Origin of the sequence: Granulicella rosea, from assembly GCF_900188085.1 — a bacterium.
In the GTDB taxonomy this organism is placed as follows: domain Bacteria; phylum Acidobacteriota; class Terriglobia; order Terriglobales; family Acidobacteriaceae; genus Edaphobacter; species Edaphobacter rosea.
In genome coordinates, this window is record NZ_FZOU01000006.1 from 1 (window position 1) to 112,936 (window position 112,936).

Below are 112,936 nucleotides of genomic sequence, written 5' to 3' on the forward strand. Positions count from 1 at the left end.
GCCGTCAGCGTCGTCTTGCCATGGTCGATGTGACCAACGGTTCCGATGTTTACGTGCGGCTTAGACCGGTCAAACTTTTCCTTGCCCATGTTGCTATCTCCTCAAAATCGTCTATTGCTGAATTCGTTACAAATCCTGTTCGCAGGCCGAAGTTACTTGCTTTCCTTGCCCTGCACCTTGGCGATGATCTCTTCCGAGACCGACCGCGGAGCCTCTTCGTACTGCTTGAACTGCATCGAGTAGTTCGCGCGTCCCTGGGTGGCGCCGCGCATGTGCGTGGCGTAACCGAACATCGTCGAGAGCGGCACCGAAGCGCGGATGGCCTGCGTGTTGCCCACCATCTCCATACCCTCGATGCGGCCGCGGCGGCTGTTCAGGTCGCCGATGATCGTGCCCATGTAGTCCTCGGGAACGGTCACTTCGACTGCCATCACAGGCTCCAGCAGAACCGGCTTCGCCTTGCGGGCCGCTTCCTTGAACGCCATCGAACCGGCGATCTTGAACGCCATTTCGTTCGAGTCGACGTCGTGGTAGCTGCCGTCGTAGAGCGAGACCTTGATATCGACCATCTCGTAGCCGGCCAGAACGCCGCCCTGCATGGCTTCCTGGATACCCTGGTCGATCGGCTTGATGTACTCCTTGGGAATCGTGCCGCCCTTGGTGTCGTTCGAGAACTCGTATCCCTTGCCCGGCTCGTTCGGCGAGATGCGAATCTTCGCGTGTCCGTAGTTACCCGAACCACCGGTCTGACGGATGTACTTGCCCTCGGCCTCGCCAGCGCCACGGATCGTCTCGCGGTAGTTCACCTGCGGCTTACCGACGTTCGCCTCGACCTTGTACTCGCGCATCATGCGGTCGACGATGATCTCCAGGTGAAGCTCGCCCATTCCGGCGATGATCGTCTGGCCCGAATCGATGTCCGTGCGCACGTTGAAGGTGGGATCTTCCTGCGCCAGCTTGGCGAGGGCCATGCCCATCTTCTCCTGGTCGGCCTTGGTCTTCGGCTCCACCGCAACCTCGATCACTGGCTTCGGGAAGTCGATCGACTCGAGCACAACCGGGTTCTTCTCGTTGCAGATCGTGTCGCCGGTGATGAGGTTCTTGAGGCCTACGGCGGCGCAGATATCGCCCGCCAGAACCTCCGTAATCTCTTCACGCTTGTTGGCGTGCATCTTCAGCAGACGGCCGATACGCTCGGTTTTGCGCGTACGCGGATTCAACACCGAGTCGCCGGTCTTCAGCACGCCCGAATACACGCGGATGAAGATCAACTGACCGACGAACGGGTCCGTCATGATCTTGAAGCCGAGAGCCGACAGAGGCTGCGAGTCTTCGGGGGTCCGGATGATCTCCTCTTCCATGTTGTCGGGATTGTGGCCGACCATGGGAGGAATGTCCAGCGGGCTCGGCAGGTAGTCGACGACCGCATCGAGCAGCGTCTGCACACCCTTATTCTTGAACGACGAACCGCAGAGCACCGGGAAGATGTTCATCGCGATGGTCGCCTTGCGAATGCCGGCCTTGAGCTGCGCCTCGCTGGGCTCCTCGCCCTCGAGGTACATGTTCATAATCTCGTCGTCGGAGTCGGCAACTGCCTCGATCAGGTACGCGCGAGCCTTCTTGGCGGTCTCGAGCAACGCCTCGGGAATCTCTTCGACCGAGTACTCGGCGCCCATCGTCTCGTCGTGCCACAGAATGGCCTTCATCTGGACGAGGTCGATCACGCCCAGAAACTTCGCCTCGGCGCCGATCTGAATATTGATCGGCACAGCGCGCGCGCCGAGACGGTCGACGATGGTCGAGGTCGCGTACACGGCGTCAGCGCCGGCCTTATCCATCTTGTTGATGAAGCAGACGCGCGGAACCTTGTACTTGTCGGCCTGGCGCCACACCGTCTCCGACTGGGGCTGCACACCGGCAACCGCGTCGAAGCAGGCGACGGCGCCGTCGAGCACGCGCAGCGAACGCTCGACTTCCGCGGTGAAGTCCACGTGGCCGGGGGTATCGATGATGTTGATGCGGATGTTCTTCCAGGTGCAGGTCGTCGCGGCCGAGGTAATCGTGATGCCGCGCTCCTGCTCCTGCTCCATCCAGTCCATGGTCGCAGTGCCCTCGTGCACCTCGCCGATACGGTGCGTGATGCCCGTATAGAAGAGGATGCGCTCGGTCGTCGTTGTCTTACCGGCGTCGATGTGCGCCATGATTCCGATGTTCCGGCAACGATTGAGAGGTATAGTGCGTGCCACTGTGTATCTCTTCTCTGCAGGCTCTGCCTGCGGTAAACCTTCACCCAAACTTGCGGGCTCAGGGCGAACTTTTCAGTTCCCAGCCCTGAGCCCTATTCCGTGCAAACTACCAGCGGTAGTGCGCGAAGGCCTTGTTGGCCTCGGCCATACGGTGGACGTCTTCCTTCTTCTTCATCGCGGCGCCGCGGCCGTTGGCGGCATCGAGCAGCTCCGCGGTGAGCTTGTCGACCATGCCCTTCTCGCCACGGGCGCGACCGTAGGTCACGAGCCAGCGAATGGCGAGCGACGTGCGACGCTCGGGCAGGACTTCGATCGGCACCTGGTAGTTGGCTCCGCCGACGCGGCGGGACTTCACTTCCAGAAGCGGCTTGCAGTTTTCGATCGCCTTCTTGAACAGCTTCAGAGCCTCGTCGCCACCCTTCTGCTCCAGGTTGGTCATGGCGGTGTAGAAGATGCCCTGCGCGGTCGACTTCTTGCCGCCCCACATCATGCTGTTCACGAACTTCGTTACCAGGGTGGAGTTGTACACCGGATCCGGGGCAACTTCACGCTTCGCGATATAACCTTTTCTAGGCACTTTGCAAAATCCTTCTTGCCCTCTTCGGGCTCGTCTTCCTTCAGGGCCGTAGACATCTCAAGCCGCTGAACCTAAATTGCTCAGCCTGCGCACTCGAAACCGAGGCGCAGGCCACAAAACTACTTCTTGCCAGATGCGGCCGCACCGGCCTTCGGACGCTTCGCTCCGTACTTGGAACGGCTCTGCATCCGCTTGGCGACGCCAACCGAGTCCAGCGTTCCACGAACGACGTGGTAACGCACACCCGGCAGATCCTTCACACGGCCGCCGCGGATCAGCACGATCGAGTGCTCCTGCAGATTGTGGCCGATACCCGGGATGTAGGTCGTGACTTCGATCCCATTGGTGAGGCGAACACGCGCAACCTTGCGGAGAGCCGAGTTCGGCTTCTTGGGGGTCTGTGTGTAGACGCGGGTGCAGACGCCACGGCGCTGGGGAGAACCCTGGAGCGCGGGGCTGGCAGTCTTGTAACGTGTGGGCGTGCGGCCCTGCTTGACGAGCTGATGGAACGTAGGCACTCGAACTCCTTGAAATCCCACCCCGATCTCCCCGGGGCAGGGGTGTTGCGCTCAAAAACCTTCAGGCGCAAAACCTGGGGCCACTTTGCCTTCTGGACACATGCGCGATACGCGTACACGCCAAAAAGTGAGGACGCTGGAGCGCCTCATACAAAGTTTTTCCCAAGCTGTACGTCTGTGAAACACATTCAGACGAAATACAGTCGACGGTGACCGAACTCCAGGTCATTCGCTTTTCAGCAGAAGGCCCAGCCGGCTCCGTTTCGCTGTTCCCGACCGCATAGCCCATTCGGGTGAAGGGTGGCGCAGTCGCGTTTGCGAAGGGTTTGCGGATTCCGCCGCTCGAAGTCAATTCATTCCGAGAAGCCCGCAACGTGATACGAAATCTCTACTTCTAAGTGTAGCGCAGCTTGCCGTCTCCAAACGAACGAATCCCTCGGATTGAGCGATATTCGGCAGGAGAGGTTTCAATGCTGCATTCCAACCTTCTGAAAATACCAAGAAAGCAGGTGAGAGTCAAGAAACTCTCAGCAAATTCATACCTCTTCACCACTTTTGGTGCAACCCAACCGCGAGCGCCCCATGTAATCTGGCCACATGACTTTTTCCGCGACCTTCCGCGCCGCCGCCTCCATCACGCTCGCCTTTGCCTGCATCGCCGGGCAGGCCCAGTCCGGCAACCCCGCCCCCATGACGCCGCTGGCCCATCCGGACCCGCGCATCGCCGGCATCTCCGCCGCCATGCGCAAGGTGAAGTCGCCCAGTTGGGCTGCCATCTCGCCCGACGGCGCCACGGTCGCCTGGACCGCGCGTGCTGCCGAAGGGACGCAGATTCATCTCACCTCCGTCGCCAACCCCGACCCGGCCAAGGAGAAGATCGTCACCCCCAGCGGCGCGACCGCCTGCGCCAACGCCGAGCCCATCTGGTCGCCCGACGGCGTATGGCTCGCCTACACCTCCACCTGCACCAGTAAAGAGGAGAAGCCCGGACAGGAACAGATCTTCCTCTGGAACAAAGCCAGCGGTGAGTCGAAGCAGCTCACCCACCTCTCCGGCCTCTTTCAGGATGTCGCCTGGTCGCCCGACGGCAAGTCGCTCGCCTTCCTCTTCGTCGAGAACGCCAGCCGCAACGCCGGCGCGCTCGCCGCGATGAAGCCGTGGTCCGGCGTCGTCGGCGAGGATGGCGTCGAGATCCAGCGCATCGCCACCGTCAGCGTCGCGGACGGCAAGCTGACGCAGGTCACCCCCGCGACGCTCCACTGCTATGAATTCGGCTGGTCGCCCGACTCGAAGTCCATCGTCTATACAGCCGCCGCGCCTCCTGGCGAGAACACCTGGTGGATCGCGCAGCTCTATACCCAGCCCGCGGTCGCCGGCGCGCAGCCGAAGTCGGTCTTCGACCCCAACACCACACCCGGCCCCATGCACGGCCTGCAACTCGCCGTTCCCCGCTTCTCGCCCGACGGCAAATCCATCGCCTTCATCGGCGGCCTCATGTCCGACCAGGGCTCTACAGGCGGCGACATCTACCTCATCCCAGCGAGCGGCCACGCCGAACCGAAGAATCTCACCCCCAACCGCCCCGCCACCCCGGTCTGGTTCGCCTGGGAGGACGTCCACACCCTTGGCATCAACGAGGACGTCCGCGGCAAGAACCATCTCTTCCTCTACAACATCGACACCAAAGCCGAAGACCCGGCCTTCAGCCAGACCTTCGACCAGTCCGTCCGCTCCGGCGGCATCAAGGGCGCCATCTCCGGCGCCAAGAACGGCCCAAACCTCGCGCTCATCGAGAGCGGCTTCAACCAGGCCCCCGAGGTCTTCGCCGGCCCGCTCAACGGACTGAAGCAGCTCACCCACCTCAACGACGGGCTGAAGCCCACCTGGGGCAAGTCCGAATCCATCGAGTGGGAGAATGAGGGCTTCCACGTCCAGGGCTGGCTGATGTACCCGGTCAACTACGACGCGAAGAAGAAGTACCCCATGATCGTCAGCGTCCACGGCGGCCCTTCGGCGTCGATCGGCAGCACCTGGGCCGGCGGCGGCGCGCTCTACTCCGCGCTCGGCTACTTCGTCTTCTCGCCGAACCCGCGCGGCAGCTACGGCCAGGGGGAGAGGTTCACCCAGGCCAACATCAAGGACTTCGGCTATGGCGATCTGCGCGACATCCTCGCCGGCATGGACGTCATCGAGAAGAAGGTTTCGGTCGACAAGAACCGCGAAGGCCTGACCGGCTGGAGCTACGGCGGCTTCATGACCATGTTCGCCGTCACCCAGACCAACCGCTTCAAGGCGGCGGTCGCCGGAGCCGGCATCGCCAACTGGCAGAGCTACTACGGCGAAAACTCCATCGACCAGTGGATGCTGCCGTTCTTCGGCAAGACCGTCTACGACGATCCGGCGGTTTACGCCAAGTCCTCCGCAATCAGCTACATCCACAATGCGAAGACGCCCACGCTCGTGCTCGTCGGCGACCGTGACGGCGAGTGTCCCGCGCCGCAGTCGTTCGAGTTCTGGCACGCCCTGCGCGCCGAAGGCGTCAAAACCCAGCTCGTCATCTACCCGAACGAGGGCCACGGATTCGTCGATCCCGCCCACGTTCAGGATCGCAACGAGCGCATCGTGGACTGGTTCGAACGCGAGATGCCGAAGAGCAGGGAATAGGGCAGCAGAGTCGAGGGAACGACAAAAGGGAGGCGAAATCGGACGATTTCGCTTCCCTTTTGCCGTTTTGGACAGTCCCACAGATGCGGTGTTGGGCCGATCGTCCCGTAGCCCCATTCCCTATTCCCTGTCTTTATTTGCTTATGCCACCGCGAACTTTTAGACTCAAGGTTGCGAAAGCTACGATTTTTAGAAGGTATGACCGTTTCTGCCGGATTCCTGCCCAGACCTACCCAGGGGTAACGCGATTCGCGGTGAAACGGGGAGGTTCGATGCGTCGTTTTATCACGTTAGCCGTTCTGTTGTTCTTCACGATTCCTTTCGGTGTCTCGATCTCGGGCTGTGCGAAAAAGACCGTCACCACGTACTGCAACGGAAGCGACTCCGGTGTCGTCGTCGGCCAGGCCACGACCCTGACCTTGCAGCCGCGACTGACCGGCATCTCGCTCAACGAGGGCGCCATCGGGCAGGTCAGTTCGCCGTCGGCGACCGACTGTAAGGGCAACAGCGTCAGCATCAGCAACTACAAGTACGGCTCCAGCGACAGCACCCTGACCCTGCTCGACGTGAACCCCACCACGGGCGCGCTCTGCGGCGGAACCTGGAACAAGAACTCCGGCGCAGGCGTCGCGGACTACACCACCTGCAACATCACCGGCAAAGTGGGTACGGCGTACGTCACGGCCAGCGCCGACGGCGTCACCTCGAACCCCATCGCGGTCTACGTCCACCCCATCGTCACCAGCATCGTTCTGGGCGCACCCTCGTCGAACTGCGTCACCGATCCGGCCAGCAACTGCGTGCTCGATGCGACGACCTCGAACGGTTGCTCCACCGCCGCCGTTCCCACGAATCCCACGCCGGCGTTCTATCTCGGCAATGCCTGCGTCTCGCAGGGCAACCAGTCGCAGCTCGCGGCGCGCGTCTATCAGGGCACCGACCCCACGATCGCTTCGAACAACATCAGCTGCCTGGTCGGCCCGCTGACCTTCTCGCCCCAGACCTCGACCATCGCGACCGTCACCCAGGCCGGCGTCGCCACCGCGCTCCAGCCCGGCACGACGATCATCAATGCGAACACCTCGCAGTCGTCCAGCTCGGCCGGTCTCTACTCGGTCTGCCCGCCCGCGTCCATCTCACTTGCGATCGCCGGCACCACCACCACCTCGGCCAGCATCAACCAGAACACGACCGAGAACCTGCAGGCTACCGTCGTCGACACGCTCGGCGCGCCGCTGACCAACCTCACGCTCGAGTATGTCTCCACCACGCCGACCACCATCGCCGGCGCCGTGGCCATCACCCCCACCTTCCCCGGTTCGGCGTCGATCACCGCCATCTGCCAGCCGCCGAGCTGCAACACCTCGCCTTTCAATCAGATCAGCCTCTTCGGCACCGGAAAGACGGTCACCTCGAACAGCGTCAAGATCACCTCGCCCGGCACGAACAGCACGGTGCTCTACATCGCCAGCACGGGTTCGCAGTACATTGTTCCGGTCGACTTCACGACCAACCTGCTGGGTTCGCCCGTGCGCCTGCCCTACGCGCCGAACTCCATGGTGATCAGCCAGGATCTTTCGACCATCTACATGGGTACGACGACCGAGCTGATGGTCTTCAACGCCTCGACCTCGACCCTGGCGAGTGAAAACAACACCGTCCCGGGCAAGGTGCTCTCCGTATCGCCCGATAGCAGCACCGTCGTCATCGCCGATCCCGTACATAATCTGACCTACCTTTACGGCTCGTCCGGCTCGGTCTCGACCGAGATCGGCGGCGTCGGCACCCGCGCCCAGTGGACGCCGGACAGCAACACCGTCTACATCACGACCTCCACCGGTCAGTTGCTCGTCCACTCCGCCTTCCTCGGCTGGCGGACCTTCACCGACAGCTCGGTCGACGTCGCCGTCACCGTGCCCAGCCAGGGCGCGTACTTCGCCGGCAGCACGACCACCGCGCGCACCAACTGCCCCTTGTACACGACGGTCACCGGCGCAAACGGCCAGCAGACCACCACCAACACCTTCTACCCGCAGGCGAGCACCACGCCCGTCGTCACCGACCGCATCGCCGCCACGAACGATGGCAAGCACATCCTCGGCGCCAGCGCGACGACCGGCAACTTCAACGACCTTGTCGTGACCGTTCCGTCGTCCGGTTTGCCCGCCAACTCATGCCCCCTCAACCTGCTGACGAACCAGACCTTCACGACCGCTCCGAACAATCCGGTTGCACTGGGCGCCACGGCTACCTCCATTACCGGCGTGCTGGCAACTTCGGACTCGGCCTTCGGCTTCGTCACCTACACGGGAGCGGGCGCGGTTGTGCCGCAGTATACGCTCGCGACCTCCACACTGACGGATGTGCCGCTTGCCACGACCACCGGCTCGGCGGCTCCGATCGCGCCGGTCGCCGGCGTACTCGCGGCAGACGACCAGACCCTCTACCTCGGAACCACCGGCGACAACCTGGTCCACCTGCTCACCCGCGGCGCGGCCGGCTTTACCGACAGCAAAACCATCAACCCCCTCCTGACCCCGCTGACTGGAACCGGCTACGCCACGCCGAATCTGCTGGTACAGCGCCCACGCAAGTCCACCAACTAAGGGTGCAGGCGCAGGGTTCAGGGTATAGAAAGCAAAAGCAAAGGCTCTCCATCGCGGAGAGCCTTTGCTTTGTCTGTTTGTCATCCTCGTAGAGGATCTGCTTTTGCCTTCCACTGCCTGAACCCTTACCCAAGCCTTTGCTTCAACTGCTCCTGCGCAATCGCATCCAGCACGCCGTTCAGAAACTGAATCGACTCCGGCGCCGCATACCGCTTCGCGACCTCCAGGCTTTCGTTGATGATCACCGGCGACGGCGTCTTCGGGAAACCGATCATCTCCGCCACCGCCGCGCGCAGCAGGTTGCGGTCCACTACCGGCATCCGCTCCAGCCGCCAGTTCTTGGCGTGCTTTTCGATGAGCGCGTCGATCTCCACCTGCCGGCTCGTCGCCACGCGATAAAGATCCTCGGCAAACCCGCGCGTCTCCTCGTCCACATCGTCGCGCGAGGCCCAGAACAGCTTCTGCACCTCCACCGGCGTCTGCTTGCCAAGGTCACCCTGAAACAACATCTGCATCGTCAACTCACGCGATTTGCGGCGAGTACCCATAATTAAATTTTCACCGCTATCTTTCTCTTGATCGAGACCATCTCGATGGCCGCGCTTGCGGCCTCAAATCCCTTGTTGCCGGCCTTCAGCCCAGCCCGGTCCAGCGCCTGTTCGAGCGTCTCGCACGTCAGCACGCCGAAGGCATGCGGCACGCCGGTCTCCTGCTGCGACTGCCCAATGCCACGCGCGACCTCGTTATAAATCGCCTCATAGTGCGCCGTCTCGCCACGCAACAGGCAGCCCAGCGTCACGATCGCGTCGAACCGGCCCGACTCCGCCAGCGTGCGCGCGGCGTTTGGAACCTCCCACGCGCCCGGCACCCGGACCACCTCGATATCGGCCGAAGCCGCGCCGCTGCGCTTCAGGCAATCGAGCGAGCCCTGCAGCAGACGGTCCGTGATCACGGTGTTCCAGCGCGTCGTCACTACCGCGAACCGCATCCCGACGGCGGAAAGATCGCCCTCGATCGCCGCGACCTGCCCATGCAGCGGATTCTCCGACTGCCAGAACCCAACCTTCAGCGCCGGAGACAGCTCCACCGTGAACAGCCGCGAGTTCCAGTGCGTGCCCTCGACCGCCGAAAGACGGCTCGAAGCCTGCTCCGCCGGAAAACTTTCCTTGATCCAGCTCTCGACCGCCGCGTGGACATGGTCCAACTGCGTCACCTCGACCAGCAGCGGCGGAACCGCCGGCGCGCGGCCCGTCACCAGCTCCAGGTTGCCGACCGGCGCGAGAAACGCCGCGCCCCGGCCTTCGTCATCCTGCCAACCCTTGCCCGGCTCGAACCCCAAAGCGCCCAGGAGACCGCTCAACCGCGTAAACTCTTCAGACGGCCCAACCGCCTGCACGAACGTGATTCCCTTGACCATAGCTCTCTATTGTATCGTCTGAAAGCGTCACGCAGTTTGCTCGACCCGCCACATCGTTCCGTCATCCTGAACGTAGTGAAGGACCCCTGTATTTTGTCCGCATCGCCGCCACACCCAAACGAGGCAAGCATGCCCTGCGAAACCCTGCTCCACCAAGTGGAGGCGAACGTAGCCACCATCACCCTGAACCGCCCGCAGTCGCTCAACGCCCTGAACGCGCAACTTCTCGGCGAACTCTCCGAGCTCTTCACCGGCTTCATTCTCGATCCCGAGGTCCGCGTCATCGTCATCACCGGCGCGGGTGAAAAGGCCTTCGCCGCCGGCGCGGACATCCGCGAGCTCGCCCAAACCGACGCCAGCTCCGGCGAACAGCTCGCCCGCCGCGTGCAGAGCATCTTTCGCGAGATCCACACCTCCACCAAGCCCGTCATCGCCGCCATCAACGGCTTCGCGCTCGGCGGCGGCTGCGAGCTGGCGCTCGCCTGCACCCTCCGGCTCGCAGCCGACACCGCAAAGCTAGGCCAGCCCGAGATCAAGCTCGGCGTGCTGCCCGGATGGGGCGGCAGCCAGCTTCTGCCGCGGCTCATCGGCCACTCCGCCGCACTGAAGATGATGCTCACCGGCGAGATGATCACCGCCGCCGAAGCCCTGCGGCTCGGCCTGGTCGACGAGGTGCTGCCAGCCGCCGAGCTGCTGCCCCGCGCCCAGACGCTCGCAGCCGCCATCGCCGCGCAGGCGCCGCTGGCCGTCGCCGCCTGCATCGAAGCCGTCCGCTTCGGCGCCGAACGACCGCTCCTCGATGCCCTCGCTCTCGAAGCGGAGATCTTCGGCCGCCTCTGCGGCACGGACGACAAACGCGAAGGCACAGCCGCCTTCCTCGAAAAGCGCAAACCGGTCTGGGTCGGCCGTTAGGCTGCCGGTCATTGCCTCTCTTTGTTTGTCATTCCCGAAGGGAATCTGCTTTTGTCTTTCCTCCACCCATCCCCGACTCTCACACTCCGAGGAATTTCACGCTTCTCTTGATATCCTAAGAACTGTGAAACCCGCCATCCTTCTTCTCCCCACCCTCCTGCTCTCCGCGCTCACCGGCTGTACGAACGTCTCCGCCGGCGCAGCCTCCGGCGGCTTCATGTCCATGAGCCCCGCGCAGTTGAACGAGGTGCGCCAGGAGATGGACCACATTCCACCGCCGTCGAAGACCCGCTACCTCGCCGTCAAGTCGCTCACGAGCTGGGAGAACCCCTACCTGACCATCCAGGGCCGCATGGTCACCCTGCACGTCACGCTCGCCGACGCCAACACCAGCGACCTCGGCCAGGGTGGCCTGCTGCGCCCCGTCGGCGCCCGCCGCCAAGACCTGAACGTACGCACCAGCGACCTCGCCGCCGCGATGAACGCCATCCCCCAGACCGCCTGGCCCTACGGACGCGTCGTCGCCATCGAAGAGGCGCACGACATCCCGCCCAGCGCCCGGCCCGAGGTGCGCCGCAACATGGAGACCGCCATCAAGAACCTCTCCGACATCGGCGTCGTCGTCTACGAGTGGCAAGAGGGCGGCGCCGGGCTGAAGTAGGTTTGCCCATGATCGAGAGGCTCCACGATGACTCGAACGCGGAAGACTCTGATTTTCTCGGCGATCTGCGCAGGCGTCCTCCTGCTTTTGCCTGCGATAGGAATATCTGTCTTCGAAGGTTTCCGCGATACGCGCCGCATAGACGCGGCAGATTGCGAGAGAGCGATCCGTAACGAATTGCCAGCCGACAGTCCAATTGCCACGGTGGACGCCGTGCTGACAAAGCACGGAATCGAGCACAGCTTTGATTCTGCCTCGGGTGTTGCTTACGCAAGAGTTACCGATGTAAAGGGCAGCAATTTTCTGGTTAGAAAAACTCTTCTGTTTACCTTTCACTTCACCGACAACTTCAGATTGCAGTCGATAGAAGTGCGCACAGCACTCACCGGTTTGTAAGGCTGCATGATCTGTGTTCGATCGATGCAGGGTATGCGCTAACATACCGATGACTCCACAAAACGGTATACGGCGGACACCAACTTGCACACCACCGCACTCCTCGTTTTCTGCGCCATCTTTCTCTTTGTCACCGCCGCCGGCTTCTGGGCCGCGCGCTGGCGCCGCCCGATGGCCGGCATGCATACGCTCGAAGAGTGGGGTCTCGCCGGCCGCAGCTTCGGCACCTGGATCACCTGGTTCCTCATCGGCGGCGACCTCTACACCGCGTACACCGTCATCGCCGTACCAGCCGCGCTCTACGGCGCCGGCGCGATGGGCTTCTTCGCCGTGCCCTACGCGATCATCGCTTACCCATACATGATGCTCGTGTTGCCGCGCCTTTGGAACGTCTGCCAGCGCCACGGCTACATCACCTTCGCCGACTTCGTCCGCGGACGCTACGGCAATCGCTGGCTCACCGTCGCCATCGCCCTCACCGGCATTCTGGCCCTGATGCCCTATATCGCCCTGCAGCTCGTTGGGATGAAGGTCGTCATCGCCGCCCTCGGCGTCCATGGGGAGTGGCCGCTGGCTGCCGCCTTTATCATCCTCGCCGCCTACACCTACTCCAGCGGCCTGCGCGCGCCCGCCGTCATCGCCATCGTCAAGGACATCATGCTCTACGTGATGGTCCTCGTCGCGCTCATCTACATCCCGTACAAACTCGGCGGCTACGCCCACGTCTTCGAGCTGGCCAACCAGGCGCTCGCGACCCACACTCCGCCGGGCACCATCCACCTGAAGCAGGGCCAGCAGCTTCCCTATGCGACGCTCGCCATCGGCTCCGCCATCGCGCTGATGCTCTACCCGCATACCGCGACCGCCGTGCTCAGCGCGGGTTCGGCCAACGCCGTCCGCCGCAACGCCGCCATGCTGCCCGCTTACAGCTTTCTGCTCGGCCTGATCGCCCTGCTGGGCTATGTCGCTCTGGCAGCGGGAGTTGCGACCAAGGACACAAGCGCCTCCGTCCCGCTGCTCTTCCTCAAGATGTTCCCGGAGTGGTTCGCCGGCTTCTGCCTCGCGGCCATCGCGGTCGGCGCGCTGGTCCCGGCGGCGATCATGTCCATCGCCGCCTCGAACCTCTTCACCCGCAACCTGTGGGGCGAGTTCACGGGCAAGCCCATGCTGCCCCGGCAGGAGTCCAGCATGGCCAAGCTCGTCTCGCTCTTCATCAAGTTCGGCGCGCTGGTCTTCGTCCTGAAACTGCCCGCGCCCTACGCGATCGAGATGCAGCTTCTGGGCGGCATCTGGATCGGCCAGATGTTCCCCTCGGTCGTCTGCGGCACGTTCACCCGCTGGTTCAACCCCTGGGCCTTGCTCGCCGGTTGGGCCGCCGGCATGTACACCGGCACCGCCATGGCCGTCTCGCTGAGCCTCAAGAGCTCCGTCTACCCCATCCACTTCGCCGGACAGGTCTACCCCATGTACGCCGCCGTGCCCGCGCTGCTGCTGAATCTTGCGGTGGCCGTCGTCCTCACGCTCATCCTGCGCGCCGCGAAGATCGGCGAAGGCTCGGACTCGACCGAAGCAAGCGCCTATATTGGCTAACCGTCCAGACGGAAACTCGCATCGAAGCCAGAGAACCGGAAGGACCACAGATATGCAAGACGCACTACTCAAATTCGTAGAAAAGAAAGTCACCACCCCGACAGCTCCCGCTGCAGGTCTGAGCGGCCGCTCGCTCGCCAAGGGCATCGCCGCGGGACTGATCGCCGGACTCGTCGCCACTGCCGCCAAATCGCTCGCCGAACGGGTCTTTCCGCCACGCACCCACGGCGAACCCGAGCCGCCCGAGGTGCTCGCCGAGAAGATCGCCGGCCACGACCTCTCGCCCAACACCAAGACCGTAGTCGCCGAGGGCATCCACTGGAGCTTCGGCGCCGCGACCGGCGCCGCCTACGGCGCGCTCGCCGAGTTCTACCCCGCCGCCACGGCCCGCGACGGCGCTACCTTCGGCATGACGCTCTCTGCCCTGACCCACGGCAGCGCACTGCCGGCACTCGGCCTCTCCGCGCCGCCCGAGGAGCAGACCACCCGCGAAAAGTACAGCGAGATCGCCAGCCACGTCGTCTTCGGCGTCGTCGCCGAGACGGTCCGCCGCACCATCCGCAAACGGCTTTAGGCCTTGAGCTGACAGCTAAAGAGCTGATAGCTGTCAGCTCACGAAGATCTGAAGCTCGCGGATCAAACCTGAAGCAACTTGCTGAAAATCTCCATTCGCAGCGATCAATCCATCAGAAATCAGCATTTTTTCGCCGATCCCCGCGAGAAATGCCGCCTGCGGGAAATGCGAACTTCGAACCTGAAGCTTCCTTCATCTAACCTGTAGAAGCTCACAGGAGAGATCTCATGACTACACAGAACCTCGGCGGCAACTTCACCTTTCCCGGAACCGGCATCACCGTCAAACGCATGGGCTACGGCGCCATGCAGCTTGCAGGCAAGGGCGTCTTCGGCCCGCCGAAAGACCCGGACGCGGCGCTCGCCGTCCTGCGCGAGGCCATCGCCAGCGGCGTCGACCACATCGACACCAGCGATTTCTACGGCCCGCACATTACCAACCAGATCATCAAACAGGCGCTTCATCCCTATCCCGACAATCTCACCATCGTCACCAAAATCGGCGCACGTCGCGGCGCGGATGCATCGTGGAACCCGGCCTTCTCGCCCGAGGCGCTCACCCAGGCCGTCCACGACAACCTGCGCAACCTCGGCCTCGAAGCGCTGGATGTGGTCAACCTGCGCAGTATGCACGGCATCCACGGACCGGCCGAAGGTTCGCTCGAAGAGCCATTGACCGTGCTGGCCGGCCTGCAGCAGCAGGGCCTGGTCAAGCACATCGGCCTGAGCAACGTCACCGCGAAACAGGTCGCCGACGCAGGCAGCATCTGCAAAATCGTCTGCGTGCAGAACCTCTACAACGTCGCCCACCGCGAGGACGACGCGCTGATCGACAGCCTCGCGAAGGACGGCATCGCCTATGTGCCCTTCTTCCCGCTCGGCGGCTTCACGCCGCTGCAGTCGTCGATCCTCGACGACGCAGCCGCCGAACTCCACACCACCCCTATGGCCGTGGCGCTCGCATGGCTGCTACAGCGCTCGCCGAACATCCTGCTCATTCCGGGGACGTCTTCGGTCGGGCACCTGCGCGAGAACCTCTCGGCTGCGTCGCTCACGCTGACGCAGGAGATTCTGACGAAGCTGAATGGGCTGGCTACACCCAGCGCGCACTAAGAACCAAGGAAGCGAGACGGTAGTTGATCACCGTCTCGCTTCCAGCGAACGCGATCCGCGAAGCCGCTGCCAGCCCCGCTGGATGAATCGAAATCCCAGCCACCCCGCAAACACGCACGCCACCATCAGCCCCGAAGCCACACCCGCGCCAACGTAGGGATGATGCGTGGCTGTCCACGTAAGCCCAACCGCCGCCACATCCTCCGCCGAACTAAGCGCGATATTCGAAATCGGCTCCGGGCTCGGCGTCACTGCGGCCCGCGCCACGATCTTCGAGCCGTGCGCGGCGGTCGCAATCGCCGTTCCGAGCACCGTCGCCAGCAGATGCATCTCCGGCGGCAGGTGCGTCGTCGCGCCATACGCCAGCAACGCCGCCACCGGCAGCCGGACAAAGGTGTGTGCCGCGTTCCAGACCAGATCGAACGCCGGAATCTTGTCCGCGAAGAACTCCACCGCAAACAGCGCCGCAGCAGCCGCCAGCACCCACGTATGACCGACCGCATCCAGCCCCGACGGCAGCGCAACCCAGTGCAGCCGCGCCAGAAGGCCCAGCGTCAGCACCGTGGCGTAAACATTCAGCCCAGCCGCGAAGCTGACCGCGATCACAAACGCTGCAAGGCTCTCGGGTGTCATCACTTGCGGAAGTCTACACCGCCGCGCTTGCTGAGCCCTAAACCCCGAGCCCTGGAGTCTGCCGCTCAGCCTCGGCCAGCGACATTCCCACCGCAGTCCACACCATGAATCCCAGCACGCCCAGAAAGATGCTGTTCAGCAGAACCTCCGAGCAGTAGGAGATGAAGATGGCCGCCATCGCCACGGCGAACGGCGTTCGCAGACCCACCCGCACCACCCGCGCGACACCCAGCGCCAGTCCGAGCAGGTACATCGCTGTGCCCGGCAGGCCGAGCGAGTAGAGCAGCTCCAGCACCGTGCTGTCGTGCGGACCCAGCCGGTCGTCGCGCCCATCCGTCGCGTGGTCGACGTCCATGCTGCCCAGACCCTCGCCGAACGGCTCGCCCGACAGCCGGGCGAAGCCATCCTCGTGCCCGACGATGCGCGCCCGGTAGCTGACGTCGCTCGTCGGCGAAGAGATCGTCCGCAGGCGCGACGAGACGATCTCGTTCACCGCCGGAATCAGCATCGACGCGCCCGCCAGCAATACGCAGGCGATCATGCCCGCGAAGATGCGCATCCGCACCTTCAACGGCATCTGGAACGCCAGGAAGATCAGCCCCGGCAGCAGGCCCAGCCACGACGCGCGGCTGGTCGTCAGCACCAGCGCCACAAAGCCCAGCGCCGCGGCCGGAATGCGCAGGCGGCTCTGCAGACTGAAGAGCATCAGCAGCCCGGCCATCGTGTAGGTCGCAAAGGTCGCAGGCGCGTTCATCGTGCTGAAGACGCGCATCCGCATCGGCTCCGGCTCGCCGAAGACGTTGAAGGCGACCCCGATCATCCAGCTCCGGTCCCACGGCGGCAGGACGAAGAACTGCAGCGCGCCATACACGCCCATGACGATCGTGCCCCACAGCAGCGCGGTCTCGATCGCCTTGCGGTAGACGGCGAAGCGCTCGCGCTCCTCGTAGAGCATGAAGGCGAAGGTGATCGGCGGAACCCAGTTGAAGAACGCGCGGCCGACATCGACCGGACTATAGCGCGTAAGGCCGACGATCGTGCCGAAAAAGATGCCAGCCAGCGCGCAACTGAAGGTCAACGCGCCGGGCCGGGCCAGCGTCCGCCCGCGCGTCGCCAGCACGTAGACCGAGACCAGCGTCGCCAGCCCCGGCGCAAGCAGCAACGGGCTGACATCCTCGAATCCCAGCCGCCAATCCACCAGCCGCCGCAGGAACGGGCTCAGAAAATAAAGCCAGAAGACGAAGCTGACGTAATTCGCACGCGAACGCACAAACAGCAGCACCGCCATCGCCAGCGCCAGCGCCGGATACAGGTAACGCAGTGCGCCCGGCGCACCCGCCCAGACCACGGCCACGACAAAGACGAAGACCGCGACCATCAGCCGGCACTGGTTGCGCACGGCGTCCGGCCGCTCGATCGGCGCCGGGTTGCGTGGAGTCGTGGGTCGCGCTGTCATGGTCGCCATCTGTCCCGATCCTAAATCCGCTTGCGGATCAGCCTCCATAAAGTCTTGACGTCCGCGACTCCCGGAACCACCCTCGGCAGCCTCTCGCCGAGGAACACCGGAAAGCTCGCATAGATCAACCCGAACCGCGCGCAGGTGGAGCACAGCAGCGCCATCGCGGCGCCCGTAACGCCATAGCGCGGAATCAGCACCAGCATCAGCGGCGCCGCCAGCGCCAACCCCGTGCCCTGCAGAATGCTGACGATCCCCGGCCGCCCCGCCGCCATGAACGCCTGGCTCATCACCACCACCGCGCCCTGCACCACCACCTCCGCCACCAGCACGCGCAGCGCCGGGACCGCCGAGAGATACTGCACCCCATACATCAGCCGCAGCGCCAGCGGCCCCAGCACGCACGCCGTCAACGCCGCCGCGCCGGTCAGAATCGTGTTCAGCCGCACCGGTTCGCCGACCATCGCGACGATCTCCCCGCGCTCCCTGCCCGCCGCCATGGGAAACAGCACCATCACCACCGACGCCTGAAACAGCAGCAGCGCGCGCGACAGGCTGAGCACCACCGTGTACGAACCCATCTCCGCCTGCGTCAGCAAACCGATCACCAGCACCTGGTCGAGGTAGAGCGCGAGCGTCCCCAGCAGGTCGAGCGGCGCGGACCGGATGCCGTAGCCCAGCAGCGTCCGGCAGGCCGCCCACCGCAGCGCGATCGCGCCCGGCGTTCGCCGCCGCCACAGCATCGCCACGATCGTCGCCGAGGTCGGAACGATCGCGACCGTATAGCAGAACGCCGCCGTGACGGGATTGAACCGGCCCAGCGCCAGAAACGTCAGCAAACCGGTCAGGGTCGTCGCCGGAATCATCACCTGCACGACGTTCGAGCGCGAGAACTGCCCCAGCGCCTCGAGCGCCGACTGCCCGGTGATCTGCACCGCCCACAGCGGCGCCGTCAGCAAAAAGAGCTGCGCCCAGCGAACAATGTCCGCCGGATACTCATGCAGCCAGTGCGGCAGCACAAGCGCGCCGACGAACGCCGCGACCAGCCCCAGCAGCGTCACCATTGCCAGTCCGCTCGCTACCAGCGGCTCCCAAGCCGCGCCCGCCCGGCGGCGCAGGTGGTAGATCATCGAACTGGGCGTGCCCAGCGCGGTCGCATTGGCAAGGAAGAGCGGCCACAGCGTCATCGCCGCCTGCTGCCCACGTCCATCGGGATGCAGCATCCGCGCCGTCAAAATACCAGTACCCATATTCAGCACGATGATGCCGATCCGCGTCAGGATCGAGTGGCCCACCGCACGCGCGGCGCGGGCCTTCGAACCGGCCGGCGTGGTCAGCGTGTCGCCACTCTCTGGGTGTGCGGTTTCAGGCATCCGATAACATGCGTTGGTACTTGGCAATCCTACCCTGAAGATGCCATGATCGTGGAACCTGAAGGAGAAACCGTTGCGGCTCTACACATTACGGTCTCTCTTATTGATAGCGGCCACAATGTGCGTACCGGCTGCGACGCAGGCGCACGCCCAGCTTACCCCCACGCCGACCACCCATACGCCGCAGCCCATCGCCAGCGACGCCGCTACGCCGGCCTCCGAAGTGCCGCAGGTCCCCGGCATCCCCACCTGGCTGCGCGGCTTCAACGGCGGCGTCACCTTTTCGGGCGTCCACGACTCCGCCACCGGCTGGTCGACCATCTTCACCCCCGCCGTCGGCTTCAGCGCCAACAGCCTCTTCTCGACCGATATCTCCATTCCCATCTACATGTTCCGCCTGGCCGAGAGCACCAGCCCCAATCCCAAACCGGACGCCCAGCTCATTCCTCTGCGCGGCGATGTCGGCGACATGATCTTCGGCTTCCACTTCCAGTTCAACCCGCGCGGCCTCGACTACCTCGCCACCGTCTCCGCCACGGCCCCCACCGGCGACGAGATCTTCGGCCTGACCAGCGGACGCGCCACCTTCGACCTCACCAATCACTTCGAACACAACTTCAACCACGTCACCCCCAGCCTCGAACTCGGCATCGGCGACTCCTCCACCCTGGCCAACCGGCTGGTGCAGAAGAACTACACCTCGCTCGGCCCGCTCGCCCACTTCCAGATCGGCGCCAGCGTGCCGCTCTGGCGCGGCATCTCCTACGACCTCAGCGCCTACGAACAACTGCCCATCGGCGACCAGAAGATCTACACCAGCACCACGCGGCGCCACGTCACCACCACCGTCGTCACCGGCCACAACGTCACCGAGGACAATGGCTTCACCACCTCGCTCGACATTCCGTTCGACGGACACACCACCTTCGCCACCTACTACAACCGCAGCCTGCGCCTGCACGACGACACCGTCTCGATCGGCCTGACCTACGTCCTGCGCCCCGCCCCGCCGGAGCCTATCTCCACCGACGATCTCTTCCGGTAGGGCTCTGACCACGGATTTGTCATCCTGAGCGGAGCGCAGCGCAGTCGAAGGACCTGCTTCTCGCCCGCACCCGCAACCATTTCTCCTCCCAGAAAATTCCTACCGGCCGCCTTGAATCAATTCCCTTGCAACCTCGTTCCCTCGGACGTAGGCTGGTCCAGCACTCTTTCAGGAGCCACCTCTTGTTCTCGTCGAAGCCGTTCCTCGGCTTGCTCTTCCTTCTTCTCGCCGCTCCCGCCTTTGCCCAGACACCCGCCACGCAGGAGGCCGGCAGCACGACCGCCTCCGCCAGCACCAACGACTCCGGCCCCGCGGGCATCATACCCGAGGTCAAGGGCTTCAACGCCTCGCTCGGCACATCGTCCCAGCACGACTCCTCCAACGGCTGGTCCTCGGTGCTAACGCCGAACGTCGCCTACCGGCTCAACCGATTCTTCAGCGCGGACGTGGGCGTGCCCATCTACGGCTACATCAACGTCGACGCCAACACCGGCACCAAGGCCAAGCCGATCTACGGCTACGCCACCAAACGCGGCGTGCTGGGCGATACCGCGCTCTCCGTCCACGGCGAAGCGCATCCGGACTTCTTCGACTACAACGGCTCTGCGACGTTGGGTCTGCCCTCCGGCAACACCAACTACGGCCTCGGCGCCGGGCAGGTGACCTACAACTTCAACAATCACTTCGAGCACGAGTTCGGCATCTTCGCGCCGGACATCGAGCTGGGCATCGCCGACTCCTCCGCCCTGATCGGCGCTCGCGTGCGCAAGAGCTACGTCTCGGTCGGCACGCTGGCCCACTTCCAGGCCGGCGGCAGCTTCGAACTTCCCCACGACCTCAGCTTCGAAGTCGAGGCCTACGAGGAGCTGCCCCTCACCACCAGCACCATCTACTCCACCACCGGCAAGGGCAAGAAGAAGGTCACCACCGCCACCAACACCGGCGCCGCCGAGGACAACGGCTTCAGCACCTCGCTCGACATCCCGCTCCAGCGGCACATCACGCTTTCCGGCTTCTACAACCGGAGCCTGCGCAACAAGATCGACACCGCCGGCTTCTCGTTTACGTTCCTGCTCCGCGCGAAGCCGAAGCAGAAGGAGTAGCAAGTCGAAATGACGGCGCATCATTCGACCCCGCAAGACGGTTGTCATCCCGAGCGCAGCGAAGGACCTGCGTTTGTGTAACCGCGAATCCAAAGGCGTAAGCTAAACACATGCGCCGCGTGTACATGGACGCCAACGCCACGACCCCTCTGCTGCCGGAGGTCTTCGAGGCCATGCGCCCCTACTTCCTCGAACAGTTCGGCAACGCCAGCTCCATCCACCAGCAGGGACAGCGCGCCCGCGCCGCCGTCGACCAAGCCCGCGAGCAGGTCGCGCGGCTGCTGCACTGCCGCTCGTCCGAGGTCGTCTTCACCTCCGGCGGCACCGAGAGCGACAACCTCGCGCTCTTCGGTGTGCTCGCTGCCGGCGATCACCTGGTCACGACGGCCACCGAACACCACGCCGTCCTGCACGCCGCCGAGGCGCTCGAAAAGCGTGGCGTCGAGGTCACCTACCTGCCCTGCACGCCCGCCGGACTGATCGAACCGGCCGCGCTCGAAGCCGCTCTGCGCCCGAACACACGGCTCGTCAGCATCATCTACGCGAACAACGAGACCGGCACGATCCAGCCCATCCGAAAACTGGCCGAGATCACCAAGGCCCATTCAAAAGCGCTCTTCCACACCGACGCCGTGCAGGCCGCGGGCAAGCTGCCGCTCGACCTGAAGACCGCGCTGAAGGACGTCGACCTGCTCTCCATCGCCGGACACAAGATGTACGCGCCGCAGGGCACGGGTATCCTCTTCGTCCGCCGCAGCGTGCGTCTGGCCCCGCTCTTCCACGGCGGCACGCACGAGCGCCAGCGCCGCGCCGGCACCGAGAATCTCCCCGGAATCGTAGCCCTGGGCAAAGCCGCCGAGCTGGCCGAGACGTGGCTTGCGTCCGAAGGGGTCGAAAGATTGACGGCGCTCCGCGACCGCCTCGAACAGACCATCCTCCGCGAGGTTCCCGAATCCGGCGTGAACGGCGCAGGCACGGAGCGCGTCGCCAACACCACCAACCTCTACTTCGACCACGTCGAGGCCGAGGCGCTGGTGATCGCGCTCGACCTGAAGGGCTTATCGGTCTCGGGCGGCAGCGCCTGCCAGTCCGGCGCGACCGAGCCCTCGCACGTCCTCACCGCGATGGGCCTCAGCCCGGCGAGAGCCCGCGCCAGCATCCGCTTCTCGCTCTCGAAGCTGACGACCGAAGAGGAGATCGACTTCGCCCTGTCGCTCGTCCCAGCCGCGGTGGAGCGGCTTCGCAGGCTCTCCCCGACGTGGCGTGCTGAAAAGGTCGCATAGAAGCCTCTCCTTCAACGCCTGCGTCGAACCTCGCCCGCCCGACATCCAATGGCGGTGAGCAAACTTCGCCTCTCCGTGCTCGACCAATCTCCAGTGCCCGCCGGCAGCACGCCCGCGCAGGCTTTGCGCAACTCCATCTCGCTCGCGCAACATGTTGAATCGCTTGGATTTAATCGCTTCTGGATGTCCGAGCACCATGCCATGGACACGCTCGCCTGTTCCGCGCCCGAGATCGTCCTCGCCCGCATCGGCGGCGAGACGAGCACCATTCGCATCGGCTCCGGCGGCATCATGCTGCCGCACTACACCCCGCTGAAGGTCGCCGAGAGCTTTCGCACCCTGCACGCGCTCTACCCCGGCCGCGTCGATCTGGGCATCGGCCGCGCGCCCGGCGGAGGGCCAGTGGAAGCCACGGCGCTGCGCCGCAACCGCAACGTGCCGCAGACGGACGACTTCCTCGACCAGCTCTCCGAGCTGCTGGCCTTCCTCAACCACGAGTTCCCCGCCGCGCACCCGTTCAGCCGCATCAAGGTCTCGCCCGAGATGCCCGGCTCGCCCGACATCTGGCTGCTCGGGTCGAGCATGTGGTCCGCCTCGACCGCAGCCGAGTTCGGCCTCCCCTACGCCTTCGCGCACTTCTTCTCGCCCGAACCTACCCGCGCAGCGCTCCAGCAGTACCGGCACGAGTTCACCCCGAATGGCGCGCTCGGCGACCACATCCGCACCGCGCCCGAGTCCATGGCCGCCGTCGGCGTCATCTGCGCCGAGACCCAGGCCGAGGCCGACCGCCTGTATTCCAGCGTGAAGCTCCTGCAGCTCCGCATCCGCCAGGGCGACCGCAGCCCCATCGCCTCACCCGAGGACGCGCTGCGCGAGCTGCCGAACTATCCCCAGCAGGCCGAGCCGGGCGAGTTCCCGCGCTACGTCGCCGGCACACCCGACGTTGTGAAGGCCGCACTGTTGAAGATGTCCGAGGCGCTGCACCTGCGCGAGCTGGTGGTCAACACCATCGTCCACGACCACGAGGCGCGCCTGCGCAGCTACACATTGCTAGCCGAAGCCTTCGCCTGATTTTTTGTCATTCCCGAAGAGAATCTGCTGTTCGCTCGAAGAGGCAGTAATGCTCGGGTGCCCCATCCTTCGCGCCTTTGCGAAGGGTGGGACGTAAACCTAACCCAACGCCCGCTTCAACTTCCGCAGTACAGCCAGTGCCTGCTTCACCCCGGGCACCTTATCCAGCGGACGCGTCGTGATATCGCTGCGCGAGCTGCGCTGCCCGCCCAGGCTGGGCTGCGCGATCAGCGTCACGACCGACGGATTGGCCGCGCGAAACATCGTCAGCGCGCCGTCGTAGTGCATCGGCCCGCCTACGGGATCCCCCGGCGGCCGAACCAGGCAGCCTTCGAGATACTCGATCAGCGGCGGCAGCACGTCGCGGTGAATCGCATAGAGATGCGCCGTCTGCACCGGCCCGTCGAACGGGATCAGCCGCGGCTCATCGACCGGCGGCAGCTCCTGAATATGCCCAAGATGCAGCACGCCCCACCGCGCATCCTTGGACCGCTCCATCAGTTCCACCAACCGCGCCCGGTCCTCGGCGCCGACCTCCAGGTCATCCTCGATCACTAGCACGCTCTCGACCCCGCGGTCGCGCGCATCCTTCAAAATCGCGAGATGCGAGAGAAAGCAGCCATAGACCCCGATGCCCGGAAAACCCGCCGCCTCGGTAGGCCGCTGAGCCGCGAAGACCTCGACCTTACCCGGCGCAAACGGCATGCCCAGCAGCTTGAGCTGCTGCTCGATCTCCCCGTACCGGTCCTTGCGGTCTGCCAGGTTGATGACGCGCGTAAGGGAGAAGTAGTCGCTCAGAGGCATAAGGTGGCACTCCGATCTTCACCGCGCCAGAATGCGAGGTGTACCTCTGCAAGTAGCCTTGATATCGCGGGACGATCCACTGCGTCCGGCAGAGATGAAGCCAGCGCCGAAGCCTCTGCCCTGAGTCGCAGGCTCTCTGCCTCGGCCAGAAATCGCTCCATCGTCCACGCACCCGTACGCACCTCGACGAGAAGCTCCATCTCCGGTCTCGGCAGGCTGATGCGGCCTGCCTCCATTAGCTCGATGCACTCGAAGTAGAGTCGCAGGCAGTGCATGGCGGCCTTAGTGTCATAGCCGTAAGCGCACTCGTATTCCGGCCGCGTCCCCTTTTTACCCGGACCTGTCTCCCCGGTGAGACGGCGAAGCTGGTTGCCTGCGAAGCCGAGAAACTGCGTCGCGGAGGCCTTCGACAGAAACGCCTGCGCCTGATCCTGCACCCCGCCCCAGACTGGCAGACTCACCGCTGTGGCATCCGCAAACAGGAAGTGCAACGCCGTCGCATTGCCCTTGGCCGCCATCGCTGCCCACTTGTGCAGAGAGTAGAGCGTCAGATCGACGTCGTCGGGGCCGTTGCGGCGGTCGTCGCTCGCCGTCGACCACACGAAGTGGGCCAGTGGGTCGAGTCCCAGCACATCCTCCGGCTCGGCAACATACACGCCGTAGAGGTCGAGGTCGTCCGTCGCGCCAACCTTCGCCCCATGCAACTCTGACCCACCGATAAACAGGTGGATCAGAGAGGATGGCCGGTAGAAGCCCGACCGTTCCACATGCCGCATCAGTGGGGTTTCAAGCATCGCTTCTTACAGATACCACGGAATATTGACCACCACGATGCGCTGATTGCCGCGCACCAGCAAGAACAGCTTCAGCAGTTGCACGCGCTGGTTGTGCAGCAGATTCTCCCACCAGTGGCGCACCACCATCTCCGGCAGCAGCACGGCGACCTTGCGGCCGGGGTGCTTTTTCTCGACATCGAGGATGTAGTCCATCAGCGGTCCGATGATCATCCGGTAGGTGGACTGGATCGTCACCAGCTCCGGCGCCGCCATTCCCTTTTCGCGGATTGGCCCCATGATCATCTCCTCCCACACCTCGTCGATGGTCTCTTCTCCCTCTTCGCTATGAATGTGGACGACCTTGATCTCCTGCGAGAGCAGGATGCCGAAGCGCAGCGCCTTCTCCGTGATCCGGTCCCAGCGCGCCATCGGGATGACCACGATCGGCTGCTCCAACCCATTCAAATTCAGCGGCGAACGGTCCGACATCTCGCCCGCGACGCGCGTATAGTGGCGCTTGACCAGATGCATCAGCAGGATCAGCGTCGGGATCAGCAGCGCCGTCACCCACGCGCCGGCCATGAACTTCGACGCCAGCACCACCAACGTCGTGATGCCGGTCGCCAGCGCGCCCACGCCGTTGACGAACATATGCCAAAGGCGGCCCGCGCCGGAGTGCGGATGGCCGGGTTCCCCCTTTTCTTTATGCCAGTGCATCACCATGCCGGCCTGCGAAAGCGTAAACGCCAGGAACGCGCCGATCGCGTACAGCGGAATCAGCTTGTCGGTGACGCCGTCGAAGATGATCAGGATGAGCGCCGTGAAGCCAGTCAGCGCGTAGATGCCATGCGAGAAGAGCAGCCGGCGTCCGCGCAGGATGAAGACGTGCGGCAGGTAATCGTGCAGCGCGATGGCGCGCGTCAGACGCGGAAAGTCCGCGAAGGCGGTGTTGGCCGAGAGCGCCAGCGCCAGCAACACACTGCCCATGGTCGTGTAGTAGAACCAGCCACGTCCGAAGACCGCCGTGACCAGCAGGCTGAGCAGGCTCTGATAGTGCGGATCTTCCGGCTCCATGGCCATGATGCCGTAGCTGCGCGCCAGCCATGCCGTGCCGTAGAGCAGCACGATCAGGATCATGACGATGATCGTCAGGGTGATCTGCGCCTTCTTCGCGCGCGGCTCGCCAAAGGCCATGACGCCGTTCGAGACGGCCTCGACGCCCGTCATGGCGGCGCAACCGCTGGAGAACGCCTTGAGCAGCATGATCCAGCCGAGCGTCTTCACGGTCTGCGGAATCTCTCCCGGCATCGCGGCCATGGGAACAGGATGACCGTGCGCCGCGAAGGTTTTGAAGACGCCGACGCCGATCAGAATCAGCAGCGTGCCGATGAAGAGGAAGGTCGGCAGAATGAACGCCGCGCCCGTGTCCTTGACGCCGCGCATATTCACCGTCGCCAGAATTGCCAGGATCAATAGGCAGAGCAGCAGCGTGTGAGGCGCAAGCGCAGGCACGGCGGAGGTCAACGCCGTGACGCCGGCCGAGATGCCCACCGCGGCCGTCAGAATGTAGTCGATCATCAGCGCAGCCGCGGCCACCAGACCCGCGCCCTCGCCCAGGTTCTCCGACGCAACCGTGTAGCTGCCGCCGCCCGACGGATACGCGGCGATGGTCTGCCGGTAGCTGAAGAACACGATCACCAGCAGGATGAGAATCGCTGAAATGATCGGTACGATATAGCTTGTGCCCAGCGCTGCGCCCAGTGGAATCAGCAGCGTCATCGCCGCTTCGGGGCCGTATGCGGCGGAGGTCAGGGCGTCGAGCCCGAAGATCGGAATTCCAGCGGCAATGCCAATGTGCTCGCCACGCTCTTCGCTGGTAGCCAGCGGTTTGCCAAAAAGTACGTCTTGAATCGCCATATCGATCTAAATACTACCCTGTCAAGCCCCGCGTTATAACAGGAGATTTTGAATACTCTGCATCCTTCCGGCCTTTAGGACATCTTTATGAGTTTTGGGATATGCGGGTTTTCGCAGCGTCAAACCCGCGCTGGAAAAGCCCGGAAACCTCATATACCCTCACAGCATGGCAAACCTGTTTGAAATCCCCGTTCACACCCTCGCCGGCGAGCCGACGACTCTCGCGCCCTACAAGGGCCGCGTGCTGCTGATCGTCAACACCGCCTCGAAGTGCGGCCTCACCCCGCAGTACGAGGGCCTGGAGACGCTCTACAACACCTACAAGGACTCCGGCTTCGAGGTTCTCGGCTTCCCGGCCAACGACTTCGCCGGACAGGAGCCAGGCACGAGCGAAGAGATTCAGACCTTCTGCCAGACCCGTTTCAACGTCAGCTTCCCCATGTTCGAGAAGGTCGTCGCCACCGGACCGGACAAGTCGCCCATCTACGCGACGCTCACCGCCGCCCAGCCGGTCGCGAAGATCGGCGACCCCGGCTTCAAGGACAAGCTGCGCGGCTATGGTCTGACCGTCCGCGACGTGCCCGAGTTGACCTGGAACTTCGAGAAGTTCCTCGTCAACCGCGACGGCCTGATCATCGCGCGCTTCGCGCCGGACATGGTCCCGACCGACCCCGCCATCGTCGCAGCCATCGAAGCGAATCTGCCGCCGGCCTGATGTTTGCCGATGGGGAGGACTTCGACTGCGTCTTCGATACGGATGTGGGTCCGGTACGCGTCTTTGCCGAGACACATGTACTGGGTTCGCACCTTGTATTGGACGAGTTCCTCTTTTTCCCGGAGTCGGACCAGGACCGGCTTGTTCTCGGAGTTCGTCAAACGCTTGAAATCCTGCGTCTGATCCGAGTTCAGGCAAAGGAGGCCGGCTTCGAGGCGCTGACGGTCTCCTATCACCGCGTCGGCAAGAAGCGGCGCGGGAATATAATCGTGCTTACGAGGAGTCTCTGATGAATATCCGCCCAGTAAAGCCGATGTCCCCGGAACTCGCATCCGAAGTCGAGCAGATTCTTCGTGACGGTGTGACGGACAGCTCTCTGCAGGCCATGCGCCATCTTGGACTGAACAAGATCGACTGCATCAAGGCGCTTCGAGACTTAAAGCAAATCCCTGTCTCCGAAGGCAAAGAGCTTGTGGACCTCAGTCCTGCATGGGCTGACCGCAGAGAATTCGACGAAGCTTTTCACACGATGGTGGAGAAAGTTGCTCGTGAAGAGTTTCAAGATCATGATGCGTCCCTGCCTCGTGTGCATGTTGCCTGAAGGCGTAGCGCAGCCTGACAGATTATCTCCAACTATTTCAAGAATCTTCCAGAAAAGAGCTCGCCTCATGTCCAGGTTTCTCTTCCTCGCGCTTGGCGCCACCGCGCTCTTCGCCGCCTCCGCAGCCGCCCAGAAGACTCCGATCACCATCACGGCGGACCTCTCGGAGGCCTCGCGCAAGCTCTACCACGCTGAGATCGACATCCCCGTCACCGCCGGTTCCGTCCAGCTCACCACGCCGGCGTGGATTCCCGGCAACCACCGCCAGACCGGCCCGGTCGACGACATCACCGGCGTCGTCTTCACCGCCGACGGCAAGGTTCTGCCCTGGCGCCGCGACGACAAGGACCTCTACAGCTTCCACGTCACCGTGCCCAAGGGCGTCACCACGCTGCACGCGCACCTGGACTGCATCGTGACCAGCCGCGCCACCAGCAAGATGGCCGTGCTCGAGTGGGAGAAGCTGCTGCTCTACCCGGCGAAGACCCCGGTCAAGGACATCGCCATCCAGCCGAACGTGACCGTACCCGCGGGCTGGGGCATCGGCACCGCGCTGACGCCCACCGGAACCGGCGCGCCGCCGCCCGTCACCGGCGTGGACGAGGGCCAGCATGGTCCCACGCCCGGCGCCCAGACCACCCACTACGCCGCCACCACCGTCGAGCAGCTCGAGGATTCGCCCGTCATCTCCGGCCAGTACTTCCACGAGTTCCCGCTCGCGCCCGAGGTGACGCCGAAGCACTACATCGACGTCGTCTCCGACGCACCCGAGGACTCGAACCTGCGCCCCGAGGTGTTGGCCGAGGTCTCGAACCTCGTCCGCGAGACCGGCGCCATCTACGGATCGCGCCACTACAACGTCTACCACTTCCTGCTGACGCTCTCGGACATCGCCGGCGGCGAGGGTCTGGAGCACGGCCAGTCTTCGGATAACGGCATCGGCGAGCGCGGCTTCGCGGACAACGTCCATCAGTTGGGCGAATCCGACCTGCTGGCGCACGAGTTCACCCACTCCTGGAACGGCAAGTACCGCCGCCCCTACAACCTCTACAAGCCGGACTTCGAGCAGATGCAGGAAGGCTCGCTGCTGTGGGTCTACGAGGGCATGACGCAGTACCTGGGCAACGTGCTCGCCGCGCGCTCCGGGCTGAAGTCCGCTTCGCAGTACCGCGATATCCTCGCGCTCTCGGCCGCGCAACTGGACTACAAGCGCGGACGCCAGTGGCGTTCGACCGAAGACACCGCCATCGCCGCCAGCATCCTGCGCGGCGGCAGCCCGGCGTGGTCCAATTGGAAGCGCGGGCAGGACTACTACCAGGAGGGCGAGCTCTTCTGGCTCGACGTCGACACGCTCATCCGCAAGTCGACCGACAACAAGAAGACGCTCGACGACTTCCAGAAGATCTTCCTCGGCAAGGGCGGCAATACCGGCCCGCTCATCGTGACCTATAACCGCGAAGAGCTCATCAAGGATCTGAACCAGGTGATGCCGTACGACTGGGCGACCTTCATCCACGAGCATATCGACGTGCCCAACCCGCACGCCGACCTCGACGGCATCGAGCGCGGCGGCTACAAGCTGGTCTTCAACGACAAGCCCAACGACGCCGCGAAGACCCTGGCCGCGGCCAGCAGCCGTCGCTCCAGCGGCAGCTTCTGGTACTCGCTCGGCCTCACCGTCTCGGGCGATGGCGTGATCGGCGACGTGCTCTGGAGCGGCCCGGCGGACGTCGCCAAGCTCGCGCCCGGCACGAAGATCATCGCCGTCAACGGCAACGCCTATACCCCCGACGCGCTGCACGACGCCATCAAGGCGGCCAAAGGCGGCACGGAGGCCATCCACCTCATCACCCAGGTGGATACCTTCATCGGCCTGACGGACCTGCACTATCACGACGGCGAGCGCTACCCGGCCTTCGTCCCGAACGGCAACCACACGTATCTGGACGACATCACCAAGCCGTTGACCACGCCCGAGGTCGCTCCCAAGGCGCCCGCGGGCAAGATGTAACCAATTCGATCCATTGTGGGCAAGCCGCGGATGCAGCAAAATGCGTGGAGAGGGGAAACCGTCTCCACGCATTTTTCGTTAACTCTGCACACGGGCGCCCAGAGGAGCAGGCCATTGATCGAGATCGTCGCCAGCATGAGCCTGCCGGAGTACCGGGAGGTGTGCAGGGCCATCGGCGCGACCAGGCGCAGGATCAGCCCGACCGGGCTGCGCGTGCTGACCGTCGTCGGCCTTACCCTCTGCTTCGAAGCGACCGTGCTCTCGCCGCTCTCGCATCTGGCGAAGCTGGAGCTGATCCTGCTGCCTTATCTTCTGGCGGGCGTCTTCGCGCTTTACATCCGTCGCGCCGTCGCGCTCAGCTATCGCAAGCAGAAGAAGCTGCTGCAGCGCCAGACCATGCACATCGACGAGACCGGCATCTCCGGCGAATGGAAGGGTGGCGACCGAACCTACCGGTACGCCTGGAGCGCCTTCGAGCACTGCATCGAGATCGAAGGCGGCTACCTGTTCCTGCTGCCCGCCGCGGGCTTCGTGCGCGTGCCGAAGGCGGCGCTTTCGCCGGAAGAGCACGCGCAACTATGTGCTTGGTCGGCAAACGTCCCTTGTAAGAGTTGAAAGCGACTTACGGGCCGGCCTCGTGCTGCGCGAACCGCGCCTCCAGTCACTGATCTTCGGCGGCGACCAGAGCTAGACCGGGCTGCCGCAGCCAGCCGCTCCGCCACAGGCAGTATCCCGCGCAGACCAGCCACAACAGAAAGTTCTGCTCGCCGACCACCTGCTTCGTCAGCAGAAACGGCACCACCAGGATCATCGACGACAGATTCGGCGTATCCGAGCTATCCACCAGCAGCACGATCAGCGGAAAGCATGCGACCAGCCCCATCGCCCACAGCAGCGGGTTGGCCAGCAGGGCGACGACCAGGAAGAGAAAGAAGCTCTGCTCCGGACGCAGCCCCCGGCCCCGGCGGCTGGCGCGCATCCACACCAGAAAACCCAGCGCCAGCCCAATCCCCAGCGCACCACCCGCGTGGCCCAGGTAGCGCAGCGGATTTTGCCGGTATCCACCGATATCGTGTTGATAGGCAAAGACGCCTTCCGGCGAGACGAGCACCTCGTTACCCACCATCTTCAACCTGGAAAAGACATGTTCGAGGACCGGCGGCATGGCATCCGCGTGATGCAGGACGTCGTGCAGAAACTCCCGGAAGTAGCCCGAACCCCAGCGCGCCAGAGCCGCCAGCTCCAGACCGCCGCTCACCGCGACGCTCCACGCGACCGTCCGCCAGCGCCGGTCCGCCACGAACCAGAGCAGCAGCAGGCCGGGCGAGAACTTGATCGCGATGGCAATCCCCAGGCACGCCCCCGCCGCAACGCCATCCTCCAGATAGAACGCAGCCAGCGCCAGCAGCAGAATCAGCGGGTCGATCTGCCCGTTGTCGATGCACATGAACATCGGCAGGCTGATAAACAGCGCCGGAAGCACAAACATCTGCGACGGATAGCGCCGGTAGAGCAGCAGCAGCACGCCCACCATGGAGAGCGTCATCGCCACGCCGAACGCGGTCTTCGACCACTTGTACGAGATCAACCGCAGCGGCGCGAAGAACAGCAGCGCGCTCGGCGGATAGATAAACCGGCTGTCCTTCCGCACCCACAACGCGTCGGCGTACTTTTCATCCAGATCGACGTGATTGACATAGGGATCGAGGTGGTCGTGCGTCGCCATGGACGCGACATAGAATGCGCGAAAGTCGTCCGTATACGATTCTTTCGCCAGATTGCCGTAGAACAGCGCGATAGCCAGCAGCAGGGCCAGCAGCAAGGTGCGCGGAGCAATGTCCACGCCTTTCATTTGGGCCTGCGGTGTCGGCATAGGCGTTCTTTGCCTCGATATGCTCTGTCTGGATGTCTGTCTGGGGGCCCGGTTCTACAGTAAACCCGCGCGCATCCACTAAGTTCTGCGAAAATAGAAGGGATGACGCAGGCCGCCGACAATCCGGGCAACAACACCATCGCCGTGGCCATGTCCGGCGGCGTGGACTCCTCCGCCGTCGCAGCGCTGTTGCACGCGCAGGGCTACGAGCTGGTCGGCCTGACCCTGCAGCTTTGGAATCAGCGCCGCCTCGCCGGGCACGAGGGTATGCCCGAATCCGTGCAGGGCCGCTGCTGCTCGATCGACGACGTCTACGATGCGCGCCGCGTGGCCGAGCAGATCGGCATCCCCTACTACCTCGTCAATCAACAAGACCGCTTCGAGGCCGACGTCGTCAAGCCTTTTGTCAGCGAGTACCTCGCCGGGCGCACGCCGATCCCCTGCACGCTCTGCAACAACCACCTGAAGTTCGATCAGCTTCTGCTGACCGCGCAGCAGATCGGTGCGGACCGCATCGCCACCGGCCACTACGCGCGCAATCACTATGACCCCGCTCGCGGCCGCTGGATTCTCTCGCGGCCGGAGGACAAGGCGAAGGACCAGACCTACTTCCTCTTCGGCCTCACCCAGCACCAGCTCGCGCACACGCTCTTTCCGCTGGGCGAGATGCAGAAGCCCGCCGTGCGCCAGATGGCGTCCGAGGCCGGGCTGAACGTCGCGACCAAGGCCGACTCGCAGGAGATCTGCTTCATCCCCGGAGGCGACTACCAGGTCTTCCTGAAGGCGTATCTGGACGAGCAGGGCGAGGCGATGCCGGACAGCTCCGGCGAACTGGTCTCGACCACAGGCGAGGTGATCGGCAGGCATACGGGGATCCACAACTTCACCGTCGGCCAGCGTAAGGGGCTCGGCCTCACCAGCCCCAACCCGCTCTACGTAATGAACATCCACCCGGACAGCCACCAGGTCATGGTTGGCTCAGACGCCGACCTGCTCTCGCGAGACCTGCGCGCCGACCGGTTGAACTGGATCTCCATCCCCGAGCTGACCGAGCCGATCCGCGTGCAGGCGAAGATTCGCCATCGCCACGAACCCCAGCCCGCCACGCTACGGCCCGGCCCCGACGGAACGGCCATCGCGCTCTTCGACGAGCCGCAGCGCGCCATCACGCCCGGTCAGGCGGCGATCTTCTACCAGGGCGACGAGGTTGTAGGCGGGGGCTGGATCATCTAAGAAGGAACGGTGGAGACGAGATGATCGCCTCCACCGTTTCTTTTTTGTTTGTCATTCCCGCAGGGAATCTGCTGTTCGCTCGAGTCCGCACAAACCTTACAAATCCAGATCCCGCCGCTTCGCCTGCATCGCCGCGCGATACGCCGAGAAGCTCATCTCATTGCGAACCTCCGCAGCGGCAGCCGGAGCCGCATCGGGCGCCGGGCCGCCCGGCACGACCGGCTCGTACGCCTTCACCGGCGTCACCGTCACGACCGGCGGCGCCGGGGCGGAGGCCGGACGCGGCGAACCGCCGCCAAAGCCGCCAAACCCACTGAAGCCACCCTTCGCGTTCTTCAAGAGCGTCTCAAACCCAACCCGCAACCCGTTCAGAATCCCCGCGACCTCGCGCACCGGTCCGCGAATGCTGTCATGCACGGTCGACGCCATGGCGGCCGTCGCGTCGAGCGCGGAGGTCACCATGCCGTCGACCTTCGCCACCTGCGCCTGCGTCCTGCGGTTGGTGTCGGCGACGGTTGCGTTCACGGCCGTCACGGTCGGCTCGATCTCGTGCAGCTTCTCCTTCACCACGCCGCTGATCTCTTCCACGTTCGCGCTGATCTCATGCACCTTGCCGACGATCTCCTTCACCGTCGGCGTCAGGTCGTCCAGCAGACCGTGCGACTTGTGCATCAGCGGCATCGCCACCGCGCGGACCTCTTCCATGATCGCGGTCACGCGCTTCTGCGTCTTCATGGCGCCAACAGCCATCGCGATGAAGACGCAGGCCTGGGCGACCAGCGCGAACGCAGCCAGACCGATAAAGACCATCAACAACTGCGCATGGCTGGAACTCAGCGCATCCGGTCCATCCACCCACATCGCCAGACTCAACGCCTGCCCCGCACCCATCGTCACCATCGCAGCCATCCCCTCAATTATTACGAAAGCATACCGTACAGACGACAGGGGCGAACCGGAATGGCCCGCCCCTGCTCGCATTGCAACCGGATGAAACTTAGCCCTGGTTCTCGGCGGTCGTATTCACATACGCCTCTTTGCCGGCGTCGATCGCGGCCGCAACGGCCTCCTGCTGGGTCTGCACCAGGCCCTTGCCCTTTTCCACATACTCCGACCATTGGGTGCGGCCCTTCTCGTAGAAGTCCTTGCCCTTGTCGACATAATCCGCAGCCTGCTGCTTACCCTGCGCGACCAGTTCGTTGGCCTTGTCGATACCCTGCTGCGCGAGCGCCGCCGCCTTTTCCTTCTGCTCGATCGCATAGGCCGAAGCCTTTTCCTTCGCATCGAGAGCGCCGGAGATCAGCTCCTCGCGGGTCTCCTTGCCCGATTTAGGCGCGTACAGCACGCCAATCAGCGCGCCGAAGCCGAGACCTGCCAGAAACCAACCCAGACCACTCGTGCCATTCTCTTGATCAGCCATCGCTCGTTCTCCTGTCCAGCAAATGTTGTGGAGGCTTCCGCCTCGCTCAATCCTACTCCGTACCGCGCCGAATATCCCGATAGCTTTCGACCCGCACACCTTTGCGTTGTCTGTATGTAAGGGATGCCAGCGCCATGGCCGCCGTTGCCCTTGCCTGCAGGATCATCTCGTTCCCGGCAGACAGAATCAAAATACAAAACCCTGCCGCTCATCCAATGCGTCCAATGGTGTGAGTAAGATCGTGTGGTACTCGCAAGTTGCAGTACTGAAAGGCGACGCATGTCCGACTTCAAATTTCCTCTCGCTCCCCAGGCCGTCCTCTCGGCCGCCCTTTTGCTTTCGCTTCCGCTGGCCGGCTGCAAGGCCAAGCCCGCCGTCGACGACGCCACCCTCAGCAGCCAGCTCCAGACGCGCATCGCCGACGACCAGGCCGTCGCAGGCCAGCCCATCCAGGCCTCGGTCGTCGCCGGCGTCGCCACGCTCAGCGGCTCGGTCTCGAACGACGCCCAGCGCGAGCTCGTCGTGCGCGACGCGACCTCGGTCAACGGCGTCAAGCAGGTCGTCAACAACCTGACCGTGCAGGCCGTACCCGTTCCGGCGGGCGCCCCCGCGCCGTCGGTCACCGAGACCGCGCCGCCGCCCGCGCCCGTCGCCGTCATCCCGGTCGCGCCGAAGAAGCAGATTGTCGTCGAGCCGAAGCCGCTGCCGCACAAGCCCGCGCCGATCGAACGCGCCCAGAACAACATCCCCGAGCCGCTGCCACCGCCGCCGCTGCCGCCCATGCCGGTCGAGAAGCCCGCGCCCCCACCGCCGCCGAAGCCTGAGTTCCGCAACGTCACCCTGACCGCCGGCAGCGTCCTGCCCATTCGCATCACGCAGACGCTCGACAGCGCCACCACCCAGCAGGGCGACAGCTTCACCGGCGCGGTCGCGACCGACATCATCGTGGACGGCGTCGTCGCCATCCCACAGGGCACTACCGTCACCGGCCATGTCGACGCGGTCCAGGAGGCCGCGCACTTCAAGGGCAGCTCGCTCCTCACCGTCTCGCTCACCACGTTGAACAAGAAGGGAGAGCGCGTCCCGCTCGCGGTCGAACCCTACTCGGTCAAGGGCAAGGGACGCGGCGAAAGCACCGCCATCAAGACCGGCATCGGCGCCGGAGCAGGCGCGATCCTCGGCGGCATCTTCGGCGGCGGCAAGGGCGCGGCCATCGGCGCGGCGGCTGGCGGCGGCGTGGGCGCGGGTTCGAGCGCCGTCACGCGCGGACAGCAGGTGCAGATCCCGTCTGAATCGCTCGTCCGCTTCAACCTCACCAGCCCCATCAGCCTCCGCGTCCCGGCGGGTGCGCCGCGGGCGAACGACGAGGGGCTGCACCAGCACTAAAAATCAAGGACCAGGAAACGGGGATAGGGAATGTGTGTGGCATGCGCCTCCACTCCCTACCCCTCCCTTCCTATTCCCTTTTCAGGCAAACTTTCTCCCCTACATCCGCATCTTTATTCTTTATCCAGTTACGCTAGGAAGCAAGAGGTGCGCGTGTCCGCTCGGTCGTCCCTGAACTCGGCAGGTTTTCTTACCTTTACCCTGCATGCTCATCTGCCGTACGTGGTCAATCACGGCACGTGGCCGCATGGCATGGAGTGGCTGCACGAGGCTGCCGCCGAGACCTATCTGCCGCTGCTTCGCGTCCTCGGACGCCTCGAGCGCGACGGCATCGGCCTGCACTGCAATCTGAACATCTCGCCGGTCCTGCTCGAGCAGCTCACCCATCCGGTCTTCATGACCGAGTTCCCCAACTACGTCGGTCGCAAGATCGTAGCCGCGCGCGAGGACGAGGCCTTTTTTCTGCAATCCGGCGAGATGCACTTTGCCGAGACCGCCCGCTTCTGGCATCGCTTCTTCACCCAGGCGCTCGAGGACTTCCAAGCGCTTGGCGGCAACATCGTCTCCGGGTTCCGGCGCTTTCACGAGGCGGGCCTGATCGACATCATCACCTGCGCCGCGACGCATGGCTACCTGCCTCTGCTGGGCACCGACGAGAGCGTCCGCGCGCAGATCCGCACCGCCGTCGACACGCATATCCGCCACATCGGCCAGCACCCCACCGGCATCTGGGCGCCGGAGTGCGGCTACCGCCCCGCCGGACTGTGGAGCTACCCGGTCCAGAACCAGGACGGCACGCCCATCGCCCCGGCCTTCGAGCGCATCGGCGTCGAACAGGCGCTGTCTGAATCCCACCTCAAGTTCTTCTTCGTCGACACCCATCTGGTCGAAGACTCCGAGGCCATCGCCTCGCCCTATGAGCTGCGCTCGGGCGTCATGGCGATGCGCCGCAAGCCGGCGAAGCCGGTGCAGGAGCAGCGCTCGCTCTACCGGCCCTGGTACGCCGCCGGCATCTACGAAGGCGCCGACGGCAAGCTGCCTCCGACCGCCATCTTCCCGCGCGACCCTCGCACCGGCCTGCAGGTCTGGTCCGGCGAGCACGGCTACCCCGGCGACGGCAACTACGTCGACTTCCACAAGAAGCGCTGGCCCGGCGGGCATCGCTACTGGCGCGTCACCGGCGCGCGCGTCGATATGGGCAACAAGGAGCCCTACTACCCGCACGAGGCCGAAGGCCGCGTCCACGCGCATGCCGCGCACTTCGCCGCGCTGGTGCAGGACGCGCTCCACGCCGCGCCGAAAGACTCTCTGCCGCCGATCCTCTGCGCGCCCTTCGACGCCGAACTCTTCGGCCACTGGTGGTTCGAGGGTCCGCTCTGGCTCGAGGCGGTCGCTCGCCTGCTGCATGATAACGCCGACGGTCCGCAGCTTATCTCCGCCGCGGCCTATCTGAAGATGTACCCGCCGACCGCGTCGATCGCGATGCACGAGGGCTCCTGGGGCGCCGAGGGCAACAATCAGGTCTGGCTGAACCCCGAGACAAGCTGGACCTACACTCACATCTACCCGGCCGAACTCTACGTCCGCGAACTCGCAACCGGCGGCCACTGGAAGCGGACCGAGCTGGGCACGCGCATCGCCCAGCAGCTCTGCCGCGAGCTGCTGCTGCTCGAATCGAGCGACTGGCAGTTCCTCATCACCACCGGCGCCGCACGCGACTACGCCGAGCTGCGCTTCCTCACCCACAACGAGCAGTTCCTCGAACTCAAAGCCATCTGGGAGGCCTACGAGGCCGCCGGCGAGCTGAACGAACACCAGCACAGCCGCCTCGATGCCATCCAACTGCGCGACGGCATCTTCCCGGATATCGATCCGGCCTTGTGGGCGAAGGGGAGCAGAGAGTAGGGACGAGGAATAGGAAAGGTCTCCGCCGGTATGCCGTCTTTCCATGCACAAATCTGTCATCCTGAGCGGAGCGCAGCGCAGCCGAAGGATCTGCTTTTCGCCCGGACCGGCGATAACACGTCCGCGCCATCCGGAGCGGATCGCTCATCATCCTCACGCAAGAACAAACACCGACAAAAGCCAAAGCAGATCCTTCGCTAAGCTCAGGATGACAAGCATTTGAGGCTGGTGTCGTCGGCGAGGGCCAGGATACCTGGAGTTCATCTGCTCCGCTCACTCCCCGTCTCGTTTCATGGCACGTGAAAATCCGCTGCAGATTCCAACCTTTGCCCTGTATCGCGGGATCGTTCGCCCACCCAGACGCGTCTTACAAGGCATGAAGTTTTTCGCGCCACGCACTCTCGTTCGACTGGCCCTGATGCTTGGCGCCATCGCCACCGGCGCGGCAGCCCAGAATCGACAGCCACTGCTGACCGGCTACTTCCCCCAGTGGGGCCTGTACAACACGCCGCAGTACACCGTGAAGAACCTCGCCGACCGCGCCAGCCTGCTCGACCAGGTGAACTATGCGCAAGGCTTCGTCACCAACGGTCGCTGCTCGGTCGCCGACGCGAACGCGGACACCAACTACACCTTCCCGGCGGCGCAGAGCGTCGATGGCATCGCCGACACGCCCACCCAGCCTCTGCGCGGCAGCCTCAACCAGATGATCAAGCTGAAGCGCCGCTATCCCCGGCTGAAGCTCGTCATCTCGCTCGAAGGCCGGGCGGCGGACTTCGCCGCGGACGCGCAGCCCGAGGCGCGGGCAGCCTTCGTCCAGAGCTGCGTCGACCTCTGGATCAAGGGCGCGGTCGCTCCGGGCGTCAGCCTCGGTTCGCTCTTCGACGGCATCGACATCGACTGGGAGTTTCCCCACGAAGAGGATGCGGCCAACTACATCGAGCTGCTGCGCGAGTTCCGCCGGCAGATGGACGCCGCAAGGCCGGGCCTGCTGCTGAACGTCGCCGTAGGCCCCAGCCCGCGCATGATGGGCGGCGCGGACATGGGCGCAGTCGCCGGCCTCGTCGACCAGATGGGCATGATGACCTACGACTTCACCGGCCCGTGGGTGAAGCGGACAGGGTTCGTCTCCGCGCTCTCGGGCGACGTGGGTTCGGGCACCGTCAGCCGCTCCGTCGCGGGATACCTGCGTGCGGGCGTGCCGCCGCAAAAACTTCTCGTCGGCGTGCCGTTCTACGGATACGGCTGGCGGCTGGTTCCCGAGGACAACAACGGCCTTTTCCAGGAGGGCGAACCCATCCGCGGCGACCGCTCCTACCGCGAGATCGAGGCCAAGATCGCCGACTCCACCGTCTACCGCGACCCCGAGTCGCAGGCGCCCTGGCTCTTCGACGGCGATGTCTTCTGGACCTACGACGACGCGACCTCCGTCGCGGCCAAGGCGCGCTACGCCGTCGCCAACGGCATGGGCGGCCTCATGATCTGGGAGCTCGGCGAAGACAACGAAGCCGGCGCCCTGCTCCACGCCGGCTACGAAGGCCTGCATGCAGGCACGAAGACGGCCATCGCGAGCAAGGCCCGCTAACGCCCAAACACCGTCTTCAACAGCGGCGTCACCTGCGCGCCGGGATTGGTCCGAATCTTCGTCTCTTCCTGGCCCATCACCACGAAGAGCCCGTCGACCGCCTTCTCGAGCACATAGGCGTTGATGTCGATGGTTGGAGTCTTCACGAACGGGATCGGCGGGGCGCTGGCCATCAGCGATTGAAACTGCTCCGTCACACCCACCTTCGCCATGGACTTGTCCACGACCGGTTTGAAGGCGTCGCCTACCTCGGTCGAGCTGGTGCGTTTGAAGTAGTCGGTGCCGGACGTCCGTCCGCCCGCGACGATGCCCTTCGCATCCTCGATCGTCATCGACTTCAGCGCGTTCATCAGGATCGGCTTCGCCAGGGGCGCAGCCTGCTCGGCCGCCGCGTTCATGCCGTGGACGAACTCGTCCACCTTCGGCCCCATCCCCGCCGAACGCATCACCTTCTCGACGCGCTGCAGCTTCTCCGGCATCACGATCTTGATAAGCGGATTGTCGTAGTACCCACCCGCATGGCCGGTCGAGGCCACCGCCGCCGAGATGCCGTTGGTCAGCGCCTCCTTCAACCCGCCCGAGGCCTGCGCCGAGGTCAGCGTTGCTAGATCGACCGCCGCCTCACCCGCCCGCACACCCGGCGCGCCCGCCAGCGCCAGCACCGTCAAACCACACAAAACACGCGTCGTTCTCGTTCTCATGCCGATAACCGTAACACTGCCGGCGCGTTTTCTCACCCACAATTTTCCGCCGTCGCGGCCTGAGCTTTCTTGTTTGTCATCCTCGAAGAGGATCTGTTGTTTATTCGTCCCACCATCGCCGCTCAAGATGCAGCCCGTAAAATGAGAGCGTGGCATCCTCCCTATCCACGCCGCGGCTGCGCACATCGACAGAGCGTCGCGCCCCGAACCCCATCGTCCTCTGGCACCTGCTCTCGCTCGACGCCCCCACGGTCGCGACGCTCTGGACATGGTTCATCGCGCGAGCCTGCCACCTGCGCCTGCCGTGGGAGTCGCTCGCGGCCATGGCGTTCGCGGTCTGGATCCTCTACGCCGCGGACCGCCTGCTGGACGCGCGCATTCTCAATGCTCTTCCACTCGCGAAACACGAAGAGCTGGAGCCACGCCACCACTTCCACCATCGCCATCGCCCGGCGTTTCTCGCGGGCATCGCGCTCTGCTCGCTGGCGCTGACGCCCTTGCTGCTGCGGCTGCCCGCCGAGGCGCTGCGGCTCTACCTGATCGAAGGCGCGCTGCTGGTCGCCTGGTTCCTCATCATCCACATCTCGAGCGGCAGCCGCCGCCTGCCGAAGGAGCTGGCCGTCGGCCCATTCTTCGCCGCCGCGACCTTCATCCCGACCGTCTCGCGCCTGCCCGCGGAGCGTCCCGCGCTGCTTGCCCCGGCGATCCTCTTCTCCGCTCTCTGCAGCCTGAACTGCCTCTACATCTACGCCTGGGAGCACTCCGGCCCCAAGGCGAAAGCACGCCATCCCGAGCGGAGCGAAGGCTTCCTGCATTTTGCTCGAAGCAGCGGCGGCAACCCACACCCCACCACCCGCTTCGCGCTGAACCTCCTGCCCCTGCTGACCCCGGCCCTCGCCATCGCGGGAGCGCTGCTTGCAACGCTGGAACCAGCCATCTGGCGCTTGCCCGCCGCCTGCGCGCTGAGCGCACTCGCCCTGCTCACGCTGCATCGTCTGCGAGCGCGCCTCGATCCCACGATCCTGCGCGCCGCCGCCGATCTTGCCCTGTTGACGCCGCTTCTACTCCTTCTGTCCCATTTTGGATAGCGATCCCCCATTCGGGCGCCTGCATGCGACCTTCGATGTATCCGGTCGAAGCGCGCACCCCCATAAGATCGGCTCTCAAGCAGCTATCTCAGCGGAGATTCAGGAGAGCGAACATCATGAGGTTGTTCTACATCGGCTGGTCCATCGTCCTATCCCTCATCCTGTGCGGCGTCATCGCATACCTGCCCGGCCCCAACGCCGCGCATGATCCGGTCGTGGCCACGCAGGCGCTGGGCGTGCTTTCGCTCTGCCTCGCCGCCGCCGCGCTGCACCGTCCAAAGTTCGCGGCCTACGCGATGGGCGCAGCCCTGGTCGTCTACTTCGGCCTTGCGGCCTACTTCCAGGTGACGATCCCATACGACAGGGACCGCTTCTGCCGGTTCGGCCTCAAGATGGGCGTCGCGATCCTCTGCTGCCTCGGCGGAGCCCTGCGCGAAGCGAACATCGAGCGGTCCCGCGCCGAGCAGGCCCGGCGGATGTCCGATATTCCCTTGATGTACTAAGGCCCGTGATACCTTGGCAACAATCGACACCAAGCCAAGGGGAGCCGCATCGCCAGCCAGCACAAAGCCGTCTCCAGCTCGGTCCTTATCGCGGCCAACATCGGCAACGGGCTGGAGTTCTTCGACGTGCTCGTCTACGCCTACTTCGCGCCGGTCATCGCGAAGCTCTTCTTCCCCACGCACGATGAGGCCGTCAGCTACCTGCTGACCTTCATGACCTTCGGCCTCGCCTACGTGGCGCGTCCGCTGGGCAGCGTGGTGCTTGGGGCGTACACCGACAAGCACGGCCGCAAGGCCTCGCTGATGCTCTCGCTCAGCCTGATGATGCTGGGCACGGCGATGATGACGCTGATGCCCACCTACGCGGCCATCGGCATTCTGGGCCCGGTGGGGATCGCGCTCTCGCGGCTGCTGCAGGGCTTCGCCGTCGGCGGCGAGGTCGGCAGCTCGACCACCTTCATGGTCGAGCACGCGCCGCCCGAAAAACGCACCTTCTACGCGGCCTTCCAGTACGTCAGCCAGAATACGGCCGTCGTCACCGCCGCGCTCGCGGGCCTCATCCTGACCACGCGGCTGACGCCGCACCAGCTCGACACCTGGGGCTGGCGCACGCCGTTCGCCTTCGGCCTGCTGGTCGGGCCGCTCGGGCTTTATCTGCGCAGGAACCTTGTCGAGACGCCGGACTTCCTCGCCATCGAACCCCTGCGCTCGCCGCTTCTCGCGCTGGTGACGCAGCACTGGCGGCAACTGCTGGTTCTCGTCGGCATCGTCGCGATGAATACCGCCGGCGCCTACTTCCTGAACTACCTGCCCACCTATGCGATGAAGGCGCTGCGCCTGCCGGAGTGGGTCGGCTACACGTCGACCCTGCTGGCCGGCACGCTGAGCATCGTCGTCGTGCTCGCGGCCAGCCGCATTGCGGACCGCTTCGGCCTTATCCGCGTCATGACCGTGACCGCGGCGCTCCATACGGCGATCATCTGGCCGGTCTTCCGCTACATCACGACGACGCCTTCCGCGACACGCCTGCTCATCGGCGAATCGATCATCACGCTCGTCCGCTGCATCTACTCCGCGCCGATGATGGTGCTGTTCGCGCGCATCTTTCCGCCGCACACGCGCGGCATCGGCATCTCGTTCGGCTATAGCCTGGGCATCCTGGCCTTCGGCGGCTTCGCCCCGGCGATCTTCGGCTGGCTGATCGCGATCACCGGCAGCAACCTGGCGCCGGCGCTGTATATCGTCGGCAGCGGCGTGATCAGCCTGGTCTCGCTCTACGCGCTCAGCCGGATGCCGTCGGCTGCATCCCAATGACAGCATGTCCGTAAACTTCGATCCAGTCGCGAAGCCCTACCGCACGCTCGAACGCCTGACCCTGGGCCGGGCGCTCGAACGGACGCGCGAGCACTACCTGCCGCGATTGACCCATGCAAGAAAAGTCCTTGCCGTCGGCGACGGTGACGGCCGCTTCCTCGCGAAGCTCCTTCGGCAAAACTCGCAGCTCGAGGCCGACGCCGTCGACACCAGCGCGAAGATGCTGGCGCAACTCCGCTTCCGTTGCCGCAGCGACGAGAACCGCCTGCACCTCTTCCGGCAGGACGCCCTCACCTTCCAGCCGAAGACGCAGTACGACCTCATCGCCACGCATTTCTTCCTCGACTGCCTCACCCAGCCGCAGGTCGAACAGCTTACCGCGACACTCGTCCCTTCGCTGAACGAGGGAGGCCTGTGGCTCGTCTCCGACTTCCGCATTCCACCCGCGGGCCCGATGCGCTGGCCCGCGCGTCTGCTGGTCCGAGGCCTGTATCTGGCCTTCCGCATCCTCACCGGCCTGCGGGTCACGCAGTTGCCGGCTCACGAACGCGCGCTCGCGAGCGCCGGCCTCACCCGCGTCGCGCAGAGGCTGTTCCTCGGCGGCCTGTTGACCACCGAGCTATGGCAGAGGTCCTGCCAAAGATGTCCGTCATCCTGAGCGGAGCGAAGGACCCCCGTATTGGCTCTTGTTGTTGCTTATTCTCGTTTGAGATTCCGGTGTCTGTAAGAAAAAGTCCCTCATCCCTGTTCCCCATTCCTTCTCCCCTAATTTCCTGGTCCCTTTGCCAACGCTGCACTACAATCCGACCATGCGCCCAGCCAGCCTCTTTCTCGCGCTCCTCCTCAGCTTCGCCGCCGTGCAGACCCAGGCCCAGAGCCTCGCGACGAACTCTTCCACGCCGCTCTCCACTCGCGTCGTGGCCTACGATCTCGCCGCGAAGATCGACACGGACAAGAAGTCGCTGGACGCCACCGAGACCCTGACCTATAAGAATCTCACCGGCCAGCCGCTGCTCATCTTTCCGTTTCACCTGTATCTCAACGCCTTCCGCCCGCAATCCACCTTCACCAGCGAGACGCACTTTCAGGGCGGCATCCGCGACAGCGAGGCCGATAACGACTACCCGAAGGAGAAGCTCGGCAGCATCGTCATCACCCACATCGACGCCGACGGACAGGGCGACCTTACCCCCTGGATGAGCTTCACCGCGCCCGACGACGGCAACCAGCAAGACCACACCGTCATGGAGGTCAAGCTCGCGCACGCCATCCTGCCCGGCGAGTCCATTACCTTCCACATGACCTTCCACGACCAGTTCCCGCTCTCGGTCGCGCGCAACGGCTACAAGCGCGACTTCCTGATGGGCGGCCAGTGGTACCCGAAGGTCGGCGTCTTCTGGCATGGCGCGTGGAACTGCCACCAGTACCACGCGACCACCGAGTTCTTTTCGGACTTTGGCACATTCAACGTGAAGCTGACCCTGCCCCGGCGCTACACCGTCGGCGCCACCGGCGTGCCCACGGGCGAGCAGACAAACCCAGGCGACACCAAGACCCTCAGCTTCTACGCCGAGGATGTAGGCGACTTTGCCTGGGCCGCCAGCCCGCACTTCGTCGTCACCGACGGCACGTACCTGTCGTCCATGGGTCCGGTAAAGATCCACGTCCTCGCGCTCGCCGCGCATCCCGGCGCGGGCAAGCGCTACCTCGACATCATCCACTCGTCGCTCGCCAAATTCGACCAGTTCTACGGCCCCTATCCCTACAAGATCGTCACCGTCATCGACCCCGAGCCCGACTCCGAGATGGGCGGCATGGAGTACCCCACGCTCTTCACCGGCGACACCACGGTCTGGGACCCCACGCACATCACCGAGATCACCGCCGAGCACGAGTTCGGCCACCAGTACTGGTACGGCATGGTCGCGACCAACGAGTTCGAGGACGCATGGCTCGACGAAGGCGTCAACTCCTACACCGAGAACAAGGTGATGGATGCGATCTACAACCGGCACACCTCCGGCCTCGATCAGCGCTGGGCCAATCTGGGCGAGACCGACCTGCAGCGCACGCAGTACCTCAGCAACCCGGACTCCGACCCCGTCGTCCGCCATGCCTGGCAGTTCCGCAACTCCGGCTCCTATGGCGCGATCACCTACGGCAAGACCGCGACGCTGATGAATACGCTCGAAGGCATCATCGGCGAGGACACCCTGCGCGAGGCGCTGCACGTCTACTTCATGCGCTATCGCTTTACCCACCCCACGACCGAAGATCTGCTGAACACGATCGAAGAGGTCGCGATCAAACGCGGCCGCGCCACCGGCCAGCTTGTAACGATTCCCAATCCGCCCGCGACCGCCGCCACGCCCTACATCCAGTACTTTCAGAACTACTGGGTCAGCACGACCTACAAGGCGCCGCCGGCGCACCCGGTCATCATCAACTCCTCGCTGCGACCGTTCTTCAACCAGGCCATCTACGGCACGCAGATGCTCGACTACTCCGTCTCCGAGCCGACCTCGGACCCGGTCGAGTGGTGGAAGCCCGAGCCGGGCGCCGGCAAGACGCAGTACCGCGACACGGTCACCATCCGCCGCCGCGGCGAGTTCACCCTGTCCGTCACGCTCGAGGTCGTCTTCGAGGACGGCACAAAGAGCCGCGAGATATGGGACGGCCTGGATCGCTGGCACACCTACACCTACATCCGGTCGAGCAGGATCGTCTCCGTCGAGATCGACCCGCAGCACACCGTGATGCTCGACAGGAATCTCTTCAACAACAGCTACACCACCAAGGCCGACCCCATCCCGGCGCGCAAGCTGGCGAACCTCTACACCAGCGCCCTGCAGTTGCTGGAGCAGATGCTCACCTGGGTCGTGTAAGAGCCTTGGAGTCTTTGCCTTTCGTGTTTGTCATTCCCGAAGGGAATCTGCTGTTGTACTTGCCGTTGCACTCTTGGAAGGACCAAGCATGACCGAACGCCGCAACCAACTGACCCACGGCCTTACCCTCGCGCTCGGCCACGGCCGCGCCATCCTCTGGACCTACGCGGCCAACCTCGGCCTGGCGCTGCTCTTTGCCGTGCGCGTGCGTGCGCAGTTGAACGACATCCTGACCCACTCGCTGGCCTCGCAGCGGCTCAGCTCCGCCTTCGACCTGGGCGTCGTGCTCAACACCTACCAGCGCATCACCGAGAACGCGCCCGACACAGGCGTCTCCAGCTTCTCCGGCCTGCCGCTCTACGTGCTGATCTACTTCCTCCTCGTCCCCGGCGCGCTCTGGTGCTACCAGACCGGCGAACCGGCGCGGCTCTCGACGTTGCTGAGCACGGGTCTGCTGCACTTCTGGCGATTCGTCCGCATCACGCTCGTCACGCTTGTCGTCTCGGGCGCAATCCTCGGGCCGCTCTGGGCCGCGCACGCCGCCCTGACCGAACGCGCCGACAAACACCTCGTTGGACCACCCGCGCTGGTCCACCAGGCGGTGACGCTGGGCGTCGTGGCTCTGGTCGCCGCGCTGCTGCGGCTCTACTTCGACCTGGTCGAGGCCTACACCGTCCAGCTCGGCCTGCGGATCCGCGACAACGGCAAGCCCGACCGCCGCGTCCGCCGCGCGCTGCTGCCGGCGCTGCGAACGCTCTTCCGCGGCTTCCTCGCAAACTACCTGACCTTCCTGCTGCTCGCGCTTCTGGGCTTCGCGACGCTCTTCCTCACCGGCCGCATCGCCGTGCATACGCTGGCGCAGCCGCGCGTCTGGCCGCAGTTCCTGCTGGTGCAGGTGGGCGTGCTGGCTCTGCTCGTCACACGCTACTGGCAACGCGGCGCCAGCACGACGCTCGCGCTCAACAACCCCATCCCCGTCGAAGTCATCGAACCCCTCATCATGCCCGCCGCCTGGAACCCGCCCGCTCCGCCGCCAGACCCGATCCCCGAGCCGGAGCCCATCGCCCCGTCCCTCGCCGAGCCTGACGCAGGCGTCTTCCATCAAGTGGTCGAGGCTGAGCATCACGAGATCGCCCCGGAGGACGCCGAGGACGCCCCGTTGCACCCAGCCGACCCCATCCCCGATCCCGAGCCGATCTCGCCCTCCCTGCCCGAGCCCGACCCCGGCGTCTTCCACCACGAGGCCAGCCAGGAACATCGCGAGTCTCACCCGGAGCAGGACGAACCTCTCCAATAAATCGCGTCTCCGCGGCGCGGCGGACGTTTCACCAAACATCAACCCCGCCGACACCAAACCACAACCGCGCTCGGTTAGAATTGTTACAGTTCTATGAATTTGTTTATTCTTCGCCACGCCAGTGCAGGAACCCGCCGTCCCAACCCCCTCCTCGACGTCAAGCGTCCGCTCGACAAGGAGGGCAAGCAGCACAGCCTTCGACTGGCCAATGTGCTCAATGCGCTCAACTTCAACTTCGACCTGATCGTGTCAAGCCCGCTCAAGCGCTCGCTCCAGACCGCGTCCCTGCTCGGCACCGAGATGGGCTACGAGTCGCCCATCCTCATCTCGAACGCGCTCGCGCCCGAGGCGACCTACGTCGACTTCCAGCGTCTGATCGCCGAGTTCAAGGATCGCGAAAACGTCCTCGTCGTCGGCCATAACCCCAACATCAACACGTTCCTGGGCGCGCTGCTGGTCCCACAGCCCGCGCACGCCGAGACGCCGCAGGTCGCGACGATCCGGCTGCGCAAGGGGTCCATCGCCAAGCTCTCGCTCACCCGCGGGCCGGCCAGCCTGCAGTTGCTGCTCGACCCGCGCACCGTCCGCGCGCTTTACTCCACGTCGACGAAGAGCTCCCGCCGCAGAACCTCGCGGAAGTAGCTCGCCTCTTTCTTCAGCGCCCACACCTCCAGCTCCGCGCCGCCGCGTCCGGGGACGATGTCCAGCACCACCCGCTTCGGGTAGACGCTGATCTTCAGCCCCACCACGGCGCTCGCCCGATCCTGGTTCAGCGCCACGGCCAGCCGCAGCAGCACGATCGCCCGCGTCACGTGAACGTGCTCTTCGATCGGAATCTGCCGCATCACACGGTCGGCCGGCTCCGGTCGGCTCTTGCCCAGGTAGCGCGCAATGGCCGAGACGATCAGCCGCTGCTCCGGCGAGAAGCCGAAGATCTCCGAGTTGGCGATGATGTACTGCGTATGCCGGTGGTGGCCCTGGTGGTTCATGAACTTGCCCACCTCCTGCAGCATCGCCGCGGTCTGGAGCCACAGCCGGTACTCGTCCGGCAGCTCATGCACCTTCTTCAGCCCGTCGAAGAGCTCCAGCGCATGCTGCAGGATCGGCTCCGACTTCTTCTGGTTCACACCGTAGCGCTCGGAGACCTCGAGCACCCCCGCCCAGCGCTCGGTCTCCATCTTCTCGTGGACCTCGGCGCGCAGATCCGTCTCGCCCAGCATCTGCTCCAGCATGCCGTCGCGCAGCCCCAGCGGCGAATAACGGAAGCCAGCCAGCCCAAACCGCTCCAGCAGCGACGCATACACGAACGCGCCGCCGATGATGATCTCCGACCGCTTCGGCCCGATGCCCGGCACCGCCTCGCGCTCGGCATTGGTCATCGTCACCAGCTTTTCGGCCAGCGCACGCACCTGCGGCGTGTGCGCCTCGTCCGGCTTCACGACGACGAAGTCCTTCGGGACCGCCTTCTTCGTCGGCAGCTTGTCCGAGACCGCCAGGCTCGCCTCCGCCAGCGCCGCCGCCGTGCCCGAGGTCGCGATCACCAGCGACACCTTCGGATGCCCGAGCTGCTTCTCCGCCCGCGTCAGCTCGCGGTCGATGTACTGCTGCAGACGCGCCACATCCGTCTTCGCCGGCGGATCGGTCAGCAGAAACTCCTGCTGCAGACGCACCGCGCCCAGCGGCAGGCTGACCATCTCCTTCACGCGGCCACGGTCCGACAGCGTCACCTCGCAGCTTCCGCCGCCCAGGTCGATCAGCAGGCACTTGCCCTGGCCGCCAGGTTCGAGCGTCGCCACCCCCAGGTGGATCAGCCGGCCCTCTTCCAGCCCTGAGATGACCTCCACCGTCCAGCCAGTAGCCGATTTCGTCCACTCGGTAAACGCCGCCGCATTGCGCGCGTCGCGCATCGCGCTGGTGGCCACCACGCGGATCTTATCGACCACATGCAGTTGCACCGCCTTGTGAAAGCGCCGCAAAGCCCGGATGGTCAAGGCCATCGCCTCCGGCGAGATTACCCCGGTCTGGAAGACGCTCTCGCCCAGCCGCACCACCTCGCGGTCCTCGTGCAACGTCACCAGCTTGTGATCCTGAACCGATGCGATCTTCAAACGACAGGAGTTCGACCCAATATCCACTGCGGCAAATGTCGGCATGCTCTAAGTCCACCCCTGAATCTTCGTCCTCTCGACCGAAGCGAAGCGGAGTGGAGAGCCCCCCGCATTGCGCCTTTGCCGTTGCGCGTTCTTGTCTTTGTCGTTGCTCTTCTTCTTGTCTTGGTCGTTGCTCTTCTTATTGTCATCCTCGAAGAGGATCTGCTTTTGCCTTCCGCAGGATACGACAACGCTAACGCCAAGATACAACGTCCGCACCCAAATCCTCCGCTATCCTAAACCTGCAGACCAGAATGCCCAACCGCACCCCACTCACGATCCTCGTCACGCCCTCCACCGACGGACCACGCCCGCGCACCGCCGCCATCGTCCTGGGCGGACTCTGGCTGCTGCTCTTCTTCGCCGCGCTCTTTTCGCCGCCCCTGCTGGACGACGCGGACGCCACCCACGCCAGCGCCGCACGCGCCATGGTCGCCACCGGCGACCTCGTCACCCTGCGCGTCGACGGCGTCCGCTACCTTGAAAAGGCGCCTCTGCCTTACTGGCTGACCGCGCTCAGCTTCCGCATCTTCGGCTTCAACACCTTCGCGACGCATCTGCCGCAGGCTCTCGCCGTCCTGCTGCTGGCGGCGCTCGGCTATCGCTGGGCGACGCGCGCCTTCGGCCTGCGAACCGCGTTTTACACCGCGCTCGCCGTTCTCACCTCGGTCGGCGTCTTCCTCTTCACGCGCATCCTGATTCCCGAGGTGCTGCTTTCGCTTCTGCTGGCGACATCGCTCTACGCCATGCTCCGTCTGCTAGCCGCCGACCCAACGGCGCGTCCGGCCAGCTTCTACATGGTCGCGCTGTGGAGCGCGCTCGCGCTCGCCGTGCTGACCAAAGGCCTCGTGGCGCTGGTCTTCTTCTTCGCCGCCGCCATCGCGTTCCTCACCTTCACGGGCGAGTGGTCGCGATGGCGGCTGCTGCGTCCCTTCCGCGGCGGCCTGCTCCTGCTGGCGATCGCCGCGCCGTGGCACATTCTCGCCGGGCTGCGCAACACCGGCGGCGCCAACGGACACGGCTTCTTCTGGTTCTACTTCATCAACGAGCACGTGCTGCGCTTCCTCGGACGGCGCGAGCCGATGGACTACAACAAGCTGCCCAGCTATCTGTACTGGAGCCTGCACCTGGTCTGGCTCTTTCCCTGGGCGCTGTTCCTGCCGCTCGGCATCGGCGCGCTGGACCGCCGGCTGCTGCACCAGACCGAGGTGCTGACCGCGCACATCGATCGCCGCTGGCATCGCGACATCGGCTTCGCCTGCCTCTTCGGCGTGGCGGCTGCGGTCATGGCGAACAACTCCATGAACATCTTCGCCGCCGGCTTTGCCGCCTGCCTGGGCGTGGAGCTGCTGCTGCGGCGCCGGTCGGCGGGCCTTGTGGCCTCGCCCTTCCACCGCATCGACGCCCAACAGCGGAGCATTCTGCTGCTCGCCAGCTTCGCCTCCATCGTCCTCATCTTCTTCGCGCTCTCGACCAACCAGGAGTACTACACCTTCCCCGCCTACCTGCCGATCCTGATGCTGATCGCGGCGACGATCGCCCGCGCCGAGCAGGGCTACGATCACGATACCGGCAAGCGTCGCTGGATCGCCTGCGCGCATGCCGCGTTCACCGCCATCGGCGCGGCGGCGGCCATCGCGCTCGCTTACGGCCTGTGGGCCTCGCGCCGCCTGCCCTACGTACCCGACATCGGCGACCTGCTGGCGCATCGCGGCGTCGGCGACTACACGCTCTCCATGTCGCACTTCTTCGACCTGACCGGCGAGAGCTTCGCCGCGCTCCGGCTGCCGGCCGCGCTCGCCATGATCGCGCTCGCCGTCGGCCCCGGCATCGCGTGGTTGCTGCGGAGCCAACGCCGCCACCTTGCCGCAACCACCGCCATCGCACTCACCAGCGCGAGCTTCCTCATCGCCGCGCACATCGCGCTCGGCCGCTTCGCGCCCATGCTCTCCTCCGAGGACATGGCCGCGAAGATCATCGAACTCGAAGACGACGGCGCCATCCAGCACGACCGCCAGGTGATGCTCTACGGCGACCAGGCCTACGGCTCGTCGATCCCCTTTTACCTCGGCGAACAGGTAAAGCTGGTCAATGGACGCAGCACCTCGATGCTCTTCGGCTCGAGTTTTCCGGACGCGCCAAAGGTATTCTTGACCGGCGAAGAGTTGGCGCAACAGTGGGGCGCCGGTCCACGCAAGATCCTCTTCGTGCCGCTCGAAAAACGCGGCGAGGTCGACCGCCTGCTGGGTACACGGCAGGTCGTCATCGACGAAACCAGCGGCAAGGCGCTCATCACGGACCGACCATTGGATAAACACTGATTTCTTGTCATTGCTTGTTTCTTTGTCATTCCCGAAGGGAATCTGCTTCTCGCTTTGCTTCTGGCAGCCGCAAAGACCGTACCCCAGCGGCTAAAGCCGCAAACAACTCGAGCATCCACGGCACGGCTGAAGCCATGCCCTTAACAAGGCCAGTAAACGTACAGTGACCAACGAACAGACCCAACCCGCCCCCACCGCCCGCTGGAGCCCGCGCTCCCTCGCGCTGATCCTTGCCGCATGGTTCGTCCTCCAGATCGGCGGCCTCTTCTCGCCCGGCCTGCTCGACGACGTCGACTCCGTCTACATCGAGATCGCGCGCGAGATGCTGCACCGCCACGACTACGTCACCCCCTACATCGACGGCATCCGCTTCTTCGACAAGCCTCCCCTGATGTACTGGATGGCCGCCGGATCGATGCGCGTCTTCGGCGAGTACGACTGGGCCGCGCGCCTGCCCATCGCCTTCGCCATGCTGGCCCTGCTGCTTGCCGTCTACGCGCTGGGTTTGCGGCTCTTCGCTCGCCTCTCGCCGGTCGACGCCCCGGATCGTGGAGCGCTCTACTCGGCCCTCGCCGTCGCAACCGGCATCGGCCCGTATCTCTACACGCGCTTCTTCATCCCGGACATCCTGATCTGCCTTTGGATGACCCTCTCCGTCCACCTCTTCCTGATCGCCATAGAACGCCTCCGGGCGCCCCATGATCACCGAGGCGCAGCCGAGGTTATCGTGGGGATGGTCTCTACCACTCCACCAAAATCCGCCCTCACCCCGTGCCTGCTCTTCGCCGCCACCCTCGCCCTGAACCTCCTGACCAAAGGCCTCATCGGCCTGGTCTTCCCGCTTGGCTTCGTCTTTCTCTACCTCGCGATCACCCGCCAGCTCAGACTGCTCTGGAAGCTCCACCTCATCCCGTCGCTGCTGGTCTTTGGCATCATCGCGCTGCCGTGGCACATCCTCGCGGCCCTGCGGAACCCAGCTATCGCACTCCCCGCAGGCGTCGGACTCCCGGCAAGGGGCGGCTGGGCGTGGTTCTATCTCTATAACGAACACATCGCCCGCTTCCTGCAAAAACGCATCCCGCACGACTACGGACAAACGCCGGTGTGGCTCTTCTGGAGCTTCGCCATCATCTGGATGATCCCGTGGAGCGCCTTCCTGCCCGCCGCGATCGAGCTCTTCTGGCCCCGGCGGCATCAGCTTGAGCAGCCCGATGCCGGTCTTCCGCTCTTCCTCTGGGCCGGCATCGTCCTCGGCTTCTTCACTCTCTCGGCCCGGCAGGAGTACTACTCTCTGCCCGCGCTGCCCGCGCTCGGCCTGCTCGCCGGCGGCGCGCTGGCCTGGGCCGACCGAGCCGATGTCGCATATGAACGGCGCAAGATGCTGCTCGCCTCGCGCTACATGCTCGTACTCGGAGCCATCGTCTCCTGCGTCTGCGGCTACTTCGCCGTCATGGCTCCGACGCCGAAGCCCGGCGTCGACATCTTCTCCCTGCTGACCAACAACCCGGAGCTCTACAACCTCTCGCTCGGCCACCTCTACGACCTCACCGGAGCGGCGATGGGCCTCTTCCGTGCACCGCTGGCCGGGGTCGCCATCGCGATGCTGCTGATCGGGCCGGGTTCGTACCTGCTTCGAAGACAGGGCAAGACCTACGCCGCCAACCTGACGCTCGCCGCCGCGATGGTGCTGGTGCTGACCTGCGTCCACGGCGGACTGGCGCGCTTCTACCCCATCCTCGGCTCAAAGGAGCTGGCGCTCGATGTCGCCGCCAAGCAGTCGCCGGGAGACCTCATCGTGCTCGACGGCGAGCTGACCTCCGGCTCCACGCTGCTCTTCTATACCCGCCAGCCGGTGCATCTGGTCAACGGTCGCGTGAACGGCCCCTGGTACGGCAGCTTCTGGCCGGACGCGCCGCATATCTTCGAGGACGAGACCAGCCTCCGCCAGCTTTGGGGCAGCCGCCACATCTTCCTGCTCACCTATAACCCGGTGCAGCGGATGAAAGACCTGCAGGGCATCGCGCCGGTCCACACGCTCGCCAGCGCCGGGGGCAAGACGGTGCTGACCAACTTCTGAACTCTCGAATTTCCAGCCTCGCCCAAGAAGCTTGTCATCCTGAGCAACGCGAAGGACCACCGTATTTTGCCCAAAGCCGGGAGAATCTCGGCGCTCCGACCGAAATACAGTGGTCCTTCACTTCGTTCAGGATGAGGAACATTTTGCAAACTTAAGGACACTTACGCCTCGGCCGGAGGCTCCACCCGCCCGCCGTCCTTCAGCGTATAAATCTTCCCGCGATAGTAGAACTTGTCCCCGCCATAGCTCCCCAGCCACAGGATGCTGCCCAGCAGGTCGCGCAGCGGATAGATCGCCATGCCGCGATACCACTCCGGGTCGCCCATCACGCGCAGAATGGCGCCCGCCTGCAGCCAGCGATTGGTCGCCATCGCCACCAGCCACAGCAGCCCGCCCAGCGGATGCCCGGCGGCGACGCCCCAGATCAAACCCATGATTCCAAAGGGCATCGCGAACGTCAGCCCCGAACCCAGATGCCCCCACGGACGCGACCGCCGCGTGCTCTGCATCCAGCGCAACTGGTTGCGAAACGACAGCCAGAACGGCGTATCCTGCACCATCAGCCGAATGATGTGGCTCGACATGCGGACGCCCTTGCCCTGCTTCGCCAGCCGGTTGCCCAGCTCGAAGTCGTCCGCGTAATACTGCCCCAGCAGGCCGAATCCGCCGACCTCCTGAAAGCTCTGCTTGCGCACCGCCATCGTCGCGCCGAGGGCGAACTTCGTCCCCTCGATCATGTCCGCCACCAGCACGCCCGAGGTCATCTCGACGCTCTTGCCCACCGCATCCAGCTTCGACGGAAAGCTCGCCCGATCGCCGCCGTATGCCGTGCCCAGGTAGACGCACGACGCGAGGCTCATCTTCGGATCCTTCAGATTCTGCACCATGCGCTGCAGATAATCGCGCTCGACCCGCACATCGGCGTCGGCCGTGATGTAGGTCGGGTGCTTCGCCTCTTCGTCCAGCCGCGCCAGCGAGTAGACCTTCGCGTTGTGGAACTTCGGCATCGGCTCGCCGCAGGTGACGTACTTCGCGTCCACATGCGGGTAGCGCTCGCCCACGCGCCGCGCCAGCCTGAGTCCCTCGTCGGTCTCGTGCCGCGCGCAGAAGAGCAGCTCGAACTCCGGATAATCCTGTTCGAAGAAGGTCTCGATATTGCGTTCCATGCCCGGCTCGGTGCCGTGCAGCGGCTTCAGCACGCTCACGGGAGGCAGGTAGTCGGCCGGCGCGCGATCCTCGCGGCGTTTGCGCAGGCCAAAGCGCGCGGCCGCGGCCAGCACCATGCCGCAATAAATAGACGACGTAACCGAACCGGTCAACGCCACGTAAAAGAGAAACTTCAACAACAGATTCATCGCAACCCTTGCCGGGCGAAGGTCTCTGCCCCTCTGCCAACCGGGACCGGACGAACGCGCACCTACAATTTTACGCGGGCTACAGCGATTTCTTGCGAACCGTCTTTACAGCCTTCACGGGCGCCTTCACCGACACCACCGGCGGCGGCGGCCGGCGCACCGGCACCAGGCCCGCAGCCTGCGGCGCCTGCTGCTGCATACGACTCAGCATCTCCGTGCGCACGTAGTCGACGAAGCCCTGCATCTGCCGGTTCATCTCCTCCATGCGCTCGCGCATCTGCAGCACGACGGCGATGCCGGCAATATTCACGCCCAGATCGCGCGCGAGGTTCAGGATGAACTCCAGCCGTTCGAGGTCCTCGTCGGTGTAAAGACGCGTGTTGCCGTCCGACCGCGAAGGCCGCAACAGACCCTCGCGCTCGTAAAGACGCAGCGTCTGGGGATGAATCTCATACATCTCGGCCACCGCCGAGATCATGTACGCGCCGCGGGTTTTTCTTTTGGTCGCCACGCGCTAGCTCGCTTTTCTGGTCGACGGAATTTCGACAGCGGCAGCAGCCTTCATCAGGATACGCAAAGCAGAGTTCACCTCGGATGCAGTGGGGAAAGCCTTTGCAACATCCGGCTCGATGACCACCAACGTCGCATCGGCAGGTAGCCGGCCCGCAAATCTGCCTCGCTCGCCGCGTGAAAAGTCGACCTCGTCCGGCATGTCGTCAATGTCGAGTTCAGTCTTCATATGCTCTCTTCTCGCGCGGTGTGGCTTCACGCGCGGTAATGATCCTCACCACATCATCTTCATCCGTGTGCCCGACCGTCAACAGCCGTCCCGAGCGGGTCTGCCCAATACTGAAATATCTACGCTCCTCAGCAGGATGGCGATCGTCGGAGACAGTTTGGGCAAGCGGGTCGAAAAGAGCTTCAACCGCCTGATCGAACGATACACCGTGCTTCCGTTGGTTTGCCGCGTTCTTGGCGGGATCCCACGTAAACGTAACGGCCATCGAGATCACGCCAACCTTTCACCGAACTACCACGCTATCATCGCCGAACTCCGGCTGCCCAAACAAGCTCGAAAAGCATCACACAAGCAGAGCGTTTGGGAGGAATTCAGCATGAAGAAGTCCGGAACCGTACTTTTCGCCGCACAGGCCGCCGTGGGCGTCCTGGCCTACCTGCTGCTGCCGCGTCCTCTCGGGCGAGACAAGGTCGTGCTCATCACCGGCGGCTCGCGCGGCCTGGGACTTGCCCTGGCGCGGCAGTTCGGCAAGGCAGGCTCGAAGCTCGTGCTCGCCGCGCGCGACGAAGACCAACTGGAGATCGCGCGGCACACGCTGCTGCACGAAGGCGCGGTCGCCCACGAAGACGATATCCTGCTCGTCGCCTGCGATGTGACCGACCAGAACCAGGCCGCCGGCCTCGTCGACATGGCCATCCGGACCTTCGGCCGGCTCGACATCCTCATCAACAACGCGGGCATCATCGAGGTCGGCCCGGTCGAGGATCAGGCCATCGAGACCTACCGCAAGACGATGGAGACAAACTTCTTCGCCGCGCTCTACACCTCGCAGGCGGCGCTGCCGCACATGCTCGGCCGCCGCAGCGGCAACATCGTGAACATCGCGAGCCTGGGCGGCAAGATCGCCGTGCCGCACATGCTGCCGTACTCGGCGGCGAAGTTCGCGCTCGTCGGCTACTCCGAGGGCCTGCATGCGGAGCTGCGCGGCAAAGGCGTCCGCGTCACGACCGTCTGCCCTGGCCTGATGCGGACCGGCGGCGAGGTTCACGCAAAGTTCAGCGGCCAGAAAGACAAGGAAGAGCGCTGGTTCCAGCTCGCGGCGACAACTCCTTTGCTTTCAGCAAGCGCCGACTACGCCGCAAAGAAGATCCTCAACGCCGTAGCCGAAGGCCGCGCCGAGATCACCATCACTCCGCAGGCCTGGCTCGCCGCGCGCTTCGCCGGCATCGCGCCGGAGACAACCCAGATCGTCAACAGCCTGGTGAACGACTACCTGCTGCCCGCCCCACTGCGCAGCTATCCGCCGACGCCCGCGTCGCTGGGTTCGGCCATGCAGGGCTCGGGAGACATCGAGTTCGCCGACCCGTCGCCCAGCTAAGCCGTCCTCTTTCGCCCGCTCACAAACGCTCGTCATTCTGAGCGCAGCGAAGAACCCCTGTATTGGCCTTTGCTTTTCTTGTTGTCATCCTCGAAGAGGATCTGCTGTTGCCTTATTTCTTCGGGGAAGCCACCAGCGCACCCGGCCGCAGCCTACCGATCCTGCCCTTCGGCCCCACTACGAAGGGCAGCGAAAGCGCGTTCCAGTTCTTGTCGGCGTCGGGCTGGTCCTGCAGGCCGGGTTTGGAAGGCCGCCAGTTTTTGCCGTCGTCGCGCGAGAGGTCGGTACCATTTGGGCCTACCGTGATCCAGGTCTTAGTTCGATCGTCGTACGCGACTGAGGAGCGGTAGCCGTGGGGTGGATGCTTCGAACTCCTCGCACTGAAGTACATGGAAGGCGGATAAGGAGAGCCAGTCGGCGGCAGCGATACGAAGACCGCCGTCGCTGCCGATACTTCCGGCTGACGATAGTCTCCGCCAACCACCATCATTTGCCTAAGCACCTGCCCTTGCCGCGTTTTGACAGCAGTTGCAAAAGCCCCGGCCGAAGGCGCCCCACCGAGCGGAAGCTTGATGAATTTGGACACATCGGAACACCACAATCCGTCAAGTTCACGAAATTGGCCCACATATGCCAGACGAGACCTGGCTCCGCCCGTCACGAAATAAAACGAACCTGTGTCTTCATAAGCCAACGCTTCATTGCTCGCAGCGAATACGGCCTCACCGGCCGAGGCGGCAAACTTTTTTACAGAGCAATCGTGTGAACTGTCGTGTTTCGCTACAAGACGTCTTATCCACGTGTCTCCTCCATCAGTAGTCAAAAATAAGGCGAATTCTCCATTCACTGGATCGCCGAGCAATACGCCCCGGCCGCGGACAGAGAATTCACCTGGCCTGAAACGTACTGCATCGAAGAACCCATCCTTATCCGGGTTCGTGAACGCCAGCGTCCACGTCGAACAGCCATCCACCGTCTTATAGATACGCGACAGATCCCCCGTCCCACTCGACATGACAATGGCCGTCGTCGCATCGAAGGCCTGCACCCCGCGAAAATCCAGCTTCTCCGCACCCTCGGGGACAGCGCACAGCTTCCAGTTCTTGCCGCCGTCCTCCGTGCGCAGGACCGTTCCGCCGGTCCCGCTGGCCCACGCGACCTCCGCGCTGACGGCGTGAATTCCCCGCAGGCTGGCGGTCGTGTGCGACTCCTGCAACTCGAACTGGGCGTGTGCGGCGGCGGTCGCGGCGAGGAGAAAAAGAGGAAGTAGACGCATGTCCGGACAGTGTACATCCCATCCATCGCGATATTGTCGCAATGGATGGGGTCCCCTGCATCGCTTACCGGAGAGAAGAACTACCGCCGCGGACCCGGTCCGCCGCCCATGCCCACCGGCGCGGGCGTAGCCTTCGTGTCCACCGCGACATGCAACTCCGCAACCAGCCCTGCAGCGGGATGCTTTGGGTCGACCGGCAGCAGCGTCGCGATCACCGCCGGGCCGTGCTGATCGCCGAAGACGTGATCCTCGGCCATCGTCGTCCGGTGGATGGCGTGCTTCGCGTACGGCCCCTCGGCCATCAGCTTCAGGTTCATGTCCTCCGGGAAGAACATCTGACCGTTATGCGAGGTATGGCCCTCTTTATAGGTATTGCCATCGCGATGGCCCGCAAGCCGCACCTTGAAGTGAACGTGATTCGTCCGGCCCTCGTAGAAGCCGGGAAAGATCGTCTCGAAGCTGACCGAGCCGTCCGCCGCCGTCATCTGGATGCCGCGCAGGAAGGTCAGCTTGTCGGTCGGCTTGTTCATTCCGCCATTGGGCGGCGGACCGCTGAAGCCTCCCGGAGGCGGTCCACCGTCGTGGCTGGGGTCGAATCCTCCGGGGGGCGGTCCGGGCGGCCGTCCACCCGGTCCGCCGGGGCCGAAGCCGCCCTTCGACGCCGTGAAGCCGGAGTAGAGTCCCATGGCGTCGCAGTGCCAGAGGTCGATCGCCGCGTCCGGAAGCGGCTTGCAGGTGTTGCTGTCGAGCACCACCAGCCGCAGACGCAGCGGAATGCCGGGCTTGCCCTCGGCGATCTTCGACCGGATCAGCTCGTCGGCGACATAGAAGGGGCCAATCTCCTGCTCGGGCGTGAGGACGCAGGTCTCCGCGGCGAGGGCGCGGCGGCCGATCTGCAGGGCTGAGGCGGTGACAAGTCCGGAGGCGAGGAAGCGGCGACGCGAAAGCATGGGGGTTCGGATAAAGCGTTCTCCTGTGCCGCTCTATATAAAGATCGGGCGGCTATGGAGAAAGACGAGGGTTTTGCGGGAAGCGGCTACGGCGCCGCCTAGTCGAGCCGATCTTCAGGCGGCGGCTCGTGGCCAAGCCCGGCTCGCTTCAGGATCTCTCGCGCTGCCGGGATATCCGCACGCGCGGCGCGTTCGCGAAGATACTCGACCGTCCTCAGTGCGGAGATTTTTTCGGCAACCGCAACATTGATGAACTGATTGAGTTCGACTCCTTCGCTCTTTGAGAGCATAAGGGCCTCTTTCAATAAGGATTCCTGAAGCTGCAATGCCACATTACCTGCTGCCATCTCTCAACCTCTCATATGCGATCTTCGGCGATAGGACATCAATGCCGAACTGAATGGCCACCGAGCGGAAGTCTCGTTCGTTACAAGGTCACAATCGCTTTCGCGCCGCCGTTCACAGCCGTCTCTAAAACCATCTCATCATCTGGATCGGACAACGCCGGACGCCAGTTGAAAAAGAATACAACGTGCTCCGCCATGCCCTCGAATGGCGGCAACCATCACCGAGGTATCGAGCACGATCTTCACGCACCCATCATATCGCAGCGCGAATCCAAGTCTCGGATGATGCATAGAATCAACTGCGTGCAGATAAGTTGACAACAACTCACTCACATCGTATAACTATGAATGTCGAACAGGTTCAGCAACACGGGCAGCAAGCCCGAATTCCCCGAAACACGGAGCAAACAGTATGGGCAAGATCATCGGCATCGACCTCGGCACCACGAATAGCTGCGTAGCAGTCATGGAAGGCGGCGAGCCTAAGGTCATCGCCAACGAAGAGGGCGGCCGTACGACTCCGTCCATTGTGGCCTTCACCAAGAGCGGCGAGCGCCTCGTCGGCACGGTCGCCAAGCGTCAGGCCATCACCAACCCCGAAAACACCATCTTCTCGGTCAAGCGTTTCATGGGCCGCCGCCTCAACGAGGTCGGCGACGAGATGAAGATGGTCCCCTACAAGGTCGTCGCCAAGGGCGATAACGTCGCCGTACTTGCGCAGGGCAAGGAGTACACCGCGCCCGAAGTTTCGGCCATGATCCTTCAGAAGCTGAAGAAGGCCGCCGAAGACTACCTCGGCCAGTCCGTCACCGAGGCCGTTATCACCGTTCCCGCGTACTTCAACGACGCCCAGCGCCAGGCCACCAAGGACGCCGGCCGCATCGCCGGTCTGGACGTCAAGCGCATCGTCAACGAGCCGACCGCGGCAGCGCTCGCCTACGGTCTGGACAAAAAGAAGGATGAGACCATCGCCGTGTACGACTTCGGCGGCGGCACCTTCGACGTGTCGATCCTCGAAGTCGGCGAAGGCGTCATCGAAGTGAAGTCGACCAACGGCGACACGCACCTGGGCGGAGACAACCTCGACCAGCGCATCGTCGAGTGGCTCATCTCGGAGTTCAAGTCCGAGACCGGTCTCGACCTTGGCAGCAAGGGCAACGAGATGGCCCTGCAGCGTCTGAAGGACGCCGCCGAGAAGGCCAAGATCGAGCTGTCGACCGCGCAGAGCTCGGAGATCAACCTGCCCTTCATCACGGCGGATGCCTCCGGTCCGAAGCACCTGGTCCGCAACCTCACCCGCGCCAAGCTGGAGTCGCTCGTCGACGACCTGCTCCAGAAGTCCATCGGCCCTTGCAAGCAGGCGCTGAAGGATGCCGGCATCGACGCTTCGAAGATCGACGAAGTCGTTCTCGTCGGCGGTCAGACCCGTATGCCGGCGATTCAGGAGCTGGTGAAGAAGCTCTTCGGCAAGGAGCCCAACAAGGGCGTCAACCCGGACGAGGTTGTAGCGATCGGCGCGGCGGTTCAGGCAGGCGTGCTCGGCGGCGAGGTCAAGGACCTGCTCCTGCTCGACGTCACTCCGCTGACCCTCTCGATCGAGACGATGGGCGGCGTCGCGACCAGCATGATCGCGCGCAACACCACCATCCCGACCAAGAAGAGCGAGACCTTCTCCACCGCGGCCGACAACCAGACCGAGGTTGAGGTTCACGTCATGCAGGGCGAGCGTCCGATGGCAAGCGGCAACCGTACGCTGGGCAAGTTCAAGCTGGGCGGCATCATGCCGGCGGCCCGCGGCGTACCGCAGATCGAGGTCACCTTCGACATCGACGCGAACGGCATTCTGAACGTCTTCGCCAAGGACAACGCCACCGGCAAGGACGCGAAGATCACCATCACCAGCTCGTCAGGCCTCAGCAAGGAAGAGGTTGACCGCATGGCGAAGGATGCCGAGGCGCACGCAGCCGAGGACAAGGAGCAGCGCGATGCGATCGAAGCGCGCAACGGCCTGGACTCGCTCGTCTACAACGTCGAGAAGATGTTGAAGGAGAGCGGCGACAAGGTCTCCGAGAGCGAGAAGACCGAGGTCGAGGCAGCCGTCGCCGAGGCGAAGAAGGCGCTCGAAGGCACGCCGTCCGCAGCCGAGCTGAATACGGCCAAGGAGAACCTGACCACCGTGAGCCACAAGCTCGCCGAGGCCATGTACAAGGCGGCCTCCGCGGCCCCGACCGACGGCGGTGCAGCCGCGGCCGGCACGACCGAGGAGCCCAAGCACGACGAGGGCGTGATTGACGCTGAGTACGTGGACGTCGATAAGAAGTAAGCGGAACGAAATGCAGGTGTAACGCGTAGTTGAAGGAAGGAGGGGCGTTCCGTATGAGGCGCCCCTCTCGCTTTCCAGGAAGCATTTGTATCCGGTTGATAGTAAAGTACGTCCAATGTTACAGATCGGTATTTCGCATCGAACGGGTTTTGCACCGACTGTAGTGTTGAAGGCGCGGTAAGCTACATCGAACGGGCAACCTGGAACTCAATCGGAATCTTGGGGGGAGTCAACAGATGACAGAGACCATGTGGAGATGCGACCAGGTACGGGCAGGCCAACTGTACAACCGGATGATGTTCGACACGCAGGCCGAGGCCGAACAGTTCGCGCAGAAGATGCGCCAGATGGAGCCTGATCAGACCTTCTCGATCGAGGCCATCGACGCCAGCAAGATCTGGAACTGATCCAGCCTCCGAACCGGGCGCCCCACATCTCGATTCTGAGATGTGGGGTTTTTAGAATCGGAACGAACCTTCGCGAAATCGGAACCAATCCATGCCAGAAGGAAATGAGCTCCACCGCTGGGCCGAGCGACACAACGCTGCCTTTGCGGGCGGCAAAGTACGGGTCGCAGGTCCAAACGGCCGGTTTACCGACGCCGATGCGCTGGACAACCGCGTGCTGAACAAGGTGACGGCCGTGGGCAAGCACCTCGGCTACGACTTCGGCAAAGACCTGATTCTGCACGTGCATCTCGGTCTGCAGGGAGACTTTACCGAGGGCTCCGGCCCACTGCCCGAGGTCAAGGGCGCGCTCCGGCTGCGGATGTGGAACGCCGCTCGGGTGAAGCAGCCCGTGGCGCCCGGCGAGAGCAGGAAGCACTCCTGGTACTCGGACGACGACGGCACAGGCGCCACCGATCCGAAGCAGGTCGCATGGGTCGAGCTGCGCGGGCCGACCGACTGCAGCATCTACACGCAGGCGAAGTGGGATCAGTTGCTGGCAAGGCTTGGCCCCGATCCGCTGAACGGCGACAAGCCCGACGCGGCGCTCGAAAAGATCGGCAAGAGCAAGAAGCCCATCGCCGCGCTGCTGATGGAGCAGGATGTGATCGCCGGTATCGGCAACATCTACCGGGCGGAGCTGCTCTTCCGCGCACGGCTAAGTCCGTTCACGCTGGGCAAGGACGTTCCGGTCGATCTGGTAAAGAAGATCTACAAGGACGCCATCGGTCTGATGAAGGACGGCATGGTCGACCGGCGCATCGTCACCACGCTGCCGAAGGATCGTCCGCACAAGAAGGGTCAGGCGCTGAAGGAAGAGGCGCACTACGTCTACCGGCGCAACGGCAAGCCCTGCTGGATCTGCGGCACGGACGTGATGAAGCGCGAAGGATTTGTAGGACGCAACCTGTTCTGGTGCCCCACCTGCCAGGCGGGCTGAGCGACATTCGAGTTCGAGAGAAGAGACAAAGGAACATGGCGACACCGAACAAGGACTACTACGGAACACTCGGGATCAAGAAGACGGCCTCCACGGACGACATCCGCAAGGCCTTCCGCAAGCTCGCGCGCAAATATCACCCCGACGTAAACCCGAACGATAAAAAGGCCGAAGAGAAGTTCAAGGAAATCTCCGAGGCCAACGACATCCTCAGCGACGAGAAGAAGCGCAAGATCTACGACCAGGTCGGCTTCTACTCCGACAGCATCGACCCCGCGGCGGCTGAGGCAGCAGCGCGCGGCGGCTATGGCGGAGGCTTCGGCGGCGGCGGACGCCCCGGCCAGGAACCGCCCATCGACTTCGGCGGCTTCGACTTCTCCGGCTTCGGCGGCAACGCCGGACGCGCCCAGCAGGAGTCCGCAGGCGGCGGATTCGGCGGCAGCTTCAAGGACATCTTCAGCGGTATGTTCAACGGAGGTAAACAGCAGCGCGGCCCACAGCCCGGCACGGACCTCGAATACCAGGTTCAGATCGACTTCTGGACCGCGGTGCGCGGCGGCGTCACGCGGCTCGAGATCCAGCGCCAGGAGACCTGCCCGACCTGCAAGGGGCGCGGCGCCACGGGCGGCCCGGTCGAGTGCCCCGAGTGCCACGGCTCCGGCCAGGTGACGCAGATGGGCGGCCGCATGAAGTTCAACATCCAGTGCCCGAAGTGCGGCGGCTCGGGTAAGGTCCAGCAGGCCTGTCCCACCTGCGACGGCGCCGGCGTCCTCACGCGCAAGGAGCCGCTCGAGTTCCGCATCAAGGCGGGCACCCGCGACGGCCAGCGCATCCGCCTCGCCGGCAAAGGCAACGCGGGCGTCGACGGCGGCGCGCCGGGCGACCTCTACCTCATCATCAAGGCTGGTCCGCATCCGGTCTTCACCCGCACGGCGGACGACATCTTCGCGGTCGTCCCGGTTACGGTCACCGAAGCGGCGCTGGGCGCGAAGATCGACGTCCCGACCATCGACGGCGTCGCGCAGTTGAAGATTCCGCCGGGAACACAGACCGGCCAGAAGCTGCGTCTGCGCGAAAAGGGCGTCCCGTCGGCCACGCGCGAGGGTCTGCGCGGCGACCAGATCGTCGAGGTCAAGATCGTCGTGCCGAAGGTGCAGGACGAGCGCTCGAAGGAGATTCTGCGCGAACTCGCCAAGCTGAACCCGGAAGACCCGCGCACGGAGATGCTGGCCGCCTCGGTTTAGCTTTTGGCCCGCGCCGCGAACGCCCGCCCTCTCGACCGGGGCGGTGCAGGAACACAGCGAGTCTAGGGAACCTCTGATTAAGATAGGTCCGGGCTTTAGCCCGGACAATAAGCCCCGCAGAGTCAGTGGGGCTTTAGCCCCTGGGATATGGGTTGCGGACTTAATCAGAGCACCCCTAGAGCGGGTTACCTTCTAGTGGCTCGCGACGCAAACCGCCTGCCATCCTGAACGTAGTAAAGGATCTGCTTTTCATTCTTGTTGCTTGTTTTGCTTTTGGATTGGAGCAAGACAAGCAACAACAAAGGCTAAAGCAGGTCCTTCACTGCGTTCCGGGTGACACGCAGCGTGGGGCGGCTGCCTGGCAGCTAAGGTACTCCGCTTTAGCCCTTTAGCCACGCCACGAACACCGTCATGACGAACTTCATGGGCGCGGAACGAGGCAAGGCCGCTCGACATCCATATTTGATCTTCCTTTTATCCACATAGAAGAAACTAATACTGCACCTCGGGCGTCAAATCTCCCAGGTGTTTCGCAATGCAGACGATAGAAATATTTGCTTGCGCGACAAAGATACAAGAGTTGTGATATAAGAATGACCGGTCGCCAGCAGGTCAACGTTGACCCCTGGACAAGGAGCAACACCATGAAATTCGCAGCAAAAGCAACTGTCGCCCTCTCTCTTCTCGCAATCCCCTCGGTCATCTTCGCGCAGGCCACGCCCGCCTCGTCCGATGCCAACAACAAGATGGTCGCCGCGCACGGCGCCCTGACCCAGAATCTCGATGCCAAGAAGGTCACCGTCGGCTCCGAGTTTTCGCTGAAGCTCAGCAAGCCGGTCAAGCTCGACAACGGCACCACCCTGCCCGGCGGCACGGTTCTCGTGGGCACGGTCGCCCAGGATGACCAGTCCGTCGCAGGAAACGCGAAGCTGGCTCTCCGCTTTACGCATGCCAATCTGAAGAGCGGCCAGGTCGTTCCGATTCACGCGACCATCGTTGGCGTCGCCCGTACGGACGGCTCGCTGCCGGATAACTGGACCCCCACGACCCAGAAGGTCGACCAGATCGGCGTCGTCTCCGATGTCGACCTGCACAGCCGCGTGGCCAGCAAGAACTCCGGCGTCTTCGTCGCGACCAAGAAGGACAACGTCAAGCTGCTCGCGGGCAGCGAGATCGCCCTGGCCATCGGCTCGGGCGACGCAACCCCAACGGACATCACCAATGTCGGCGGAAACGGCGGCAACTAAGCCGCTTCCCCAGCAAGTGGGAGGGAAGATGGAGGCCGCAACCCGCGGCCTCCATTTTTTATTGCCCGTTACTGTGGCGTCGTGCCGCTCGTACCCGTGCCGGTGGTCGGTGTGGATGTGCCGGAGCCGCTGGATGATGTGCCGTTCGAACTGCCGTTCGTACCGGAACTCATACCCGATGCGCTGCCCAGGCTGCCGGTCGAGCTCGACGGCGGACCACCGCCCAGCAGGTTTGCCTTGGCCTTCAACTGCTCGATGCGCGGATCGTAGAGGAACTCCCAGTCGTTGTACTGGGTCTGCTCGTTGACGATCAGGGTGGACGCGCCGGACTGCGTGAGGCCGACGCCCATGATGGGCGCGCCGCCGCCGGTGAAGCTGGTGGCCGACTGGCTGGAGATGCCGCCCGTGTTCGTTCCCGATGCGCCCGAGGTCCCGGATGTGCCGCTCGTGCCGCTGTCCGTGCCGGTCGTACCTGTTGCCCCACTACCGGATGTTCCGCTGCCGGTGGTTCCGCTGCCAGACGAGTTGCCGCCGAACGAGTTGTTGCCAAAGGTGCTGGTCGTCGAGCCCGAGGCGCCGAAGCCGGACGAAGCGCTCCCCGAAGCAGAACCCAGGCTCGCGGTCGGCAGACCGGCAAGCGGCTGCCCGAAGAACCCCTTCACGGTCGTCTTCGCCTCGCCGACGTGGATGAGCCGCCAGTCCGCCTTGCCGGTGAACGGATCGGCGTACTCCTGGCGGAGAAACTTCTGGTTGTTCGAGTTCTTGAGCTGGTCGATGCTGCCGGGATAGTGGCCGAACTTGCGGTAGTAAAGCTGGATGGCCCGCACATACTGGTTCGCACGATGCGCCGTCTCCAACTCCCGCTCGCGCTTCAGATCCTGCGCGAGTCGCGGCGCGGCGATGCTCAACGTCAGCAGGATCAAGAAGATAGCGACGATCAGCCCGACGAGCAGGAAGCCTTCGTCGTCCTGTGCACGGCGCGCCGGGTTGTAGATCATCGCCATACCGTTCTCTCCCGAATCCCCGAAAAGCTGTCCTCCTGAGCGAAGCGAAGAACCTGCTTTTGTTTCCACTGAGGCGCCCGCACCGCTATAGGCCAGAAGCAGGTCCTTCGACTTCGCTGCGCTCCGCTCAGGATGACAGGCATTTCGAGCGGGGCGCAGATACCTAGTTCGCCTGCAGCGGCAGCGTCTGCTTGTTGTTGTTCGGCATGTCGTCGATCACGATGGAGTTTGCCGCGATCGACACCACCTTATACCGGCGTTGCACGATGTCGCCAGTCGAGGCGAGAAAGACATCCTCGCCATGCAACAGGAAGGCGCGGCGGTCGCCGTTTGCGGCGGTCGCGGTGCCGAAGAACTTCAGGTCGATCGGAGGTGGCACATAGACATAGGGCTTCGGAGGCTCGACCACGGTGGCAATAGTCTGGGGACGCGGCCCTACCTTTGGCTTGGGAATATCCACCTGGGTGTACGTCTGGCCGGCGCCGAAGATGTTCCGCCCCGACCCGGAGTACACCACCGACTCCGTCAGGCGCATCGCCTCTTCATGCAGCGTCGGGTCGAGCTGCCCGCCGGTGGTGGCGATCTTGGTCGCCTCCCCGCCTACCGCGAAGCCCGAGGGCACGGTGACGCCCTTCGTGTTCGTCACGCTGGTGGTCGTGATGACCGGCGGCGGAGTGTGGACCGCAACCGGCGCAACCACAGGCGACGGAGTGCTGGGGCCGCCGAAGAGCTGCGTGTACATATAGAAGACGGCGCCCAGCGCGAGCACACCGAAGCCGGCGGCCATCATCGTCTGTTTCTTATTGTCGGTTCCGGCCTTCATCGCGCGCCTCCCTTCGCCGTGGCGTCCGCAGGCGCGGCGTCCGGCGCCTCATCCCCGCCGATGGCGACCTTCTTCATCTCCTCCTCGGAGCCGATGCCGCGAATGTAGGTGTTCAACCGGACGCGCAGGTTGACCAAGCCGGCCTGGCCGCCGGTCAGGTTGACGCCGGTGATCAGGAAGAAGCGCTTATCGCGCTCGACGTTGTTGATGAAGAGCACCAGCGGGCGGTAGTCGCCGCTGAGGCTCGCGTCCATGCGCACCTCGGTCAGCTCCTCGGACGAGCCGTCGCCCAGCACCGGCGCCTGGGTGTACTGCACGCGCGTCAGCTTGACCTTGTTGTCCTTGGCCAGCGCCCCCAGCTCAGCCGCGACCTGCGAGTAGCTGACCGGCAGCCGGTCTTTATAGAAGTTGTCGGCGTCGGCGCCGGCTCTTTCGATCTTCACATCCAGCCCCTGCAGCGGCCTGGCGGCGATCTGCGCGCCGGTCAGCAGCATGCGCTGGTTGGCGAGCGCCGCCGCATCCTGGCTGCTGGCCGCCCGCCACGCGAACAGCATATGCAGCAACAGATAGAGATTGACCAGCGCGAGCAGACCCAGCCCGGCCCAGTGCAGGTTCAGCGGAGTCACCACGCCGCGCGTGCGGTCGGCCAGCTCGCCCTGGGAGATGCGGCGCTTCAAAACGGGAAGTGCGCTCATCGCTTGCCTCCTGCGACAGGCGCGGCGGGCCGGGCGCTCAACTTCGGCGCAGGCGGCTGCGGTTTGCGATTGTGGTGGACGACCGGCGTTGCGCTCGCGGCAGCCGCCTGCTCGTGCTTCACCTGAGCCTTCACCACTGTCATCGACAGCGGGTTGTAGTTGCTCAGAATGTCGAACTCGACGCCGGTCAGCTTCAGCGGATCGACCGAGACGTTCATTGCGCCAGTCTTGTTCGGATCGGTCACCTGGGCGGTCTCGCTCGCCAGACGCGGCGCCAGGAAGCGCTGCGAGCGTTCGAGGTTGCGCACCAACTGCACGGCCTGGTCGCGGTCGCCGCTGACGCGGAGGCGGATGTTCACGTCGCCCTCCTTGGTCACGTTCGGCTCGATGCTCGTGACCTGTACGCCCGCGGGCAGGACGCGTTCGAGGTCCATCATGACCGAGGTCCAACTGAAGCTCTTGCGCGCGAAGACGGCGTTGAGGAACTGCGAGCGGTCCAGCACGGCCTTGTTCCCCGGCTGCTTCATGCGGCTCTCGTTCAGCTCGCGTTCGTTCTCGACCGCACGCGTCTGAGCCTTCAGCGCGTTCATCTGGGCCTGCGCGGCGTCGGCCTTGGCGGTCAGCGAGCGCAGCCCGAAGCTGAGTCCGATGGCCAGCACGGCCAGCACCACCATGGCCAGGCGGATCTTGGCATAGAGCGGCCGCAGTTCGACGAACGGCCGCGTCGCGAGATTGATCTGTATCCGCATCAGCTTCTCAGCGCTCCCCGGACGCCGGCCAGCCAGCCCTGCGGCGCGCGCGTGGTGCTCGCCCCACCGGCCAGCATCGCCAACTCCACCATCTCGTTTACCTGCATATTGCGTACATCTCCCAGCGACGCCCAGCCGGACTCGTGCATCAGTTCGCGCAGCACACCCGCTCCCATCGTACCTGCCGCCATCACTGTCTCCGGATGCGTGTGCAGCGTGTCCTCAAAGTAGGCCACGGCGACGTTGACGGCCTGCGTGACCTCGCGCGCGGCGGCGGTCATGCGCTCGGGCTCCTTCGCGCCCATCTCCCTTGCAAAGGCGGGCAGCACGGTCTGCGCGATCGCCTCGCGCTCCAGTTCCTCGGCAAGCTCGCGCTCCAACTGCTCCTGCAGCAGGCGCGCCTGCATCTCGGCCTCGGCGGAGATATGTTCGTCGTCGAGCACACCGTAACCCGTCACCGGCTTCTGCATCGCCCACTCGCCGGCGGAGTCGTCCGGGTCGACCAGCGGCAGCGCCAGCAGCTCGGCGGGAACCTCAAACGAAGGCTGCACCTCAGCGGGCTTCACCTCGACGATTCCCTCGGCGGTGAGGTCGACCGTGCGGTGCAGCAGCAGCACGCCGGCCTGCACGATGGCCGTGGTGACGGAGGTCTCGCCAACGTTGACGACAAGCGTCGGGCCGTCGATCTGTTCGAGGCCGGAGAGCGAGGCGAGCGTGCTGGGAAGCACCGCGCCGGGCTCGAAGCCGGCCTCGCGGACGATGGACTCATACTCCGCCAGCACCTCGCGCGGCACGGCGACGGCCAGCACGCGCACCATGTTCTTCGTCGTCGACATCACCTGGTAGCTCACCATGGCGTCGTCAGCGTCGAAGGGCAGCAGCTTTTTGAGCCGGAAGCGAACGACCGGCAGAGCCTCGACGGCCTTCGCGGGGAGCGAGTCGAAGTCCAGCAGCAGCACGCGCACGGCGGTGTCCGGAATGACGACCGAGGTCTCGCGCTCACGCAGCGTAACGGCTTCCAGCGCCTTCTTCACGGCGGCGACGGTGGCGGCGCGGTTCACGATGTTTCCGTGACGCAGCCCGGGAGCGACGGCTCCCTGCGACAGCAACCCCTGCGAGACGGCGGTCAGAACGGCTGCGGCGTCTTCGGCACGCGCTGCGATGACGCCTTCGGGACGAATTTCCACGGCGAGACGGGGCCGGGTTCCCAATGCTTTTGGTAGGAGATCCATGGTATCGACTTCTTAGACTACCGCAATGCAAAGATGGCAGCGTATGCAAAAGATGTTATGCAAGATTTAGCTGGGAATACCGATAAGCAGCCCAGCACCCGCCGAAGATGCTCGTCATCCTGAACGTAGTGAAGGACCCCCGTATTTCGTCTTTGCCGTTGCTTGTTCTCGTCTGGCGGAAGCGACTAAGCAAGAGCGTTAGGGACATGTCATTACCGCCTCTCACGAGAGGGCAAGCAGCATCAATCTCGAATACTATCGCGCCAAGGGGGCAAAATCATGAGCGATCGTTATTCTGTTTGTCCAGTCTGTAGAAGCTCCATCTTGAATGATCGATTCGAGAAACATCGAGCGTTTCATGAAGCGGAAGCTGAAGAAATACGTCAGGAAATAACGAGTCCCACAGCAAGCTCCTCCGTTGAACCTAGTTATCCAAACTTGGACGCAACGAAGAATTTAGGTTATGTGGCACGCGAAGGGGGGCAAATATGGTTCACCTGTAAGCCGTGATGGTTTCGACGACGAAGCAACCAGTTAAGCCGTTCAACCTTCAGTGCAAACAAGAACAAACAGATGCAAAAGCGAAATACGGTGGTCCTTCACTACGTTCAGGATGACGAGCATTGTGGGCGGGTACTGAAAAGCCGAGGACGATTTACTATCTTCCTGCCTCGATAAACGTGACCTTATTGATCTCTTTCAGCGTCGTGATGTTGTCACGCACCCGCTCCAGCGCTGAATCCCGCAGGAAGGCCATGCCGTTGTCCTTCGCCTTCTTGCGAATCTCGCTGCCGGGCTTCTTCGCCAGCAGCATCTCGCGAATGTCGTCGTCGAGCTCCAGCAGCTCGTGAATGGCCGACCGGCCCTTGAAGCCCGTGCCGCCGCACTCGATGCAGCCGAGGCCCTCGCGGAAGACGTGGTTCTTCCACTCCTCGGGTTCCAGTCCGTTTTGGTAGAGCTCCGCGTCGGTGTAAAAAACGTCTCGGACGCAGAACGGGCAGATCTGCCGGACCAGCCGTTGCGCCAGGATGCAGTTCAGCGCGGAAACGAAGTTGTACGGCTCGACCCCCATGTTCAGGAAGCGGCCCAGCACGTCGACCACGTTGTTCGCGTGGACGGTGGTGAAGACGAGGTGTCCCGTGAGCGCGGAGTTGATGGCGATCTGCGCCGTCTCCGCGTCGCGAATCTCTCCGACGAGGATCTTGTCCGGGTCGTGGCGGAGGATCGAACGCAGTCCGCGGGCGAAGGTAAGTCCTTTCTTTTCATTCACCGGAATCTGCGTGATGCCGCGAATCTGATACTCGACCGGGTCTTCGATGGTGATGATCTTGTCCTCTTCGCTCTTGATCTCGTTCAGCGCGGCGTAGAGGGTGGTCGTCTTGCCTGAACCGGTCGGCCCGGTGACCAGCACCATGCCGTATGGCTCCTTAATATAGCGGCGGAAGCGTTCGAGATCCTTCGGGGCAAAGCCGACCACGTCGAGCGAGAGCTTGGTGAACTTTTCACTCATCGACTCCTTATCGAGCACACGGAGGACGGCGTTTTCGCCATGCACCGTCGGCATGATCGAGACGCGGAAGTCGATCAGGCGGCCCTTATAACGGACGCGGAAACGGCCGTCCTGCGGAACGCGGCGCTCGGCGATGTCCAGCTCGCTCATGACCTTGATACGCGACAGGATCGTCTGGTGATGCTCGCGCGCGATCGGCGCCATGGCCTGCTGGAGGACGCCGTCGATGCGGTACCGGACGATGAGGTTGTCGTCGTTGGTTTCGAGGTGAATATCCGACGCGCGGCGCTCGAGCGCGGTGAAGATCGTCGTATCGACCAGGCGAATGATCGGCGAGATGTCGTCCTCGCCGGTAAGCCGCTCGATGGAGATGTTCTCGTCGGGATTGTCCTCGTTCGAGAGCACGTCGAAGGCCAGGCCCTCGCTCGCCTCGTCCAGCACGCGCTGCGACTGCTCGGTCTTCTTCAGCAGGTCGGCGATCTGGCTCATGGTGGCGACGCGCGTGATCAGCCGCGTGCCCAACAGACCCGAAATCTCGTCCAGCACCATCAGCTTCGAGGGGTCCGAGACCGCGATCGCCAGCTTGCCCTCGTGCTGCTCCAGCGGCACGAAGTTGTAGCGGAACATCATGTCCACCGGCACGGACTTGAAGAGGTCATGCTGAATCTTGAAGTTCTTCAGGTCGACGAACTCGGAGTGATAGCGCTTGGCCAGCAACTTCGCACGCTCGGTCTCGTCGAGACCCATGTCGTTGACCGGGATGGGAACTGCCAGTGGTGTTGCCATAGTGCTAAGACTCCCCTAAAAAATATCCGTAACCGGCGATTTTCACGGTAACGGATGCGCGCAACCTGTGCGTCCCGGATCGGCTCTCTACGACGGATCAGGCGCTCTTGCGGTGCGCTTCTACATATTCCAATAGAACGGCGTTCATCTTTTCTGGCGCTTTGCCGCCCGTCTGTTTGAAGAACTCTATAACCCGGTCGTCGAGAAGCAGCAGCTTTTCTTGCGCAAGCAATTTATCGCGCATCTCCGCCAGGCGAAGCGCCCCAACAGGTCCGCCATAAAGACCAGGACGCGACCACCCGGCCAAGCCGGTTTGTTCTGGGATGTCGCTTAGATCGATGTCCTCATCGCGCATGTTTTTCAGCTTTTCAATCTGCTCCAGTTCCTCCGCGGTAAACGGTGGAGGATTGTCCAGATCAAGCGTATACCTAACGATTTTCCCAGTATTCTTCTCGCTCATGTCTCGTCGCCTTCCTGGCCGATATCAATCGTAGCCTGTTTCCCGCTTCGTGAAGACCACGGTAATCTCATCGCCAGCTATCAGCCCAACGGTTAGCCACCGCTCTTCTCCGTAGTCGACCGAATCGTCTTGAACCTCGAGCCGCAGTGGATCCCGAAAGACATACCGACCAATCGCAAATGAGACCCCATGCTTCTTCAGATTGCTGGCGGCCTTTTCCTCATCCCATTCAAAGTCCACGCAGCCAGCTTACTACGCCGCGCTAATGCGCTCCCCCGCCTGCGTTCAGGCTGAAGATCGGCAGGTAGAGCGCGATCAGGATGATGACCACCACCACGCCCATGACGATCAGGATCGCCGGTTCGATCAGGCTCATCAGCGTCGACAGGCTGGTCTGCACGTCCTCTTCGAAGAACTCCGCCACCGAGTTCAGCATCTGCGGCAGCGATCCGGTCGACTCGCCGACCTCGATCATCTCGGTCGCCAGCTCCGGGAAGACCTTCGTCGCCTGGAAGCTGGCCGAGAGTCCCTTGCCCTCGCGCACCGTCTCCACCGACCGGAAGACCGCCTTGCCGATCTGCTTCGAGTCGATCGAGCGCGCCGCCGTCTCGAGCGACGGCACCAGCGGCAGGCCGCCCTTCAGCAGCGTCGACAACGTACGCGCGAACAGGCCGACCTGGTACTTCAGCCAGATGGGTCCGAAGAGCGGCAGGTTGATACGCAGCTTGTCGATCGCATTGGCGCCCGACTCGGTCTTCATCCAGCGATACAAGCCGTACCCGACCAGCGTGATGCCGCCCAATATATAGAGGCCGTAGTGCTGCGCGTCGTTGCCGATGCCCAGCAGAAAGACCGTCACCGCCGGCAGCGTCGTTCCAAGTTGCGCGTAAAGGTCCGCGAAGCGCGGAATCACGAACGCCACCAGAAACGCGAACATGCCGATCACCATGATGATGAGCAGCGCCGGATAGACCAGGCTGGCCTTCAGCTTCTTCGAAAACGTCAGTGAGACGCGCTGGAAGTCCAGAAACCGCTGCAGCACCTCTTCGAGATTGCCCGACCGCTCGCCCGCCAGCAGCGTCACCGTGTAGACGACCGGAAAACCGCCCTGCGCCTCGAACGCCGAAGAGATCGACTCGCCCGTCTTCACGCGCTGGGTCACATCCTCCAACTGCGCGCGGAAGTGCAACACCTTCTGCCGCTTGGCCAGCAGCTCCAGCGAGCCGAGAATGGGCAGACCGGCGCGGATCAGCGTCAGAAACTGCTGATTGAAGATGAGAAAGGTCTCGAGCTTCACCTTGCGCTTCTTGTTGTCGCCGCCCATCATGCCACGTGCTTTGACGGAATAGACGTAATACCCCGCCTGCACAAACCGCGCGCGCAGCTCGTCCGCCGTCGCCGCCGTATGGGTCTGCTCCTGCACCCGGCCCCGTTCATCCGCCAGCTTGATCGTAAATTCAGTCATAAAGGGAACGTGTGCCGACACGTGCGAGGCACACCGTTCATCTTAGACGTTTCTACGCGAAGGAAGTGTCCCGACGGTCATACCTTTGGAAGCCGCTTCCACTCGACGGGCTTTCCCAGATTGAAGTGCAGCACCACATGCCGAATCGTCTGCGCTGCCTGACCGTCTTTCATCACCGGTTTGAACTGCAGACCGGCCAGATAATCGTGTAGAAATCCGTTGAGCGCGGGGTTGTCGGAGATCGGGCTGAAAGGCTCTCGAATGTGGCCTTCCCGGTCCAGAACGAGATTGGTCCAAATGACGCCGTCAGCGCGCGTGTTCGGCACGTCAGGCCAGACCAGCGGCGGAGCCGGCTTCACAAGATCGGCGGAGAGGTCGGTGGAATCCACCGCGACGAAGACGATGGGATGCGGATCGCCACCCGTGGCAGTAGCGTTGAACCAGTCCGCCGCAACCGGGGGCAGATCCTCCAGCAGAACGACCTTTGCGGTCACCTCCGGGCTGCCATGTGTGACGGTCCGCGGAACATCCCTTCCATGGAAGCCGGCATAGTCCTTGAAAAGCGCGCCCCAACCCAACCCGCCGTCGTAGAAGAGCAGCCCGGTCGAATCGGTGATCGCCACGTCCTGCTTCGAAGCCTGCATATCCATGGGCAGCGGCTTCTCCCAGTTCAGATAGAGACTCCCGAACATGGCCTTCTGCTGGTCGGGTTCGACGCCGTGCATGGCCGCCGACTCGGCGGGAAGCGGGCGCACGAGCGCATTCGCCGTCTCGTCCAGCCAGTCCGGCAGGTAGTCGCCTTCATTCTTCTGCCAGCGGTGACCCGCACTGACGATCTCCACCTGGTGGAAGCCAGGCGCATGCAGGTCGCGCCGGTACTCGCCCGGCGCCTTCCACCAGAACTCGATCTCGCCGGTACGATTTGACGCCTTATCCCGCTCAAACGACGGCGTGACCGTCGCGCGCAGATGAAAAGGATGAGTGCCCGGCTGATCGAGCGTGCTCCGCTTCGCGGCCTTCAGAGCCAGCTTCAACGGGTCTTCCGCCCGGGCGCTGAACGAACCCAACAGGCAGATTGCAGCCACAGCCATGACACGTAAATTTCGCATACCGAGACTTTAGCGTAACGCGCCCTTACCGCACCACCAGCACCGTCACGCCCTTATGCGGCGTGCTGCTCCGGATATACCCAATCGCGTTGGGATGCTGCTCCACGTACTCCACCATGTCGGCCTCGGAGTCCAGGCTCTGCGGCAGCAGCCGCTTGCCGGAGAACAAAGTCTTCATCCAGTTCGCGCGAAACTCGCTCTCGGAGACGCCGACGTATAGCGTCAGCAGGTCCGTCTGCGCCGGGCCCGACTTCAGCAGCGCCGGCTTCACGACCGGGTGATCCTTCAAACTCGTCGAGACGCCGGTGAAGATGTCGCGTATCTCACTCCGGGAGATCGTCTCCACCTTCAACTGCGGGTTGGCGATGATCAGAATCTGTGCGCGACCGCGCGCGGTCAGCGTCACCATTGAGCAAACGAGCAGCATGCACCACATCCATCGCTTCATCATGTTGCATAGATCGGCCGATAGATGACCTTTGGTTACAACGTGTCAGATCGCTGCAATCCGGCCGCCGCCTGCTCTTCGTAGTCCTCGTACCCCACCGCGCGGCGGCGATCGAAGACGAAGCACTTGCCGTTCCACCGGCTCTCGGGCGACGGCACCTCTTCGAGGTACTTCAAAATCCCGCCCTGCAGGTGGAAGACCTCCGCGAAGCCCTCCTGCAGCATGAACGCCGACGCCTTCTCGCACCGGATGCCGCCGGTGCAGAACATCGCCACCTTGCGATGCTTCGCCGGGTCCAGGTTCTCGCGGACGTAGGTGACGAAGTCCGAGAACTTCTCAATGTTCGGGTCGACCGCGTTCGCAAACGTCCCGGCCTCCACCTCGTACTGGTTGCGCGTGTCGAGCAGCAGCACCTCGGGGTCGGCAATCAGCGCGTTCCAGTCCTCGGGCTGCACGTACGTGCCGGCCTGCGTGGGGTCGACGACCGCCTTGCGAAAGGCGATGATCTCGCTCTTGACCAGAAACTTCAACCGCCCGAACGGCGCCTCGTCCGTCGTCTGAAACTTCACCTCGCTGCGCTCAAGCCCGGCCTTTTCGTGCAGGGTCGCGAGCAGCCGGTCGATCGTCTCGGCAGAGCCGGCCATCGTGCCGTTGATGCCTTCGCCGGCGATCAGCATGGTGCCGCAAAGCTCCTCTGGACCGTCCGGCGAGAATGTGGCGAGCATCTCCTGCTGCAGTGCGACGGGGTCGGGCAGGGCGACGAAGCGATAGAAGGCGGCGATCGTGTAACTCATCAGGTCTATTATCGAACATCCCGCGACCCGGACAAAAGTCCGCCCTTACAATGGGAATCGATGGGATTGCTTCGATTCGACGGCGTCAGGTTCACCGTGTACACCATGGAACATGAGCCTCGTCGCGTGCACGGCTTCTACGGCGAGGTCGAGGTCATCGTCGACCTGCGGCCCGATGGCACGGTCTCGCTCGTGAACCGGACCAACGCCATCCGCACCAGCAGCGCGACCAAGGATGAGGTTAAGCACGTGCTCGCCGTGGCCGCCGCGCACTTTCAGGAGCTGGCGCGACTGTGGGAGGCACGCCATGGCTGAACACCTTGTGGTCACGACCGAGGCGGAGTTCGAGACGGCGCTCGAAAAGGCGAGAATTCACGACAACGACCCGGTCGCCCAGTCGGTCAGCTACGTCTCCGGGCTGAACCTGCTGATCGTCGGCCTGAGCAATGGACGCCGGCTGGCGCTGCCGCTCGAAGACCTGCAGGGCCTGACCGGGGCGACCGCGAAGCAGATGGAGAACCACGAGCTGCTCGGCCAGGGCACGGGAATCAGCTTTCCGGCGCTCGACGTGGACCTGTACGTCCCGGCGCTGATCGATGGGGTCTACGGCAACCGGAGCTGGATGGCGAATCTGGGAAAGAAGGGTGGGACTGGCAGAACGTCGACCGCGCCGGCAGCTTCACATAAGAACGGGTACAAAGATGGAAGACGGAAAAAAGCAGCTTCAGTTGGCCCGAAAGAACTTTAGATTTTCGGGGTCCTTCTGTATTTGCCGGGCGATAGTAGAGAGTTTTTCACTGCCGACCATGCACCCGCGCTCCGTCGTTACTTCCTCCTCCGAAGCCGAGAGAGAACGATAAATCTCATTGAATTTAGAAGGACTTATCCGGCGGATGCCTATCAAAGCATAGCTTTTCGCCTGGGTATTTCCGATGGAGTAAAGCGTCAGGAACAACGGCAGAGCGTGTTCCTGAGGTAGCGCGGCGATCGTGCGAAAGTCGAGCTCCCCTTGCGAAGTCCCTCCGCCTAAGCCCGCCGGGCCAAACGCAAACACACGTATGGCCGCCAGACGCTTCATCGCCGCGTCCACCGAATCCTCCGCGCCGGCTGTAGCGCTGCAGGTGGCTAATAACAGCCACACGGCGACTATTATTCCATTCTGTTTCAATCGCATGGATGAGCCTCACGCAATACGTTATCGCAAATACAAAAACCCCGCGTATGAGCGGGGTCTTTGTTGGAATCGCAATTCGGTTAGACGCTGAAGCTCGAACCGCAGCCGCAGGTGCTTTTCACGGTCGGGTTCTCGAACTTGAAGCCGGCGGCCTCGAGGGTCTCGACGTAGTCCACCTTGCAGCCGTTCAGGTACATGGCCGAGGTCGCGTCCACGAAGACCTTCAGGTCTTCGAAGCGCAGTACCTTGTCCATCATGCCGCTCTGGTTCTCGAACGACATCGAATACTGGAAGCCGGAGCAGCCGCCGCCGACGACGCCGATGCGCAGACCGGCCGGGAGCGGATCCTGCGTGGACATGATCTCCTTCACCTTCGCGATGGCCGCATCGGTCAGGGTAACCGGCGTGGTGGATGCTGGGGGCGCCGTGACAACCTCGGGTGTAACAGTGGCGGTGGACATAATCTTCTCCTCAGAAAACTCGGACTCTTTTAGTCTATGCCGCTCACCCGCGCGGGGCAAGGGCCATATCCGGCACCCGCCGGCGATCTGCCGTCGCATGCCGCTCGCCCGGTTGGGCGATGGAACTTCACTAATGAACTAGATGCGCCAGCCGACACAAGGATGCGCCAGACTGGATGCGCAACCGAGGGTTGCTCCGGACCTACTCGAAAGGACGTTGCACTCCCGCCCGCGCCGGGCGATACTCCCCGCATGAGACTCCTCTATCTACTCGCCGATCTATTTATCGACACCTTCGGCATCACGCATCCGACGGAAAAGGCACGCACCCAGGCTGCGTGGTTCATTGGCGGGCTGATGGCGGTCATGATCGCCGGACTGGCCGTGGTGGGCGGCGTGGGTCTGAGCATCCTCTCCCACAGGTAACGGGCGCAAAAATAAATCCTAAAAAACGCTTCCGCGCCATACAACCATAGGCGTACTATTCTTCGCGGACGGCCCTGCCTACCTCCGAGCCCGCTGAACTCCAGCGTGACCCGCCCGTATCCCGGACCGGCCGACAGATGTCGCACCCGCTAAGGGGGAGGTACCTACTATGAGCAACAATATCAGTCCCGTTCTGCTCGTCGTCTGGGCGGCGTTGGCGGCCTGTTTTCTGGCTCTCATCGTCTATCGCGGACAGCTTACCCGTTACGAAGAAGATCAGCTCTTCCTGAACGAAAACATCAATCAGAACGAACACCAGCAGCAGGACGACATCGTCCGCAGGGTCAACAAGCTGCAGCCGCTCGTCCGCATCTGTGGCGGCGCGGTCGGCGCCATGACCATCGGCGTGGTCGGACTCTACGTCTACAACGCAGCCAAACTGCTGATGTAAGCCCTGCTCCCAATCGTTCCGCCAGACTGTCTGCCCCCAAACCATTTCCCCAGCCGGCCGGAGCCATGCTCTGGCCGTTGCTGCGTTCGGGCGCCAACCCACCCACGGTTGTCCTCCTGACCCTGAGCTTGTCGAAGGGAAGAATCTGCTTCTCGCCCTGCCACAGCTTCCGTGGCAGCCCAAAAGCAGGTCCTTCACTTCGCTCAGGATGACAGGCATTTTTGCGGGCAAACACGGAGAAAGAGCCTGCCTCGATCGTTCGAGGCAGGCTCTTTCGCGTTGCAGCAGAAACGTTTACGCGTTGTAGGTCGAGGACGAGACGCGTCCGCCGCGGCCGGTCCAGTTGGTATGGAAGAACTCGCCCCGCGGCTTGTCGACGCGCTCGTATGTGTGCGCGCCGAAGAAGTCGCGCTGCGCCTGCAGCAGGTTCGCCGGCAGACGCGCCGTGCGGTAGCCGTCGAAGAACGCCAGCGCGGTCGAGAACGCAGGCGTCGGGACGCCCAGTTCGATCGCGTGGATCAGCGCCTTGCGCCAGCTCGCCTGGTACTTGTTCAGCGCGCTCGAGAAGAACTCGTCCTGCAGCAGGTTTTCGAGCTTCGGATTCTTGTCGAAGGCCTTCTTGATGTCGCCGAGGAAGACCGACCGGATGATGCAGCCGCCGCGCCACATCAGCGCCACGCCGCCCATGTTCAGCGTCCAGCCCTGCGCCTGCTCGGCCGCGCGCAGCAGCATGTAACCCTGCGCGTAGCTGATCATCTTCGAGCAGTACAGCGCGCGCCGAACCTCTTCGATGAACGCCGCCTTGTGTTCCGCCGGAATCTTCGGCGCGTCCGGCCCGTTGAGGATCTTCGACGCCGTCACGCGCTCGTCCTTCAGCGCCGACAGGCAACGCGCGAAGACGCTCTCGCCGATCAGCGTTACCGGCATGCCCATGTCGAGCGCATCGATGGCGGTCCACTTGCCCGTGCCCTTCTGGCCGGCGGTGTCGAGGATCTTGTCGATCATCGGCTCGCCGTCCTCGTCCTTCTTCGCGAAGATGGTCGCGGAGATCTCGATCAGGAAGCTGTCCAGCTCACCCTTGTTCCATTCGGTGAAGACCTCGGCGAACTCGTCCGCCGTCAGGCCCAGACCTTCCTTCAGCAACTGGTAGGCCTCGCCGATCAACTGCATGTCGCCGTACTCGATGCCGTTGTGGACCATCTTGACGTAGTGGCCCGCGCCGCCCTCGCCGACCCAGTCGCAGCACGGCGTGCCGTCCTCGACCTTGGCCGAGATGGCCTGGAAGATCTCCTTCACCGCCGGCCACGCCGCGGGATCGCCGCCCGGCATGATCGACGGGCCGAAACGCGCGCCCTCTTCGCCGCCCGAGACGCCCGAGCCGATGTAATGGAAGCCCTTTTCCGCAAGCTCCTTGGTGCGGCGGTTGGAGTCGGTGAACAGCGAGTTGCCGCCGTCGATGATAATGTCGCCCTTTTCGAGATACGGCAGCAGCGAGGCGATCGTCTTGTCGACCACGTCGCCGGCCTTGACCATGATCATGACGCGGCGCGGCGTCTTCAGCAGACCGCAGAGCTCTTCGACCGAGTGTGCGCCTTCGACCAGCGTGCCCTTGGCCTCTTCGGCCAGAAACTCGTCCACCTTCGAGGTGGTGCGGTTGAACACGGCAACCTTATATCCGTGGTCGTTCATGTTCAGGACCAGATTTTGTCCCATCACTGCCAGTCCGATCAGGCCAATGTCGCAAGTTCCCTTTTCCATCACTTCTCCCTTTGTCTATCAACATTGAATCGACGTTAGCGGTTGTATGGCCATCGATTGCCGGGCAACACAGAAAATCCGCGTGAAAGTGGTTCTACCACATGGAGGATACGAAAATATATACCTCTTCGGCAGAACACAGCACGTGTGCTGAAAGCCTGCCCCCAAGATGAGGAAGTGTAATCACTGGAGACGAATTCGTCCAACCATTTTCATGTAAAGCGCGGAAACTGCTCCTTCGCCGCGTCAGAAACAAGAGCGCTCCCCACCTGAATGACCGCCCGCGCCTGGCTGGGGTAAACTTGGTGACATGCTCACCATGCGGAAGTGGCGAAATTGGCAGACGCACCAGACTTAGGATCTGGCGGGTTACCCCGTGGGGGTTCAAGTCCCCCCTTCCGCACCAAGCCCCAGCAGCAGCCGAATCGAGAGACATGAGCCAGAACAATCCCGAACAGCCCAGCATCCGCATGACCACCACCGAAGACTACCGCGATGGCTACGCCAACAGCGTGCAGGTGCGCATGAGCGTATGGGACTTTCAGCTCATCTTCGGCACGGCGAAGCAGGACTCGCCCGACGAGGTGAACCTGACGAACTTTCAAGGCGTCTACGTCAGCCCGCAACAGGCAAAGGCGTTGTGGAACATCCTCGGACAGAACCTCGCTCAGTATGAGCAGACCTTCGGCAAGGTAGCCCTCGAGCCGCAGACTGGCGCGCCCACCTCTGTGCCCGTGCCGTTCCCGAAGGCCGGCGGTCCCGTCAACTAGACCCGTGCGCGAAGCCCCCCATCACCTCAGCGATGTGGGCAGGCCGTTGCCGCTGTGGACGCTCTATCCGCTGCTCTTCGTCGGCGTCTACATCTCGCACCTGACGCTGCTGCGCCTGCCCTACTTCTGGGACGAGGCCGGATACTACATCCCAGCCGCGCTCGATCTCTTCCGCACCGGCTCGCTGATTCCGCAGACGACGCTCACCAACGCCCACCCGCCGCTGCCCTCGCTGCTGCTGGCGGGCTGGTGGCATCTGGCCGGCTACGCGGTCTGGAACACGCGCGTCTTTATTTGCATGGTCAGCGCGGCGGCTCTGCTGGGCGCGTTCCGTCTGGCGCGCGAGCTGGCTGGGCCGGTTACCGGGGCGGTGGTCGTCCTGCTCACCGCGCTCTATCCGGTGTGGTTCGCGCAGAGTACGCTGGCGCACGCGGATATCTTTGCCGCCGCCTTCACGCTCTGGGCGCTGTCGGTCTATTTTGAACACCGCGAAAGGCCACGCTACCTGCTGGCAGCCGTGCTGTTCTCGCTCGCCGCGCTGGCCAAGGAGACCGCGATCGTCACGCCGGGCGCGCTGGCGCTGTGGGAGCTGGTGCAGATCGTTTCCAGTCAACCCAGAAAGCCAGTCATCCTGAGCGAAGCGAAGGACCCCCGTATTTTGCCGGGGGCGGCACAGAATTTCGAGGCAGGGGCCAAAGCCGATCCGACGGAAAACAAGCAACAACGAAATACGGGGGTCCTTCACTCCGTTCAGGATGACGAGCATTCATCGGCAGGGTGGAGATGGATCGCCACGCTTCTCGCCCCGATCCTCCCGCTCGCGTTCTGGTACGCCTACCACTTCCACAAGACCGGCTTCATCTTCGGCAATCCGGAGTTCCTGCGCTACAACGCCACGGCCAACCTCGGCCCTCTGCGCATCCTGCTCAGCCTGTGGCATCGCGCCGTCCACCTGACGCTGCACATGAACCTCTTCGTCCCGGCAGCCTGCGCGGCGGCGGTGCTGCTGATGCCGAGGCTGGCCGGGCGGACGCTTTCAAAGCAGGTCGTGACCACGCTGGCCGTCATCCTGCTGGGCAACGGCATCGCCTTTTCGATCCTCGGCGGCGCGCTGCTGACGCGCTACCTGCTGCCGATGTACCCACTCGTCCTGCTGCTCTGCGTCGTTGTCTGGCGCGAGCGTTTCGCGCAGTGGTGGGTGCTGGCTGGTCTGACCACTGTGGGCTTTCTAGCCGCGCTCTGGATCAATCCACCCTACGTCTTCTCCCCCGAGGACAACCTGAGCTATCGCGACATGATCGTCGTCCACCAGCAGGCGGCGGCGGTGCTGACGAAGCAGTTTCCGCTCGCGACCGTGCTGACGGCGTGGCCCGCGACGCAGGAGCTGGCGCGGCCGGAGCTGGGATACGTCAGGCAGCCCTTCAAGGTCGCGCCGATCGAGAACTTCTCCGCCGGCGAGATCGAGCGCGCCGCGCAGGACCCCGGCGGCTACGACACGGCGCTGGTCTTCTCGACCAAGTGCGTTCCCGCGCCCGGCATGATGAACCTGGCGCGCATGAACGAAGGCGCCGACACGCGCTTCTTCGACTTCCACCGCGACCTGCCGCCGAAGGGCGTCGCCGCGATCCTGCACGGCGATGTCGTGTGGCAGGCGACGCGTGGATGCGAGTCGGCGGCGATTCTGCGCTTTCCGAGGGCGGTCGATGCGGAGCTGCGGATGCCTTGATGGAGTATTGGCAGTGTTAAGGGCACGGCTTCAGCCGTGCCATAGCGACGTGGGCGCAGCGCGGCTTTAGCCGCTGAGGTACGGTTTTCGGCCGGTCCGGCAGTGTCCTTATCCCGAACGAACAAGCGTACCTCAGCGGCTGAAGCCGCAAGACAAGGCGACGTCTACGGCACGGCTGAAGCCGTGCCCTTAAGCAACACAGTCCAACACAGTCGTAATTCAGACGAATTCATCAAAGAGAGGACACTGCAGCCACGCCGAAGCCAGAGACGTCTCCGCTCCATCGAGCCGCTCGTTCAGAGACGCAATCCAACCCTCTATAATCAGACCGTGCCGAAGCCCTTGCGCGTACTCGCCGTCCTTGCCCTGCTGACCGTCGCCCGCCACCTTCCCGCCCAGTCCGCGGGCGCAGACAGCGCGGCGCAGGAGCCCGGTGGCCGCGTCGTCCTCGTGCTGCCCTTCGACAACCGATCCGGCGAGGCCAACCTCAACTGGATCGGCGACTCCTTTCCCGACACGCTCGACCAGCGCCTGAACTCGGCCGGCTTCCTCACCATCAGCCACGACGACCGGGCGTTCGCGCTCGACCACCTCGGCCTGCCGCCGAACTTCCGGCCCACGCGCGCGACGACGCTGCGCATCGCGCAGACGCTCGATGCGAACTTCGTCGTCGTCGGCAACTACACCGTGCGCGAGGGACGCATCATGGTGCAGGCGCAGGTGCTTGAGGTGAACAAGCTGCGCATGTCCGCGCCGCTCGACGATTCAAGCGAGCTGGCGCGGCTCTTCGACATCGAAAACGCCGTCGCCTGGAAGGTCGCGCGGCAGATCGACCCGAAGTTTTCCGTCGCGCAGCAGACGTTTCTCGCGGCGTCCGCCGGTGTGAACCTGACGGCGTTTGAAAACTACATCCGTGGCCTCGACGCGCCGACCCCGGCCGAGCGGGTCAAACGTCTGCAGGCCGCTGTCGCCGCCTCGCCCTCCTACGCGCAGGCGCTGCTGGCGCTGGGCAAGCAGGAGTTCGCCGACCTGAACTACGCCGCCGCAGCAGCCGATCTGGACAAGGTTCCGCCCGCCGACCGGCTCGCGCTCGAGGCCGGGTTCTACAAGGGCCTTGCCCGTTTCAACGACGCGAAATACGCGGACGCCGAGGCGGCCTTTGCCTTCGTCGCCACGCGTCTGCCGCTGCCCGAGGTGGTCAACAACCAGGGCGTCGCCGCCAGCCGCCAGGGCAAGGACGCATCCGCCCTGCTGCAGCGCGCCGCCAACGCCGACCCCAACGACCCCGACTACCACTACAACGTCGCCGTCGCCACGTATCGCAAGGGCGACTTCGCCGCCGCGCAGCGCGAGATCGCCGCCGCGTTGAAGCTGCGTCCGAACGACGCCGAGGCGAAGGAGCTGCAGACGCACATCGCCGCCGGACGCACACCGCTCGCCGCCAAGGCTCCGTTCGAGCCGCTCGAACGCATCCGTCGCACCTACTCCGAGGCCTCGTTCCGGCAGGCCGCCTTCCAGCTCGACCAGATGCGCGCGATGCGCCTGGCAACGCTGCCCCCGGCCCAGCAGGCGGCCGAATACACGCAGCTCGGACACGACTACCTCAAGCAGGGTCTGCTGCCCGAGGCCGAGCAGGAGTTCGAGGCCGCGCTCGCCGCCGACAAGAACTCCGCCGCGGCCTACGCCGGCATCGCGCAGATCCGCGAGCAGAGCGGCAACGCCGAAGATGCGCGTCTGAACGCGCAGAACTCCCTGCGGCTGAAGCCGAACGTGCCCGCCTGCCTGGTGCTGGCGCGGCTGAACCTCGTCGCGAACGACCTGCCCGCAAGCGCCGCCTACGTCGGCAACGCGCTGCGGCTCAACCCCAAAGACCCCGGCGCGCTGGGGTTGAAGCAGCAGCTTGAATCGCGCGGCCAGAGCATCCCATGAGACGACTTGCCGCCCTGCTGACGATGCTGTTGCTGTGCGCGGCGGTTTGCCTGCCGCTCGCTCAAAAAACAGCGGTATCCGCGCAGACAGTGCAGACCGACGCAGCGCCCTTCGTTCCGGCGTACGACGTTCCGCTGCAGGAGCGCGTGGCCACCCGGCTTGCGCACCCCAATCTCGACGTCCTGCTGATCGTCGCGGGCTTGCTGCTCCTGTATCTGGAGTTCAACATCCCCGGCGCGGTCGTTCCCGGAGCGCTTGGCGTGCTGGCGATGCTGCTCGGAATCTATGGCCTGAGCCGGTTTCCGCTGCAGCCCTCGGCGATCGTGCTGGTCCTCGTCGCCTTCGTGCTGATCGGGCTGGAGCTGAAGCTCGCAAGCCACGGCTCCCTCGCGTTCCTGGGCACGCTCGCGCTGGTCTTCGGGCTGGATACGCTGATTCCGCCCGCCGGCGGCGCCCAGGTAGACGCCTCGGTCGCCTGGGGGGCAGGCATCGGCTTCGGCGTCATCTCCTTCTGGCTGGGGTGGATCGCCCTGCGCGCGCGCCGCAACAAGACGCTGCTGGGACCGCAGGCGATGCTGGGCAAGCTGGCCGTCGCACGCACGGCGCTCGCCCCCACTGGGCAGGTGGAGATTCGCGGCGAGCTCTGGCAGGCCGCCCTCCGCGACGGTTCGCTCTCACTTCCCGCCGGCGCGGCAGTGCTGATTCGCGAGATCGACGGTCTAACCCTGGTGGTGGAGCCCACGCCATAAAACGCCGATCCCACTTAAACCCGCCCAGCCCGCAACCGGCCCGGATGCCGGGGTAGACTGGAAGAGCGACACTTTTGCGCACGAGGAGTCTGTACTACATGGTTATTTCGCTTCGCCGGTCGTCTCTGCCGTTTGCCCTGCTCGGTCTGGCCTCACTTGCCGTCCCTTCCGCCGCATTTTCGCAGGAGGCGAAGCCGGAGACCCCCCTCGTAAGGCAGTTGGGCAAGATGGACTTCGCGGTTCTCGGCGCGGGCGAGTTTTCGACCAGCAGCAACGGAACCAACTACCTCTCGCAGACCGTGAACCTGAAGCCCAGCAGCACGCTCGGCTACCGCATCACGCTGCATTACCAGAAGTCGCCCTGGTTCGGCCTTCAGTTCAACTACGGCTACGCGCGCTACTCGCAGAACTTCACCCTGGGCGCCAGCACGACCACCAGCACGCCGGCGGAGTTCTTCGGCATCCAGACCAACGCCAAGGAGTTTACCGGCTCTTACGTCGTGCATACGCCGCATAAGTACTTCGGCGTCATCCCGTTCGCCGAGGTCGGCGCCGGCACGCTGAAGTTCGCGCCCACCGCGGCCGGCGGCGAAGGCTTCAAGCAGCAGTATCGCGCGCTCTACACCGGCGGCATCGGCGCCGAGACCTACCTGCTGGGCGATCACTTCGGCGCACGCGCGGAGCTCCGCGAGATGTTTTACAACGCGCCCGACTACCTGACCAACTATGTCACGATTCACCAGCGAGCCATGACCACGCAACCCGCGGTCGGCGTATTCCTGCGTTTTTAGGCGTCGCGTAGCATACAATCGCAGGGTTCGGTTCGACTCGAGGCCTCAACCATGCTGATCCTGATCCCCGCCGCCATCGTCATCTTTTATGCGCTGAACTGCGCCAAGGTTTTGAAGGAGTACGAGCGCGCGGTCGTCTTCCGGCTGGGCCGCGTGCGCGACGCCGCGGCTGGGCCGGGCCTGATCTGGGTCTTCAGCCCCATCGAATCCATCGTCCGCGTCAGCCTGCGGCAGGAGGCGATGGAGGTCCCGCCGCAGGACATCATCACCCGCGACAACGTCACCCTCAAGGTCAACGCGGTCATCACGTTGCGGGTCGTCGACCCCACCCGCGCGGTCATCGAGGTTTCGAACTACATCTACCAGACCTCGCAGTTTGCCCAGACGACGCTGCGCTCCGTGCTCGGCGAGGTCGATCTCGACGAGCTGCTGGCCCACCGCGATCGTCTGAACCAGCGCATTCAGACCATCATCGACGGCCACACCGCGCCCTTCGGCGTGAAGGTCGTCTCGGTCGAGGTGAAGCAGGTGGATATGCCGGAATCGATGCTGCGCGCCATGGCCAAGCAGGCCGAGGCCGAGCGCGAGCGCCGCGCCAAGATCATCCACGCGGCTGGCGAGTTTGATGCGGCTACAAAACTGGTTGAGGCCGCCGAACTGATGGCGACGCAGCCCATGACTTTGCAGTTACGCTATCTACAGACCCTCACCGAAATCGGCGTCGAGAAGAACACCACCATCGTCTTTCCGTTGCCGATGGAGCTGATGAACCTGCTGAACAAGACGCTGACCCCCACGCCGCCGCCCACCGAACACGGTAAAGTGGTAGGGATAAGAGATTGAGTCGTTCAGCGATGCCGCATTTGCTTTGCTTCTAGGTAGGCCGGGGCTTCAGCCCCGGCAATCAAACCCGGCACGGACGCGGGCTTTAGCCCCTGGGGTATGCCTTCCCTGACCGGGGCCACACAGCCCGCGACCACGACCCAAGGAAACAAGCCTGTGAACAGCCTGCTCGACAGCGACGACGAACTGCACGAAACCAAAGACCACGGGGATCGCGAGATCTCGCTCGGCACCACGATGCTGCTGGGCATCTTCTTCGGCCTGGCGCTGATCTGCGCCATCTTCTTCGGCTTCGGCTACTCCATGGGCCGCAAGTCGGTGCAGGGCACGTCCGGCGTCGCCTCGAATACGAGCGGCGGAAACTTCGGCAGCTTCAAGCCCGCCCCCGGCCGCAGCAACCTGGACCCGCTCGGCGCGGACAAGTCTGGGCCCGCCGTGACCGTGCCCTACACGCCGCCGCCGGCGTATAAGCCGGCCCCCGTGGCAGCCGCCGAAGAGCCGAGAAGCGAAGAGCCGGCAGCCCCGGCGCCCGCGCCGATCACCCGCGCGACGCCCACCGCCACCGCCGCTCCTACCCCGGTCGCGGCGCCCGCACCAACCCCCGTCGCCGTGCCGGGAGCGGTCTCCGCGATGGTCCAGATCGCCGCCGTCACCCACCAGGAGGACGCCGACTACCTGGTCTCCGCGCTGAAGCGCCGCGGATACAGCGTGGCCATCCACACCTCGCCGCAGGACAAGTTCCTCCACGTGCAGGTCGGTCCGTTCTCCAGCAAGAAGGACGCCGAGGCCATGAAGGCGAAGCTGCTGTCGGATGGATTCAACGCCATCGTGAAGTAGCTTATCGTCGTCGCTAAGCTGAAGAGAACGCAGGTTCTTCGCTTCGCTCAGGATGACAAGCCTTTCGTTTTTCATGCATCGCCACAAAGTTCTGTCATCCTGAGCTGCGTCTCGCTTGCCAAGGTATCGATTCCCCCATTCGCCCGCGCATCGCGGATAATGGAAGTGCGTCCATGGAATCTTTCTTCTCCCGCTTCAAGAACCAGCTCGTGCTCATCGTCATCCTGCTGGTGCAGACCATTGCGCTGGCGGTGCAGGTCCGGCGTCCGGTGGAACCGGGCCATCCGGATGCGGAGTCCGTGCGCCTGCTGCGCTACTGGGCCAGCTCGCTGATGACCCCGGCCGAGCGCATCTCCACCGGCTTCGGCCACAGCGTGCGCGGCGGATGGTCGAGCTACGTCGGTCTGCGCAACGTGCGGGCGGAGAATGAGGCGCTCAAGAAGCAGATCGCCGAGATGCGCCTGCAGCAGGCCGCCATCTCCGAGGACGCGCTCGAGGGCCAGCGCCTGCAGAAGCTGCTCGACTTCCGCGAGCACTACGTCGCCTCCACCATCGCCGCGCAGGTCATCGGCACCAGCGGGTCGGAGCAGTCGCGCATGCTCACCCTGAACAAGGGTTACGAGGACGGGCTGAAGACCGACATGGCCGTCATCACGCCGGACGGCATCGTCGGCAAGCTGCGCCTCGTCTTTCCGCACAGCTCCGAGCTGCTGCTGGTGAACGACCCCACCTCCGGCGCGGGCGTCATCCTGGAGTCGACCCGCATCCGCGCCATCCTGCACGGCAGCGCCAACGGCCGCGTCCAGATCACGAACCTCACGCAGGACTCGCGCATCAAGCCCGGCGAGAAGGTCATCACCTCCGGCGGCGACCAGGTCTTTCCACGCGGGCTCGCCGTGGGCGTCATCGAGTCGATCGTGCCCGACCCCGAGCACCAGCCCTACACCCTCATCACCCTCAAACCCGCCGCCAACCTCTTCCAGTTGGAGGAGGTGCTCGTCATCACCGGCACCCAGCCCAACCTGCCCGGCGACGCGCAGCAGCAGCTCGCCGCCGACGCCGAAAAGCATGCCGCCGACGTCAGCGCCGAGCGCCTGCCCAGCATCCACGACGGCCCCGCCACCGAGGCCGATCCGTCGAAGCCAACCGACGAGACCGCGCCACCGGCGAACAACTCCACCGACCTCGTCCCCAAACCCAAGCCGGCCCTGCATCCGGATCGCTACTCCCCCGGAACCGCTGCCCCGGCCGCGGAGCTGACGCCGGGTTCGCCACGGCCGGCGACCGATGCCCCGGCGGTCGAGCCGGTGAGGAAGACGCCGGTAGCCCCGGAGACGCCGAAGGAGCCATGAATCGTCGCCAACTCGAACAAAACGCAGGTCCTTCGGCTACGCTCAGGATGACGGATCCGTGGCGGGTTCTTTCAAGCCGCTCGTCCTTCCTCGAATCTCTCTTCCTGACTTCCTCAAATCTGTCATCCTGACTTGCTCGAATCTGTCATCCTGAGCGTAGCGCAGCGAAGTCGAAGGATCTGCGTTTTGTTTGCGCCACGACTCGATCCACCGCTTAGAACTGAAAAGAGAAGATGCAGACCCACAGCTACACCTCGCGCCGCGAACTCGAGACCTACCACTTCCACCCGATGGTGGCTGCGCTGGTGCCGCTCGCCTTTCTGCTGCTGCAGGCCTTTCTGCCGAAGATCTTTCCGCGCCTGCTGATCCTCGACCTGCCGCTGGTCGCGGTCATCTTCTTCGCGGTCGCGCGCCGCAGCCCCATCGCCGGCACGATCACCGGCACGGTCATCGGCCTGTTGCAGGACGCGCTCACGCACCAGCCCATCGGCGTGAACGGCATCGCGAAGGCGATCATCGGTTATGCGGCGTCGAGCATCGGCGTGCAGGTGGACGTCGAAAATCTGACGACCCGCATCCTGATGAACTTCGTCCTCTCCTGGGTGCAGAGCCTGCTGCTCTTCCTCATCTTCCGCTATCTGCTGGGCTTGCGCGACACGCACCTGGTGTGGCTGCACGAGCTGGTCCGGGCCAGTTTGAACACGGCTGTCGCCATCCCCGTCTTCCTTCTGCTCGATCGCGTCAAGCTGCGCGAATAAGCGCGTCAGACCGGGCGAGTCGACATCGAATAAGCTGGTTACAACACAGGAGACGAACCGATGACGATTGGCGTGCCGAAGGAAGTGAAGGATCACGAGAGCCGGGTGGGAGTCACCCCCGCCGGCGTACATGCCCTGGTTGCCGCAGGCCACACCGTACTGGTCGAAACCAACGCCGGCGCGCTCTCCGCCTTCACCGATGACGCCTACCAGTCCGCCGGCGCGGAGATCGTCGGCTCGGCCCACGATGTCTGGCGGCTCGCCGACATGGTCGTCAAGGTGAAGGAGCCGGTCGAGAAGGAGTACCGCCACTTCCGCGAGGGGCTGGTCCTGTTCACCTATCTGCATCTTGCGCCCATTCGCGGCCTCACCGACGCGCTGCTGGAGAAAAAAGTCACCGGCATCGCCTACGAGACCGTCCGCGACAAGGCCGGCACGCTGCCGCTGCTGACTCCCATGAGCGAGGTCGCCGGCCGCATGAGCGTGCAGGTCGGCGCGAACTATCTGGAGAAGGAAAAAGGCGGACGCGGCGTTCTGCTGGGCGGCGTCCCGGGCACGCCGCCGGGCAATGTCTGCATCATCGGCGGCGGCATCGTTGGGACGAACGCCGCGAAGATCGCGATCGGCATGGGCGCGAAGGTGACGCTGCTGGACACCAACCTGAACCGCCTGCGCGAGCTGGACGACATCTTCAACGGCCGCCTCTACACCATCAGCTCGAACAGCTATAACGTCGCGCACGCGACCGCGGAGGCCGACCTGGTGATCGGCGGCGTGCTGATCCCCGGCGCGGCGGCGCCCAAGATCGTGACTCGCGCGATGGTGTCGAAGATGAAGAAAGGCGCGGTGATCGTCGACGTGGCGATCGATCAGGGCGGCTGCATCGAGACCGCGCGCCCCACGACCCACACCGATCCCAGCTACGAGGTCGACGGCGTCGTCCACTACTGCGTGACCAATATGCCGGCGGCGGTTCCGTATACCTCGACCCTCGCGCTGACCAATGCGACCTTCCCTTACGTGCTGAAGCTCGCAAATCTCGGCGCCCAGCGCGCGATCTTCGAGGACCACGGCATCGCGGAGGGCGTGAACACCTATCAGGGCGTGCTGACCTACGCGGCTGTCGCCGAGGCGCAGGAGCGGGAGTGGCGGCCGGTGCAGGATCTGATTCTGGGATTCTAGGTCTTTCGGCTTATTCACAAAAGCTCGTCATCCTGAGCGGAGCGAAGGACCCCCGTATTTCGTTTTTGTTGTTGCTGTTGCTGTTTGCGATTGGTAAGGGCAGCGTAAGGCAAGAACAAGTAACGACGAAATACGGGGGTCCTTCACTCCGTTCAGGATGACGGGCTGTTTTGCCAGTTCCGAGCAGTCAGGTCGAAGAGAAGCAAGGGAGCGCAGGCTGATGACCACGAGCAATCGTCGCTGGAAGTTTGGCAGCATCGCCTTCGGCGCGGTCGCGCTGCTGCTGGGCGCGGCATTTGCGTCGCTAAACGCCTTCGATCCCAAGTTCCTCAATCCTGCCTCCACCGGCGAGATCTTCGTCTACACCGGCATCTCCGCCGGCGCGTTTGTCCTCTTCGTCGCCGTGCTGGTCCTGCTGGTCCGCAACGTGTTGAAGCTCTATGCCGATCAGAAGAGCCGTGTGATGGGTACGCGGCTGCGCGTCCGCATGCTGTGGGGCGCGGTGCTGGTCTCGCTCCTGCCCATCGCGTTCATGTTCTTCTTCAGCTACGCGCTGATGAACCGCTCGGTCGACCGCTGGTTCTCGCAGCCGGTGACGCAGATGCGCGACGACAGCAACCGCATGGCGCTGGAGCTGGCGCAGTACACCTCCGCCAACGCGCGCGTCGAGGCCGACTCCATCGCCTCCGGCCTGCCCGCCAGCGGCAAGGCCATCACCGTCGAGGCAGCCGAGCGACTCCTGCGCCAGCATGAGATCACGCTGCAGGGCGGATTCGCCATCATCTACCGCGACGGCAAGGTCGTCGCCGCCTTTCACGTACCGCGGCCCGACGGCGCCCACGCCGAAGTGAAGCCCTGGCTGCCCGAGACCGCCACCGCCGGCGAAGACGCCGAGGCCGCCAACGAACGGCTCTCGAAGGCCGAACTGGCGCCACGGGAGGCGATCCTTCCCGCGCAACTGCCCGCCGACGCGGCAATCTTCGACGCCGCGCAGCGCAACGACGAGCCCATCTTCAGCCTCGGCAGGTTCGACTTCGCGCTTGGCTCCGCCGCCATGAAGCAGGGCGGCGCCGTCGTCGTGGGCCTGCCGATGCCTTACGGCATGGCCGCCACCATGAGCCGTCTGCGCAAGGCCGCAGACGATTACTGGATACTCTTCAAAGGCCGCCGGCAGCTGCGCAACACCTACATGATCCTGCTGATGATGATGACGAGCCTGGCGCTCTTCGCCTCCAGTTGGCTCGCGCTGCATCTTTCGAAGCAGGTCACCAAGCCGGTTGAGGCGCTGGCCGACGCGATGGAGTCGATCGCCGCCGGCGACTACGCGCATCGGGTGGAGGAGAGCGCGACCGAAGAGCTGGGCGATCTGGTCCGCAGCTTCAATCGCATGGCCGAGGATCTCGAAGGCAGCCGCGCGCAGGTCGAGGCCTCCACCGTCCAGCTTTCGCTTGCCAACGCCGCGCTTGAGGCCCGGCGAGGCGAGCTGGAGACGATGCTCGAGACGATCCCCAACGGCGTCGCGACGCTCGACGTCAACCGCCGCATCGTGCTGGCGAATCGCGCGCTGAGCGAGATGCTCGACCCTGGCGGCCAGCGGCCGTTCATCGGCATGAGCCTCGCGGAGGTCTTTCCGCCGGAGATGCTGGAGGCCTTCGACCGCATGATCGGGCGCAGCCACCGCATGGGCGCCGCGTCGAACGAGATGGAGATGACGCTCGCGGGCGGCACGCTGAACCTGCTCGCGACCGTCGCGCTGCTGGAGACCTCGGGCGATACAGGCCGCCGCCACCAGGGCTACGTGCTGGTGCTCGAAGACGCCACCGAGCTGCTGCGCGCGCAGAAGCAGTCCGCGTGGAAAGAGGTCGCGCGCCGTGTCGCGCACGAGATCAAGAATCCGCTGACGCCGATCTCGCTGAGCGCCGAGCAGATTGGACGGCACATCGAGCGGCTCGCCGGACAGGTCGAGTCGCCGTCGATCGCGGTCATCCGGCGCTGCAGCGAGGTCATCTCCGGATCGGTCGAAAGCATGCGGGGCCTTGTCGACCAGTTCGCCGCGCTGGCCGAGTTCCCCACCGCGCGGCCACGTCCGGCGGACCTGAACACCATCGTCGAGAACTCGCTCGCGCTCTTCGCCGGCCGGTTGCAGAACATCAAGCTGACGCGCAAATTCGCGCCCGGCCTGCCGCTCGTGATGGCCGACCCCGAGGCGATGAAGCGCGCGCTCGGCAACCTGATCGACAACGCCGCCGAGGCCATGCAGCAGAGCCTGCTGCGCGAGCTGCGGCTTTCCACCGCGCTGCTCGAAAACGGCATGGTCGAGCTCAGCGTCTCGGACACGGGCGCCGGCCTGACCGACGAGATGCGCGAACGCCTCTTCCTGCCGTACTTCTCGACCAAGCAGCGCGGCACGGGACTTGGCCTCGCGATCGCGGCGAAGATCATCCAGGAGCATCAGGGGACGATTCGCGCCGAGAAGAACGAGCCGGTGGGAGCGCTCTTCATCGTCGAACTGCGCGCGGCCACGCCTGCCGAACTGGGCGAGGGCGACGGCAGCGCGCTGGCGCCGCAGCTACAAGCTGAGCACGTCGCGAGGGTTCAGTAATGAATCTCGACTTGCTGGAAACGCTATCGAGTGTGTCTGGCGACCCCGTATTTGGCCATGTCGCACGTCAGGCATTGGACTTTGTGAACCGATCGAAGACGTTCTCTCAGACCATCTCTTCATCGACGCAATCATCGAAATACCTGGCCGATTTATATGCCTTGCGCCAACGGGCCACTCAATCCAGTGGACACGAGGTCTACAGGTGCGGGTGGGATGAATCGATCAAGTCTCTTGGAGAGACGGATTTTCCGGTAACGAACGCGCATATCGAGACTGACAGGGGATTCGTCATCTTCTTCTTCGCCGAGAAAGACGCCCGTCTTGTTGGCATCATGGTGTGGAGATTGAAAATAACCGTCATAGATCCTTCCCGCGGGAAAGAGACCGGACCAGCTTCGTCAGCGGGTTGATGGCGGGGTAACCCGGCGACGATAGAATGAAAAGTTTGACGGATGGGCCTAAACTCTGCTTATCATAGAAGCAAGTCCCCGGTCGTTTGCCGACGACCGGGGAGTTTGGTTGGCCTACCTGGTGATGAGGTAGACCAAGGCTGCGATCCAGCGCACTTTGCACCGGATCACGAAGTCCAACTGAATGCGACCTTTCAGTCTGAGCATTCGAAGGTACTCCTTTCATGGAGAGGTAGGCCCTGGTTACAGCCAGGGCCTGCTGCCTTTCGGCAACCTTGATGTCCTTCAGCGACCTCCGCCGTCAGGCATTGCCCCCTCACAATCCACGCTTGTATGGCAGTTTACCTGTGCATCTTCCTGCGCGGACGTACGTCTTAGCCCCTAAGATGAAGAGGGAGCCAAGCCTTGAATCACGTACTGATCGTCGATGACGAAGCCGAAATTCGCGAGTCGCTCGCCAGCATTCTGCAGGAGGAGGGCTACCTCGTCACCACCGCCGCCACCGCCGGTGAGGCTCTGACGCTGCTGCGCGACGCCGTCTACGACGTCGTGCTGCTGGACATCTGGCTACCCGACCGCGACGGTCTCGACGCGCTCGGCGAAATCCGCCGGATGTCGTCCGAGCATGTGCCCGAGGTGGTCATCATCTCCGGCCATGGAACGATCGAAGCGGCGGTGAGAGCCACCAAGCTCGGCGCCTACGACTTCCTCGAAAAGCCGCTTTCGCTCGCGCGCACGCTCATCGTCATCAAGAACGCCATGCAGGCGCGGCGCATGCGCGAGGACAACAAGGAGTTCGCGCGGCAGCTCGCCGTACGCGGAACCGTCACCGGCCAGAGCGTTCCGATGAAGGCCTTGCGCCAGCAGATCAGGCTGATGGCGCCGACCAACGGCCGCGTGCTGATCTACGGCGAAAGCGGCACCGGCAAGGAGCTGATCGGTCGCGCCATGCACGCCGAAAGCCTGCGCAAGGACCGCGTCTTCGTCGAGCTGAACTGCGCCGCCATCCCCGAGGACTACATCGAGGCGGAGCTCTTCGGCTATCGCCACGGCGCGGCGCCGGGCTACATCCAGGGCGGCGGCGAGGGCGTACCGGCCGAGAAGCGCGGGACCTTCGAACGCGCCGACGGCGGCACGCTCTTCCTCGACGAGGTCGGCGACATGAGCCTGAAGACCCAGGCCAAGGTGCTGCGCGCGCTCGACGAACAGCGCTTCCTGCCCGTCGGCGCGAGCCATCCCGTACATGTCGACGTGCGCGTGATCGCCGCGACCAACAAGGATCTCGAAGAGGAGATCGCGCGCGGCAACTTCCGCGAAGACCTCTTCTACCGGCTGAACGTCATCCCCTTCTACGTGCCTCCGCTGCGCGATCGCAAGGAAGATATTCCGCTGCTGGTGAAGGAGTTCCTCGGCGAGTTCGGCGCGCAGTACGGCCGGCCGCGCGTGGAGATGGCCGACGACGCCCTCGCCGCGCTGAAGCAGTACCACTGGCCCGGCAATGTCCGCGAGCTGCGCAATCTGGTCGAGCGCGTCGTCATCCTGAACCCCAAGGTGCAGCGCGTCGAGCGCAAACACCTGCCCATGCTGGTCTACCGCGATGCCCGCGATCAGATGCGGTCCGCCCCGGCGCGCGAGGAGTTCCCCACGCTGCTGCAGGCGCGCGAGGCCTACGAACGCGACTACATCCTGAAGAAGCTGGACGAGTGCAACGGCAACGTCAGCCGCGCCGCCGAAGGCCTGGGCCTTGAACGCAGCCACCTCTACCGCAAGATGCGCGCCCTCGGCGTCAGTGTGAAGGAGAGCTAGCATGACCCCGGCAAACGTCCGCCGCTTTATGGCTTATGTGTATCTTGGCAGCATCGTGCTGTGGCTCGCGCTTGGCTACGAGAAAGCTCTGCCGTGGTGGCTGGTGGCGTTCGCCGTCGTCTTCTGCGTGATGCGGGCCTGGATGGCGATGCGCAAGCGAACTACCTAACACCGATCTCAACCGATCTGAAAGGCGATCAAAAGCAGATGATTTTGTTTGTTTTTGATCGCTCCTCAGATCGTTCCAATCGGTGTTAAGCCTTCTCTAAAGAGCCATCTCTTCCTTCACCCTTGTCTTCGACCGCGTCGTCAGCGTAACCGCGGCCGCAAGGATCAGCCCGCCGCCAACCCACGCGCTTGGCCCCAGCCTTTCGCCCAGCACCAGCACCCCCAGCAGGCTGCCGATCAACGGCTCCATGTTCAGCAGCACGCCCGCCTGCGAGGCCGGCACCTGCGTCATGCCCCAGTTCCATAGCAGCGTCGTGGCCGCCGTGCAGAGGAAGCCGCTCGCCGCCAGCGCGGCCCAGGCCTTCATGGAGACATGCGCCACCGGCGGCGCGCCAAACAACACCGGAACCACCACGCACAGCATCAGCATCCCGATCGCCGTGCCGTAGGCCGTAATCACGATGGGCGAGTGCCGCTCCATCAACTGCTTGTTGCCCAGCAGCCAGAAGAGCGCGATGAACATCGACGCCACCACCAGCAGGTCGCCCGCCAGCGACGCCTCGCCCGGCCTGCCCGAGTGGCCGCCCAACGCGATCAGCGCCGCGCCGGTGGTCGAACCCGCCAGCGCCACCCAGCCGATCGCGTCCATCCGCTCCTGCGCGAAGAGCGTCGCGCCGACCGCCAGCAGCACCGGCATCGTGCCCACCATCAACGACGCATGGCTGACCGTCGTCAGGTGCAGCCCTTGGAACTGCAGCAGAAACTGCACCGGAATCCCCAGGAACGACGCGCCCGCCAGCACGCCCCACTCCCGCCTGTTCAATCCGGGCCGATGCGTCACGAGCAGCGGAGAAAGCGCGAGCGTCGCGAACAAAAACCGGTAGAAGACCATCGCGCCAACGTTCATCTCCGCCAGCGCAATCTTGCCAAAGAAGAATCCGCAACCCCACAACGCGCTCGCCAGACAGCAGGCCGCAAAGCCCAGCCCACGTCTCTTTTCCGCAACCACTCTCATCCTTCCACTGTCGCACACCTCGCTCCGGCGGACGCGCGCGGACGAATTAACGAATCCAGTCTCCGAAATGGGCCGTCCAATGGGTAAGATGAACCCAATGAATCCTTATCGAATTTTGCCTGCAGCGTGCTTTGCGCTCTGTCTTGGCGTCGCGCTTTCGTCGCCCAGAGCACACGCGCAGGATTTGGCCGCAGTCAGTCTGCCCGACTCTCCCGGCGCGGCTGCCTCCTCGACCTCCGCAACGGCCGTCGCAGTCCCTGCCACCACCGTGGAAGACTCCACCGCCAGCATGGAGGGCCAGACGGCATCCGCCGCCGGCCAGTCCGATCACAAGGACGGCCAGACCAAGCGCATCCTCGGCATCGTGCCGAACTTCCGCGCCGTCAGCGCCGACGAGCATCCGCCCAAGCAGACTGTCCGCGAAAAGTTCGTCACCGCGACCCAGGATAGCTTCGACTACTCCTCCGTGCTGCTGCCCGTGGCCGTCGCGGCCTATGCCTACGGCACCAACCAGACGCCGGAGTTCGGCAAGGGCGGCGTCGGCTTCGGACGCTACCTCTGGCACTCCGTCGTCGACCAGACCATCGAAAACTACTCGGTCGAGTTCATCGTTCCCGCCCTGACCCACGAAGACACCCGCTACTACACGCTCGGCAAGGGCGGATTTTTGAAGCGCACCGGCTATTCGCTCAGCCGCATCGTCGTCACGCGCAACGACCAGGGCCACGACACCTTCAACGCCGGCGAGATCGTCGGTGCGGGCATGGCCTCCGGCATCTCGAACCTCTACTACCCCGGCCCCGAACGCAACTTCTCGAACACCGCCGACCGCTGGGGCACCAACGTCGGCATCGACGCCGCGACCTTCATGTTCAAGGAGTTCTGGCCGGACATCAACCACCACCTCTTCCATCACCATGGCGCGATGGACTAGGCCTGGAGTCCACGCGCCCCGCGCTGCATCTACACTACTGGTAGAGTGCAGCGCGGGAGAGCCCCATGGAGACGGTCCAACTTTCGACGAAAGAGATTCAACTCATCGCGAAGGCGCTGGCCGATCCGCGCCGCGTGGAGATCCTGAAGCAGATCGGCGAAGGTTGTTGTGATGCCGGCCTGCCCTGTTCGAACATCCGCAGTTGCCAGCCCGTCACCGCCGCGACCCTCTCCCACCACATGAAGGAACTCGAACGCGCCGGACTGATCGAGATCGCCCGCGAGGGCAAGTTCGCCAACCTCAAGCTGCGCCGGCCCACCCTGCAGGCGTATATGGACTATCTGAAGGCCATCTAGCGTTTTTGCTTTCTTGTTTGTCCTCCTCGAAGAGGATCCGCTTCATCTTTCTGCCCAGCCTGCCGAGAACAGCAGATTCCCTGCGGGAATGACAAACAAAAAGAGCTGCATCCGATCCGAAGCTCGTCACATCAATTAGACACATATCGAAACGTCGAACCGATGACGTTCCGAACGGAGATCGAAAGATGAGCAAGCTCAGCAATAAAGTCGCAGTCGTCACCGGAGCGTCGAAGGGTATCGGCGCGCAGATCGCCAAGGATCTGGCCGCGGCGGGCGCGTCCGTCGTCGTGAACTACGCCTCCAGCAAGACCGGCGCGGACAAGGTCGTCGCCGAGATCGTCGCGGCGGGCGGCAAGGCCATCGCCGTGCAGGGCAGCGTCGCGGTCGCGGCGGACGTCACGCGCATCTTCGCCGAGACCAAGGCCGCCTACGGCCGGGTCGACATCCTCGTCAACAACGCGGGCGTCTACGAGTTCTCGCCGCTCGCGAACATCACCGAGGAGCACTATCACCGCATCTTCAACACCAACGTGCTGGGTCTGCTGCTGACCACGCAGGAGGCGGTCAAGCTCTTCCCCGCGACCGGCGGCAGCATCATCAACATCGGCTCGCTGGTTACCACGATCACCCCCGCCGCCTCGGCCGTCTACACCGCGACCAAGGGCGCCGTGGACGCGATCACCGGCGTGCTGGCGAAGGAGCTCGGCCCGCAGAAGATCCGCGTGAACGCGCTGAACCCCGGCCTGGTCGAGACCGAAGGCACGCACACGGCGGGCTTCGTTGGCAGCGACTTCCATAAGGAAGCCGTAAGCCGTACGCCGCTTGGCCGCACCGGCCAGCCGTCCGATATCGGCGCCGTCGCGGTCTTCCTCGCGTCGGACGACGCAGGCTGGCTGACCGGCGAGAAGATCACCGCCGCCGGCGGCGCGTACTAAGACACCACGGTTCGGGATGACGGGCTCACCGCAAACGCCCGTCATCCTGAACGCAGTGAAGGACCGCCGTATTTCGTTCGCATCTGCGATCTCTTCTCCGATGCGAGCGACATATCGCGGCTCCTTCAAAACGAGCAACAACAAAAGCCAATACAGGGGTCCTTCGCTACGCTCAGGATGACGAGCGCTTCAGGGCTGCAACCCAACAAATTCAGCGACTTTCGAACGAAACAGGAGCAAGTCATGGCAAAGAAACTCGAAGGCAAGATCGCACTCGTCACCGGCGGCAGCACTGGAATCGGCCTCGCCACCGCGCAGCGCTTCGTCTCCGAAGGCGCATATGTCTACATCACCGGTCGGCGCCAGCCGGAGCTGGACGCGGCCGTGAAGACCATCGGCTCGAACGTCACCGCCGTGCAGGCCGACGCGTCGAAGCTCGACGACCTCGACCGCCTCTACGCGCAGATCAAGCAGGAGAAGGGCCGCGTCGACATCGTCTTCGCGAACGCCGGCGGCGGCGAGTTCCTGCCGCTCGGCCAGATCACCGAGGAGCACTTCGACAAGACCTTCAACACCAACGTGAAGGGCCTGCTCTTTACCGTGCAGAAGGCGCTGCCGCTCTTCCCCGAGGCAGGCGGTTCGATCATCCTGAATGCATCGATCGTGTCGATCAAGGGTATTCCGGCGTTTGGCGTCTATTCGGCGACCAAGGCGGCGGTACGCTCGTTTGCGCGGACGTGGGCGGCCGAGTTGAAGAACAGGGGCATCCGCGTGAACGTCATCAGCCCCGGACCGATCGAGACGCCGGCCATCGACGGTCTGGTGAAGACGAAGGAAGAGCGCGACGCCTTCCTCAACGGCATGGCGGCGCAGGTTCCGCTCGGCCGAGTCGGCCAGCCCGACGAGATCGCCAAGGTTGCGGTCTTCCTCGCATCCGACGATTCGAGCTACGTGCAGGGCGTCGAGCTCTTCGTCGACGGCGGCATGGCCCAGGTCTAACTTTCATTTGAGGCGCTAGGCCGAGGCCGTGCTTAAGGGCACGGCTTCAGCCGTGCCGCAAACCTCCGCGGAGGCTGGACCGTTTTAGCGGCTGAGGAACGCTTTCACTCTCACAAGGGCACAGAAGCGTACCCCAGCGGCTAAAGCCGTAAGACAAGACGGCACATGTGGCACGGCTAAAGCCGTGCCCTTAACAAAACAAAAAGCCTCGCATCCGAAGTTTGGATGCGAGGCTTTTTATCATCGATAACTACCAGACCCGGCAGCTATTCGCCGGAACCATCGGCGTTCCCACCTTGCAGCTAAACGCCCCCGCAAAGCCGGGCTGGTTCACGATCGCGCCATTCACGCGGATGTGGTCCGGCGCGTGCGGATCGGCAAGCACCTGCGACCGCACCTGCTCCGGCCGCGAGTTCTCGCACCATCCCTGCGCGTAACCGATGTAGAACCGCTGCGGCGCGGTGAAGCCGTCCACCTTCGCCGTCAGATCGACGCCCGTCTTCTTCGCGTGTTCGAGATACGCCATGTAGGCGAGCACCAGGCCGCCGTTGTCGGCCGTGTTCTCGCCCAGCGTCAGCTTGCCGTTCACCTTCACATCGCCGGTGGGATCCTTCACCGCGGTGAAGCCGTCGTACTCCTTCACCAGGCAGTCGGTGCGGGCCTCGAAGCCCTTGGTGTCGGCGGCGGTCCACCAGTCCGAGAGATTGCCCTTGCCGTCGAACTTCTTGCCCTGATCGTCGAAGCCGTGCGTCAGCTCATGTCCGATGACGCCGCCGATGTCGCCGTAGTTCACGGCGTCGTCGGCCTTGGGGTCGAAGTAGGGCGGCTGCAAAATACCCGCCGGGAAGTTGATGTCGTTCATGCTGGGGTTGTAGTAGGCGTTCACGGTCGGGGGACTCATGTCCCACTCGCCCGGATCGACCGGCTTGCCGATCTTCGCCAGCTCGTGCGCGCTTGAAAACTCGTTCGCCCGCATGGAGTTGCCGAAGGCGTCGTCCGGCTTCACGGTCAGAGCGGAGTAGTCGCGCCACTTGTCCGGGTAGCCGATCTTGTTCGCCACCAGCTTCAGCTTGGCCTTTGCCTTCAACTTCGTCTCGGGGCTCATCCAGGTGAGCGTGTCGATGTCGCGATCCATTGCGTCCTCGATCTCCTTCACCATCACGACCATCCGCTGCTTGCTCTCGCCCGCGAAGTACTGGTCGACGTAGACCTTGCCCAGCGCCTCCGCCAGCGCGCCATCCACCGAGCGCGAGCAGCGCTTCCAGCGCGGCGCCTGCTCCGGCTGGCCGTACAGCTTCACGCCGTAGAAGTCGAAGTTCTCCGCGTCGATCCGCTTCGGCAGCCGGCCCGCGTAGGCGGTCAGCAGATGGTAGCGCATGTACGCCTTCAGCACGGACATATCCGTATCGCGCACCTGGTGTAGCAGCACCGGGAAGTAGTCCGGCGTGGAGTTGTTGATCTCCGTCACATGCGGCGCGTGCAACGCCTCCTCGTAGCGCGGCAGGTTGAAGCCCGGGACCGTCGCCGTAAAGGCGGAGATCGTCTGGAGGTGATAGGTCTTCTCCGGCTCGCGCAGGTCGACGACGCCCATCGAACCCTTCGCCAGCGCCGTCTCGAAGGCCATCACCGCATTCGCATCGCGCAGCGCCTGCTGCGGCGAGCTGCCGGCAAAGGTCAGCATCTTCACGATGTGCGCGACATACTGCTTGCGCAGCTCCTCGTCCTTGGCGCCGGTGCGCAGGTAGTAGTCCTTCTCGGGCATGCCGAGCCCGCCCTGCGAGATATAGGCGATCTGCTTGCTGGCGTCCTTATAATCCTGCTGCTCGCCGAAGCTGAAGAAGACATCCACGCCCTCGCGCTGCAGACTGCCGATCAGCCCCGGCAGCGCCAGCTTGCCGCGCACGCCGTCGCCCAGCGCGTCGATCTGGGCCAGCAGCGGCTGGATCGGCGCGAGATCGAGCCGCTCGATCCGGTCGGTATCCATGCACGCCTTGTAGTAGTCGCCGATCTTCTGGGCGTCCGCGGAACGATCGGACCCGCCTGCCTCGGCCTGTTCGAGGATGCCGCGCAGCCACTGCGTGTTCACGTTCATCAGCACATAGGCAGGGCCCATGCCGCCCTCGTCCGCCGGAATGGGGTGGTTGGCGGCGAACTTGCCGCAGGCGAACTGGTAGAAGTCCGTACAGGGGTCGACCGCGCGGTCGAGCGAGGTCGGGTCGAAGCCCGGAATCGGCACATACGACGGCGTCGCGGCTGGCTTTGCCGCCTGTCCGAACAGGCTGCCGCCCGCGAGTGTGCTTGCAACCACCATCCCTACCGTCAAAAATCGCTTCAAATCCTTCATTCGCACCCTCATGCTCTCGTACTGCCCTAAAACTTTGTAACATGGTGCTGCAATACGAAGCCTGCCGCGCACGTACTCGATTGGCCGTTTGCGTCGTCTACGCAATGTGCAGCGTCTATCCAACAGAAGTCACCTCAGGCCGATACGCATCCGGCGCGGAATCCGTTCCCCAATGCCCCAGCTCCCGCTCCAACGCAGACTGCTCGCCGCCACGCTTCTCGTCGCCGGCCTTGCGCCGTTGCGCGTGCTGGCCGCCGGGCCGAAGACGCCGCAGCCAGTGGCGAAGATTCCGCTTGCGGAGATGGGCTTCTACCCCACGCCGCCGCGGCTGCTCTTTCCCGGCGGCGCCATGTTCACGGTCAACTTCGTCGATTCGTCGCACCTGCTCGTCACCTTCAACGCACGCGGCCTGCTGAACCGCGACCTGAACGACCCGCCCGACGACCAGGACCGTAAGGTCGCGGCGCTGCTCATCAGCTACCCTTCGGGCGAGGTGCTGGCTCGCACCGAGTGGCTGACGCACGACCACGCCCGCTATCTGTGGGCGCTGCCCAACGGACGCTTTCTCCTGCGCATCCGGGGAAAGGTAAGCGTGATTGCCCCGCTCGCCAACCTGCCCACCGGCGACGCCTTCCGCGAGCAGCCCTACCTGCAGTCGGACCGCCGCATCGGCCTGATGCTGCTCTCGCCCGGCGGCGAAATGATGGTCGTCGAGACCGTCGCGAACACCTCCACAACCCCGCAGTTCGCCGAATCGACGGCAGCCGATGTCGGCATCAGCTTCTACCGGGTCACGCCGCCCACCGTCGGCCCAGGCGTCGCCGGCGACATCGCGCGGCCGCGCTACGCGGGCTCCGGACGATTCCAGTCTATGGTCGACATCCCCCTGACCGCGGAGGGCTTCCTCGACGCGTCGCAGGAGCCGCCATCGAAGAGCTCCCCCGGCGGCTATCTCTTCGACTTCTACACCCATTCCGGCAAGAAGCAGGAGCTGGCGGGCTTCGACACCAGTTGCCGACCGACCGCCGTCTTCCTCAGCCGGAGCGAGTTCATCGGCTTCGGCTGTCGCGGCAGCGCGGACAAGCCGGAGCTCGGCGCCTTCAACCTGAAGGGCGACCCGCTGTGGGTCGAGTCCGTGCCCAACGGCGTCCGGACCGCCTACCTCGCCACCGCGCCCGAAGTCGGCCGCTTCGGACTCAGCCGGCTGATCTTCACCGCCGGCACCACCAATCCGCAGCCGGATGAGATCGGCGTCTCGAACGTCGAATCGCAGCAGATCACCGTCATCCAGACTTGGAGCGGGCAGGAGCTGCTGAAGCTCTCGACCACGCCCGTCCACGGCAACGGCCAGAACTACGACCTCTCCGCCGACGGCCAGTCGCTCGTGCTGCTGCGCGACGATACCCTCGAGCTCTACCAACTGCCGCCGCTCTCGGACAAGGACAAGGCCGCCGTCGCCGAAGCCGTGGCGGCTTATCCGCAGCGCGAGACCGCCCTCGTCACCCTTCGCCGCTCCGGCCCGAAGACCGCCGAGGAGCTGGCCAAAGAGGCCGTCAAACCCGCCGAGACGCCGCTCGATACGAGCACATTCCGCATCCCGGCGAGAACCGACGCCGATCCGCTCTCCACGCTGCAGATCGTCGGCGATCAGGGCGCCGCCCCGCCGCCCCCGCCGGGAGACGCACCGGAGGTGCAGGGCGACCAGCCCCATCGCAAACCGCCGACCCTTCTCCTGCCAGGCGAGACGCCGGAGGATAAGAAGTAGGTCCTCTTGCTTGGAGCCACGCCACCGCTCGTCATCCTGAGCGAAGCGTAGCGGAGTCGATGGCCCCTGTATTTTGTTCGAAGCCGCGAGCGATAGAGACGATCAGAACAAAATACGGGGGTCCTTCACTATGTTCAGGATGATGAACACGTGAGGCAGCGCCCACGAAAAAGGGCCGGCTCCGAAACCTCGGAGCCAGCCCTTTCTTACACAAACCTCACAGCGAGAAGAGCTTACGCAGCCTTCTTCGCCAGCACGGCAGCCTTCACGCGCGCATTCAGACGGCTCTTGTAGCGGCTCGCGGTGTTCTTGTGCAGGACGCCCTTCTGGACGCTCTTGTCGAGCAGCGAAGCGGTCGAGCTGTAGACAGCGGCCAGCGTGGTCGCATCGCCCTTTGCGATCGCCTCACGCAGGGTGCGCAGGGTGCCGCGCAGCTTGCTCTTGTTGGAACGGTTGACGGCAGTCTTGACGATGGTCTGACGGGCGCGCTTGAGCGAGGAAACATGATTTGCCATTGCTAAACTCTCTTCTCTATTACCGGGTTCGCCGGGAAATTTCGCCCGACTGAGCCGGGAGATGAGGATGCGGGCCACGGCCCCAATATTTGGCGCAAATGGTAACCGGACCGACCCCAACCCGCGGAGCCAGGCACGACGCATCCCTGCAATCTCTAAGTCTACGCATCGAGCCTCCAAAAATCAACGACTCCCTGCTTTTCTTGTTTGTCATTCCCGCAGGGAATCTGCTCCTCGTCTGCCGATCTGCCTGCTCCAAAGAAAACGGCCCCGCCAGTTCCCACCCGGACCCCGTTTCGCGTAGGCTGAGTTTGCCTTCCACGAAATCCAAAGAGGTTACAAGCCCCATGCAAAAGCTCGCCGCCCTCGTCCTCGCCCTTGGCTGCACCGCTGCCGCCCACGCCCAGGCAGCCAACCCGGTCCTGACCAGCGCCCGCCAGGTCTTCGACCAGAAGTCCAAGCTCATCGTCGCCGCAGCGGACGAGATGCCCGCCGACAAGTACAGCTTCAAACCCACGCCCGCGCAGTGGAGCTACGGCAAGACCATCGCGCACGTCGTCCAGGGCAACACGCTGGTCTGCGCCATGATCGGCGGCACACCCGCGACCGGCATCGCCGAGGTGAAGGAGACCGACTCCAAGGAGGCCCTCATCGCGGCGCTCAAGGCGAGCTTCGACTTCTGCTCGAAGTCGCTCGACGCGACCTCGGACGCCAAGCTCGGCGACGAGATCACCTTCTTCGGCGGTCGCAAGACGGTTCGCGCCCGCGCTCTGCTGGAGCTGGATATCGACGTGACCGACCACTACTCGCAGATGGCCAGCTACCTGCGCCTGAGCGGCCTGCTGCCGCCGTCTGCCCAGCCGAAGAAGTAGAAATGCGTTTCTACACTCAGGCGGAATGTGAGCAGTGGCTTGCGCGCAGAGAACGCTCCTTGCCGGTTGACGCCGGCAAGGAGCTTTTGCACATTGACACCAACGTTCAAGGTAGTCGAATAGCTTACCTAACTCGCACGATCGCAATGTCGGTTTCCTACAGGATGCCTGTCCTGCTGTGGATTACAGAATGGGGAATTTGGCCGAGCAGTGAGAACTGGCGCCTGTACTACAAACTTCGCGAGTCATACGGCGACCGCCAGCTACTTGAAGATGCTCCCGGTCATCTCTTCCTGGAGCACGAGACGGAAGACTTCGCCTCGTTTCTCCAACTAGCGATCCAAAACGGCTGGGGTGGCCACATTCAGCCCGTTGCACCATACGTCACCGCGTTCTTCAGTCATGACGAGTACATGGACTTTTACTCAAATAATAAGGACATCCTCGAAGAGCTCGGGAAGAAGTTAGGATGACTCGTTCTACCGAAACGGAATCTGCACCTCAAAATAACTGCCCGGCGTACTCGCATTCACCGCAATTGAAATCTCTTCCAAATACAGCTTCACCATCGGCCATTGAGAGTTTCCGAGGATGACGAGCGATATCCTGCGGCCAGTCAAATTCTGTTGATAGCGAATATTCTTATCGGTGCTTAGGAGGAGATCGTAACCCGCATCCTCGGCCATCCGGATCAACTCACCGTTTTCAAGCTCATGCCAGCCGATCCAGCGCGCGAGCGTGACTTCGTGCCCCGGCAGGCTGCGTGCAATCGGCTTCGGCGCACCATTGTCGAACAGTATCTTCATGCAGCGACAAGCGGCCTAGTCGCAAGACTGGCGACCGCAAACTGAAGTACGGCCCTTACCTCGTCCGCAGTGACATCGAAGACCTCGGTGATCTCCTCAACAGACATGCCGGCTTCGAGATTGAGAAACACGGTCTCTACCGGCATGCGCGTTCCACGAAAGACCCACGCGCCGCTCAGTTTGCCGGGGACACTTTCCACTGCCGGGCACTGTGACCAATCCAACGCAGCCATGTCGATTTCTCCTGCGTTTAAAATACGCCATTCAAACAGGTTTCGATCCGCTTTTCCACTCCCGTCCATAATCTTCACGAAACCACCCTTGACGCGGCCGTTCAAGAGTTCTAATCTCCACTCATCTTCGACTCACGTTTGGCGTCTCCCGCTAACCCGGTCTTAGTCCACGCACATCGCCCGGTGTGCTGTCTGGCACTATTCCTGCTCACAATCCATCTAACAAGCTGTTGCATGCCACGTCCTGACGGAGGTCAGATCACCGATTGATGAAAAAGGCGCTTGAAATCACACCCGGCATCGAACCCCTCTATGGAACACGCGACGAGAACCTTCGCCTCCTCGAAGACGGCCTGCAGGTCGTCATCGACCTACGCTCCGACGGCATCCACCTCTCCGGCGCCGACGATCGCGTAGCCCGCGCCGCCCAGGTGTTCGCGGACTTCGACGCGCTTCGACGATCGGGCGTCCATCTGCAAAACGGCGAGCTGCACGCGATGTTGAAGATGGTGGTCGCCGATCCCGGCATCTCGTTGAAATCATTGGTGGATTCGGGCAAGCAGCGGTCCGCCGGCGTCAAGCGCATGGTGCAGCCCCGCTCGCCCAACCAGAAGAAGTATGTCGAGGCCATCGAGGGCTCGGACATGACCTTCGGCCTCGGGCCAGCCGGTACCGGCAAGACCTACCTCGCGGTCGCGATGGCCGTCTCCGCGCTGCTGAGTAAGAAGGTCAGCCGCATCATCCTCGTCCGCCCGGCGGTCGAGGCCGGCGAGCGCCTCGGGTTCCTTCCGGGCTCGCTGCAGGAGAAGGTCGACCCCTACCTGAGACCGCTTTACGACGCGCTCTACGATCTGCTCGACCAGGAGAAGGTCGATAAGTTGCTGGAACGAAACGTGATCGAGGTTGCGCCGCTGGCGTTCATGCGCGGCCGCACGCTCTCGGACGCGTTCATCATCATGGACGAGGCGCAGAACACGACCATCGAGCAGATGAAGATGTTCGTCACGCGCCTGGGCAACAACTCCAAGGCCGTCATCACCGGCGACCTCACCCAGACCGACCTGCCGAATCCGAAGAAGTCCGGTCTGCTGGACGCGCTCAACGTGCTTTCAGGCGTCGAGGGCATCCGCTTCTGCCACTTCGAGGATGTGGACGTCGTGCGCCACGCGCTCGTACAGCGCATCGTGCGCGCGTACGACTCCTACGGCCGCGCGCAGCAGCAGTTGCCGATCGGCGAGGAGGCGGCGCTGGGTCAGCCGCTGGCCGAACCGCTCGCCAAGCCGGCGCCGAAACCGCAATAAATGCAGGAAATCTGCGATACCATCAAAGGCAGGAGCGCAGTCGGCTCCTGCCTTTTGTTTCATCCAGGAGTTTCGCTGCAGCATCCAAACAACCGATGATCACCATCGAACCCCCAAGTAGCGCCGAAGCACTCACGCTGAGTAAGCCCGCCCTGTCGCGCTTCTTCAATCGCGCGCAGAAGGCCGTCGGCCTTGAAGGCTCGGTCGAGGTGCTGCTGGCCGACGACGCCACCCTCAAGCGCCTGAACAAATCCTTTCGCGGCAAGAACAAGGCGACCGACGTCCTCAGCTTCCCTTCGCCGGATGAGATGTACGACGCGGGCATGGCCGGCGACCTCGCCATCTCGCTTGAGACCGCCGCCCGCCAGGCCGCGCAGTACGGCCACACGCTCGAAATCGAACTCCGCGTCCTGATGCTCCACGGTCTGCTGCACCTTGCCGGCGAGGACCACGAGACCGACAACGGGGAGATGGCCGCGCTCGAAGACCAACTGCGCCAGACCCTGAAGCTGCCCGTAAGCCTGATCGACCGCGTCACGAAACCCGTGAAAAAGGCCGCGACGAAGAGGGCGAAGGCATGAGCCCAGCCTACGCCGTGGCCATGCTCCTGCTGCTCGCAATCCTCGCGCTGGCGGCCTATATCGATCGCGTCTACTCGGAGATGGGCAAGTTTCTCGCCCGCGAGTACCAGGACAATATCGACTCCTGGGAGGAGCTGGTCGAGCCGAAGCTGATGCTCGGGCGCGAGTCCGTCGCGCTTTCGGCCTCGATCCTGCGCCAGGCTACGCTCGCGACCATCGCCCTGCTGGCCGGCGTCCGGCTGTATACGCAGCCGGAGGCACCGCACATCGCGGAGTTCCTGCGCGTCGCCTTCGAGTTGATCCTGCTGATCCTGATCTTCGACCGGCTTGTCCCGCAGGTGCTCTTCACCCGCACGCGCGGCACGTGGATCGTTCGTATCCGCTACATTCTGCAGACGATCTTCATCCTGCTGCTGCCGGTGACGATGCTGCTCAGCCTGATCCTGTCGATCGCCGCGCTGGCCGAACCCGAAGATCCGTCCGAAGAGGAGCACCCGTCCGAGGCGATGGATGCGCTGCTCGAAGCGGGCGAGGAAGAGGGCATTCTGGAGGAGTCCGACCGCGAGCTCGTACGGTCGGTCGTCGAGTTCGGCGACAAGGTCGTGCGCGAGATCATGACGCCGCGGCCGGAGATCTTCGCCGTGCCGGGCTCGATGACGCTGCGCGAGTTCACGGCCGAGCTGGAGGATCACGTCTACTCCCGCGTGCCGGTCTACCGCAACACGCTCGACGAGATCACCGGCATCGTCTTCGCACACGACCTGCTGCAGATCGCGGACACCGACGCTGAGACCCGCACCGTCGCGCAGCTCCAGCGCAAGACCGACTTTGTCCCCGAGACCAAGAAGGTCGCCGAACTGCTGCGCGAGATGCAGCGCGCCAAGCAGCACATGCGCATCGTCATCGACGAGTACGGGCAGGTGGCTGGCATCGTGACCATCGAAGACCTGATCGAGGCCATCGTGGGCTCGCTGGCCGACGAGCACGACGAGCCGGAGGAGGACGACGCCCCCATCCGCGAGGCCAACGGCGCGTATGTCGTCTCGGGAACCTTCGAAATCTCGCGCCTGCGCGACCTCTTCGCCGACCAGTTCCCCGGCAACCGTCCCGCGGAGGCCTTTGAGGCCGAACCCGACAGCAAGCCCCAGAGCGAAGACCTCGACGACCTGAACATGGACGACGAGGCGCCCGTCGCCAGAGAAGCGAAGGAACCGCGCGACACCCGCGACGACCCCACGTCGCTGCGCCTGCCGGAGCACTATGAGTCCACGACTCTTGGTGGGCTGGTGTCGGAAATCGCCGGCCACATCCCGCTGCCTGGTGAGGTGGTCGAGGAAGATGGACTGCGGCTTGAGGTGCTGGCCTCAACCGACCGCCGGATCGATCGGATACGCGTCAGCCTCGCGACCACGCCCGACGAATAGGTTTTCTACGTCGATACATGACGGAACGTAACCGCATATTGAAAGAGGTCGCGGAGTCCGTCGAATAGCAGAACTATTTCTAAGCGGAGTGCGCGATCGTGCTACAGAGCATTAAGCAAATATTGGGCTTACTCGTCCTCTTGGTTGCGGCGAACTCATGGCTGCCGCAGATGGCATTTTGTCAGGCGCGTAGCAACTCCCGGAGTGTGTCTCTGTGTGAGCTGATCGCTCATTCTTCTCTATATACAGGTCAAGAGGTAACTACGACCGCGCGGATTACGTTCTTCAAACATGGGACCGCGTTGTGGGACCCGGAGTGCCGCGGCCTTGGCGCGGATATGCACTCGGAGGACAGCGAGCATCAGTCGCAATCCGTGCGGGAGTTGACAAATCTGGTGAGGCAGGGCGGATTCGGCGATCATCCTGTGATTGCTACGATGACTGGCATCTGGATAGGCCAAATATCCTCGGAGCATCCCAGTTTTCTGCCCCAGCCTCGTACCGTCTTCAAAGTGCTCAGCGCCTCGAATATCGGCCGCTCCAAGTGGATCGAACGGCGCTATTAAGCTTTGCGGGTAATGAAGACACCGTACTAAACGGCGCATAATAGAGAGAATGCCTTTTCGCTCCGGTTTCGTCTCCATCATCGGCCGTCCCAACGCCGGCAAGTCCACGCTGCTGAACGCCCTGCTGGGTCAGAAGCTCGCCATCGTCACGCATAAGCCGCAGACGACGCGCACCCGCATCCACGGCGTTCTCGAAGTTCCGCTCAAGAAGAAGACCAAGGACGTCGCCGGCCGTCCCGCCGCGCAGATCGTCATGGTCGACACCCCCGGCATCCACAAGCCGGATACTCAGCTCGACCGCCGCATGATGCAGGAGGTCCACGACGCGCTCGAATCGCGCAACGCCGTGCTCTTCATCGTCGACGTGACCCACAAGCTGCCGAAGGTCGACCCCAACGCCGCCGGGCCCGGCGAAGCCCCGAAGATGAAGATTACCGGCCGCATGACGCTCTCGGCCGCCGAGGACGACTTCGCCCTCCAGCTCATCCAGAAGCTCGACTGCCCGGTCATCCTGCTGTTGAACAAGATCGACACCATCTCGCCGGCGGAGATCATGCCGCTGATCGCGCACTGGTCCGGGCTCTACAACTTCGCCGAGATCATCCCCATCTCCGCGCGCAAGAAGATCAACCTGGAGCTGATGCTCGACAAGGTGGTCGACCTGCTGCCCGAGGGCCAGCGCTACTTCCCCAAGCACCAGCTCACGGACCAGCCCGAGCGCTTCCTCGTCGCCGAACTGATACGTGAAAAGATCCTGATGCTGACCGGCGAAGAGGTTCCCTACGCGACCGCCGTCGTCATCGAAAAGTACGAAGAGCCGCCTCCACAAGCAGGCAAGCCCAGGGCGGGGGCGAAGCTGCCGGTCACCAAGATCTCCGCCGCCATCTTCTGCGAGCGCACCGGCCAGAAGGCGATCCTGATCGGCAAGCAGGGCGTGATGTTGAAGGAGATCGGCACCGCCGCGCGTAAGGA

At 63.9% G+C, this 112,936-nt stretch carries 110 protein-coding genes and 1 tRNA gene (1 of these 111 cut by a window edge); 66 read left to right on the forward strand and 45 right to left on the reverse strand.

Going from position 1 to position 112,936, the window contains the following annotated elements; translation table 11 throughout:
* The 4 genes from CHB87_RS21990 to rpsL form a co-directional block, all read right to left on the reverse strand.
* A partial coding sequence (locus CHB87_RS21990; protein WP_142988399.1) for a GTP-binding protein occupies positions 1–89 on the reverse strand: 89 nt, incomplete at its 3' end.
* 63 nt (positions 90–152) lie between these two features.
* A complete protein-coding gene (gene fusA, locus CHB87_RS15465) occupies positions 153–2,246 on the reverse strand; it encodes an elongation factor G (RefSeq protein ID WP_089409351.1) in 2,094 nt (697 codons plus the stop codon).
* 106 nt (positions 2,247–2,352) lie between these two features.
* Positions 2,353–2,823 carry a 30S ribosomal protein S7 gene (gene rpsG / locus CHB87_RS15470; protein WP_089409352.1) on the reverse strand — a complete coding sequence of 157 codons (471 nt, stop codon included), beginning with the start codon at positions 2,821–2,823 and terminating at the stop codon, positions 2,353–2,355.
* 119 nt (positions 2,824–2,942) lie between these two features.
* Positions 2,943–3,341, reverse strand: a complete 399-nt coding sequence (gene rpsL / locus CHB87_RS15475) for a 30S ribosomal protein S12 (RefSeq protein ID WP_089409353.1) — start codon at positions 3,339–3,341, stop codon at positions 2,943–2,945.
* A gap of 597 nt (positions 3,342–3,938) precedes the next feature.
* On the opposite strand from rpsL, the gene CHB87_RS15480 reads away from it, so the two are divergent.
* Positions 3,939–6,005 (forward strand): alpha/beta hydrolase family protein, encoded by a 2,067-nt coding sequence (locus tag CHB87_RS15480; protein WP_089409354.1) that lies wholly within the window; start codon positions 3,939–3,941, stop codon positions 6,003–6,005.
* A 272-nt stretch (positions 6,006–6,277) separates the two neighbouring features.
* Positions 6,278–8,611, forward strand: coding sequence for a hypothetical protein (locus CHB87_RS15485; protein WP_142988375.1), 2,334 nt, complete (start codon positions 6,278–6,280; stop codon positions 8,609–8,611).
* Between the two features lie 125 nt (positions 8,612–8,736).
* Here CHB87_RS15485 and nusB read toward each other — a convergent pair whose 3' ends face one another.
* Together nusB and ribH are read right to left on the reverse strand one after the other, a co-directional pair.
* The gene (nusB, locus tag CHB87_RS15490; RefSeq protein WP_089409356.1) at positions 8,737–9,159 is read right to left on the reverse strand and encodes a transcription antitermination factor NusB; all 423 of its coding nucleotides are present in this window, start codon (positions 9,157–9,159) and stop codon (positions 8,737–8,739) included.
* 2 nt (positions 9,160–9,161) lie between these two features.
* A complete protein-coding gene (gene ribH, locus CHB87_RS22645; RefSeq protein WP_089409357.1) occupies positions 9,162–10,028 on the reverse strand; it encodes a 6,7-dimethyl-8-ribityllumazine synthase in 867 nt (288 codons plus the stop codon).
* Between the two features lie 129 nt (positions 10,029–10,157).
* On the opposite strand from ribH, the gene CHB87_RS15500 reads away from it, so the two are divergent.
* From CHB87_RS15500 to CHB87_RS15525, 6 genes are all read left to right on the forward strand, one after another.
* Positions 10,158–10,940 carry an enoyl-CoA hydratase/isomerase family protein gene (locus CHB87_RS15500; protein ID WP_089409358.1) on the forward strand — a complete coding sequence of 261 codons (783 nt, stop codon included), beginning with the start codon at positions 10,158–10,160 and terminating at the stop codon, positions 10,938–10,940.
* 124 nt (positions 10,941–11,064) lie between these two features.
* Positions 11,065–11,601, forward strand: coding sequence for a hypothetical protein (locus tag CHB87_RS15505; protein ID WP_089409359.1), 537 nt, complete (start codon positions 11,065–11,067; stop codon positions 11,599–11,601).
* Between the two features lie 27 nt (positions 11,602–11,628).
* A complete protein-coding gene (locus CHB87_RS15510) occupies positions 11,629–11,997 on the forward strand; it encodes a hypothetical protein (protein ID WP_089409360.1) in 369 nt (122 codons plus the stop codon).
* An 84-nt stretch (positions 11,998–12,081) separates the two neighbouring features.
* Positions 12,082–13,587 carry a monocarboxylate uptake permease MctP gene (gene mctP / locus CHB87_RS15515; protein WP_089409361.1) on the forward strand — a complete coding sequence of 502 codons (1,506 nt, stop codon included), beginning with the start codon at positions 12,082–12,084 and terminating at the stop codon, positions 13,585–13,587.
* A gap of 52 nt (positions 13,588–13,639) precedes the next feature.
* Positions 13,640–14,161: a DUF1440 domain-containing protein gene (locus CHB87_RS15520; protein WP_089409362.1), complete on the forward strand. Its 522-nt coding sequence runs from the start codon at positions 13,640–13,642 to the stop codon at positions 14,159–14,161.
* A 227-nt stretch (positions 14,162–14,388) separates the two neighbouring features.
* The gene (locus CHB87_RS15525; RefSeq protein ID WP_089409363.1) at positions 14,389–15,273 is read left to right on the forward strand and encodes an aldo/keto reductase family oxidoreductase; all 885 of its coding nucleotides are present in this window, start codon (positions 14,389–14,391) and stop codon (positions 15,271–15,273) included.
* A 27-nt stretch (positions 15,274–15,300) separates the two neighbouring features.
* On the opposite strand, the gene CHB87_RS15530 is transcribed toward CHB87_RS15525, so the two are convergent.
* The 3 genes from CHB87_RS15530 to CHB87_RS15540 are packed head-to-tail and all read right to left on the reverse strand — an operon-like array spanning position 15,301 to position 18,735.
* Positions 15,301–15,906 carry a DUF4126 domain-containing protein gene (locus tag CHB87_RS15530; protein WP_089409364.1) on the reverse strand — a complete coding sequence of 202 codons (606 nt, stop codon included), beginning with the start codon at positions 15,904–15,906 and terminating at the stop codon, positions 15,301–15,303.
* A 37-nt stretch (positions 15,907–15,943) separates the two neighbouring features.
* Positions 15,944–17,371: an O-antigen ligase family protein gene (locus CHB87_RS15535; protein ID WP_089409365.1), complete on the reverse strand. Its 1,428-nt coding sequence runs from the start codon at positions 17,369–17,371 to the stop codon at positions 15,944–15,946.
* An 11-nt stretch (positions 17,372–17,382) separates the two neighbouring features.
* On the reverse strand, positions 17,383–18,735 hold the full coding sequence (locus tag CHB87_RS15540) for a lipopolysaccharide biosynthesis protein (RefSeq protein ID WP_089409366.1): 1,353 nt from the start codon (positions 18,733–18,735) through the stop codon (positions 17,383–17,385).
* Between the two features lie 118 nt (positions 18,736–18,853).
* Here CHB87_RS15540 and CHB87_RS15545 point away from each other — a divergent pair, with 118 nt between their 5' ends.
* From CHB87_RS15545 to CHB87_RS15560, 4 genes are all read left to right on the forward strand, one after another.
* Positions 18,854–19,780 (forward strand): hypothetical protein, encoded by a 927-nt coding sequence (locus tag CHB87_RS15545; RefSeq protein ID WP_089409367.1) that lies wholly within the window; start codon positions 18,854–18,856, stop codon positions 19,778–19,780.
* 182 nt (positions 19,781–19,962) lie between these two features.
* Complete coding sequence (locus CHB87_RS15550; protein WP_089409368.1) at positions 19,963–20,883, forward strand: hypothetical protein; 921 nt, start codon at positions 19,963–19,965, stop codon at positions 20,881–20,883.
* 110 nt (positions 20,884–20,993) lie between these two features.
* On the forward strand, positions 20,994–22,166 hold the full coding sequence (locus CHB87_RS15555) for a cysteine desulfurase family protein (RefSeq protein ID WP_089409369.1): 1,173 nt from the start codon (positions 20,994–20,996) through the stop codon (positions 22,164–22,166).
* A 54-nt stretch (positions 22,167–22,220) separates the two neighbouring features.
* Positions 22,221–23,237 carry an LLM class flavin-dependent oxidoreductase gene (locus CHB87_RS15560; protein ID WP_425432489.1) on the forward strand — a complete coding sequence of 339 codons (1,017 nt, stop codon included), beginning with the start codon at positions 22,221–22,223 and terminating at the stop codon, positions 23,235–23,237.
* Between the two features lie 99 nt (positions 23,238–23,336).
* Here the strand turns inward: CHB87_RS15560 and CHB87_RS15565 are convergent, their stop codons facing one another.
* From CHB87_RS15565 to CHB87_RS15575, 3 genes are read right to left on the reverse strand one after another with little or no spacing between them, the layout of a single operon-like run.
* The gene (locus tag CHB87_RS15565) at positions 23,337–24,041 is read right to left on the reverse strand and encodes a glycosyltransferase family 25 protein (RefSeq protein ID WP_089409371.1); all 705 of its coding nucleotides are present in this window, start codon (positions 24,039–24,041) and stop codon (positions 23,337–23,339) included.
* A complete protein-coding gene (locus tag CHB87_RS15570) occupies positions 24,032–24,835 on the reverse strand; it encodes a DNA polymerase beta superfamily protein (protein WP_089409372.1) in 804 nt (267 codons plus the stop codon). The genes CHB87_RS15565 and CHB87_RS15570 overlap by 10 nt, the downstream gene beginning before the upstream one ends.
* 6 nt (positions 24,836–24,841) lie before the next feature.
* Positions 24,842–26,734 carry an APC family permease gene (locus CHB87_RS15575; protein WP_089409373.1) on the reverse strand — a complete coding sequence of 631 codons (1,893 nt, stop codon included), beginning with the start codon at positions 26,732–26,734 and terminating at the stop codon, positions 24,842–24,844.
* 166 nt (positions 26,735–26,900) lie between these two features.
* Here CHB87_RS15575 and CHB87_RS15580 point away from each other — a divergent pair, with 166 nt between their 5' ends.
* The 5 genes from CHB87_RS15580 to CHB87_RS15600 all read left to right on the forward strand — a co-directional run bounded on the left by CHB87_RS15580 (position 26,901) and on the right by CHB87_RS15600 (position 30,676).
* The gene (locus CHB87_RS15580) at positions 26,901–27,449 is read left to right on the forward strand and encodes a glutathione peroxidase (protein ID WP_089409374.1); all 549 of its coding nucleotides are present in this window, start codon (positions 26,901–26,903) and stop codon (positions 27,447–27,449) included.
* Complete coding sequence (locus CHB87_RS15585) at positions 27,449–27,739, forward strand: hypothetical protein (protein WP_089409375.1); 291 nt, start codon at positions 27,449–27,451, stop codon at positions 27,737–27,739. Before CHB87_RS15580 ends, CHB87_RS15585 begins: the two co-directional genes overlap by 1 nt.
* Positions 27,739–28,050, forward strand: coding sequence for a hypothetical protein (locus CHB87_RS15590; protein ID WP_089409376.1), 312 nt, complete (start codon positions 27,739–27,741; stop codon positions 28,048–28,050). The genes CHB87_RS15585 and CHB87_RS15590 overlap by 1 nt, the downstream gene beginning before the upstream one ends.
* A gap of 67 nt (positions 28,051–28,117) precedes the next feature.
* Positions 28,118–30,061, forward strand: coding sequence for a M61 family metallopeptidase (locus CHB87_RS15595; RefSeq protein WP_089409377.1), 1,944 nt, complete (start codon positions 28,118–28,120; stop codon positions 30,059–30,061).
* Positions 30,062–30,175: 114 nt separating this feature from the next.
* A complete protein-coding gene (locus CHB87_RS15600) occupies positions 30,176–30,676 on the forward strand; it encodes a YcxB family protein (RefSeq protein ID WP_176441797.1) in 501 nt (166 codons plus the stop codon).
* A gap of 46 nt (positions 30,677–30,722) precedes the next feature.
* Here the strand turns inward: CHB87_RS15600 and CHB87_RS15605 are convergent, their stop codons facing one another.
* A complete protein-coding gene (locus CHB87_RS15605; RefSeq protein ID WP_089409379.1) occupies positions 30,723–31,934 on the reverse strand; it encodes a glycosyltransferase family 87 protein in 1,212 nt (403 codons plus the stop codon).
* Positions 31,935–32,036: 102 nt separating this feature from the next.
* Here CHB87_RS15605 and mnmA point away from each other — a divergent pair, with 102 nt between their 5' ends.
* Positions 32,037–33,167, forward strand: coding sequence for a tRNA 2-thiouridine(34) synthase MnmA (gene mnmA / locus CHB87_RS15610; protein WP_089409380.1), 1,131 nt, complete (start codon positions 32,037–32,039; stop codon positions 33,165–33,167).
* A gap of 96 nt (positions 33,168–33,263) precedes the next feature.
* Here the strand turns inward: mnmA and CHB87_RS15615 are convergent, their stop codons facing one another.
* Entirely contained in the window at positions 33,264–34,067 is an 804-nt protein-coding gene (locus tag CHB87_RS15615) for a hypothetical protein (protein WP_142988378.1), read from the reverse strand.
* 97 nt (positions 34,068–34,164) lie between these two features.
* Positions 34,165–34,587, reverse strand: a complete 423-nt coding sequence (locus tag CHB87_RS15620) for a YtxH domain-containing protein (RefSeq protein ID WP_089409382.1) — start codon at positions 34,585–34,587, stop codon at positions 34,165–34,167.
* 279 nt (positions 34,588–34,866) lie between these two features.
* On the opposite strand from CHB87_RS15620, the gene CHB87_RS15625 reads away from it, so the two are divergent.
* From CHB87_RS15625 to CHB87_RS15635, 3 genes are all read left to right on the forward strand, one after another.
* Positions 34,867–35,973, forward strand: coding sequence for a BON domain-containing protein (locus CHB87_RS15625; protein WP_089409383.1), 1,107 nt, complete (start codon positions 34,867–34,869; stop codon positions 35,971–35,973).
* A 147-nt stretch (positions 35,974–36,120) separates the two neighbouring features.
* Complete coding sequence (locus tag CHB87_RS15630) at positions 36,121–37,878, forward strand: 1,4-alpha-glucan branching protein domain-containing protein (RefSeq protein ID WP_245818031.1); 1,758 nt, start codon at positions 36,121–36,123, stop codon at positions 37,876–37,878.
* 376 nt (positions 37,879–38,254) lie between these two features.
* Positions 38,255–39,463 carry a glycoside hydrolase family 18 protein gene (locus tag CHB87_RS15635; protein WP_176441798.1) on the forward strand — a complete coding sequence of 403 codons (1,209 nt, stop codon included), beginning with the start codon at positions 38,255–38,257 and terminating at the stop codon, positions 39,461–39,463.
* Here CHB87_RS15635 and CHB87_RS15640 read toward each other — a convergent pair.
* On the reverse strand, positions 39,460–40,164 hold the full coding sequence (locus tag CHB87_RS15640) for a DUF4197 domain-containing protein (RefSeq protein ID WP_176441799.1): 705 nt from the start codon (positions 40,162–40,164) through the stop codon (positions 39,460–39,462). The two genes, CHB87_RS15635 and CHB87_RS15640, sit on opposite strands and share 4 nt — an antisense overlap.
* A gap of 149 nt (positions 40,165–40,313) precedes the next feature.
* On the opposite strand from CHB87_RS15640, the gene CHB87_RS15645 reads away from it, so the two are divergent.
* The 7 genes from CHB87_RS15645 (at position 40,314) to CHB87_RS15675 (ending at position 47,893) form a co-directional block, all read left to right on the forward strand.
* Positions 40,314–41,252 (forward strand): hypothetical protein, encoded by a 939-nt coding sequence (locus CHB87_RS15645; protein ID WP_245818032.1) that lies wholly within the window; start codon positions 40,314–40,316, stop codon positions 41,250–41,252.
* Between the two features lie 116 nt (positions 41,253–41,368).
* The gene (locus tag CHB87_RS15650; protein ID WP_142988379.1) at positions 41,369–41,755 is read left to right on the forward strand and encodes a hypothetical protein; all 387 of its coding nucleotides are present in this window, start codon (positions 41,369–41,371) and stop codon (positions 41,753–41,755) included.
* Between the two features lie 99 nt (positions 41,756–41,854).
* Positions 41,855–43,069: an MFS transporter gene (locus CHB87_RS15655; RefSeq protein WP_281252355.1), complete on the forward strand. Its 1,215-nt coding sequence runs from the start codon at positions 41,855–41,857 to the stop codon at positions 43,067–43,069.
* A 4-nt stretch (positions 43,070–43,073) separates the two neighbouring features.
* Positions 43,074–43,727, forward strand: a complete 654-nt coding sequence (locus CHB87_RS15660; protein WP_089409388.1) for a class I SAM-dependent methyltransferase — start codon at positions 43,074–43,076, stop codon at positions 43,725–43,727.
* A gap of 151 nt (positions 43,728–43,878) precedes the next feature.
* Complete coding sequence (locus CHB87_RS15665; protein ID WP_089409619.1) at positions 43,879–45,954, forward strand: M1 family metallopeptidase; 2,076 nt, start codon at positions 43,879–43,881, stop codon at positions 45,952–45,954.
* An 88-nt stretch (positions 45,955–46,042) separates the two neighbouring features.
* Positions 46,043–47,251, forward strand: coding sequence for a hypothetical protein (locus tag CHB87_RS15670; protein WP_089409389.1), 1,209 nt, complete (start codon positions 46,043–46,045; stop codon positions 47,249–47,251).
* A 93-nt stretch (positions 47,252–47,344) separates the two neighbouring features.
* Entirely contained in the window at positions 47,345–47,893 is a 549-nt protein-coding gene (locus CHB87_RS15675; RefSeq protein ID WP_089409390.1) for a SixA phosphatase family protein, read from the forward strand.
* Here the strand turns inward: CHB87_RS15675 and CHB87_RS15680 are convergent.
* Complete coding sequence (locus CHB87_RS15680; RefSeq protein WP_089409391.1) at positions 47,845–49,404, reverse strand: Ppx/GppA phosphatase family protein; 1,560 nt, start codon at positions 49,402–49,404, stop codon at positions 47,845–47,847. The genes CHB87_RS15675 and CHB87_RS15680 overlap by 49 nt on opposite strands.
* Before the next feature lie 251 nt (positions 49,405–49,655).
* Here CHB87_RS15680 and CHB87_RS15690 point away from each other — a divergent pair, with 251 nt between their 5' ends.
* Together CHB87_RS15690 and CHB87_RS15695 are read left to right on the forward strand one after the other, a co-directional pair.
* Positions 49,656–51,722, forward strand: a complete 2,067-nt coding sequence (locus CHB87_RS15690; protein ID WP_089409393.1) for an ArnT family glycosyltransferase — start codon at positions 49,656–49,658, stop codon at positions 51,720–51,722.
* A gap of 163 nt (positions 51,723–51,885) precedes the next feature.
* Positions 51,886–53,799 (forward strand): ArnT family glycosyltransferase, encoded by a 1,914-nt coding sequence (locus CHB87_RS15695; protein ID WP_089409394.1) that lies wholly within the window; start codon positions 51,886–51,888, stop codon positions 53,797–53,799.
* A gap of 161 nt (positions 53,800–53,960) precedes the next feature.
* Here CHB87_RS15695 and CHB87_RS15700 read toward each other — a convergent pair whose 3' ends face one another.
* The 4 genes from CHB87_RS15700 to CHB87_RS15715 form a co-directional block, all read right to left on the reverse strand.
* Positions 53,961–55,154: a glycosyltransferase gene (locus CHB87_RS15700; protein ID WP_089409395.1), complete on the reverse strand. Its 1,194-nt coding sequence runs from the start codon at positions 55,152–55,154 to the stop codon at positions 53,961–53,963.
* A 79-nt stretch (positions 55,155–55,233) separates the two neighbouring features.
* On the reverse strand, positions 55,234–55,665 hold the full coding sequence (locus tag CHB87_RS15705; protein ID WP_089409396.1) for a MerR family transcriptional regulator: 432 nt from the start codon (positions 55,663–55,665) through the stop codon (positions 55,234–55,236).
* 3 nt (positions 55,666–55,668) lie between these two features.
* Positions 55,669–55,893: a hypothetical protein gene (locus CHB87_RS15710; protein WP_089409397.1), complete on the reverse strand. Its 225-nt coding sequence runs from the start codon at positions 55,891–55,893 to the stop codon at positions 55,669–55,671.
* Positions 55,883–56,158, reverse strand: a complete 276-nt coding sequence (locus CHB87_RS15715) for a BrnT family toxin (protein WP_089409620.1) — start codon at positions 56,156–56,158, stop codon at positions 55,883–55,885. Before CHB87_RS15715 ends, CHB87_RS15710 begins: the two co-directional genes overlap by 11 nt.
* Positions 56,159–56,269: 111 nt before the next feature.
* Here CHB87_RS15715 and CHB87_RS15720 point away from each other — a divergent pair, with 111 nt between their 5' ends.
* Positions 56,270–57,271 carry an SDR family NAD(P)-dependent oxidoreductase gene (locus tag CHB87_RS15720; RefSeq protein WP_089409398.1) on the forward strand — a complete coding sequence of 334 codons (1,002 nt, stop codon included), beginning with the start codon at positions 56,270–56,272 and terminating at the stop codon, positions 57,269–57,271.
* Positions 57,272–57,383: 112 nt separating this feature from the next.
* Here CHB87_RS15720 and CHB87_RS15725 read toward each other — a convergent pair whose 3' ends face one another.
* The 4 genes from CHB87_RS15725 to CHB87_RS22490 form a co-directional block, all read right to left on the reverse strand.
* Positions 57,384–58,547 carry a WD40/YVTN/BNR-like repeat-containing protein gene (locus CHB87_RS15725; RefSeq protein WP_089409399.1) on the reverse strand — a complete coding sequence of 388 codons (1,164 nt, stop codon included), beginning with the start codon at positions 58,545–58,547 and terminating at the stop codon, positions 57,384–57,386.
* A gap of 80 nt (positions 58,548–58,627) precedes the next feature.
* Complete coding sequence (locus CHB87_RS15730) at positions 58,628–59,497, reverse strand: intradiol ring-cleavage dioxygenase (protein ID WP_089409400.1); 870 nt, start codon at positions 59,495–59,497, stop codon at positions 58,628–58,630.
* Positions 59,498–59,595: 98 nt separating this feature from the next.
* Positions 59,596–59,844: a hypothetical protein gene (locus CHB87_RS15735; protein ID WP_089409401.1), complete on the reverse strand. Its 249-nt coding sequence runs from the start codon at positions 59,842–59,844 to the stop codon at positions 59,596–59,598.
* Between the two features lie 80 nt (positions 59,845–59,924).
* Positions 59,925–60,041, reverse strand: coding sequence for a PIN domain-containing protein (locus CHB87_RS22490; protein ID WP_142988380.1), 117 nt, complete (start codon positions 60,039–60,041; stop codon positions 59,925–59,927).
* A 215-nt stretch (positions 60,042–60,256) separates the two neighbouring features.
* On the opposite strand from CHB87_RS22490, the gene dnaK reads away from it, so the two are divergent.
* From dnaK to CHB87_RS15755, 5 genes are all read left to right on the forward strand, one after another.
* On the forward strand, positions 60,257–62,167 hold the full coding sequence (dnaK, locus tag CHB87_RS15740) for a molecular chaperone DnaK (RefSeq protein ID WP_089409402.1): 1,911 nt from the start codon (positions 60,257–60,259) through the stop codon (positions 62,165–62,167).
* 236 nt (positions 62,168–62,403) lie between these two features.
* Positions 62,404–62,574 (forward strand): hypothetical protein, encoded by a 171-nt coding sequence (locus CHB87_RS22340; RefSeq protein ID WP_176441801.1) that lies wholly within the window; start codon positions 62,404–62,406, stop codon positions 62,572–62,574.
* Positions 62,575–62,665: 91 nt separating this feature from the next.
* Positions 62,666–63,553, forward strand: coding sequence for an Fpg/Nei family DNA glycosylase (locus tag CHB87_RS15745; RefSeq protein WP_089409403.1), 888 nt, complete (start codon positions 62,666–62,668; stop codon positions 63,551–63,553).
* A 35-nt stretch (positions 63,554–63,588) separates the two neighbouring features.
* Positions 63,589–64,797: a DnaJ C-terminal domain-containing protein gene (locus CHB87_RS15750; RefSeq protein WP_089409404.1), complete on the forward strand. Its 1,209-nt coding sequence runs from the start codon at positions 63,589–63,591 to the stop codon at positions 64,795–64,797.
* Positions 64,798–65,441: 644 nt separating this feature from the next.
* The gene (locus tag CHB87_RS15755) at positions 65,442–66,044 is read left to right on the forward strand and encodes a hypothetical protein (RefSeq protein WP_142988381.1); all 603 of its coding nucleotides are present in this window, start codon (positions 65,442–65,444) and stop codon (positions 66,042–66,044) included.
* A gap of 68 nt (positions 66,045–66,112) precedes the next feature.
* On the opposite strand, the gene CHB87_RS15760 is transcribed toward CHB87_RS15755, so the two are convergent.
* The 12 genes from CHB87_RS15760 to trhO form a co-directional block, all read right to left on the reverse strand.
* Complete coding sequence (locus tag CHB87_RS15760; RefSeq protein ID WP_089409406.1) at positions 66,113–67,048, reverse strand: type II secretion system protein; 936 nt, start codon at positions 67,046–67,048, stop codon at positions 66,113–66,115.
* A 163-nt stretch (positions 67,049–67,211) separates the two neighbouring features.
* On the reverse strand, positions 67,212–67,871 hold the full coding sequence (locus CHB87_RS15765; protein WP_089409407.1) for a hypothetical protein: 660 nt from the start codon (positions 67,869–67,871) through the stop codon (positions 67,212–67,214).
* Entirely contained in the window at positions 67,868–68,566 is a 699-nt protein-coding gene (locus tag CHB87_RS15770) for a hypothetical protein (protein ID WP_089409408.1), read from the reverse strand. Before CHB87_RS15770 ends, CHB87_RS15765 begins: the two co-directional genes overlap by 4 nt.
* The gene (locus CHB87_RS15775) at positions 68,563–69,315 is read right to left on the reverse strand and encodes a PilN domain-containing protein (RefSeq protein ID WP_142988382.1); all 753 of its coding nucleotides are present in this window, start codon (positions 69,313–69,315) and stop codon (positions 68,563–68,565) included. The genes CHB87_RS15770 and CHB87_RS15775 overlap by 4 nt, the downstream gene beginning before the upstream one ends.
* A complete protein-coding gene (locus CHB87_RS15780; RefSeq protein ID WP_089409409.1) occupies positions 69,315–70,547 on the reverse strand; it encodes a type IV pilus biogenesis protein PilM in 1,233 nt (410 codons plus the stop codon). The genes CHB87_RS15775 and CHB87_RS15780 overlap by 1 nt, the downstream gene beginning before the upstream one ends.
* A 658-nt stretch (positions 70,548–71,205) precedes the next feature.
* Positions 71,206–72,843 (reverse strand): GspE/PulE family protein, encoded by a 1,638-nt coding sequence (locus CHB87_RS15785; RefSeq protein ID WP_089409410.1) that lies wholly within the window; start codon positions 72,841–72,843, stop codon positions 71,206–71,208.
* A 97-nt stretch (positions 72,844–72,940) separates the two neighbouring features.
* A complete protein-coding gene (locus CHB87_RS15790) occupies positions 72,941–73,303 on the reverse strand; it encodes a hypothetical protein (protein WP_142988383.1) in 363 nt (120 codons plus the stop codon).
* Between the two features lie 24 nt (positions 73,304–73,327).
* Positions 73,328–73,543: a BrnT family toxin gene (locus tag CHB87_RS15795; protein WP_217897063.1), complete on the reverse strand. Its 216-nt coding sequence runs from the start codon at positions 73,541–73,543 to the stop codon at positions 73,328–73,330.
* A 22-nt stretch (positions 73,544–73,565) separates the two neighbouring features.
* Positions 73,566–74,768 (reverse strand): type II secretion system F family protein, encoded by a 1,203-nt coding sequence (locus CHB87_RS15800; protein WP_089409412.1) that lies wholly within the window; start codon positions 74,766–74,768, stop codon positions 73,566–73,568.
* Positions 74,769–74,845: 77 nt separating this feature from the next.
* Positions 74,846–75,859: a hypothetical protein gene (locus CHB87_RS15805; RefSeq protein WP_142988384.1), complete on the reverse strand. Its 1,014-nt coding sequence runs from the start codon at positions 75,857–75,859 to the stop codon at positions 74,846–74,848.
* Positions 75,860–75,902: 43 nt separating this feature from the next.
* Positions 75,903–76,304, reverse strand: coding sequence for a type 2 periplasmic-binding domain-containing protein (locus CHB87_RS15810; protein ID WP_142988385.1), 402 nt, complete (start codon positions 76,302–76,304; stop codon positions 75,903–75,905).
* 56 nt (positions 76,305–76,360) lie between these two features.
* Positions 76,361–77,119, reverse strand: a complete 759-nt coding sequence (gene trhO / locus CHB87_RS15815) for an oxygen-dependent tRNA uridine(34) hydroxylase TrhO (protein WP_089409415.1) — start codon at positions 77,117–77,119, stop codon at positions 76,361–76,363.
* A gap of 60 nt (positions 77,120–77,179) precedes the next feature.
* Here trhO and CHB87_RS15820 point away from each other — a divergent pair, with 60 nt between their 5' ends.
* Complete coding sequence (locus tag CHB87_RS15820) at positions 77,180–77,434, forward strand: DUF4160 domain-containing protein (RefSeq protein WP_089409416.1); 255 nt, start codon at positions 77,180–77,182, stop codon at positions 77,432–77,434.
* Positions 77,427–77,867: a DUF2442 domain-containing protein gene (locus tag CHB87_RS15825; protein ID WP_089409417.1), complete on the forward strand. Its 441-nt coding sequence runs from the start codon at positions 77,427–77,429 to the stop codon at positions 77,865–77,867. Before CHB87_RS15820 ends, CHB87_RS15825 begins: the two co-directional genes overlap by 8 nt.
* Here the strand turns inward: CHB87_RS15825 and CHB87_RS15830 are convergent.
* On the reverse strand, positions 77,844–78,293 hold the full coding sequence (locus CHB87_RS15830) for a hypothetical protein (protein ID WP_089409418.1): 450 nt from the start codon (positions 78,291–78,293) through the stop codon (positions 77,844–77,846). The two genes, CHB87_RS15825 and CHB87_RS15830, sit on opposite strands and share 24 nt — an antisense overlap.
* Before the next feature lie 80 nt (positions 78,294–78,373).
* Positions 78,374–78,754 carry a HesB/IscA family protein gene (locus CHB87_RS15835; protein WP_089409419.1) on the reverse strand — a complete coding sequence of 127 codons (381 nt, stop codon included), beginning with the start codon at positions 78,752–78,754 and terminating at the stop codon, positions 78,374–78,376.
* Positions 78,755–79,006: 252 nt separating this feature from the next.
* Here CHB87_RS15835 and CHB87_RS22345 point away from each other — a divergent pair, with 252 nt between their 5' ends.
* Positions 79,007–79,180, forward strand: coding sequence for a hypothetical protein (locus CHB87_RS22345; RefSeq protein ID WP_176441803.1), 174 nt, complete (start codon positions 79,007–79,009; stop codon positions 79,178–79,180).
* Positions 79,181–79,349: 169 nt separating this feature from the next.
* A complete protein-coding gene (locus CHB87_RS15840) occupies positions 79,350–79,631 on the forward strand; it encodes a hypothetical protein (protein WP_089409420.1) in 282 nt (93 codons plus the stop codon).
* A 294-nt stretch (positions 79,632–79,925) separates the two neighbouring features.
* Here the strand turns inward: CHB87_RS15840 and gnd are convergent, their stop codons facing one another.
* Positions 79,926–81,389, reverse strand: coding sequence for a decarboxylating NADP(+)-dependent phosphogluconate dehydrogenase (gnd, locus tag CHB87_RS15845; protein WP_089409421.1), 1,464 nt, complete (start codon positions 81,387–81,389; stop codon positions 79,926–79,928).
* Positions 81,390–81,710: 321 nt separating this feature from the next.
* Here gnd and CHB87_RS15850 point away from each other — a divergent pair.
* The 15 genes from CHB87_RS15850 to CHB87_RS22350 all read left to right on the forward strand — a co-directional run bounded on the left by CHB87_RS15850 (position 81,711) and on the right by CHB87_RS22350 (position 97,316).
* A tRNA-Leu gene (locus tag CHB87_RS15850) sits at positions 81,711–81,795 on the forward strand.
* 28 nt (positions 81,796–81,823) lie between these two features.
* Complete coding sequence (locus tag CHB87_RS15855) at positions 81,824–82,159, forward strand: DUF3467 domain-containing protein (RefSeq protein WP_089409422.1); 336 nt, start codon at positions 81,824–81,826, stop codon at positions 82,157–82,159.
* Positions 82,160–82,163: 4 nt separating this feature from the next.
* A complete protein-coding gene (locus tag CHB87_RS15860) occupies positions 82,164–83,885 on the forward strand; it encodes an ArnT family glycosyltransferase (RefSeq protein ID WP_245818033.1) in 1,722 nt (573 codons plus the stop codon).
* A 330-nt stretch (positions 83,886–84,215) separates the two neighbouring features.
* Entirely contained in the window at positions 84,216–85,814 is a 1,599-nt protein-coding gene (locus CHB87_RS15865; protein WP_245818034.1) for a tetratricopeptide repeat protein, read from the forward strand.
* A complete protein-coding gene (locus tag CHB87_RS15870; RefSeq protein ID WP_089409423.1) occupies positions 85,811–86,563 on the forward strand; it encodes an NfeD family protein in 753 nt (250 codons plus the stop codon). Before CHB87_RS15865 ends, CHB87_RS15870 begins: the two co-directional genes overlap by 4 nt.
* A 98-nt stretch (positions 86,564–86,661) precedes the next feature.
* Entirely contained in the window at positions 86,662–87,354 is a 693-nt protein-coding gene (locus CHB87_RS15875) for an outer membrane beta-barrel protein (protein ID WP_089409424.1), read from the forward strand.
* 51 nt (positions 87,355–87,405) lie between these two features.
* The gene (locus tag CHB87_RS15880) at positions 87,406–88,197 is read left to right on the forward strand and encodes a slipin family protein (protein WP_089409425.1); all 792 of its coding nucleotides are present in this window, start codon (positions 87,406–87,408) and stop codon (positions 88,195–88,197) included.
* Between the two features lie 156 nt (positions 88,198–88,353).
* Positions 88,354–89,034, forward strand: a complete 681-nt coding sequence (locus CHB87_RS15885) for an SPOR domain-containing protein (protein WP_176441804.1) — start codon at positions 88,354–88,356, stop codon at positions 89,032–89,034.
* A gap of 173 nt (positions 89,035–89,207) precedes the next feature.
* A complete protein-coding gene (gene mreC / locus CHB87_RS15890; protein ID WP_089409427.1) occupies positions 89,208–90,386 on the forward strand; it encodes a rod shape-determining protein MreC in 1,179 nt (392 codons plus the stop codon).
* A 233-nt stretch (positions 90,387–90,619) separates the two neighbouring features.
* On the forward strand, positions 90,620–91,144 hold the full coding sequence (gene mreD / locus CHB87_RS15895; protein ID WP_089409428.1) for a rod shape-determining protein MreD: 525 nt from the start codon (positions 90,620–90,622) through the stop codon (positions 91,142–91,144).
* Between the two features lie 60 nt (positions 91,145–91,204).
* The gene (gene ald, locus CHB87_RS15900; protein ID WP_089409429.1) at positions 91,205–92,326 is read left to right on the forward strand and encodes an alanine dehydrogenase; all 1,122 of its coding nucleotides are present in this window, start codon (positions 91,205–91,207) and stop codon (positions 92,324–92,326) included.
* A gap of 220 nt (positions 92,327–92,546) precedes the next feature.
* Complete coding sequence (locus CHB87_RS15905) at positions 92,547–94,928, forward strand: sensor histidine kinase (RefSeq protein ID WP_089409430.1); 2,382 nt, start codon at positions 92,547–92,549, stop codon at positions 94,926–94,928.
* A complete protein-coding gene (locus CHB87_RS15910; protein ID WP_089409431.1) occupies positions 94,928–95,341 on the forward strand; it encodes a hypothetical protein in 414 nt (137 codons plus the stop codon). The genes CHB87_RS15905 and CHB87_RS15910 overlap by 1 nt, the downstream gene beginning before the upstream one ends.
* Positions 95,342–95,746: 405 nt before the next feature.
* Positions 95,747–97,147, forward strand: a complete 1,401-nt coding sequence (locus CHB87_RS15915) for a sigma-54-dependent transcriptional regulator (protein ID WP_089409432.1) — start codon at positions 95,747–95,749, stop codon at positions 97,145–97,147.
* Position 97,148: 1 nt separating this feature from the next.
* A complete protein-coding gene (locus CHB87_RS22350; RefSeq protein ID WP_176441805.1) occupies positions 97,149–97,316 on the forward strand; it encodes a hypothetical protein in 168 nt (55 codons plus the stop codon).
* 96 nt (positions 97,317–97,412) lie between these two features.
* Here CHB87_RS22350 and CHB87_RS15920 read toward each other — a convergent pair whose 3' ends face one another.
* The gene (locus CHB87_RS15920) at positions 97,413–98,330 is read right to left on the reverse strand and encodes a DMT family transporter (protein WP_089409433.1); all 918 of its coding nucleotides are present in this window, start codon (positions 98,328–98,330) and stop codon (positions 97,413–97,415) included.
* Between the two features lie 184 nt (positions 98,331–98,514).
* On the opposite strand from CHB87_RS15920, the gene CHB87_RS15925 reads away from it, so the two are divergent.
* The 4 genes from CHB87_RS15925 to CHB87_RS15940 all read left to right on the forward strand — a co-directional run bounded on the left by CHB87_RS15925 (position 98,515) and on the right by CHB87_RS15940 (position 101,557).
* Positions 98,515–99,264, forward strand: coding sequence for a hypothetical protein (locus CHB87_RS15925; RefSeq protein ID WP_245818035.1), 750 nt, complete (start codon positions 98,515–98,517; stop codon positions 99,262–99,264).
* A 65-nt stretch (positions 99,265–99,329) separates the two neighbouring features.
* Positions 99,330–99,620 (forward strand): ArsR/SmtB family transcription factor, encoded by a 291-nt coding sequence (locus CHB87_RS15930; protein ID WP_089409435.1) that lies wholly within the window; start codon positions 99,330–99,332, stop codon positions 99,618–99,620.
* Between the two features lie 188 nt (positions 99,621–99,808).
* Complete coding sequence (locus tag CHB87_RS15935) at positions 99,809–100,558, forward strand: SDR family NAD(P)-dependent oxidoreductase (RefSeq protein WP_089409436.1); 750 nt, start codon at positions 99,809–99,811, stop codon at positions 100,556–100,558.
* Between the two features lie 243 nt (positions 100,559–100,801).
* Positions 100,802–101,557, forward strand: a complete 756-nt coding sequence (locus CHB87_RS15940) for a glucose 1-dehydrogenase (protein WP_089409437.1) — start codon at positions 100,802–100,804, stop codon at positions 101,555–101,557.
* 250 nt (positions 101,558–101,807) lie between these two features.
* On the opposite strand, the gene CHB87_RS15945 is transcribed toward CHB87_RS15940, so the two are convergent.
* Entirely contained in the window at positions 101,808–103,901 is a 2,094-nt protein-coding gene (locus tag CHB87_RS15945) for a M13 family metallopeptidase (RefSeq protein WP_245818036.1), read from the reverse strand.
* A 172-nt stretch (positions 103,902–104,073) separates the two neighbouring features.
* Between CHB87_RS15945 and CHB87_RS15950 the strand changes: the two genes are divergently transcribed.
* Positions 104,074–105,666, forward strand: a complete 1,593-nt coding sequence (locus tag CHB87_RS15950; RefSeq protein WP_089409439.1) for a hypothetical protein — start codon at positions 104,074–104,076, stop codon at positions 105,664–105,666.
* 233 nt (positions 105,667–105,899) lie between these two features.
* Here CHB87_RS15950 and rpsT read toward each other — a convergent pair whose 3' ends face one another.
* Positions 105,900–106,181: a 30S ribosomal protein S20 gene (gene rpsT / locus CHB87_RS15955; protein WP_089409440.1), complete on the reverse strand. Its 282-nt coding sequence runs from the start codon at positions 106,179–106,181 to the stop codon at positions 105,900–105,902.
* Between the two features lie 347 nt (positions 106,182–106,528).
* On the opposite strand from rpsT, the gene CHB87_RS15960 reads away from it, so the two are divergent.
* Complete coding sequence (locus CHB87_RS15960) at positions 106,529–107,053, forward strand: DinB family protein (RefSeq protein WP_176441806.1); 525 nt, start codon at positions 106,529–106,531, stop codon at positions 107,051–107,053.
* 2 nt (positions 107,054–107,055) lie between these two features.
* The gene (locus CHB87_RS15965) at positions 107,056–107,526 is read left to right on the forward strand and encodes a hypothetical protein (RefSeq protein ID WP_089409442.1); all 471 of its coding nucleotides are present in this window, start codon (positions 107,056–107,058) and stop codon (positions 107,524–107,526) included.
* A 6-nt stretch (positions 107,527–107,532) separates the two neighbouring features.
* Here the strand turns inward: CHB87_RS15965 and CHB87_RS15970 are convergent, their stop codons facing one another.
* Positions 107,533–107,859, reverse strand: coding sequence for a hypothetical protein (locus CHB87_RS15970; RefSeq protein WP_176441807.1), 327 nt, complete (start codon positions 107,857–107,859; stop codon positions 107,533–107,535).
* Positions 107,856–108,197 carry a DUF433 domain-containing protein gene (locus CHB87_RS15975; RefSeq protein ID WP_217897064.1) on the reverse strand — a complete coding sequence of 114 codons (342 nt, stop codon included), beginning with the start codon at positions 108,195–108,197 and terminating at the stop codon, positions 107,856–107,858. The genes CHB87_RS15970 and CHB87_RS15975 overlap by 4 nt, the downstream gene beginning before the upstream one ends.
* 161 nt (positions 108,198–108,358) lie before the next feature.
* Between CHB87_RS15975 and CHB87_RS15980 the strand changes: the two genes are divergently transcribed.
* From CHB87_RS15980 to era, 4 genes are all read left to right on the forward strand, one after another.
* The gene (locus CHB87_RS15980; RefSeq protein WP_089409443.1) at positions 108,359–109,393 is read left to right on the forward strand and encodes a PhoH family protein; all 1,035 of its coding nucleotides are present in this window, start codon (positions 108,359–108,361) and stop codon (positions 109,391–109,393) included.
* Positions 109,394–109,488: 95 nt separating this feature from the next.
* Positions 109,489–109,974 (forward strand): rRNA maturation RNase YbeY, encoded by a 486-nt coding sequence (gene ybeY, locus CHB87_RS15985; RefSeq protein WP_089409444.1) that lies wholly within the window; start codon positions 109,489–109,491, stop codon positions 109,972–109,974.
* The gene (locus CHB87_RS15990; RefSeq protein WP_089409445.1) at positions 109,971–111,398 is read left to right on the forward strand and encodes a hemolysin family protein; all 1,428 of its coding nucleotides are present in this window, start codon (positions 109,971–109,973) and stop codon (positions 111,396–111,398) included. The genes ybeY and CHB87_RS15990 overlap by 4 nt, the downstream gene beginning before the upstream one ends.
* A 615-nt stretch (positions 111,399–112,013) precedes the next feature.
* Positions 112,014–112,936, forward strand: partial view of a GTPase Era gene (gene era, locus CHB87_RS16000; protein ID WP_089409447.1) — the 5' portion only. The gene runs 151 nt beyond the window's last position; the window shows 923 of its 1,074 coding nt (coding positions 1–923); it begins with the start codon at positions 112,014–112,016; the stop codon falls past the right edge of the window.

What these genes read in the sequence shown, in the direction of transcription:
- CHB87_RS15480 (WP_089409354.1), top strand. Translation starts at nt 3,939, where the DNA reads ATGACTTTTTCCGCGACCTTCCGCGCCGCCGCCTCCATCACGCTCGCC.
- CHB87_RS15485 (WP_142988375.1), top strand. Translation starts at nt 6,278, where the DNA reads ATGCGTCGTTTTATCACGTTAGCCGTTCTGTTGTTCTTCACGATTCCT.
- nusB (WP_089409356.1), bottom strand. Translation starts at nt 9,159, where the DNA reads ATGGGTACTCGCCGCAAATCGCGTGAGTTGACGATGCAGATGTTGTTT.
- ribH (WP_089409357.1), bottom strand. Translation starts at nt 10,028, where the DNA reads ATGGTCAAGGGAATCACGTTCGTGCAGGCGGTTGGGCCGTCTGAAGAG.
- CHB87_RS15500 (WP_089409358.1), top strand. Translation starts at nt 10,158, where the DNA reads ATGCCCTGCGAAACCCTGCTCCACCAAGTGGAGGCGAACGTAGCCACC.
- CHB87_RS15510 (WP_089409360.1), top strand. Translation starts at nt 11,629, where the DNA reads ATGACTCGAACGCGGAAGACTCTGATTTTCTCGGCGATCTGCGCAGGC.
- CHB87_RS15520 (WP_089409362.1), top strand. Translation starts at nt 13,640, where the DNA reads ATGCAAGACGCACTACTCAAATTCGTAGAAAAGAAAGTCACCACCCCG.
- CHB87_RS15525 (WP_089409363.1), top strand. Translation starts at nt 14,389, where the DNA reads ATGACTACACAGAACCTCGGCGGCAACTTCACCTTTCCCGGAACCGGC.
- CHB87_RS15530 (WP_089409364.1), bottom strand. Translation starts at nt 15,906, where the DNA reads ATGACACCCGAGAGCCTTGCAGCGTTTGTGATCGCGGTCAGCTTCGCG.
- CHB87_RS15535 (WP_089409365.1), bottom strand. Translation starts at nt 17,371, where the DNA reads ATGGCGACCATGACAGCGCGACCCACGACTCCACGCAACCCGGCGCCG.
- CHB87_RS15540 (WP_089409366.1), bottom strand. Translation starts at nt 18,735, where the DNA reads ATGCCTGAAACCGCACACCCAGAGAGTGGCGACACGCTGACCACGCCG.
- CHB87_RS15545 (WP_089409367.1), top strand. Translation starts at nt 18,854, where the DNA reads ATGTGCGTACCGGCTGCGACGCAGGCGCACGCCCAGCTTACCCCCACG.
- CHB87_RS15555 (WP_089409369.1), top strand. Translation starts at nt 20,994, where the DNA reads ATGCGCCGCGTGTACATGGACGCCAACGCCACGACCCCTCTGCTGCCG.
- CHB87_RS15565 (WP_089409371.1), bottom strand. Translation starts at nt 24,041, where the DNA reads ATGCCTCTGAGCGACTACTTCTCCCTTACGCGCGTCATCAACCTGGCA.
- CHB87_RS15570 (WP_089409372.1), bottom strand. Translation starts at nt 24,835, where the DNA reads ATGCTTGAAACCCCACTGATGCGGCATGTGGAACGGTCGGGCTTCTAC.
- CHB87_RS15575 (WP_089409373.1), bottom strand. Translation starts at nt 26,734, where the DNA reads ATGGCGATTCAAGACGTACTTTTTGGCAAACCGCTGGCTACCAGCGAA.
- CHB87_RS15580 (WP_089409374.1), top strand. Translation starts at nt 26,901, where the DNA reads ATGGCAAACCTGTTTGAAATCCCCGTTCACACCCTCGCCGGCGAGCCG.
- CHB87_RS15585 (WP_089409375.1), top strand. Translation starts at nt 27,449, where the DNA reads ATGTTTGCCGATGGGGAGGACTTCGACTGCGTCTTCGATACGGATGTG.
- CHB87_RS15590 (WP_089409376.1), top strand. Translation starts at nt 27,739, where the DNA reads ATGAATATCCGCCCAGTAAAGCCGATGTCCCCGGAACTCGCATCCGAA.
- CHB87_RS15595 (WP_089409377.1), top strand. Translation starts at nt 28,118, where the DNA reads ATGTCCAGGTTTCTCTTCCTCGCGCTTGGCGCCACCGCGCTCTTCGCC.
- CHB87_RS15605 (WP_089409379.1), bottom strand. Translation starts at nt 31,934, where the DNA reads ATGCCGACACCGCAGGCCCAAATGAAAGGCGTGGACATTGCTCCGCGC.
- mnmA (WP_089409380.1), top strand. Translation starts at nt 32,037, where the DNA reads ATGACGCAGGCCGCCGACAATCCGGGCAACAACACCATCGCCGTGGCC.
- CHB87_RS15615 (WP_142988378.1), bottom strand. Translation starts at nt 34,067, where the DNA reads ATGGTGACGATGGGTGCGGGGCAGGCGTTGAGTCTGGCGATGTGGGTG.
- CHB87_RS15620 (WP_089409382.1), bottom strand. Translation starts at nt 34,587, where the DNA reads ATGGCTGATCAAGAGAATGGCACGAGTGGTCTGGGTTGGTTTCTGGCA.
- CHB87_RS15625 (WP_089409383.1), top strand. Translation starts at nt 34,867, where the DNA reads ATGTCCGACTTCAAATTTCCTCTCGCTCCCCAGGCCGTCCTCTCGGCC.
- CHB87_RS15635 (WP_176441798.1), top strand. Translation starts at nt 38,255, where the DNA reads ATGAAGTTTTTCGCGCCACGCACTCTCGTTCGACTGGCCCTGATGCTT.
- CHB87_RS15640 (WP_176441799.1), bottom strand. Translation starts at nt 40,164, where the DNA reads ATGAGAACGAGAACGACGCGTGTTTTGTGTGGTTTGACGGTGCTGGCG.
- CHB87_RS15650 (WP_142988379.1), top strand. Translation starts at nt 41,369, where the DNA reads ATGAGGTTGTTCTACATCGGCTGGTCCATCGTCCTATCCCTCATCCTG.
- CHB87_RS15660 (WP_089409388.1), top strand. Translation starts at nt 43,074, where the DNA reads ATGTCCGTAAACTTCGATCCAGTCGCGAAGCCCTACCGCACGCTCGAA.
- CHB87_RS15665 (WP_089409619.1), top strand. Translation starts at nt 43,879, where the DNA reads ATGCGCCCAGCCAGCCTCTTTCTCGCGCTCCTCCTCAGCTTCGCCGCC.
- CHB87_RS15670 (WP_089409389.1), top strand. Translation starts at nt 46,043, where the DNA reads ATGACCGAACGCCGCAACCAACTGACCCACGGCCTTACCCTCGCGCTC.
- CHB87_RS15675 (WP_089409390.1), top strand. Translation starts at nt 47,345, where the DNA reads ATGAATTTGTTTATTCTTCGCCACGCCAGTGCAGGAACCCGCCGTCCC.
- CHB87_RS15680 (WP_089409391.1), bottom strand. Translation starts at nt 49,404, where the DNA reads ATGCCGACATTTGCCGCAGTGGATATTGGGTCGAACTCCTGTCGTTTG.
- CHB87_RS15690 (WP_089409393.1), top strand. Translation starts at nt 49,656, where the DNA reads ATGCCCAACCGCACCCCACTCACGATCCTCGTCACGCCCTCCACCGAC.
- CHB87_RS15700 (WP_089409395.1), bottom strand. Translation starts at nt 55,154, where the DNA reads ATGAATCTGTTGTTGAAGTTTCTCTTTTACGTGGCGTTGACCGGTTCG.
- CHB87_RS15710 (WP_089409397.1), bottom strand. Translation starts at nt 55,893, where the DNA reads ATGAAGACTGAACTCGACATTGACGACATGCCGGACGAGGTCGACTTT.
- CHB87_RS15715 (WP_089409620.1), bottom strand. Translation starts at nt 56,158, where the DNA reads ATGGCCGTTACGTTTACGTGGGATCCCGCCAAGAACGCGGCAAACCAA.
- CHB87_RS15720 (WP_089409398.1), top strand. Translation starts at nt 56,270, where the DNA reads ATGAAGAAGTCCGGAACCGTACTTTTCGCCGCACAGGCCGCCGTGGGC.
- CHB87_RS15725 (WP_089409399.1), bottom strand. Translation starts at nt 58,547, where the DNA reads ATGCGTCTACTTCCTCTTTTTCTCCTCGCCGCGACCGCCGCCGCACAC.
- CHB87_RS15730 (WP_089409400.1), bottom strand. Translation starts at nt 59,497, where the DNA reads ATGCTTTCGCGTCGCCGCTTCCTCGCCTCCGGACTTGTCACCGCCTCA.
- CHB87_RS15735 (WP_089409401.1), bottom strand. Translation starts at nt 59,844, where the DNA reads ATGGCAGCAGGTAATGTGGCATTGCAGCTTCAGGAATCCTTATTGAAA.
- CHB87_RS22490 (WP_142988380.1), bottom strand. Translation starts at nt 60,041, where the DNA reads ATGGCGGAGCACGTTGTATTCTTTTTCAACTGGCGTCCGGCGTTGTCC.
- dnaK (WP_089409402.1), top strand. Translation starts at nt 60,257, where the DNA reads ATGGGCAAGATCATCGGCATCGACCTCGGCACCACGAATAGCTGCGTA.
- CHB87_RS22340 (WP_176441801.1), top strand. Translation starts at nt 62,404, where the DNA reads ATGACAGAGACCATGTGGAGATGCGACCAGGTACGGGCAGGCCAACTG.
- CHB87_RS15745 (WP_089409403.1), top strand. Translation starts at nt 62,666, where the DNA reads ATGCCAGAAGGAAATGAGCTCCACCGCTGGGCCGAGCGACACAACGCT.
- CHB87_RS15750 (WP_089409404.1), top strand. Translation starts at nt 63,589, where the DNA reads ATGGCGACACCGAACAAGGACTACTACGGAACACTCGGGATCAAGAAG.
- CHB87_RS15755 (WP_142988381.1), top strand. Translation starts at nt 65,442, where the DNA reads ATGAAATTCGCAGCAAAAGCAACTGTCGCCCTCTCTCTTCTCGCAATC.
- CHB87_RS15760 (WP_089409406.1), bottom strand. Translation starts at nt 67,048, where the DNA reads ATGGCGATGATCTACAACCCGGCGCGCCGTGCACAGGACGACGAAGGC.
- CHB87_RS15765 (WP_089409407.1), bottom strand. Translation starts at nt 67,871, where the DNA reads ATGAAGGCCGGAACCGACAATAAGAAACAGACGATGATGGCCGCCGGC.
- CHB87_RS15770 (WP_089409408.1), bottom strand. Translation starts at nt 68,566, where the DNA reads ATGAGCGCACTTCCCGTTTTGAAGCGCCGCATCTCCCAGGGCGAGCTG.
- CHB87_RS15775 (WP_142988382.1), bottom strand. Translation starts at nt 69,315, where the DNA reads ATGCGGATACAGATCAATCTCGCGACGCGGCCGTTCGTCGAACTGCGG.
- CHB87_RS15780 (WP_089409409.1), bottom strand. Translation starts at nt 70,547, where the DNA reads ATGGATCTCCTACCAAAAGCATTGGGAACCCGGCCCCGTCTCGCCGTG.
- CHB87_RS15785 (WP_089409410.1), bottom strand. Translation starts at nt 72,843, where the DNA reads ATGGCAACACCACTGGCAGTTCCCATCCCGGTCAACGACATGGGTCTC.
- CHB87_RS15790 (WP_142988383.1), bottom strand. Translation starts at nt 73,303, where the DNA reads ATGAGCGAGAAGAATACTGGGAAAATCGTTAGGTATACGCTTGATCTG.
- CHB87_RS15800 (WP_089409412.1), bottom strand. Translation starts at nt 74,768, where the DNA reads ATGACTGAATTTACGATCAAGCTGGCGGATGAACGGGGCCGGGTGCAG.
- CHB87_RS15805 (WP_142988384.1), bottom strand. Translation starts at nt 75,859, where the DNA reads ATGGCTGTGGCTGCAATCTGCCTGTTGGGTTCGTTCAGCGCCCGGGCG.
- CHB87_RS15810 (WP_142988385.1), bottom strand. Translation starts at nt 76,304, where the DNA reads ATGCTGCTCGTTTGCTCAATGGTGACGCTGACCGCGCGCGGTCGCGCA.
- trhO (WP_089409415.1), bottom strand. Translation starts at nt 77,119, where the DNA reads ATGAGTTACACGATCGCCGCCTTCTATCGCTTCGTCGCCCTGCCCGAC.
- CHB87_RS15820 (WP_089409416.1), top strand. Translation starts at nt 77,180, where the DNA reads ATGGGATTGCTTCGATTCGACGGCGTCAGGTTCACCGTGTACACCATG.
- CHB87_RS15825 (WP_089409417.1), top strand. Translation starts at nt 77,427, where the DNA reads ATGGCTGAACACCTTGTGGTCACGACCGAGGCGGAGTTCGAGACGGCG.
- CHB87_RS15830 (WP_089409418.1), bottom strand. Translation starts at nt 78,293, where the DNA reads ATGCGATTGAAACAGAATGGAATAATAGTCGCCGTGTGGCTGTTATTA.
- CHB87_RS15835 (WP_089409419.1), bottom strand. Translation starts at nt 78,754, where the DNA reads ATGTCCACCGCCACTGTTACACCCGAGGTTGTCACGGCGCCCCCAGCA.
- CHB87_RS22345 (WP_176441803.1), top strand. Translation starts at nt 79,007, where the DNA reads ATGAGACTCCTCTATCTACTCGCCGATCTATTTATCGACACCTTCGGC.
- CHB87_RS15840 (WP_089409420.1), top strand. Translation starts at nt 79,350, where the DNA reads ATGAGCAACAATATCAGTCCCGTTCTGCTCGTCGTCTGGGCGGCGTTG.
- gnd (WP_089409421.1), bottom strand. Translation starts at nt 81,389, where the DNA reads ATGGAAAAGGGAACTTGCGACATTGGCCTGATCGGACTGGCAGTGATG.
- CHB87_RS15855 (WP_089409422.1), top strand. Translation starts at nt 81,824, where the DNA reads ATGAGCCAGAACAATCCCGAACAGCCCAGCATCCGCATGACCACCACC.
- CHB87_RS15870 (WP_089409423.1), top strand. Translation starts at nt 85,811, where the DNA reads ATGAGACGACTTGCCGCCCTGCTGACGATGCTGTTGCTGTGCGCGGCG.
- CHB87_RS15875 (WP_089409424.1), top strand. Translation starts at nt 86,662, where the DNA reads ATGGTTATTTCGCTTCGCCGGTCGTCTCTGCCGTTTGCCCTGCTCGGT.
- CHB87_RS15880 (WP_089409425.1), top strand. Translation starts at nt 87,406, where the DNA reads ATGCTGATCCTGATCCCCGCCGCCATCGTCATCTTTTATGCGCTGAAC.
- mreC (WP_089409427.1), top strand. Translation starts at nt 89,208, where the DNA reads ATGGAATCTTTCTTCTCCCGCTTCAAGAACCAGCTCGTGCTCATCGTC.
- mreD (WP_089409428.1), top strand. Translation starts at nt 90,620, where the DNA reads ATGCAGACCCACAGCTACACCTCGCGCCGCGAACTCGAGACCTACCAC.
- ald (WP_089409429.1), top strand. Translation starts at nt 91,205, where the DNA reads ATGACGATTGGCGTGCCGAAGGAAGTGAAGGATCACGAGAGCCGGGTG.
- CHB87_RS15905 (WP_089409430.1), top strand. Translation starts at nt 92,547, where the DNA reads ATGACCACGAGCAATCGTCGCTGGAAGTTTGGCAGCATCGCCTTCGGC.
- CHB87_RS15910 (WP_089409431.1), top strand. Translation starts at nt 94,928, where the DNA reads ATGAATCTCGACTTGCTGGAAACGCTATCGAGTGTGTCTGGCGACCCC.
- CHB87_RS22350 (WP_176441805.1), top strand. Translation starts at nt 97,149, where the DNA reads ATGACCCCGGCAAACGTCCGCCGCTTTATGGCTTATGTGTATCTTGGC.
- CHB87_RS15920 (WP_089409433.1), bottom strand. Translation starts at nt 98,330, where the DNA reads ATGAGAGTGGTTGCGGAAAAGAGACGTGGGCTGGGCTTTGCGGCCTGC.
- CHB87_RS15930 (WP_089409435.1), top strand. Translation starts at nt 99,330, where the DNA reads ATGGAGACGGTCCAACTTTCGACGAAAGAGATTCAACTCATCGCGAAG.
- CHB87_RS15935 (WP_089409436.1), top strand. Translation starts at nt 99,809, where the DNA reads ATGAGCAAGCTCAGCAATAAAGTCGCAGTCGTCACCGGAGCGTCGAAG.
- CHB87_RS15940 (WP_089409437.1), top strand. Translation starts at nt 100,802, where the DNA reads ATGGCAAAGAAACTCGAAGGCAAGATCGCACTCGTCACCGGCGGCAGC.
- CHB87_RS15945 (WP_245818036.1), bottom strand. Translation starts at nt 103,901, where the DNA reads ATGAAGGATTTGAAGCGATTTTTGACGGTAGGGATGGTGGTTGCAAGC.
- CHB87_RS15950 (WP_089409439.1), top strand. Translation starts at nt 104,074, where the DNA reads ATGCCCCAGCTCCCGCTCCAACGCAGACTGCTCGCCGCCACGCTTCTC.
- rpsT (WP_089409440.1), bottom strand. Translation starts at nt 106,181, where the DNA reads ATGGCAAATCATGTTTCCTCGCTCAAGCGCGCCCGTCAGACCATCGTC.
- CHB87_RS15960 (WP_176441806.1), top strand. Translation starts at nt 106,529, where the DNA reads ATGCAAAAGCTCGCCGCCCTCGTCCTCGCCCTTGGCTGCACCGCTGCC.
- CHB87_RS15965 (WP_089409442.1), top strand. Translation starts at nt 107,056, where the DNA reads ATGCGTTTCTACACTCAGGCGGAATGTGAGCAGTGGCTTGCGCGCAGA.
- CHB87_RS15970 (WP_176441807.1), bottom strand. Translation starts at nt 107,859, where the DNA reads ATGAAGATACTGTTCGACAATGGTGCGCCGAAGCCGATTGCACGCAGC.
- ybeY (WP_089409444.1), top strand. Translation starts at nt 109,489, where the DNA reads ATGATCACCATCGAACCCCCAAGTAGCGCCGAAGCACTCACGCTGAGT.
- CHB87_RS15990 (WP_089409445.1), top strand. Translation starts at nt 109,971, where the DNA reads ATGAGCCCAGCCTACGCCGTGGCCATGCTCCTGCTGCTCGCAATCCTC.